The following is a 115,343-nucleotide window of genomic DNA, read 5'->3' as shown; positions in this document are numbered from 1 at the left end:
TTCGATTTTGTCTCGATTGATCAATACTTCATCACAGACAGCTTGATCGAAAAGGCTAAGGAATGGGGAAAACCGCTCTTTGTATGGACAGTGAATGATGATCCCGAAATCCAGCGGTTTTTAGAACAGGAGGTTGAAGGAATCATTACAAACCATCCGGATGAAGCGTACGAGAAACGGGAGAAATATGACAGAAACCAGTACTTTTTAGAACGGGTCTGGAAGAAGCTCAACTACATTTTTAAAGGATTGACTATATGAACACTTACGTATATAAAGTACCTGCGAAGCTCAATTCTACAGAGGATATACCAGTATATTTAAATGACCAGCATGAATATACGGTTAACCGGATGTATGATAATAAGTTAAAAAAACTGGTGGATGCCTATTTTGACTATCGCTATTTTGTAAAGTATGTGGTAAAAAGTGTTTCTGGAGAAGACAGCTTTGTTTGCAGAAAAGTACAGAGAAAAGGGCGTCTTTGGTTTGAAGCTGCAGACTCCCAAACAGCTCAACATTTTATCATTACATATGAAAATTGGCGGATCGGTGTACCGGAGCTGTTTATTAAAGGCGAGCAGCTAAACATGAAAATCGATAAAGAAATGGAAGAATGGTCGAATTTCTTAATCGGAGACACAATCGTCGCACGGTGGCTTGCTGTATATGAAGAAGAAAATGACCGCTTCTCAATATCATTGGAAATAATGTCTGAGAGTCCTGTCCAAAATGCAGCTTTTTTTCTGGCAATCGCACAGGCAACATTATTTATTGGTGCTTAAGGAGGAAATAATGAACGTTATATTTGTAGTGACTGAAACGGGCCAGGAGCTGTTGGAGATGACTTCTATGGATGTTGCAGGGCTTCTTGCAGCAGTAAAAGGGGAAAGTGTTACATTTCCTTTTGGTACATACCAATATGATTTCCACAACCTGGATCATTATTTAGAAGATGGCGCCTATCGCCAGGAGCTTGTCATTTACTTGAAAGCCATCTAGCAAAGAAATAGAAAATTAGCCGCAAAAAGCTCTTAGGTATTTTTCCTGAAGAGCTTTTTGTCTTTTATTTTTCTTAGAAAGGCTGGTCTGCAGCATAAGACAAACTGGCTTGTAAGAGCAATAGAGAAGAACGAAAGGGGATGGTTAATGTAATCAGCATATGATGAATCTTCTCAATCAGTGATTTAGGAAAAATGGCATAACCCGCTGTAAACGCTATTTTGTGAAAAAAATAAGAACAATTGATGGCTGAATGGAGAAAGAAAAACCGTAAATATTAAAAATATATCTTTATTTTGTTACAGTTAGTTAAAATGAAAGAAATTCATCATTAAAAAATCGTGTGGTAATATAAATGAATTCGTTATAATAGAACCATGATAAGAGGTGGTTTCATGGGAAAAGGACGAATGTTGTTAATAAGCGGGATCATTACAGCTCTCTTTGTGATAATAGGAGCAATAGCTCTAGCCGTTGTAAGTGAGGAAAGTCCTTTAGATTATATAATACATAAAAAGGAAGAAAAGAAATCCGGACATATGATACCGGCAGAAAATGCAGCAGAAGAGCAGATGGATACTAAAAAAAAGGAAAGCTTGATCGGTAGTAAAGAGGTAACTGACGAAACGGGCATTCATCATATTTTATTTGAATCTGGGAAAGTGGAGTACACCGCTATATCCGGTCCGGTGAAACTGACTGTTACACAAGCAACATTGGAAGAGTTCATCCCAGCTAGTGAACATATTAAAAATGCAGTTAGCGGCCAAGAGCGTTCAACACTCGTATACATGAATATAGAAGTCGAAAACAACGGGGAAGCTCCTGTATATTTTCGAATTGACGATGCAAAAGTTCAGTCAGATACAAAAGAAATCTCCATGTTTCATCCGGCACTGTCTACCCAGTTTGATCCAATATTTGCACCAAATGAAAGAAAGCAAGGGACAGTGGCCGTGGATTTTGAATCAGAAATCATGGATATAGCTGTCATTGAGATAATGGTAGCATCCCCATTTGATGAAAATTATGATCCTATAGGGAAGGCTGTTACGCTAAAGGTCCCTATGTATTAATAAATGCAATAGGGCAGTTGCTCCCTGGTTTTGACCAGGAAGTCAATAAAAATGTAAAGTCAGTTGAAGCACGGATCGACTGGTTTTACATATTATTATGCATCTAAAAGAAAATGCTTCAGAAAATTAAAAGAGTAATATGATAATATAAAAAAGCAAAAGCAGACCAAGCAGCATAATAGGTAACATATCATTTGAGCTGTCCTGGTTTTGAAGGTGGACGAGTAAGCCGCCTATACAGACCATGAATAGCAGGACAGCACCGGCTACAGCAATCGAGTGAAACCAAATCCCGATGAGTAAAAATAAGGCGCCCGTTACTTCTATTGCTCCTGTAAAAATCCGAAACCAATGTGGTAGGCGCCATCTGATAAAGGCAATATGATAAGCTTTGGCTCCGGATAATTTTCCATAACCAACGACCATAAAAGTAATTGCAAGCACGCCCGTCAGTACCCAGCTGATAATTTGCATCTTCTTGTCCTCCCTGTAAAACCGTCTTTTTTGCTGTTTCTATTGCCAGATAACTATAAAATAAAAAGAAAGTTCATCTTCACTTTTTTATTGTTGGCAAGCTAACTGTTCCTGTCGTTATTTCCTATATAGTACAACGGTATGTTCCTGAAGGAATGTTCATTCAATGGTTTATAGGAAAGAATAGTGTGGTAGAGAGTACTACCCCCTATAACCATTTAGAATACGAAGAAAAGGCTGGTTCTCTTACTGAGAGAACCAGCTTTTTCGTGTAGAAAGCTTATTTAAGTTCATTTTCATGTGGATCAAGCACAGTAAGCTTTTCATAAATACGACGCTTCCTATACAGCATAATCCCTGCTTCGGCAATATCAGTCATCATCGATTTATTCGCATATGCACCGAAGAGAATACCTGCGATCGGTATCATTTGAAAAAGCTTCTTCATCCCAAAATTATCCCGGTACGTAAAGAATACCTCCTGCCATCCCTGCAGCTGTGAAATCATATTTTTCTCTGTCTGCTTATTTTCATGAATAGTAGAAAGCTCTTTCAATATGGCTTCTTTTCCAACGACATCGGCAGAGGCAAACTGAAGGCATTTGATAATAAAAATACGCTCCTGCTTATTATTCGGTTCATAGCCATGAATAATGGCAATTTCCTGCAGGGTTTTTAGCGCCATACCCAAAATAAGGGGGATATCGATTGCTAATGTAAAGATACCACCAACACCCGTTGAAGCTCCTTGCATAGTAGCAAGCTTTACCCTGCTGTTTTGAAGAGATTCGCTGAGCGAAATCATATCATCAAGTGGAATTTCACCAATTTCTAGGACGGTCTCGACTGGTCTGCCGGTAGCCATTGCTATTTTGTCTACCATCGCTTTTTCATTAACTAAGTATTGGCCGCCTGTTTGTATATAATTGCCGACCTCTGTTACTAATAGAGCAATTTTCTCCTGTATAAAAGCAGGCGTTAATTTATCTATCAGCTTAAAAGGAAGCCGTCCAAGCTTTTCCCAAAACCATAATCCTGTCTGGTCTTTTTCCCAATCCCCGATTTTCTCTAGATGATCAAGAAGCTGTTCTCTATTATCCAACATGCATTCTCCTCGCTTTCTATATATGTTACATACGTGTAAAAATAGGAAAGGTTTCGATAATTTCTTTTATGAGCGCAAGGGCTGTGGAAGTATTTATGATAGAGTGGGGGATAACGGGTTTGTATACAAAAAAACTTCCCTTTGATACATAAACCAAGGGAAATAAAAAAAGAAATTTCTGTAGAAGGAATCTCCTACAGAAATCTCTTTTAAATTTATTTATTGCTTTTCGAGCTTCTCGATTTCTTCCGGACTCACGCTTACACGTTTTAGGAATAACGATAAAACGATAGCAATAAGTGTAACAATCATAGCGATAAAGAATGAATGTTGCACACCTTCAAGTAAAGACAATTGCTGGATTCTTGTGAAATCCGCCTCTGTAGCTTTTGTCATATCTAGACCAGCTGCCAGTTCTTCTCCTTTGTCGGACGCAACAGAGTTCATGAACGTTACAAATAGGGCAGTACCAATAGAACCAACTACCTGCTGAGCAGTATTGTTTACTGCAGTACCATGTGGATTCAAGCGAGTTGGCAACTGATTCAAACCGTTTGTCATAATTGGCATCATTACCATTGACATACCAAACATACGTAATGTGTAAATTAAAATGATATATGTGTGGGAAGAATCCATTTGTAACTTGGACAATAAATATGTTGCATAGGCTGTAATAGATAAGCCTAATAATGCTAATATACGAGGTCCAAATTTATCGAATAATTTACCTGTAATTGGAGACATAATACCCATAATGATAGCACCTGGCAGCATCATTAAACCAGAATCTAACGGTGAAATATGACGGACACTTTGCACATAGGCAGGTGTCAAAATCATACCTGAGAATAATGCAGCAGTTGTAACCATTGAAATCACGGAACCAAGGGCAAACATCGGATATTTATAAACACGTAAATCAAGAAGCGGTTGCTCCATAAGGAATTGGCGGACAATAAACGAAATAAGACCAATCACACCCACAACAATAGTTGTGATTACGATTTTATCTGTCCAGCCGTCAGAGCTTGCCATAGAACAGCCGTATAAAATACCACCGAAACCAACAATCGATAAGATAACAGATAAGTAGTCAAGTGATGCTTTTCGCGTCTCCATGACATTTTCTAGTTTCCAGATGGCAAGCAGAAGGCTGATAATAGCAAATGGCAAGATCATTTCGAACAGCACACGCCAATCATAATACTCTACGATATAACCTGATAGAGTTGGACCGATCGCTGGTGCTGTAATCATTACAAGACCAAAAATCCCCATTGCAGCTCCGCGTTTTTCACGTGGGAAGCTGACAAGCATAATATTCATTAACAATGGCCCCATCACGCAAGAGCCGGCAGCCTGGATCATACGTCCAGCAAGAAGGAAGCCAAAATTCGGTGCGAAAGCCGCAACGGCTGTACCGATCGTAAATAGGCCCATTCCTGTTAAAAATAATGTACGGTTTTTAAACCGTGTAATTAAGAAGGCTGATACAGGTATCAATACTCCACTGACAAGCATGTACCCTGTAGCCAACCATTGGACTGTCGAATAGTTCTCAATTTTCAGGTCCGCCATGATGGACGGTAATGCAACGTTTAATAACGAGTTGTTCAAGAACGATACGAAAGCCCCAAAGAACAAAATAGCTAGCATCAAATATGGCGGTTTTTTTTCTTTTAGGCCATTATTCATTTGTTTTCCCCTGTCTTTCTTTTAATTAATTTATTCACTTGACCGATTTTATACTAATAGTCCAAAATAATCAATAAAAAAGTATAGAGAGTCCAATTATATTTGATTTCAACATAATATCCTGTATACTTGAGCGTAAGAAAGCATGAAGGAGCACATATGAATAACCGTAAAAGATTAGTCGTTGACCACGCACTTTCCCTGTTTGTAGAAAAAGGGATCGGGCAAACATCTATTCAGGATATTATTAGTCGTGCAGGCATTTCTAAAGGAACCTTTTATAACTATTTCTCCTCCAAGCATGAATGTGTGGAGGCTATTTTAGAGCAGGCCCGCTATGATGCGAGATTGATGCGCGGCGAGCTCATGATGGAAAGGGATTCCGAGGGCATAGAGATATTGCTGGAACAAATATCAGTCTTATCAAGTATTAACCGAAAGCGCGGGTTGGATGCAGTATTTGAAGAAATTCTTCATTCAGGCGACCAGGAATTGAAAAAGCTCGTCCTTAAATATCGTATTTATGAGCTGGAGTGGCTAGCCGAAAGATTAACCGAAGTATTCGCTATCGAAAAGGAAGAACATGCATTTGAAGCGTCAGTCCTTTTTTATGGTATGATGCAGCATTTACTGTTCACAAAGAAATTGATCCATCAGCATACATTGGAGCCAAAAACCATTGCTAGGTCTGTCATGTTTTATGTGAAAGAGATTCTTCGTCTAATGGCTGAAGAGGAGACGAATGTTTTAGACAGCCATAATATTCAAATATTTGTTAATTCCTTCAATAAGGTGGAATTGACTGCGGATGAAGTAATCGAACATATTGAACAATTTAAGCAGGATACTGACTTTACAAAATCTCAGCAAGATATAACAGAAGCTTTACTTGCTGAGGCAAAAAATAAGGAGCCCCGGGTCATTGTCATGAATGCTTTATTGAAAGCGTTTTCGAACGAATTTAAAGCTTCCCTGTATATGAACGAAGCAAAAGAAGTAACTAGTATTATTTGGTACTTTATCAAACAGCAAAAAAACTAAAGAGATTCAGCAAATATTTTGTGTAAAGCAACAGGTGAAATCGATTATGACTTCACCTGTTGTTTTACTTTTTCATCATTTATAATGTATTGAATCTTTCCGAATGAATTTACACCAGCTGACTGCTCTTCCGGACCTCAGGACAACACGATGCTTGGCCGCAAAGATATGATGGCTTTCATCTCTGCGCCCTTCTTGTGCAGATGCAGCAGGATATAAGCAAATGCAGTATGTCATCCTTTAAGGTAAATCATAATCACCGCTTATGATAGTTAGAAATTATAAAGCATCCTTTTCAATAACTCCACAAGCAATGCGGTCACCTGAATTTCCTGCCGGATCAGTTTTATAATCATCAGGTCCTGCGTGGATCACAATCGAGCTGCCATCAGCATCTAATAAGGAATTGGCATGCCCCTCGTCTAATGTTACTGTTCCCGAGATAAAGCGAACTTCTAGCAGTCCATCTTTAGCGATATCTACGTTTGGCAAGTCCCCGGCATGGGCTCCCTTTGGATTCTCTGTCCCATGTTCCTTATGTTCGGGGTTAAAGTGGCTGCCCGCCGATACAAATTTAGGGGGCTCACACTTGCCGACTTCGTGGATATGAATACCGTGCTTCCCAGCTGGAAGGTTAGATAAGTCTGTATAGATTTCTACCCCTGTTTTTGTCTGTGTAAATTTTACTTCTCCAACATCTTTGCCTTCCGCATTAATCATTTTAGCTGTTGCGGTCGCTGTTACTGTTTCGGATGAAGCAGCGGTTCCACTTTTCTCAGCGGTCTTCTGTGCATCAACAGGTATCTTCTCTTCTTTTTGGAACAAGCCACATCCTGTTAAGAGAAACACCACAGCAAGTAAAGATAAGAATTTGTTCATAGATAAGCCTCCTCTACATTTTTAATACGCAAAGTAACGTAAGTGTACCTTACTCAATCCAAATAGCTTCTGTTTTAGGTATCGGACCTTCTGTATACAGAATTCCTACAGATTGAGCAGTGTCTATAACAGCGTGGGCAAAAATGTATTGGAATATGCCAGCCAATGTTACACTTTTTAGTATCTATTTCTAAAAAGAACGGCTTAAAATGTATTATAAGGCGAATCTTTGCAAGCGGGAAGGGAAGAATGCAATATCCTCCCTGAAAGAGTCTTCTTTATAGAAAAGAATCGCTAATAAAAAAGGGCTGCCCGGAAAGTCTTTACTTTCTTGACAGCCCCGATAGCAAAATTATCGCGGAAGCTTTTTTTCAATTGGAAAGTGGAATGTTTGTGTCCCCACAGGTTGTCCATTTTCGAATGTCCGCTCCGTAAAATCCCACGAGCTGCCATTCATTCGAATAACGGTTGAGGAACGGGTACCGTACCCTTCAAATCCGATAAATACAGAAGACAATTTCTGCTCAAGCTCCAGAGGCACGCCTGTTGAAGGGAGCAGTTCATCAGCAGCTCTTGTTTTGTCTGAGAGTATGCTAAAGAGTTCTTCATCAGAAAAATCAGGTTTCTCCAATACTTTTTGTAATGAATCTTTTAATGATTCAACTTTCGGCCAAGGTGTATTAAGGGTTGCATTGGACAGACAATGAATACCAGGCGGAACTTCCATAATCTCATCCGTAATATTATTGTAGTGAATTAATTTGTCGCCGTCATATAGCAGCACATTAAAAGGACCATATAAATCACGCTTTTCCTGCAGATCCTTGGCAAAAAAGGCAGCCATCACTTCCGTTTGTAAGAAGTCTGTAGCAATCTGGCCGCGTGAGAAAATACCTGAATCCGCCAATTCGGGGTCTCGGTAGTTGGTTATAGCGACCATTCGTCCTTTGTTACTGACTCCAAGCCAAGTACCGCCACGTTCAGTATCACGTCCTGCTAATATCTGGGGTGCATCTTCCCATATATGAGCGGGCTCAGTGGGACGTATGTAGAATTCATCCCGATTAGCAGCGATAATAAGCGGATAATCGGGGTTGGTTTTATAGCTGAATGAAATTATGCACATCTTTTCACGACCTTTCTGCTCGATTCACACGACAAGGAGATTTCCTACAAAGACAAGTTATTCTTTGTAGTTAGGTTAGAAAATCTATCTTATTTATAATAGTAACGGAAAGCAAAGAAAACGTCTGTAGTAAATAACGATTAGAAAATATGCAGGGAAGAATGCACTCCTTCTATTTATACCGCAAGTCTCGATTTATTAAACGGATAGAATAGGATGTGTAGAAAAAACACTTTCCTATAAATAACGATAGAGGATGTGTCAAGGACACACCCTCTAACTTAACCACTCACATATTGATTCTTCAGCTGGATCTGACGAATATCTACTTCGTGAATTTCAATGTTTTGCAGGTCGATTTTATGATAGAAGGCTTTGAATTGCTCTAGTAAGTACTGCCAAATTTCCTCCTGCTTCTCTATGGAGATTGCTGCAAAGTCTTTAATACCCTTCATTTTTTCATGCCATTCATCGAGCTGCAGTTCGATTGGAATAAAGAAAGAAACGTAAGTGTCAGCTAGTACGCTTTCTGAACTGTAGAGCAGCTGTGGATGCTGTGGATCCATGTGAACAACAGGATGGACATATAGATCTACATCCACTTCAAAATTCATGTGGCAGCTTACGAGAAAACATTCATTAAATAGAATAATATTTTGTAATTCCACATCCTGATAGCCCTTTATTTTCTTTGGTACAAAGCGCCCCGGCGATTGATAATCCGGATGGATGGAAGCAGGGGTCAGCTTAATCAGATTTTCCATAAGGGCATACTCAATATCCTTTTTCAAATAGCACTCGAACATCTCATCGAGCATAGAAATATTAAGATTTGTATTCGCAAACTGCACAAGGTAGTCGCCGTAAATTTCATCCACTTCACTTGTTAAACTGAAACGGAGCAGTTCCGGCTTATAATTTAAGAAGCCTCTTACTGATTTAAAGCAAAGCTCTATGCCATGGTGCGCCAAATTGGGATGCGGTAAAAAGGCATCCATTTCGGAGAATGGGCGGCTATCGGCAAATTTTTCAATATTAGTCGAAATAAAATAGCAATCTTCCAACTCGTTATCTGTTATGAAGTTTGCATATGTATACCAAGTAATGGCCTCTTGAACGGACTTTCGAAAATAGGGGCGTCCACCTTCATCAATTTCCGCATGATAGAATGGTTCAAGCGGGGAGAGCTCAAGTTCCACTACTTTATTAATGAGACGTTCATCAGCTTCGATCATCTCTATGACTCCATCTTCTACGTTTTTGTAAAAATTCTCCTCAAAATACTGGACTAGTTCTTCTTCAGTCACGTGAATGGTTACCGTATCTTTTTTCAGTAAGTAGTTCATATGATGGGCAGCGAATTTCGCATCTGTGATTAGCTTTGCATAGTGAGACTGAAAACGGTGAAGTACCTCTTTGTATGACGTTTCACTTATATACAGGTTTATCCGTCCGTCTTTGGCTAAACGCTTTAATAGGGATAAATAGCCAGTTTTTAAGAAAGGATCTTTGTATAAAATATTCGCATCTAGAAAAATGTGCATCCCGACCTATCCTTCCGTTCTTCATTTGTAATTGAATTGTAACATGGATGGAGGCGGGTGAAAATAATGGAAAACGATTGCTTTTTCGTACAAAGGTAATGAGAAGATAGTTAGGCCATTATTACCTCGCTTCTAAGGGTATTCTGCAGACAAGCTATAGGAAACTTTTTTCTAGAAAAAATTAGATATATTTTGTTAAATATGAAGGCTTTAGAAAGTTTACGCGCTTTTTAGATGGATGATATTATCACTTAAAAAGAAGCCGATTAGAAAGGATGGCCAGTTGAAAAGAGCGCCATCTATTCTTTACGGCTTCATATAAAGACATTTCTCCGCAACCTGCATACACATCATGTCATATGCGCACGATGGTACATAATTCAGTATCTGCTCCTTATAGCGGGGGACGGAAGGATCCTTAAAACTCTCGTCCAATAAGGAATGGCCGAGATGCAGCAGAAGCCCGTCCGAGATTTTTACTGTAGCGGCTTCGTTATAGGCTTCAATGCTTGGAATATAATCTCCCTTTAAGTAATGAAGTTGACCAAGCAGAAGATGTGCTTCGAAATCGTATGGATTGAGGGAAATATATAAAGTCAATTGTGCAAGCGCCAGCTCAAAGTCTTTATCCTCTATAAATATCCGGGCCTGCTGAAGGAAATCAACTTGTTTGGAGGGGAGTGGCTGCCCGCATTCCTCCCATGTCGTTGTCTCCCAGACAATATGATCAATCTTGGGGAAAATGTCCCCAATCCGAATATAATCAACCGGCAATTCGGATAGTTTCAAAGGATTGTTCTTGAAAATCTCTCTTTTTTCATCATAAAGTTCAATAAATAAATCAGCCGAAAACGGCGCTTCCACATAAGTAATCCCTGTACATTCAGAAAAAGCAGTCTGCTCAATAACTTCCAGCTGGCCATTAAATGTTAAGTTCTTTAAACTCCTGCATTGGTGAAAGGCGTTTTTCCGAATAAGCTCTACAGTACTCGGTACCTCGATTTCTTCTAAAGATGAACAGCCGGCAAAGGAGGAATTACCGATATTTTTTAATCCTTCCTGTAATGTGACGGTGCGTAAATTCTTGCAATTAAAAAACAGGAAGTTCCCTAAAATTTCAATTCCTTTTGGCACTTTTACATCCATTAGCGCCGTATCAGCAAAGGCATATGCACTAATATACTCCATATGTTCCGGCAGCTGAATAGAGGATAAGTTGAAACATTCATCAAATGCATAGCTTCCGATTTCAGCCAATGACTCAGGTAATGAAAGCGATGTTAGGGAATGACAGCCTTGAAACGCAGCGCCGCCAATTCGTGTGACACCTTCTTGAATGGACACATGCTCAAGCAGCGTACAGTTTTTAAAAGCTCCGCTGCCAATTTCGGTTAATGTAGCAGGTAACTGAACGGATAGGATTTCTTTATTTGCGAACCCCTCATGGGCAACCGTCGTCACTGGTCGTCCATTGAACATGGCAGGTACAACGATATGAGGCTCGTCCCCAAAATAGAAGATGCCGGATTCGTTCATCCCAAAACCATAGTGTAGCTCAGATGGGTTCATCTCCATAATTCTCACTCCTTTTCTTATATTTTACCATTTAGTTACTAAACGGTAAAAAGGTGTTTTGTCCTTGCGGTCTATTTCCTATGTATAGCAGGACTGTAAAGTATTTCACTGCTGAATGAACATTGTAAATGATAAATAAATACGAATGTCCAGGATTTCAATAGGGGGCTGTTCTCGGTTGCTAGAAAGCAAAATGTCCTATTAATACCATCTCTTTTATGTATGCAGCTGCACTGGAATGGATGCTTGCCGTAAATATTATGGTTCCTTTAAATTATTCTCTGTTTTCTAAATAAGAGAGTAAGGGGCTGCAGCAAAAAGCCGATTTTATAGGGAAGCAGCTGTTAGAGAAAGCTACATTAAAACCCTGGAGTATTTATTCCAGAATTTACTCTATTTATTATATAAGCAGGGGGGAGCTAGTTTATGCAGATTGTTTAGGAAATAAGCAGGATAAAAGCTGCTCATTAAAAGAGAGGGATACGAGTGAAAAGTATATTTAATAGAAAAAGCGTTCAATTGAATATACTGAACGCTTTTTTAGAAGATTAATTTTTAAAGAGCAGTAAGTAAATGAAATAAGGAGCACCGATTATAGAGAGAACAATGCCGACCGGAAGTTCAAGAGGTGCCAAAATGACACGTGCTATTGTATCAGCCGTCAAAACGAGCAGACCTCCAAACAATATACAGATAGGCAGCATTCGCTGATGGCGTGTCCCAACTAAAGCCCGTGCAATATGAGGAGCGATGAGACCGACGAATGTAATTCCTCCACCAATGGCTACACAGCTTCCTGCAAGTGCAACAGCAATGAGTAAAAGCTTGCCTCGTTCTTTATTTACATGAACACCAACACCGACAGCTGATTGTTCTCCTAAATTCAGGACATCCAGTGTACGGGCCTTATATAAAGCATAAGGGATGAGGATGATGAGCCAAGGCAGGGCTGCTAAAACATACGTCCAGGTTGCACTCCAAATGCTTCCTGAAATCCAAACAAGCGCTTGTGTAAAATCTGTCGGATTCATTTTCATTTGGAAAATTGTTAAACCAGCTGTAAAACCAGCATTCACCCCAATTCCGACCAAAATCATCCTTGTCGGCTTTACCGAACCCTTTTTCCAGGCCAATAAAAAAATGATGCCTGCAGCAGAAAATGCACCGAATAAGGCAACGAGCGGCATGATAAATACAGCGATATGTGATTGATAAAAAGCGTTTCCCTGTATAAAAAAGATATACAACACGATCATAAAGCCAGCACCTGCATTAATGCCTAGAATTCCTGGATCTGCCAGTGCATTTTTAGAAACGGCCTGCAGTATGGCCCCGGAAACAGCGATGCCGGCTCCGACAAGCAGTGCGATTATCATGCGCGGCAAGCGGAAGTTAAAAATGGTTAACTCATTGCTCGCTGTTCCATGTCCAATAATAGTCTCCCATACATCGGCTATCGGAATTTGAATATAGCCTGCATTCATGCTAAAAATGAGCATCAGCAAGATAAGAAGCAGAAAACATATTATATATAAGGAATAGGGAATTTTATCTTTTCTTAACTGCATTATAAACCTCTCCCATCTTTACGGGCTAACCATAGGAAAAATGGTACGCCGATTAACGCTGTAACAGCGCCTGCCGGGGTTTCGAAAGGGGAATTTATCATCCGCCCAAAGATATCCGCCACTAATAATAATAAGCCGCCAGTTACAGCTGAAGCAGGGAGAACCGATCGATAGTCTACCCCGACAATCGGGCGGACAATGTGAGGTACGACTAAGCCGACAAAACCGATCATTCCAGCGATTGAAACAGCAGCTCCTGTAAGGAGGATCACTGCTACTGTACTCAAAATACGAATAGCCATCGTATTCTGGCCTAACCCTTTAGCTACTTCCTCTCCCAAGCTTAAAACGGAAATGGAAGGTGCAAGGCCAATTGCCAAAATAAGCCCGATTAAAATGAGAGGAACAGCCAATTTAATATGGATTGGTTGAATACTTGCAAAGCCGCCTGCATAAAAGTAGCTGATATCCTTGGAAATATCAAATTTCAGCCCAATCGCTGTAGAAAGTGAGCTCAGCAGCGCTGTAATGGCTGAACCTGCTAAAGCAAGTTTAACAGGCGTAACACCTCCGCGAGCCATGGCAGTTGCGCCGAAAACGAAAGACGCCCCAACCGCTGCCCCTATAAGTGCATGAACAGCGATCATTACATAACTGGGGTCTTTATAAAATGCAAAAGCCAAGGCTACAAGAAATGAAGACCCTGACGTTACACCCAGTATGGAAGGGGAGGCAAGTGCATTTCGTGTGACTCCCTGCATAATCGCCCCGGCTACAGCTAATGCTGCCCCGACAAATAAGGCTGCGATGGCTCTTGGAATACGAAGCTCATGTATAACAACATGATTGGGATTTGTTGAGTCAAAATGTAAAATCGCATTTGTAATATCACCGTATGTAATATTATTTGCCCCAAACCGGATAGAAATGAAGAAGGCAGCAAATAATAATAAGATACTTATAGTTAGAAAACTAATGATGGACAGAATCCTTTTTAAGCTCATCATAAAAACTCCTAAATCGTTATTGACAATTTCTACATCATAATTGATAATGATTATCATTATAAATATATCACAGTTTTGAGAGGAAGAATATAGTATGGCGAAAAATAAATGGCGTTATGCAACGGCAGCAAGTTTATTAACTTTAACGTTAGCTTTAGCAGCCTGCAATAACGAATCAACTGATAAAAAAGACTCTACAGAAACAGAGCAAACAGAAAAAACAGATGTAAAGGATGTACGTACTTTAACAGATGCTTTAGGAAACGAGGTTGCTGTTCCAGTTCATCCAAAGCGTGTGATTGCGACCTATTTAGAGGATTACCTCGTTGCCCTCGGAATTAAGCCGGTAGCACAATGGAGTGTTGGTGAAGGGGCGAGCATTCAAGACTACTTACAAGATTCACTTGAAGAAGTTCCAACCATTGGCTTTGATTTGCCGTATGAAGCGGTACAAAGTTTTAAACCGGATCTAATTTTAATGGATTCGGCTTCAATGGTAGAGGGCAATAAATATAGCCAATATAGTGCGATTGCTCCAACATATGTAGTAGGAAAAGAAAATGATAACGATTGGCGTGAAGAGCTCCTGACAGTAGGGGAGGTTTTTGACAAAAAAGATGATGCACAAGCAATCCTTGATGACTATGATGCAAAAGTTAAAACGGCAAAAGCCGATATTGATGCTGCGGTAGGTGATGCTTCAGTAGCGGCAATTTGGTTAGTAGGTGGAAGTTTTTACCTAGTATCAGATGAGCTGTCAAGTGGCGCTGTTTTATATGAGGATTTAGGCTTTAAAGCACCGGCTGTTGTCAAAGAAATCGCAGCAAGCGGTACAGCAAGCTGGAATGCGGTATCATTGGAAAAATTAGTAGAGCTGGATGCAGATTATATTTTCCTCATCAACAGCGATAATGCAGGCAGTCCTTCAACGGTAAGCGATGCGCTTTGGAATACAATTCCTGCAGTAAAAGAAGGAAATGTATTTGCCTTTTCACCTGAATCTTCCTGGTTATATACAGGTCCGATTGCCAATAGCCAAATCATTGATGATGTAGTAAAAAGTGTAGGGAAATAAAGACCACAGAAGATGCTGAACATGTTCAGCATCTTCTATTTTTCAGTCTGTGAATATTCAGAATGGCTTGCTTGCCTTTGTTACTGCATATGGTAAACGCAATTCAAACGTTGAATACCATTCTCAATTAATGTAGAATATGTGGCAGACTCATATTTGTACAAACTAAGGGGAACCGAAGATGAATACGATTGAAGTAAAAAACGTCCATGTAGGCTATGAAAAAACAGAGATTATTCATAATATTTCCTTGCAAATAAAAGAAAATGAAATTACAACGATTATCGGGCCGAACGGTTGCGGGAAATCGACACTTTTAAAGGCCATTACCCGTATTATTCCCTATTCGCAAGGGAATGTGCTGCTTGACGGTGAGTCGATTGTAAAAATGAATACGAAAGAACTGGCCAAGCGGTTGGCAATCCTGCCGCAAATGATGGACCATCCAAATGGATTAACAGTAGGAGAGCTTGTCTCCTATGGCAGATTTCCGCATCAACGGGGTTTTAAAAGTTTAACGCAGGAAGATTATGAAATGATTGATTGGGCGTTAGAGATGACAAATACGTCTGAGCTGAAATACAGGGATGTGGATACATTATCCGGAGGACAACGGCAGCGTGTGTGGATCGCTATGGCTTTAGCGCAGAAAACAGATATTATATTTCTGGACGAACCGACAACTTATCTGGATTTAGCGCACCAGCTGGAAGTGCTGAATGTACTGAAGCATTTAAATGAAACACAGCAATGTACGATTGTGATGGTTTTACATGATTTAAACCATGCAGCCCGCTTTTCCCACAATTTGATTGCTTTACGGGACGGACAATTAATCAAACACGGAAAAGTGGAAGAAGTGATGCAAAAAGAAACACTAAAGGAAATCTTCCAAATTGACGCGGAGATTGTCATGGATCCAAGACACAAGACTCCAGTCTGCCTGACATATGATTTGCTTTAAAATTCCCCTTAAGAAAAAGAAAAAAGAAATAGAGGACACTATATGATACTTAGATTTTTCTCTTATTACAAACCCCACAAGCGCCTTTTTATGGTTGATTTTACAAGCGCTATTATCGTCGCGGTACTCGAATTGTTCTTCCCGCTTGCCGTGCAATGGTTTATTGATAAGCTATTGCCGACAGGTGATTGGGGAATGATTGTAAAAGTCGGGATTTTACTGCTGCTTACATATTTGTTAAGCACCGTTTTAAACTTTATCGTAAATTACCTCGGGCACAAACTCGGTATTAATATTGAGACCGATATGCGCCGCCAGCTATTCAATCATTTTCAAAAACAATCATTTTCGTTTTTCGACAACATGAAAACGGGACATGTAATGAGCCGCATTACGAATGATTTATTTGATATTGGAGAATTCGCACACCATGGTCCGGAAGATTTCTTTATCGCTATCATGACTTTTGTTGGTACATTCGCCATAATGTTTACGGTTAATCCGACACTGGCTCTAATTGTATTAGTTATGGTACCGTTCCTCATTTGGCTGATTACATACAGCAATAAAAAAATGAATGGTGCCTGGAAGGAAATGTACGGAAAAATCGCCGATGTAAACAGCAGGGTCGAGGACAGCATAGCTGGGATCCGCGTCGTGAAATCATTTACTAATGAAGAATTCGAAATGGAGCGATTTAACAAGCAGAATGGTTTTTTCCGTAAAGCAAAGCTATATGCCTATAAAATTATGGCAGGTACTCATTCAAGTATTTATATGATGACCCGCTTACTGACATTGGTCGTCTTAATTGTTGGTGCTTGGCTAAGCTTTAATGGACAGTTAACCTATGGTGAGTTTGTTAGTTTTGTCCTGTATACAAATGTATTAATTAAGCCGATTGATAAAATCAGTGCGCTCCTTGAATTATATCCAAAGGGGATGGCAGGCTTTAAACGGTTTACAGAAATGCTGGATGTCGAGCCGAATGTAGCAGATATTCCAGATGCTATAGAGGTAAATGAATTAAAGGGTGATATTGAATTTAACCAAGTTTCTTTTGCCTATGAAGATAATAAGCCTGTTATGAAGGATATTTCCTTTACCGTAAAAGCAGGGGAAACAGTAGCGCTTGTCGGTCCATCTGGTGCAGGAAAAACGACGATCAGCGGACTGATTCCAAGGTTTTACGATGTCAGCAAAGGGTCGATTACAATCGACGGTCTGGATGTGCGCCATATGACACAGCAATCACTTCGTAAGCAGATTGGGATTGTACAGCAGGATGTTTTCTTATTTAGCGGTACTGTTCGTGAAAATATTGCCTACGGAGATCTGGAAGCAAGCTTTGAGGATATTCAGAAGGCGGCGGAAAAGGCCCATCTGAAGGAGTTTATCGAGAATTTATCAGATGGCTATGAGACAGAAATCGGGGAACGCGGACTCAAATTATCAGGAGGCCAAAAGCAGCGTTTGGCGATTGCCCGGATGTTCCTGAAAAACCCGCCGATTTTAATTTTAGATGAAGCAACATCGGCATTAGATACAGAAACAGAAAAAATTATTCAGCAATCACTAAACGAGCTGGCACAAAACCGAACAACAATTGTCATCGCCCATCGCTTATCTACTGTACGAGATGCACATAAAGTGCTGGTCGTGACGCCGAACGGTATTGAAGAAAGCGGTACGTATGATGAATTGGTAAAAGCGAACGGAATCTTTTCAAAGCTCCATCATATTCAGTTTAAATAATAGAATACAAGCTCCCTACAATCATTCGATTGGCAGGGGGTTTTTCGTATTATGGAGGGCTACAAGAAGGGCTTTTTGGTGAAAAATCACAAAAAGGGCAGCATTTCTCCTTCTGTTTTTATTGTAGAGTTAAAATATAGTCACGGTGTTTATAAAAGATTGGTTTCATTTTTTATTCGACTAACGATGCAGTTTGGTACAATTAGAATAGGGGAGTTAATAGCCTTACTATCGAAAAGAATATAAATCGTATGTTCTTGAAGCGGCATAAACATAGCAATTATTAATCCCGCTTACTGCATCTGAACTAAATCTTTCTAAAAAGCAAGTTGTAACCTAACAGTTTATGAATGGAGATGAACTATATGGACGAAAGAAATACACTAATGGAAACATATTTTAATACAAAGGATATTGCTAAACGAAATGCCTTACTAAAGCAATTAGTATTTGACTTGCCCGAAGACGGAAAGGACTTTTTTCTAAAAGCATATAAAAAAGAGCGGTATTTGGATATGCGGCTTACTGCCATTAGAGGATATGCTGCCTTTGCAAGCGAAAAAGAAGTGGCCGGTTTAATGAAGAAGATGTTGGAAATCTTAAAAAAGCGTCCCGATAGTACACCATATAATTATGAGGAATATGAAATCTTGCGGTCAGCTTTTTTACTGCCTTACCTGCTTGAAAAATATCCGTATGACTGTTTCAAAGAATTTAATGAACAATTAGAGAAACAGTATGATGCCATGCCTGATGTTTTCAAAGGAATTTTTACCTGCAACGATAAAGGGGAACATACCCAATTAATTCCCCCAGCCATAGTTCGGAAACAAATCGAAGCTTTCCGTCGGGGGTGAATAACGGTACCCAGGTTTGCATTTCTAGCGTCCTGTTCGTAGTTATCAAAAGAAAATGAATTCGCTCCGTTAATGATGTTTATGATTCCTTATAGAAAAAATTCGTGTTGAGCTAACGGGTAATTAGTAAAGTAAAGATTTATAACGTATACATAAAACGGCCCCAAATGAAAGTTAGGTCGTACAATAAAACACATTAGACATTATTGTAACAATGTTTAATGTGTTATTTTGTATTACTCTCCATATTCAGAAATCTACCAATCATAAACGGCAGAATAGTACTTATTCATTTCTGTAGCGTATGATTATGCTTATTTAACATATTTTCTTTCCAGTTATATGGAGCAATTTCTGACGAAAAAACTGCGCCGTATTCAGAAACTAATTAATTGTAAATACCTGACTTTGACACGTAAATAAGCATCCTTTACAAGATAAGTAAAAGTGCAGAAACAGCTGGTGTTAATATCATTGCCGCTTTTAAAATAACTTTTGGTACAAGGTTGGTGAATTTGGCTCCAATATATGCTCCTACCATTGTTCCTATAAGGACTTGCAGTAATAAGACAAAGTCTAAATAACCCTCTAATATAAAGCCGATTCCGCCACCGATTGCAATCGGGATAATAACAAGCAATGTTGTGCCAACAGATTGAGCAAGGGTAATTCCTAAAACTGTGAGCAATCCTAATTGAATAAAAGGTGCAGAGCCGATTCCAAAGGTTCCGGAGAGCATTCCGACGATTATTCCTAATATTGCTGCCTTTAGCACAAATAAAGCGCTTAGTCGCTCATCTGTTTCTAATCGAGTTTTTTCCTTAAATAAAAACAATCGTATAATCAGCAAAATTGATGATAGAAACAGCATACCCGCTGTGAAAAAATGCATGTAATCTGTTGGAATGAGTATCGCGATTTTGGAACCAATAAAAGAACCAGCAGCTCCAAATAACCCTACAATGATACCCGTCTTTATAGACGTATTTCCTTCCCTATAATGACTAAACGCTCCTGAAAGGCTCGTAAATGCCATTGCTGATAGGGATGTTCCTAGGGCAATATGAATAGGCACATTAAAAACCAATGTTAAAATTGCAATAATAAATCCCGATCCGCCTGCTCCCACAAAACCTAAGATGGCCCATAGGGCAAGCATTGTTAGTATTATAGCCATAATAGTCACTCCAAAAGTTTATTTTTACATTAAACCAAGTACAAATTATTTTGTTATTTTATAATGCGGAAAGGGGATATTATTTTGCTAAAGAGAGTAGTGCCAAGTATGACGCTTTTCATATGAGGATGTCTTTCTTTAGTCTATATAGTAAGTACAACGTTTGGAAAATATTTAGGTAATAAATACATTATTGTATGTGTTACACAAAATGAAGTAACAATAAGAACCTCACATCCTTTCTTTTTTTCTGCCTTTAAGACGATTATAGGATCGCTATATACTGTACGTAATTTAAAAGCATAATCTATTGCGTCTTGTTGAAGCAGCACCTCCTTTTTATAACATGTACAACTCATTGTTCTTCCTCCCAATGTAAGAGATTCCTAATAAGGGAACTCCAAGTGCTAACTCGAAATCGAAAGTTAGCCTTTCCAAAGGTAATTTTTCCAATAAACCCTCCCTACTTTTAAATTACTGCTATACTATTCATAAGACAAATATATAATTTTTGTCTATTCATAAATTAAAGTTATGAGTGGGTGATTAAATGAATTTACATACACTGCGGATTTTTACGAATGTGGCCAAACTGGGGAGTATAACCGAGGCTGCTAATTTACTGCATATTAGTCAGCCCGCTGTCACAGCTCAGGTTCGAAAATTGGAAAAGGAAATCGGAGTCAAATTAATTACGGGGAAGGGGAGAGGGATTCAGCTTACATTTGAAGGTGAATTTCTGTATGAACAAGGATTACGTTTGTTTCATTTAGAACAACAGATTGATGAGAAGTTTAAAACGTTTTTAGAAAAGAAAAGGAAAATCCAAATTGCTTCAAATTATATCGCGATGAATTACATTTTACCGCCAATTATCGCGGGTTATAAACTAGAAAATCCAGATGTCGATATGTATGTATCGTTAGGCAATGTGGTGTCTGTTGAACGTCATCTCCTAAATTACGAAAGCGATTTTGGCTTTGTTGTGCAAAGTAATATCGGTCATGAAGATTTACATTTCGAGAAAATTAAAGATGTCCCATTTTGGTTTGTTGTACATCCATCACATCCCCTAGCAAATAAAGAAGTGACGATTTTCGATTTACGAGAGCATGGTTTTATTTATAGAGAACGAGGTAGCTCAACTCGTGATTTATTGGAGGCTATTTTTTATACCCATAACTGCCCACTACCAAAATGCGCCATACAAATGCAGGGCTTGCCTGAATCTATCAAGGTTGTTGAGGCAGGTTTTGGCGTGCTGCTCGCGCCAGACTGCAGCGTCAATGAAGCATTAGCACAAGGGAAGCTTGCACGAGTCTTTGTGGAGGAAGCGGAAGTCAATCAAAGTCTGTTTATTTGTACAAGGAAAACGGATGAAAGCGAGCATCCATTCATTCACTTTTTGAAAAAACGTTTGATTGGGTTAGAGACATAAAGCTCTAGCTCGATTTTTATATTAGTAAAGGGCTTGCTGTATAAAGGAAGCTGTGGCAAAAGAAGAACTAAATTAATTTTATTAATGAGAAGCTCGTTCAGTAATTCAATTAAAAGGAGTTTTAGTTTAATAAGCAACAAGCAATGATAAAAAAGGCTCGATTCCTTTTTAGAGGAATCGAGCCTTTATAATTAAACACACAAGCAATAATATGTTGCCACATCCACCCGGCACATTGTGAGACTGCCGCGTAGTTGGAGTTATAGTAAGTAAATAATGGCTGTGTTGAAAAACCTTTTATGAATCACAGTCTCACTGCTTTTTTATTTTAACTTTTAAATGGCTAGTTTTATTTATTCAATTCTTTATATAAAACATATTTTAAAGCAGAAATTTCATCTTCGGACAGTTTACCTTCAATTTCAGATAATACTTCATCCTTACTAATTGAACCGTTTTGAACTTGCTCCTGAATATCAAGTAAACGAGTAACGCCCACTTTTTTTATCAACACACGTGTCGCTTCTTCTTTAGTTTGGAAGGGAAGAGTATCCGGATTTGTAGTTGCTGCCTCGCTTACAATTTCTTGAACTTGCGGATCGTTCGCGATATAGGATTTTACTTCGTCTAGATTTTCGTCATCTAAATTAGATTCCACTTTTTCGATTATTTTTTCGGAAGCAATATTTGTCCCAAAATGCCACACAGCATAGCCAGCTGCGCCAAGTAAAACAAGAATAATTACGGTAATCGTTAAAAACTTTTTCATCAACTCACTCCTGACACTTTGAATATAGCACAACTTCACAAAAATCACGAAGAAAAAATGTTTTTTATATTTGGTTTAATTACAATTATTTGTGAACGAAGAGCAGATAAGTTTTCAACCTAGTATATAGATAGCATAAATATCAATTATAGGTGCATTTATATTTCCATTAGCGTCCTTGTTCCACAATCAGGTGGGAGTGTGGAGCAGCACTTTTAGAAAATGATCAAATTTTTTATAAAAGTCTTATACTTAAATGTTTATAAAAAGATAAGATGTTTAAAATAAAGCTGCATCACTTATAAAAATGTGTGATTAAAAAATCCTGTCTTGATATGTAAGATTTATCTTATTATTCAAACGGGGCATAGTGGGGGATAATACTATATTAGATAAGGTTTGCAAAATTTGGGTTTTTGATATTTGTGCTCGAAATAGAGGTACAAGTTAATTATATAATGATTCAATTTATGAAATTGGAGGCTTGATAATGAGATATAACATTGAAGGGGTATGTAAAATTTATGACGAAGAAGAGGGTTGGGGATGGATTTCGATTGAAGGTGAAGATGACGTATAGGTATACTTCAGTAATATTCAAATGAATGGATTTAAATCACTTACTAAAGATGATGTAGTATCGTTTGACCTTGAAGAAAATCCAAATTTAAAAGAACAATTACGTCGAGCTGTAAATATTAAGAAACTCGTTAAATTTAAATAACAGGCACTTTAGTGCACCAAGCATTTAAAATGTCTCCGAGCATTGCTTAGGATTCTAAAAGAATCATCAGTTATTAAATTCAAAACTATTTTAATTCATTCAAGATTTATAAAGCATACAAATTAAATCTAATAAACAAAATGACACGTTGGTTACTTTATGGGAAAAAGATCTCAAATATCGCTTTGGAAAGGTGGCTTTTTATTGGAAAACAAAGAGATAGTACTTACAATTTTAAATGAAATTAAAAATGGAATTACACCTATTCATACAGCTTACAATTTAACTTTGGATATGTGGGCAGAGTTCATTGAATACTTGGATGATAAAAAGTATATTACTGACGTTACTATTTATTGGTTTGGCAATGACGATACATACTACGATGAAAGAGTTCACTCTATTGACTTAACCAAAGCCAAATTAACTACTTTCGGAGAGAAATTTTTAGCTGAAGAAGTGAATTGATTATACAGATTAAATACAAATAACTTTCCCAAATGAAAGTTAGATAACAATACACCCCATTCATTTGAGTGGGGTGCTTGCTTTTTGTTGCTTATAAACAATATGTCCCCAGCCTATTATTAGTTGAGGAATTCAATAAGAAATTAGATAGATATGAAAGAGTTTATAACATTTTCTTTTTGCATTTTCTATTATCGGCGAATAATGCGATAAAGGTGCCAGACAAAACGGTCATCCATAAAATAAGATTCATTTTTTTCACCTCCAGTTGTTAGTTTATTTAGTATACGGCTGATAGTGAGAAAGAATTCAATAGAGAAAGATAATTTGAAATAAAAAGAAGCTGCTTATTCAACTAACTGTTTATTTTTTAGTGCAATAAAGATTTATAAAGTATGCAAACTAAACCTAAATAACGTTCCCAAATCAAAGTGAGGGTGTACAATAAAGCACACTAAACATTGGTATAGCAATATTTAATTACAAAGTGAAAGTCAATTGAAGAAAGGTCTATACTGACACTGGAGATTTCTCCCGTGTCAGTTATTATCACTTTAAATAAAAGGAAGATCCATCAATCATTTCTACATCTTCCCTATGTTTTATTTCCTCAATCAAACGAAATAACGCTTCATCTTTCTTTTTTGCCTCAATCATACAATGTATTTCCGGCACTGTTCCTCTGATTTCTTTTAAATATCTGAAAAACATGTCTACATCCACATAATCAGAATGATGACGGAATTCCCTCTCGCTTTTAGGACTTGAAATATGCATTTTTATTGGCAACGGTGAATCCTTCCAAGTAGCTGCAATTCGGTCCCACTTATCCTCCCATTTTTCATTATAATGATGTGCGAGATGGTGATGATAATCAAATACAAGCGGTATTTCTAATTTTTCACATAGATATAACGTATCATCAACTGTAAAAGAAGTATCGTCATTTTCAAGCATAATCATCTTTTGAATTGCTCTTGGAACATCCATCCAATTATCAATGAATCGCTCTAAAGATTTCTCAGTTTCTTTATAGTTCCCACCAACATGAAGAACACATCGGTGCGTCGGATCGATTTTCATTCCCTTTAACAATAAATAATGCATCTTTAACGTTTTTAAAGAGTTTCTGACTACTTCCGTTTTTGGTGAATTAACGACGACAAAATGATCAGGATGAAAATCAATTCGTATATTATGTTCTCTTGCATACGCGCCTATTTCAATTAACTTCTCTGATAATGGTTTTAGATAATTCCAATCAGGTAGTTCTTCATGGTTAGCTAAAGGAATCAATCGAGAGGTTAAGCGATAGAAATGAATTTCTTTAAAGACATTATGTTTTAATAGCCTAAGTGTATGTTCTAAATTTGACAGTGCAATTCGCTCTAGCTTTCGTATGGCCGCTTCGCGATCCTTAATTTTTTGAAATTGAGTGAATGTCATCGTTTGAGACGGAGAAGCATTTTTTAGTTCCATACTCATCGCAACATAACCTAATCGTACAATCGTCATTTTCCCACCTCTTCTGTAGTATGTATCGTAGTAGACAAACTTATTATCCAATAATGCGTTTAATTAAATGGATGGAAAGATCGACAAAGACTTGAGAAATATGGAGGTCTTCCGTATTAGCGAAGTTAAACATTGTTTTTTACTTTATGTCTGTCCATATTATTTCACAATGTAATTCGATTGAAGGGTAACAGAAGGTGAAGGAGAAACAAGGGAAATATTCAATTAAAGGGCGTGATTCTTTAAAATGATAGATTATTAATAATAAAGTTTGATTAAAATCATCCCTCCTCTGTAGCTTTCTTTGAGGTTAGATGATTTTTTAATGGATATTTACGTTAATGTAACTAGAAAGATTGTGAAGAAACGTACTTAAACTAACGCAGCAGGTTAATTCAATTAGATATTTTATTTAGAGGTTGAACAATAGCTTTAAATAATACAGAGCTGAAGAAAAATTAGCACCCTTATAGCATGAAAAAGTAGCGTTCTATTGTCCCAGGCTGTTATTTCTATCAATCGAAATTATACCTTTCCTTTATAAAATAAATGTATTTAGATTTCTGGGTTTTTTGTGGTATATATGTATGTAGTTAATAGACTAATTTAGCCACTGTTGAGCACTAGATACCGAAAGGAAGAAAAGATATGGAAGTTGGACAGCAAGGTACACAAATTAAATTTGATAATCAAGAACATTTACACAAAATACAAGCATGGGTACAAGATAGCAGAGCTTATGCGAACTTAGGGAAATGTGCAAACTATATACCAGCTTTAGAAAGAGCAAATCCTTCACAGTTAGGCATTTGTATCATTGGTTCAAATGGTTCAATCGTAAAGGCAGGTGATTTTAATACTGCCTTTACCTTACAAAGTATATCGAAGGTAATTGGCTTTATAGCTGCATGTATCGATTATGGTATTGCTTATGTGTTAGAAAGGGTGGACGTCGAACCAACCGGGGATGCTTTTAACTCGATAATTCGTTTAGAAGTTCATAAACCTGGAAGACCTTTCAATCCGATGATAAATGCTGGAGCAATCACTGTTGCATCATTACTAGGTGGACGAAATCCTGTTGAAAAAGTGGAATCTATATGCTTATTAATAGAAAAAATCGTAGGGAGACGCCCAACTATCAATGAGGATGTGTTTCATTCTGAGTGGCAAACAGCTCATCGAAATCGAGCTTTAGCCTACTATCTAAAAGAGACCGGATTCTTAGATTGTTCTGTAGAAGAAGCTATAGAGGTATACTTAAAGCAGTGTTCAATTGAGGTAACTACAGAAGATGTAGCCATGATTGGCTTAGTCCTTGCAAATGACGGATATCATCCTATACGTAAGGAGCAAATCTTCTCTAAGGAAGTGGCAAGGTTAACAAAAGCATTAATGGTAACATGTGGTATGTACAATGCTTCCGGCAAATTTGCTGCATCTGTAGGTATTCCTGCAAAAAGTGGAGTATCGGGAGGTATATTGGCAGCAATTCCTCCACGAGGTAGATCCACCGATTCCCCATTTATGGATGGCTGTGGTATAGGGATTTATGGCCCTGCCATTGACGAATTTGGAAATAGTGTTGCAGGAGTTAAGCTGTTGCAGCAGATAGCTAGAGAATGGGATTTTAATATTTTTTAAATGTGGTGTGCTACCACACCAATGTAATAATAAATCCAAAAGAAAATTACGCTAAGCGTTAACTTATTCTTCACCTAACGTGGTGCTTTTAGATAAATATTTGCTTTCTGAAATAATCAATCTTTGTTACAAAAAGCCTTTTGCAGGTATGAAAAACCCCCTTTTTGATCAATCTTTGGTCAAAAAAGGGGGGATGATTTTCTGATAAAATCCGCATTTGTAGATGTGGTTTAATCAAGGTTTATTCCAAACCAACAGTAGATTGGGGCTTCGAAATAAAGCTCGAGAATTTATAATGAAATCTGGTTGTTTATAAAAAGTCTGATCAAATTCCTTTGTAGATAGGCAAGATATTTTCTTGCTTCCTGTTTGGTACGAGTCAATCAGGTTTATTGATAAATGTATTCACATAGGTGATATATTTTTTCCCTTCTCATATTTTCCTGTTAGTTTTTCTTCTATTTTTTTCCACATATTAACTTCTGCACTTTTTGGTGGCAGACTCGTTCTTTTTTCAGCAAACCCATTTAAAGACGCCATTCCGAAGTATATTATAAAAATACTCATGATACCCAGTACTATTAAGAAGACTTTTTGTCTAATCAAATTCACATCTTTTTGATTTATTTTAATGATATGACTATCTATTAAAATGTATACGACTCTTTGCGGGTTCAAAAAGTATTTAGGTATCATGGTCTTTGGAGCAGTTGATTTTAGAAATGCCTTCAAAAAACTCTTCTGTTTGAAAGTGTATATAAACCCATCGATAAGCTCCGGTCCGTTTCAAAAGATAATAGCCGCTTCAACCTCCTTTAATCCTTTTAAAGAGAACATAGCATCTACTGGTGACTTCGTTTGCTCGTCTTTCTCTTTCAAGCTTGCTCTCGCTTTACCTCCGATCTCCATAGCATCCTTCACAATTCTATTCAAATGAGAAAATTAAGGAGCAAAACAACGCCATTTCCAGCGTAGAAATGTTCCTTTTTTCGGTTTTTGGGGTTTGGGCTTGAAGGATCTTCAGCACGTGGGGTACGTGCCGCCAGGCAAAGGGATCAGGAACCTACGGAGTGTTGGCTAAGCATGAGCCGTAGAGTCCGTCGTTATCGAGCCATTTAGTGCTGCCGCCCTGAAGCTCTTTTATCTTTTATCTTTTATCTTTTGAATGTTGGAAAAGGGCTTTTAAATGCGTGGAATATAAAAACTTAATAGATGTATAGCTGCTCCTGATCCCAATGTGTCTGGACCTCTTTAAAACAGTGAGGGAAAGCTTAAAAACTTGTTTCTTAAGAAAAAAAGTCCGCCTTAAGGCGAACTCAATTTACCCAAGCTTCCTAAAGTAACCGTGTCTCACTTTTAGGGGGCACTTCAGGTTTGGGAACTTTTATACTTACGTAAAGTGATAATAAGGTTGTTGACATCTGAAAAAACATAGTGTAAGATTCTAATAATTTGATAAGCAAACTCACACGCATTCGTGAGTGGCGGAATTTTGTAGAGTTTATTCTCTGTTTCATTCGCCCGTCGTCTATTTATAGACGACGGGCTTTTATATTTTTAGGAGGGATTTTTTTGATTAAATTGAAGTTTTCTTTAGTGATTTTATTAGGTGCCTGTAGCTATGGGGTCCTATCTTCCATTCTTAAAATCGGATTTTCAAATGGATTTTCTTTTCCTGAACTTTTAAGTGGACAATTTGTATTTGGTTGGTTTGGTCTATTATTACTCGTTCTTACCTTTTCCCGTTATAAAGTATCCTTAAAAAATATATTATCGTTGTTAGCGGTTGGGACAACAATGAGTTTAACAAGTATTTTTTACGGGCTTTGTGTAAAAGAACTACCTGCATCCATTGCTATTGTATTGTTATTTCAATTCACTTGGATGGGCGTACTAATTGAAGCAATTGCTAATAAAACTTTTCCAAGTCGCGAAAAGTTATTGTCCATTCTCATCTTATTAGTAGGAACGGTATTTGCAGGGGGGATATTTGAGGGTTCGGGAGATCAATTATCTATCAAAGGAATAACCTTTGGTTTATTAGCAGCTATAACTTTTTCCTTTTATTTCTTTGCAAGTGGACGTGTATCTACCGAAGTTCCAATCATTTCAAAAAGCTTTCTTATGGCAACAAGTGCAACACTCTTTGTTTGTTTAATATATCCCCCAACATACTTGATTAATGGCACATTGCAAGCTGGATTATGGAAATATGCTTTAATTTTAGGTTTCTTTGGAGTTGTTATACCAGGCATATGTTTTTCCATTGGTGTACCAAAAGTAGGGACAGGCCTTGCAACAATTTTAGGAGCTGCCGAACTCCCAACAGCAGTTATCGCTTCTATTACACTTCTCAATGAATTCGTATCGCCTTTACAATGGATTGGAATTGTTTGCATTTTATCCGGTATTTTCATACCTCAAATGTTAAAAGTAAGGAAAAATAAGAGACAAAACTTTTTTAGTGAAGACACTGTAGAAAATTAATTTAGGAATTACGTTTAAAAACCTATAATTATCTATTTCACTACACTTTATTAAGAAAAAAAGTTCGCCTTAAGGCGAACTTTTTCTGCTTATATTTAACGAGATTGATCTTTATTTCTTTCCTTAGTTTGGTACTGCTGCGCTTTAATTTGAGCGTCAACTTCTTTCAACCCTTAAGTGAGTTTGATGGATGGACAGTACCATCTTTCCAAACGGTGATTATTACTTTTTTGTTCATAAAATTTTGAATGGGGATTATTGGGACACTCTTGGGAAGGAACCATCACTTTTTTGGGAAAAGAAATGATAAAAGGTTTTGAAAAACATCAACCGAGAATGTTTCAAAAGATATTACGTCAGGAATAATTAAATTGTGGCTTTCCTTAATAAAAGGTAAGGCTTTTTCTTTATGTTGCTAAAGGGGCAGGATAATTGAATAACAAGAGAAAGTTTAAACAATGAAAATAGCCGAGTTTATCTCGACTATTTCTTAATATTATCAAGTTTATCTGGAATAGTTTTTAATATTCTCTTTTTGTAATTTTAGAAAATATATCAGATACCAAACTACAAATACTATAGGAATTAAGTAAGTTAAAATAATAAGAAGAATCATCTAATCTAAAGTAGTCCTCCGTCTGCTAGGTAATGTTGTATTACATTATGTATATTTATCTCTCGATAGTGCGTTCAAGTATTCCTAAACCTTATTCTGAAGGTATTGATTAAGATGACTAATACATATATATCTATGAAATTATATTATTTTTAATACGAAACTTGTTCTGGTTGTACAATTTCATATTCACCTTCTGCATACTTTTGCTCCGCATAATGGCCTCCCCATTGACAGAGCTCCTGCAAGATAGGTTTAAGAGATTCTCCAAGTTCAGTGGATGAATATTCAACCTTCGGCGGTACTTGATTATACATCTTTCTGCTCACAAGTCCACTGGCTTCAAGCTCTCTAAGTGTTTGAATCAGCATTTTCTGAGTTATATTCGGGATAATGCGCTGTAATTCACTCGTTCTCTTTGGTCCATTCATTAAAAAGTGTAATACAAGACCTTTCCATTTTCCGCCAATAACTTCCTTTGTCACTTCAAACCCACAACTAAATTTTTTCATGTCTAAAGCTCTCCATTCCACATTTATTACTTTTTAGTTACTATATCACAAAAAAGTGGGTACTTCCGATAATGTGCCTATTGAAGGATACTATATCTTGTAAGTTATTCATCAAGTACTTAAAGGTACTAGATATAAAATAAAATTAATTCTAAAGGAGTGTTAGTATGGGTAAATTTGAAGGTAAAATAGCGCTTGTAACGGGTGGAACAAGTGGGATTGGTCTTGCTACAGCACAAAAATTTGTAAACGAAGGTGCATATGTTTATATCACGGGACGAAGACAAAACGAACTTGATAAAGCTGTTAACCAAATTGGCAAGAACGTAACCGGTGTTCAAGGTGATATTTCTAAGCTTGAAGACTTAGACAAACTATATGACATTATAAAGCAGGAAAAAGGTAAGTTGGACATACTTTTTGCTAATGCAGGCACCGGCAACTTCCTTCCATTAGGTGAAATTACTGAAGAGCAGGTTGATAGAACGTTCGACATTAACGTTAAAGGAACCATCTTTACTGTTCAAAAAGCGTTATCACTATTCCCGGACAAAGTAGGTTCTATTATTGTAACGGGCTCTACTGCTGGATCAATTGGCAACCCAGCGTTTAGTGTATATGGAGCATCTAAAGCAGCATTAAGAGCACTAGTTCGCAACTGGATTCTCGACCTAAAAGGTACTGAAATCCGTATAAATGTGGTTAGTCCAGGAGGTATTCTTACACCTGCATACGATGAGCTTTTTGGTGATGCACTTGAAGCGGTACTGGAAAATAGCAGAAATACTGTTCCAGCTGGAAAAGTTGGGACACCTGAAGAAGTAGCAAACGCTGTATCTTTCCTTGCTTCAGACGAAAGCAGTTACTTGACGGGTGTTGAATTGTTCGTAGATGGTGGGCTAGCACAGGTATAATTTCACTGCGCAGAGATTACAAATAGTCCCCAAAAAAGGTTAATGGGGATTTACTTGAAGAAGTCGTATAAAAAAGTCGTTTCCTTAAAGGACAGGGAATTCGACTTTTTTATGTTTGAATTTGCTTAACGTTGTAAATTCGCATTTTCCTGGGGCTACCACTAAATGACCTGTAAAAAAGATTACTTTGTGAATAAATAAATGTACTTAAAGTAACGGGTGCTTTAGTTGAATAACCTTCTTCAACAAACGGGCGCGATTGTTGAAGATCAGCAAAAAGAAATTATCAAACTTTTATATAAAAATATCATATCGTTTCCCAAAGAATTAATCCGTTTTGAGCAAACTTTTTTCAAAACGGGTTCTTTTCATTTAACTTAAAATATGGGTCTGTGAGTTGTTTTTGATCAAATTTTATTCTTAAGCTATAACAGCTTTTAAACAGAACGAACGTAGAAAGCTCTGACTATTTATTTTTCTCTTCGTCTGAGAGTGCTTAGAAGGGATGTAAAAAAACTTTTCTTAAGAAAAAAGTCTGCCTTAAGGCGAACTCAATTTACCCAAGCTTCCTAAAATAACCATGTCTAACTTTTAGGGGTCGCTTCATAATTGGTGGTGGGATTTTTTTGTGCTCGATTTATTTACTTTCCACCTAATAAAAAAACGCATCCGCTGCATTTTTGAAAAGGGTAATTTTTCGAAAAGCAAAAAAGTCACAAAAAGATAACATAAATTCTGAAAAAATCCGGAAGCTCACGAAATCCAATCTTTGTACATGTGGGAAAAACCTTGATATAATAAGCGTTGCGAATATAAATGAAAGAGGGCGAAAATATGAACGCTTACGAAGAATATATGCGTCAAGTAACGATGCCAATGCGTACAGAACTGACGGATGCAGGCTTTACCGAGCTGACAAATGCAGATGAAGTGAATGAATTTATGGCGACGGCACAAGGAGTTTCTCTAGTTGTCATCAACTCGGTATGCGGATGTGCTGCAGGGCTTGCTCGTCCGGCTGCCCGTGAAGCAATCGAAATGGTAAAACCGGATAATTTAGTGACGGTTTTTGCAGGACAGGATCCTGAAGCAACAGCAACAATGCGTGCTTTCTTTGAGGATGTGCCGCCAAGTTCTCCTTCGATGGCTATCTTAAAGGGTGGGGAACTGGCATATTTCATTCCCCGCGAAAATATTGAAGGCTTCCCAATGGAACAAATCCGTGACCATATCGCAGATGTATTAAAGCAAGTATGTGCGGAATAACGATCGTTACGACTGCGGGAAGACCAGATGAGTATTCTGAGCGGCTTGCACAAGATGCCTGTGAAGCTTTGAATCTCCAATTCGTCCCGCGAAAAAAACGCTCAGTTGCAAAAATGAGCAAGGAATATGATGCGAATGTCATCGTGGCAGGCAAGGAACGATATGAATACTACCCGAAAGGTGCTGCGGCGCCTTTCTTTTTTCATCCTAACTCTGCAGCGTTCCGTTTAAAGCGGGTTGACCGTGGGGAAATGGACCCGATGATTGCAGCATGTGAATTGATGCCGGGGGATTCCTTCCTGGACTGTACATTAGGCATCGGTTCGGACAGCCTTGTTGCGGCTTTTGCGGCAGGTCAGAAAGGAAAAGTCGTTGGTATCGAAGCGAATCGGAATGTTGCCTTTATTGTTGAAAGAGGTATGCAGACGTATGATACTTCGGAGCTCCCGCTTACTGCCTGCATGCGCCAAATCCAAGTGATATGCAGTGAGGCAGTCACTTATTTAAAATCCTTGCCGGATCATTCGTTTGATATCGTCTATATAGATCCAATGTTTGAAGAAGTGATTGAAGAGTCCAATAACTTCGAAACGCTTCGAGAGGCAGGAGAGCATCTAGCATTGACGAAAGAGTGGGTGGATGAGGCTGTCCGCGTAGCAAAACGACGCGTTGTTCTGAAAGCCCATTTCCGCTCTGGCTGGTTTAATGAATTCGGCTTTCAGCGTGATGTTAGGCTGACATCTAAATTTCATTACGGCTACATAATTAAAAAGAAGGCTATTTAAAGGGTGTATCTCTATGCTTATTGACAAGCTTTCGAGATTATGGTATAATATTATGGTGCTATTTTAGATGGCTCGTTATATAAATTGGCATTCTAACTAGTTGCTTTTGTTGAAGCTTATTCACACTGGCGCTAGCTTAAGGGCAGCAAGGACGTAGTAGAAGGTTGGGACTGCGTTGCTTAAGTTGTAGAAAGTAATAGTGGAATTTTACCGCGGTTAAACACAGGGAGGATTGACTCCCGACATAAATAAAATTCCCCGGATGATCGGGTTGAGACATGACATTTATAATAACAGGCTATCTATTAAATACTAAAGGGGCGTCCTCGAAAATGAGGATGCCCCTTGACCAATTCCAGGAAGTTTTGCTTTGGGGATGAAAAATCACCCGAGGGTTTCCTGGGTGATTTTTGAGATTAATCTGTGAAGCATAATGAAGTTAGGTAAGCCAACATTAAGAATAGGCCTAAACTGATCGCGAATGTGCCGCTCATTTAGAAAAACCTCCCTTGAATAAAGAAACATATAAGTCCATAGATATTGTACAATGAATAAGAAAAAGATGAAACCTTTTCAGCTATTATACGTATAATTAAGTATAGAATGAACTTGGAAATATGTACATAAATGGATGGTGAAATTTATGAAGAAATGGTTACAAAAAGGCCTCATGATCTCTGTCGCCGTTTTGACACTAGGTATCATTGCACCAAATCATGAGATTTGGAATCACCTGGAGGAAGGCAAGGAACTCCGAACATATACGCCAAATGGTAATAACGTTGCATCGGCGGTTCAGCTTGATCAGCTGTCTACGGATATGCAGGAGGAAACAGCAGATGAGCCGCAGCAGCTCGTACAGACAATGAAAACTGCAGCTAAAGAACAGGCATACATAAAATTTGGCACACGTATCGCTCCCGTAATTAGCGATGATTTTGAAGAGCGTATATTCCCAAAAATGGAAGAAGCGATTGAGTCCACGGTAGCACGCCTTGACAATGATACAATGCGCTCGTTGTCAATTACGGAGAAACCAAGCGGCAATTATTCTGAAAAGATATTCCATATTAAAAACTCACAAACGAAAAAAGACGTTATCCGCTTCCATGTCCGGACAGAAAATCGCCTTGATGACGGTTACTACTACAATTTCCACTATCATACATTTGAAGATCAGTTTGCTAAGCATTATGATCTCGGTGAAATCTACTGGAGCAAGAATACACCTCCGAAGTGGTTATCCTAAAAAAACTCGAACACCTGTATACACGGCAGGTGTTTTTTGCTGCTCTAAATATAAATATATCAATGTTTTAGTGGTTTTTAATTTTCTGTAAAAATTTTCTATATTACTTTGTAATTTGTTGCATAAAACGGAGTACCCCAGCTTGTACCCCATTTTTGTTGAAATAGAATAGGTTAGGAAGAAAAACTGCAGTTACAAATACCCTCGTCTAATGAAGGGGAAAAGAACTACAGATTGCGCAGGGGATAAGAAATAATGTAAGAATTATGTTTGATTGTATACGGATAATCCATATATCCATAGTGTCTTCAGCTTTATTCTAAAGGGATGCGCAATGTATAAAACGCACTGCAGGAGCCGTACGAATATAGGTAAAGGACTTACTTCAGAAAATCCCTCCCCAGGACTAAATTAAGACTTTTTCAACTTTTTCTCCCTATATGCATTAATGGAAGTTTTTAAAGATGCAAAACTGCCAATAGCTGAATAACCGTAAAACCAGCCCATAAAAATTCCGGCAAACAAATGATGTCTATGACTGATGAAAACAGAAATAATCAACCCAATTAGTAAGGCAATTGTAGGAACCCAGAATGGTTTAACGTGAAAATACTTTTTTAAGATTTGAGTAATAATCATGACAATTGGTACAGCTATCACTGCATCCCAGAAGTTTGTATGTATTATTGGAAAATGTTCCATAATGACACCCCGGTTTGAAATATTTATTACATATTCTTTGTTCTTATCATCTTTTTATACTATCCATATGTAAAAAAAGAAGATGCCTATTTGAAACACTCTGCGGAGAAACAGGCGATATTTTGAGTGCAGTAAGCTGGGGTGTTGTTAATGGTTAATTAGATTAGAGTGTTTTCTAGCAAGTATAGATAATTATAAGCAGGCCGAGTAGGATTATTCATATAGCAAATGGGGCGAAGCAGGTACCTCAGGTATAGTAACAGCTTTCGATGAGTTAATAATTGGCGATAAATGGGCTAAAAAAGAGTGTTTAAAATAAGGGGGCGACCTTATGAAATATAACTTGAAATTAGAACATCTACTAATGTTTAAAGAGGAATAACAGCTGAATTTCTATTTTTTCATTTTACGAATATATGCCAATTGTCCAATATGGTAGGCATTATGAGTTGTGGCATTAGCTATTATTCCCCACCATTCAGCCTTCATCGGATAACCATTCACAATTGATGAAAGCTGCTCTTCCTCAATCAGCTCTTGCCATTGCAGCAGTATTTTTAATAATTTTTTCTTCAATTCGAAGAAAGTAACGTTATCTTTCACAAGAAAAGTAGCATCATTATCGGTTTGTGAATCGACTTTAACCTGGTTTTCCTTGTACCACAATTGCCAAGTTTCATTCCAATAAATTAGGTGTTGGGCAATTTCAGCAATACTATGACTCGAGTCATCAGGTTTCCAAAAAGCTTCCTTTTCAGATAGTCCATCAACTGCTTCATAAAATGAGACGTACCAACTGCGATCATTCGCATTCGCTAGAAGTTGATCTAACAATACGGTTTTAACATCAATCATTCACTTATCATCTCCTTAAGCTAAATATTTTCTGAATAGTATATCACTTTGATAATTACTTTGAGAACAAGAATGAGGAAATTTTCTGCATTATAGTGTTTATCAGTAGAAAGGATTTACAACAAAAATGGAAAGGGGCCTCTCGTAAAGTAGAAATTATTTTCATTTATGGAAAGATGGGAATGGTATAATCGAATATAAGAAATAAAAAGCGTATGTAATAGAACGAGAGAAGAATTGCTTGATAAATATTACGGAGCAAAAGAGAGGGAAAATATAAATGAATCATGTTTTTGAACTGTAATATAGAGAGGTTTATTGCAAATGGTATATATTTACTGAAGAATACGAGAAAAACAAAGATAAAAAAGCCCGGTACTAGAATAGACAGCCTCCTCGGTATGGGAAGGTACATTGTTTTATAGCTTTTTCCGACATGTGCACGTTATTTATTATAGAAGGGGAAATATATAGAAACCTGTAGGAATTAATTTTCTCCCCAATTATCATTAATGATAGGAGAGTATTGTGATGGATATATTAAGGTTTAATTATTCAACCCTACTTAAAAGAAGTAAATCAAGAAGTTACCAACTGCAGGTGACTGCGCTGACAACAGTCCTTATGACATTTTTAAAAGAAAATAGCTTAATATATTTGGAACCTTTTAAAGAGGATGGGTCTCTAAAAGAGGATTTAATAATTCGTAAATCAAATTTGTCGGACATTGGTAATGAGCTATTTAAAATTTATTATCCAAAGTGGTCAAATTATATAGATCGTGGGGGTAATATAGAAAATGTGAAGATATTAGAAAATGGTTTAAGTGCTCTAAAGTCGGTAAAGACAAAACATAAACTATAAAAAGCACTATATAAGTATTCGAAACCAGAGTTTTTTCCTAATGGTTTATAAGTTTAATTAACTATACACAGTTGAAATTTCCTTGTTTTAAAAAGGCAGAACATAGTATATCTTAATCCTTTCAAATTAAAAGACGAAAGGTAATGGAATTGTATTATATAGTTTGTTAGACAAAATTTTTAGCTTAACAATACAAGAAAAATGCCTATATTTCCTCAGAAATATAGGCATGTACATTAAATTAATCCGATTTTAATAGGGAATACATATGAAGATCAATATATTTCCCGTTCGATTTTTCGAATTGTCTTAAGGTTCCCTCAAAAGTAAAATTTAATTTCTGCAAAACCCTGATCGAATTGGAGTTTGCAGGTTCTACCTTTGCTTCAATTCTATTAAGATTTAAAATTTCAAAGGCATAATGAATCAATGCACGTATACCTTCTGCAGCATAGCCCATACCCCAGTGTTTTTTAGCAAGATCATAGCCGATCTCCGTCTTATCGTTTTCAAAGTCTATCATATTGAAACCGCATGTACCGATTATTTCACCGGACTTTAATTCAACCATACTAAAACGAATAGCTTTATTTTCGTTGGATAATTCGTCAAGCAGTTCGATCATTTCTTTTGCCTGCTTTTCGTTTGTGAAATTTGCTATATTCATGAATTTAGTAACATCAGGATCAGACCAAATCTCAAACAGACTTTGAGAATCCGACACTTTCATTTTTCTTAAATACAGCCTTTGAGTGTTTAGCTCTTGTATCAATACTTTTACCTCCAAAGTATGGTTCATCAACGTAATCGGGGAGTGATTTCCATTCTGGATGGACGCTTTCCTAAGAGAGGTGGCTCCATCTGAATGGTTACTGGGCTCAATCCTAAAATGTTTGGATTTCTGGCCCTAAATTATCCCCAACTTATGGTGAAGACCCAAAATATTTATTCATTAGGATGAAAAAATATTGCTATCTGCGCATAGTTCAGTCCCTTCTATATCTATTAGCTTTATTATACATTGAATAACCAAGTTAAGGAAGGTTGGCAAATAAATCTGTTAACTATAGAGCGTAGCAGTCGTTATTTTTATATTGATATTCACTGCTTATTTTTGCTTAACGAAAGAAATAAAATTAATACAATAATACACATTGTACCGAGCCATTGATACACGCCAAATGGTTCATGCAGCCAAAATACTGTTGTAAGAACAGCCAATAATGGCTCGAGACTTCCGAATAGGCTCGCTTCCTTCGGTGAAATGGATTGCATGCTTTCAATATAGAACCAAAAAGCAATCATTGTGCCAAATAGAATGACGAAAGCCAGATAAAATAGCGCCTCGCCTGTTAAAAGAGCTGTATCAATTTGCCAAGGTGGATGAATAAAACTAAATCCAGCACCTCCTATAACCATCGCCCAGCCGACTATGACGAGGGAGTCGAATTGCTTTAATAAATAAGCTCCGTATACTGTGTAAAATGCTGCCGATATGCCTGATAATATCCCCCAGAATATAGCTGCGCCCGAAACGGAAAGAGTTGAGAATGAACCATTTGTAAGCAACAGGAAGCATCCGACTAAAGCGAGTGTAATCATTACTAGATCCCTCGCTGAAAATGCTGTTTCTCTTCTAACTAATAAGTAAAGCATAATAAAGACCGGAGACAGATACTGGAGCAGTGTTGCAACAGCTGCATTTCCATGTTCTATGGAGGCCATGTAGGTATATTGGACAGCCAGCATCCCAAACAAGCCGAATATGACTAGGTGTACAGCAGTTCCTTTATTTCGCCATACTTGCAGAATCTGCGATTTATTTTTAAAGATAAATTGAATAGTTAATAATAAAATTCCCGCGATACATAGTCTAGTTGAAACAAGCCATCCTGCTTCAATTGAAAACTGCTGAAAAAGCTTCTGTGAGACAGTACCGCCGATACCCCATAAGGAAGCCCCGATAATGACTAAAAGAAGACCCCTTTTCCTTGAACTCTGCACCATAGATTCACCACCAAAATATAAGAATAATGTTATGATAAAGTGAATGAGCTAATAAAAATATCATTTTTAAAGCGAAAAGTATAACAATATTGAGGTGTAATGATGCAAATCAAGAATTTCAAAATAGATCAACAGCATCGTGAGCTGACCCGGCATAAGACAAACCTTTTACCATTGGCATGCTATAAAACTACGATTCAACAAAATGTTCATGGTTATATTCCTCTTCATTGGCATGAAGAGGTTCAATTTGTTTTTGTTGTGGAAGGGAATATACGGTTTCAAGTGAATGAACAAGAGATTACTGTCGAAAAGGGAAATGGATTGTTTATCAATTCGCAGTGTCTCCATGGAGCTAAGGATGGGCAATATCGAAACGGCATCTATATTTGTTTAAATGTTCTGCCATCCTTTTTAATGATGCCTGAGCTTTTTTCAGCTTATGTAGTGCCGTATACTCAAGCAACGAATCTCAATCATATAAAATTAGATCAGGCAACTAGCTGGGGAAAGGAAGCTTGCGCTCATATTTTATCTATATATGAGCTACTTGCAAAAGCGGGCGAATTTTATGAAATACACGTATCTAAACATTTGACAACCTTGTGGCTGCTTCTTATTTCCAATGCCAAACCGGTAACCGACCCGGTAAATTTGAAGAAAAATAAGCGGATGAAAGAGATGCTGGCCTGGATTCATCTGCATTATGATGAAGCGGTAACTTTAGAGGAGATTGCAAAAGCGGGGCTGCTTAGTAAAAGCGAATGCTGCCGATATTTTAAAAGTATATTGGGCCTTTCTCCAATTCAATATGTAAATCGATACAGGATTGAAAAAAGCCTCTCTCTTCTGCAGCATACGGCACTTTCTGTTACAGAAATCGCTTATAAAGTAGGTTTTAATGGAAGCAGTTATTTTATTGAGCAATTTAAGAAGAGTATGCAAACGACACCGAAGAGTTATCAGCAACATGTGAAAAATGGGGGATTAGAATGGTAGAAAAAAGTGATGGACCCGTCAACCTCTTTAAAGCGTCATGTAAAAGTAAGTTGTGCTATGTCTGATCTGACGGAATGAATGTTTTTATAAAAGATCATTTTCATTACCGATAAACGGAGCAAAGGAGAAGTAGGAAAAATATCGATTGGATTTGATAAAAATGAACTTTTTATGCTGCTTTTGGTCATACTACTCCTATTCATCATGTTCTGCTATCCCGATATAATGAACTATTCATCGAAAAGCCTATATTGAAAAAGGATTCATTTGTGAATACCCGGGTAGATGGAAAATAGATTGACATAAGCCGTCAAAACTGGCAGGGAAAAGCCATTCAATATAATAACGGAAAGAGGTTTTTGTTTAAACTGAGTAACGATAAGGATGGAACAGTAAAAAGAATGCAAACGGCCTTTAGCTTTTAAAAAGTAAATACCAAAAATCTCAAATATGCGACCGAGGTGATAAAAGATGGCGCTAGAAAAAGATATGTATGATATTACAGTTATCGGGGGAGGTCCTGTTGGACTATTTACGGCTTTTTACGGAGGAATGAGACAGGCGAGGGTGAAAATTATCGATAGCCTTCCGGAACTTGGAGGACAGCTTACTGCATTATATCCTGAAAAATACATTTATGATATTCCGGGTTTTCCGAAAATCAAGGCCCAAGATTTAATCGATGGATTAAAAAAACAAAATGAACCATTTCATCCGACGATTTGTTTAGAGGAAGCCGTTGAAAAGGTGGAAAAACAGAATGATGGTTCTTTTAAGCTTCTTACCGATAAGGGAGTACACGATACAAAAACGATAATCATTACAGCAGGAATCGGTGCTTTTCAACCCCGAAAGTTAGAATTGGAGAGCGCAGCAAAATTCGAATCAGCAAATCTCCATTATTTTATTCAAGATATGGCTCTTTTTGCAGGAAAAAAAATAGCGCTATTTGGAGGAGGAGACTCCGCTGTTGACTGGGCGCTTATGCTTGAACAAATTGCTGAAAGCGTGACGCTGATTCATCGTCGCGATAAATTCCGTGCCCATGAACATAGCATTGAGCGTTTGATCCAATCCTCGGTTGACATTAAAACTCCTTATGTACCTGCAGAGCTGGTTGGAGATAATGAGATTGCCCAAATCATAATTGAACATGCCAAGGAGGGAACGAAGAACTCAATTGATGTAGACCATGTAATTGTCAATTATGGCTTTGTTTCCTCGTTAGGCCCGATTAAAACATGGGGCCTTGAGATGGAAAAGAACTCTATTATAGTGAATTCAAAGCAGGAAACGAATATACCAGGTATTTATGCAGCAGGAGATGTTTGTACGTATGAAGGGAAAGCAAAGCTTATTGTTGTTGGCTTTGGGGAGGGACCGACTGCTGTAAATAATGCAAAGGCTTTTATGGATCCAACAGCTAAAGTTCAGCCTATCCATAGCACATCGCTTTTTAATGAGGAACAAAATAAATAAGATAAATAAGAAGAATTAAAGGTCCTTACTTTTCAATAATGTGAGTTACTTGCCCTTTGCAAGTAACTCATACTCCAGCTTTTAGAGGAGGGTTGTGAAGTGAGGGCTTTTTTGTGTAAATCGAATTTCACAAAACAATGCTGACCAAAGCTGCTTTGCCTTCCTCGGTTCCATAATAGAAATAGTAAAACTTCCACGGAAAAAAACTTTGTGCTGCTGGAACCTCGGCGGATGTCTATATTATAGAGCCGGTATGTCTACTCACTTTCTATGAATATTTATTTGACAATGAATTTTTTATATTTTGGTTCATATCATTTACTGAAGGTAGCCGCAAATGTGGAAAACCATCAGTTGGCTATTAAAGCGGCAGGCAAAAAATGAGTGAGTCATGGAAAACGAAATGTCTTTTATGAAAAGAGGGGGATTATTCGATGGCTTTACATCCAGCGGTAAAATTGGTTTTGGACCAAATGGAAGCATCAGGTGCACCGGTAATAAGTACGTTGACGCCAGAAGAGGCGAGAACAAGCACGGATATCAGTTTGCTGGCGGGAATTCCGGAAGAAGTAGCAAGTATAGAGGAAAGGATGATCCCCGGTCCGGCTGGGGATATTCCTATCCGCATTTATACACCGGAAGGACAAGGCCCTTTTCCAGCCCTAATCTATTATCATGGGGGCGGATGGGTCATTGGCAGCTTGGACGTGGTGGATGTCCCTTGCCGCCAGCTCGCGAATCGTACAGGATGTGTCGTCATCTCTGTCGATTACAGATTGGCGCCTGAACACCCTTTTCCTGCTCCTGCCGAGGATGCCTATGCAGCAGTAGAATGGGTAGCGGAAAACGGAGAGGCCGTCTGTGTTGATTCTTCGAAACTCGTTGTCGCCGGAGATAGCGCCGGTGGAAATTTAGCGGCGGTTGTATGCCTTATGGCTAAAGATAAAGGAGGGCCGAAGATCGCTTATCAAATCCTCTTTTATCCGGTGACGGACCACAGCTATGAAACAATATCTTACGAAGAGAATGCAGAAGGCTACTTTTTAACGAAGGACAGCATGGTTTGGTTCTGGAATCATTATTTACAAGAGAAAAGCGGAGAACACCATTATGCATCCCCAATGCGCGCGGCGGATGTTAGCGGCCTGCCGCCTGCACTTATCGTAACCGCTGAATATGATCCGTTGCGTGATGAAGGAGAGGCATATGCAAAAAAATTATTCGATGCCGGCGTTGGGGTGACACTAAAACGCTACGAAGGAATGATTCATGGGTTTGTTTGGATGTCGGGAGTGCTGCCGCAAGGAGTAGATGCGATCGAATTAGCTGCAGAGGAATTAGGTGCTGTTTTGTAAGCTCTTGGGATGAAAGTCTCTGTAGAAAGCAAAAAATAATAGATGTATAGAAAGTTTTTATCGTATTTTTTCCGGTAATACTAAGGGGATTTTTAATTATTATCCTTTATAACCTGCAAAAGGAGGGTGAACATTCGTTCGCTCTCTTTTTGCGTATAAATTTAGCACTGTAATTTCGTTCGAAGGACTTTGAAAGGAAGATTTTTTTGATAAAATAAGGAAAATATAAAAGGTGAACACTGTTTACTTTTTTACTCTTAAATGCTACTATTTTCTCTAATAGGAGGTGTGACCTGTGCTTAAAGCAGAAATCAAAGACTACTCATTTGGGGAATTTTTAGAGGTCCGCGACGGGCTGAATGATTTGGATAACCCTTTTTTGCAGGAGGTATTAAAGGCAACGATTGGAGATGAATGGCAGGCACTTCAGGAAAGATTAGCGCCGTTTACCGAAAAACTTTCTACAAAATGGAGAAAGTGGAGTGCGGAAATTGCCCGTCCTGAAAATCATCCGAAATTGCGTCATTATGATGCTTATAATCAACGGATTGATAGAATCATTCGACCACTTGAAGCTGTACAACTGACTGAAGAAGTGTTTGGCGAGGCATTGTTCTCTGAGAAACAGCTTATGTTTGAAGGAATTGTAAAACGTTATTTTCTGCATGGGAACGGTGAAGCGGGCATTACTTGTCCGTTAGCATGTACGGATGGACTGATTGCACTAATTGAAGCGCATTATGAAGAGGTGCCAGAAGAAGTGAAAAGAATTTATCGTCATGCAACGGAAGGAATCAATGGTGAATTTGCGGTAGGGGCACAGTTTATGTCGGAGATTCAGGGAGGCTCCAATATTCCGGCGAATGTTCTAAAAGCAGTCCCAAGTGGGAACCATTATAAATTATTTGGCAATAAATTCTTCTGTTCTGCTGTACATGCCGACTATTCGGTTGTGACGGCACGTGTAGAGAATACATCTAATGTAGCGGTATTTATCGTTCCGTCGTGGCTGCCGGGCAATAAGGAAAAAGAAATCAGAAACGATTTCCGCATTAACCGTCTCAAATGGAAACTCGGTACATGTGAATTGCCTTCTGGGGAAATTGACTATGACGGGGCAGTGGCATACAGAATTGGGGACGAAGACAGGGGAGTGGCGCTGGCTGTCAGTATCGTTTTGACACGTTCACGTCTTGACATTGGGTTTGCCAGTGCGGCATTTTTGATGCGTGCAGCAAGAGAGGCAAAGCTTTATGCACGTTTTCGTCAAGTATTTGACCGGACGATTGACGGATTTCCAATGGCAGCGGCCCAGCTAGATGACCTGGAGGAGGCAGCAAAGCGTATGGCGGCTACTTCCTACAAAATTTACAAACGTTTTACCGAACAGGAACACTCAACCCCGCTTGAAAAACTGGCTTTGCGTGAACTTATTTTACTGCAGAAAATCTTTTCGGCAAAAGAGGCAGTAGAGAAGCTTCGTTTAGCCATTTCTATTTTCGGGGGGCACGGGGCGATAGAGGAGTTTTCCTCTATTCCGCGATTATTCAGGGATAGCATGGTGAATGAGCTCTGGGAAGGGCCTCGTAATGTTTTGCTTTCCCAAATATACAGGGATTTGATAAAAGCACAGAATGAATTGCCGCTAGCAAGCATTTTAGCTGAAATGTTTCCTCACTTAACAGATATGGAAGTAGAGAGTTATGCAAATAAAGTAAAAATCCTTCTTAAGGATGGGCTAGTTTCTGTACCAAATGAAATGAATAAAAAAGCAGCAAGACAGTGGGAGATTTTATGGGAGGAGCTATTTACTTCCTATCAGGAAGCATTGCTTACCCCGTTTGAAGGCTATTCTATTTTGCCGGATGGAGTGTACGACCGATTCTAAAAATAAGGGGTGTATGAATGATGGGAATGAATATTGGGGGGTTATTAGCGAGCCGGGCTCAAATGATGGGGGATAAGATAGGGTTTGTACATGGAGACCGTTCAATATCTTTTAGGGAAATGAACAACCGGGCAAATGCATTTGCTGAATTTCTAACGGATAAAGGAATCCGGAAGGGAGATAAAATAGCGCTCCTTTGCAAAAATAATGAAGATGTTGTGGCGGCATTTTTTGGAGCTGCTAAACTTGGGGTCATAACGGTTATGGTAAATTGGCGCTTACAGGTAGCAGAGCTTCAATATATTGTGGAGCATAGCGATGCAAAGCTGCTCATTTTCGATGAAGTGTTTTCAAGTGTAGTTCAGGAACTGATCCAGCTTGTCAACATTGAGCATGTCCTAACAAGACAAGGAACGCCATCTCTTGAGGAGATTTACGTAAAAGATGCAGCCGAGCCTGTTTATGAAAGTATCGGAGATGATCCGGTATTGATGATGTACACATCAGGTACGACAGGCAGGCCAAAAGGAGCATTGTTATCACATTATAACTTGCAGGCGGCATCTGTCGGTTTGTCCCATACGATCGATTGGTGGGAACAGGATACATTTCTGATGGTAGCACCTTTTTTCCATATCGGCGGATTTGCTCCTCTCATCACTAATGTCCATACAGGTGCTACAATGGTCTTTATGGAGGATTTTGATCCGATAGCTGCTTGGAAGATCATCGAAAAAGAACGAATTACAACTATGATGACTGTACCTGCGATGCTTGCCTTCTTGTTGAAGACATACCCGATAGTAAAGCCCGACATCTCATCTATCCGTAACATTACTTGTGGTGCTTCAGCAGTGCCGGCCCCGTTAATATTAGGCTTTAGAAAATTAGGAATCCCGGTACAACAGGTTTATGGGATCACCGAATATTCAGGGGCGGTGACATTTTGGAAAGAATCACAGCATGTAGAAAAATATGACTCTATGGGTAAGCCGGTCATGCAGGGAATGCTTAACGTTGTAGATATAGAAACGAAGGAGCCTATTGGTATAGGGTGTGTAGGGGAGATAGTCCTTGGCGGGCCGCAAGTATTTGTGGGGTATTACAAAAATGCTGAAGCTTATGAAGCAGCCGTTCAAAATGGCCGGTTTTATACAGGAGACCTCGGATATATTGATGAACAAGGGTTTCTTTATGTAGTAGACCGGATTAAAGATTTAATCATTAGCGGCGGGGAGAATATTTATTCCGCTGAACTTGAATTAGTACTTGGACAGCATCCTTCCGTTGCCGAAGTAGCTGTAGTAGGTGTACCAAACGAAAAATGGGGGGAAGTACCCCGGGCATTTATCGTGAAAGCGCCGGAAGCTGAAGTAACTGAAGAAGAAGTGATTCATTTCTGCAAAGAAAAGCTTGCTTCTTACAAAGCGGTGAAAGAGGTTGTCTTTGTCGATCAGCTGCCGCGAAATGCAGTTGGAAAAATACTAAAAAGCACATTAAAGGACGTTTCAGTTCTCACTAGCTAAGTAGTAAATATTTACAAAAATGTTTTATGTTAAAAGTCAATATATGAGTTGGAATTATTTTAAATAGTGAATTCTTATATAATGTCATACACTATATGTATTGGAAATTGAAGGGTAGAAGAGCTTGAAGAGATTCACTCTATCTATCCTCTTTTTATATTTCAAATCCCCATATTTACTACAGCAACTAATCGCTCCTTACAACCATATATTATTGTGGTAATTCAGTTTAGCTATGTTTCTTTAGACGTGTTAATAAGTTAAAATAAGTATCAAAAATAACTGCTTGGGAGTGAGGAAGTTGTTTAGTTTTTTTCGTAAAAAAAATTGCATTGAAATTGGTAATTTTAATAAAATGCTGATAGCAGTTTTAGAAAAACTACCAAGTGAATATTCGATTTATTTGAAGCAAATAAAGGAAGGGATTTTGCGAGATGTTTTTCCCGTAACTGGATATGTAGGTAATCATTTTGGTTTTTCATATCAAAGGGAAGTTATAAAGAAATACGAAAAAAAGGGTGAGAAAGATTACTCTATCACTGGTATAAAAATATTTAATGGAAAAATAAGTAAAGATGTCCAACTTGCGATTTTTTTTAGCTATGGAGTAATTGCCGGTGTTTCCTCTGATGATGAATTCATCCTATCTGATTTAGATCTCAATAAAATCAATATTGGCTTTATGAAAGTGAAAGAAAGGACTATGGATGGAGCCGTGAAAAGGGAATTGTTATCTTTTGGAATGCAAAGCTTTAATGAGAGTGAAGTATTTGAAGTTAACGTAGAGGAACGTAGAATGTTACACGTAAGAGAGTTATCTGATGGTGATTTCTTGGCTGTGGAAGACGGTGATTTCTATTTAATTAGTATTTCCCTTAACGAGGTATTAAAGATTTCCTCTGCACATTACAAAACTATGAAGATGAATTTATTAAATCTTACGGAGGAAGATATTTATTCATTTATCCAAGAGTAAGAAATTAACGACTTGAGTTTCCCGTCTAGATTAGCATATCTTATTTTTCATAGGGCGAATAAATGCCTTTATTCCTCTTAATTGATAAAGTGCACACCTAGCTTTGAGTGTTGCCCCATTTACCAAAAAACACCTTACATATTATCCCAAGAGTGTAACATGTAGTGCTGAAATTTTTTTCATCTAGTGAAAAAATTTTAGGTATGTAAAACTCTCCATTCGATAAACAGATTTTATTTTTTAATCTGTCTACCTAATGGGGAGCATATCATATAGTAATGTACTAATTATTTATTGCGCTGTACGATATTCATGACAGCCTATTGATAATACTGATTTATAATACACTCACTTGTCTTTAATTTTACAGAGTAGATCAACAATCTTTTTTTATGTGTTTTAGGTAGCGGTCTGCCAGCATATGAACATGCTTCAGTGAATGCTCTTGTGAGAGGGTCGGCAGATTTTTATACGTAATGAGAAGTCCGTTCAATGTAGAAAAAAGAAGCTGTGCCTCCAGCCTGGCTTCCTCTTTGGATTTTTCGTTTAAACCTTGCTCAAACAACTCCATGAGACGGGTGATTTCAGGGACGACTGGTAAAGACTCCTGCGGCCGATTGATCTCAAGCATATAATAGGCCATCATTTGGTACAGAACTTCTTCAGTAAACATGTAATGAATATAGCAATACACCAAATCTTTCAGCTTATCATGCCCCTCCATTTCCTTAATCAATTTTTTACTTTCCATCTTCATTGCTTCGAAGTAAAGATGCTGCTGATCATCAAAATATTTGTAAATTAAAGCGGCTGAAATGCCTGCCTCCTTGGCGATATCACGCATACTAATCGCTGCAAAGGAGTGTTTACTAAATAAACGGACAGCTGCATCTATTATTTTCTTCTGGCTTTCCACTCTTTTTATTTCCCTTTTTGATTGCATAGATAATTCTCCTGTATTTGGTAAAACGATTTTTTCCTAATAATCATTAACAGATGAAGCAGATTTCCAAGCAGCTCTTTGGCCATGTCCATTTTAAGACAAAAGCATTAAATTTCTTTAACTATGCACGAATCGCACCAAGGAGCATCGTTTTCAATGCCTGCTGCTGTTCCTGCGGGTCATTCAGAACAGGGATGAACGAACGGGTAGGGGGCAGCGATAGCTTCATACTGAATAAGCTGAAACTATGGATAACTGTCATAATATAGACATCGGTATTAATATCCTGTCGGATTGTTCCATCCTCTTTTCCCTGCTCGATGATTTCCAGCAGCAAAGCGACGAATTCTTCGTGTGTTTTTATATAATCTTCATTAAAAGTGATGACTTCCTGCGGGGAAGAAAAAAGCTCGAAAGATTCCTGGAAACGCAAAAGCTTCATTTTTTCATCAGCTGTATGAATAGTGAAGTAATCAAGTATTGCTTCGATTTTTTCTAATGCTGTAAGCTGTTTTTTTACAATTTTCCTAATGTCTTCATTTAACTTTTGAACAAATTCATTTGCTACTGTCAGCACAAGCTCACTTTTATTAGGAAAGTAGCGGAACAATGTAGCAAGGCCGATTCCGGATAACTCTGCAATCTCCTGCATCTGTACATCCGCCAAACCTCTTTCGAGAAAAAGGATCTTGGCAGTGGCAATAATTTTGGCCTTCCTCTCTATTTTATTTGCTTCTCTTTTATTCATATTGCTTCCTCCAATAAAAAACTCTCCTTTGATTATACGTCAAAGGAGAGAAGAAAAGCGTAATTTTACATAAATCAGCCTAGCTTACCGGCTGTATAACCACCGTCCACAGGTAAGTTTTGCCCTGTAATCTGCTTGGATAGATCAGAACATAGGAAAAGAACTGCATTTGCCTGGTCTTCGGCTGTTGGTACTACACCGCTTGGAATCGACTGGCGGACTACTTCAGCCTGATCAGCGGCAGCATTGAAGAAATGCTCTACAGCCGGTGTTAACGTCATACCTGGACAGATGGAATTAATGCGGATTCCATGGCGTGCATATTCCAGTGCAACGCTTTTTGTCATGCCGTTGACAGCCCATTTACTGGAGCTGTAGGCTACCATGTTCATGACACCCTCAAGGCCTGCGCCGGAAGCTGTATTTACAATAGCCCCGCCTGTACCTTGTTTCATCATGACTTCAATTTGAGCTTTCAATGAATAATAAAGACCGTATACATTCACTTTCATCACACGGTCAAAACCTTCAGAACTCGTTTTTAAGATAGGGCCTTGTTCTGCTCCAATACCTGCATTATTATGGGCAAAATCCAGTTTGCCAAAAACTTCTACTGTTTTAGCGACAAGAGCTTGTACCTGCTCTTCTGATGCAACGTTGCAGATAAAATAATCTGCCGTACCGCCTGCTTCTTGAATAAGACGGACGGTCTCTTTTGCGCTTTCTTCATTAATATCGCTGACCATCACTTTTGCACCATTTGCTGCCAATGTCATCGCGCTTTGACGACCGATCCCTGAGCCTGCAGCTGTCACTAATCCAGCTTTACCTTCCATTAACATACAATCACCTCTACTATATAATTGTCATCTTCATTATAAAATGAGAACCGACTATCAAAATATTATAGACTCATTTTAAATAATAGTAAAGAAATCGTTCTTTATAATTGAATATATAGCGATAGCTATAGATTTTATTTATAAAATAAATATATAAATATTGAGAACTGTATATCATTATATATATAGATGTTAATGATGAAACAATACACTGGGAAGACTAGGATTATACAGTAACGTATATCCGTTTAAGGTGTGATCTGTTTCGTAAACAAACTTGGAAGAGAATATACATAAAAAATGGACGGTTCCTATAAGGAACCGTCTATTTTGAGAATGTATACTAGCTTTGAGTATCTGTCAGGGGAGGGAACAGAGGAGTAAGGGGGAAATCATCGTTTCAACAGAATAACTACCTGACGATTATTCTTTTTTGATCAAGGCATGCAGCCAGCTGTCGTATGCTTTTTATGTGTTTGGTAAAAACGGAGATTTCGGATATTTCCCTGGAAATAGCATCCATTTTCAAATAGGTCTATTAAAGCAGTGCCAGGTAATGATTAATCAGAAAATGTTAAATTGACAGGCTGCTTTGGCAATTGTTCAATTGTCATCATATTTGTAGTCGGCACCTTTTCATCTACCTCTTCAAATTTAAAACCGTCTGCCCAAACCTTTCCACTGCCTGCAAGCAGTACACCGAAATGAATGGAGGTGCTTTCCTGCGGTACGTCCAGCACAATGGAATAATAATTCCAATCGGTCGTGCCTGTAATCGCTCTATTGTCCATGTTATCGAACTGTAGGGTATCCCCCGCTGCATTATCTATCCGGCACCAGGCACCACATTTATCGACCTGTTCGGTTTTTAAATAGCAGGACAATTTAATGCGTTTCCCTTTAAAATCATCTGATAGGAAGCTCTGCATCATTGTCCCGAAACTATCTAATCCAGGTTTATTTATCGAATAAAGTGCGCCTGATTTCGTCCCGGAATGAAATATCTTTTCATCCACACCAAAATGATAGTTTTGCGGGTGTGATCCGCTTAGAAACCATCCTCTTACATCTGTTTGTTTTTCCATTTCTTCTTCCTCCATTCCATATAAAGTCTGCATCATTTTACGGTATCTCCCCGGTGGCATGGCGTAAAGCTCTTTGAATGAACGAGTAAAGGCCTCCTGTGACTGAAATTGAAGCATAAAGGCAATCTCCAGTATTGACTCTGATGAATACAGCAAATACATTGCAGCAATTGCTAAGCGCCGCATGCGGATATATTCGCTGATTGTCATGCCGGTTTCTGCTTTGAAAATACGTGACAAATGAAATTTCGAATAGCCCACAACTGGAGCAAAATTATCTAGCAGGAGCTCGTTTGATAGCTGCCCCTCAATAAAGGAAATTGTCTGCTGTGTCACTGAACTATACATTAGCTGCTCACCTCTTTCACATTGTAATATAACGTATAATTATTTTTTTGATAATAATTGCTATGTTTTATTTTCTCAGGTTTTTTATATAATTTTTTCACCGTGTTAAGAATAACTGGATGGCCAAATGGTCTTTAAGTTTATCTTGAGGGGAATGACTATACAATAATATGCATTGTTTATGTAATGGATGGAGAGATCGCCTAGATTGTAAAATTTGTTGCTATAGGACGAAATGGTGAGCTGAAAGAACGAGGATTGCCGTTTTAAAAGATAAGTGATTTTACTAGTTACATACTATTTAATTATTTTCAGGTTAATAATCCTCCTGTTAAAAGGTAATAATATTGTATTAGAAGCATAGAATGAAAGTATAGGAATATTTTCTTGTTTTGCGTTTTAATAATAAAAATATGTGGTATATAGTATCTAGTCTGAGTTAGGGTTCTTTTGATATACATAACAGGGAATTTTAGGTGGTGAAATGTTCGGATGGTATATAGGAATGAGGCGTATTATATTAAAAAAGCTGCTGTTGAACATAACTTGAAAAAGATAACTCTAGTAAGCAAAGTTACTTCTGGCATTGTAGCCTTTTTGTTAGTACTGGAATGCTTCTTTTGGATGGCAAATGGAAAAGGGGCGGGGAATGAGCTACCTATTATTGTATGGTCTTATTTGCTCATGCTTGTATTTAATTTCCTCTGCTATTATTTTACCCAAATAAAACGCATAGCTGTTGAAAGGGAAAACTTGCTTCAGCTAGATAGGCTGATCGGTATGTACATCTTTGCGTTAAATAGCTTTGGCGTATTGATTTCACTTTCAGATCAATCGACATATAATCATCTCATGATCTATACATTGATCATGCTTGTCAGCTGCTCATTTTTTGTTCTGAATAAGAAACAGTTCCTCATTCCGCTTGGTATAGCTTTGACTGGTCTTTTGTACGGCCTTTATAACATGAATGGGAACTCAGATCTTTATCAAAGTCAATTGCTGTATTTACTCATCCTGTTTCCTGCAGGCTATTTTTTGTCACGCTCATTCTACCATTCCTTCAAGCGCTCGGTCATTATGCAGGCAGAGCTGAAAAATGAAGTAGAAATAACACGTAAACTGTCAAAGCAGCTGCGGGAAGCAAATCGTATGCTGGAGATCCAGGCTTCACTAGATCCATTGACAAATGTGTATAATCGCCGAGCTGTTACAAACTATATAGAATACCTAGAAAATAAGATATGTGAGGAGCCGTATTGTCTCTCTTCCGTTCTCCTCGATATTGACTATTTTAAACTTTATAATGATACATATGGACATACGATGGGCGATGAAGCGCTGCGAAAAATAGGCCGCGTCCTGTGTGACGTAGCTGAAAAATATAATGTGTTTATTGCTCGGTGGGGCGGCGAAGAGTTTGCAATCTTGATTTTAGAGGGAGATAACAGGGTCAATAGAATTTGCGAGGAAATTATCAAAAAGGTACACGGTCTTCAGATTGAACATAAGTCCTCACCGGTTGATAGCATCATTACAGTTAGTATAGGGGCCTATACACAGTCGATATATCAAAAGGAAGATATTGTTGTTTGTATCGACCAAGCTGATGAGGCTCTATATAATGTAAAAAATAATGGCCGGAATGCATTCGGTCATAAAATAATATCCAATGAGAGTCTGTCGTAAGGCAGACTTTTTTCCTTGTGCAAAAATGGTATTGTACAGGCAACTGGTGTCTTGAGAAAGAACCGGAAGAAGCATTTCTTTCACAACCCCATTGTTATATAATGAGACCGATATAAAATAGTGAGGTGGTTAGCGAAATGGACAAACATCCAGAACGAGCTTATTTAGATCTTCTAGATGAAATCTTGACAAATGGCATTAAAAAAGAAGACCGCACTGGAACAGGTACGCTTAGTATTTTCGGATATCAAATGAGATTTGATTTATCAAAGGGGTTTCCGCTGCTTACTACAAAGCGTGTACCGTTTAAATTAGTGGCAAGCGAACTGCTTTGGTTTATTAAGGGAGATACAAATATACGATATTTATTGGAGAATAATAATCATATATGGGACGAGTGGGCATTTAAGAAATGGGTGGAATCGGATGAATACCAAGGTCCGGATATGACTAATTTCGGCCGCCGCTGTCTTGTTGATGAGGAATTCAACAAGCTGTACCAGGCTGAATTGGATAGCTTCTGCGAGCGGGTGCTGCATGATGATGATTTTGCAGCGAAGTACGGAGATCTTGGTAACGTGTACGGGAAACAATGGCGTAACTGGACAACTTCCGATGGACAAACAATTGATCAATTGCAGGACGTGATTGATCAAATCAAAAATAATCCTGATTCGCGTCGCATCATCGTAAATGCGTGGAACCCGGAAGATGTAATTAATGCAGGGGGTAAGGGAAGTAAAGCCGCTTTACCACCTTGCCATGTCATGTTCCAATTTTATGTGGCAGAAGGCAGGCTGAGCTGTCAGTTAATGCAGCGCAGTTTGGATACACTGCTTGGATGTCCATTTAATATCGCCTCATATGCTTTACTTACACATCTGATCGCTCATGAGTGCGGGCTCGAGGCAGGGGATTTTATCCACAGTATAGGAGATGCCCATATTTACTTAAATCATATTGAACAAGTAAAAGAGCAACTGTCGCGTGAGCCGAGAGAGCTGCCGATGCTGCGTATTAATCCGGCCAAACAGTCAATATTTGAGATGGAACTGGAAGACTTGACGATTGAAGGATATAAACCGCATCCAACCATTAAAGCGCCAATCGCGGTTTAAACAAAAATAGATGTTAAAAAATGGCTTCCCGGCTGCAGACCGGAGAGCCATTTTTCTATTGTGGCGCTTTTTCATTCACCAACATCGCCATTAGCTGCAATCGCTTATCCAGAAAAAGGAACGGATTTTTTTATCAAAACATCCTTTACCTCCGCTTCTTTTTCCGTTTCCAGCGACTCGGGATAGGAGAAGGTTACTCTGTTTTTTCTTTAACCCGGAGATTGGGGTGGAGCCTTTTCCCACTATAGGAGTATTTGTCAAAGTGCCTGGATTCAATAGGATACTTTAGATAATTAAAGTTTTTCTTTTTATCGGCTTCACATTTTAAATAAGTTATATTCTCGCCTGAAGATTTAAGTGTTGTAACAAAGATACTCGCTTATGTAAAATTAAGTAAATATAAAATTCGTTCGAAATAGGAGGTATTCATTTAGTGAAAGTGCGGGTTTTTTATGCATAAAAGCTAGAGCACGATGTTTTCAAAATGGAGGGAAGTTATGAAACTAAGGCTGTCAGAATACCAGACACTATGGAAGAATGCGTATGAGCAGGAAATTCACCTTCTAAAAACACTTTTTGAAGAGGAGGTTATCAAATTCGAGCACTTTGGCAGTACTGCGATACCCGGAATGATAGCAAAGCCTGTTATCGATATTATCTGTATAGTAGCCGACATTGAGAAAGTTGATGCCAGCAATAAGCAGTTAAGTTTACTAGGATATGAAGCAGCGGGCGAATGGGGAATTGATGGCAGACGTTTATTCCGTAAGGGAGGGAATGAGCGTACACATCATCTGCATTGTTATCAGGCGGGGAACCCTCATATTGACCGGCACCTTATTCTCCGGGACTATCTGATTGCTCATCAAGAAGAAGCAGAGAGCTACAGCAGCTTCAAAAAAAATCTAGCAAAGCAATTTGATACAACGGCAGAATACAGTGCTGCTAAGAAGGTATTTGTCGCTGAAATGGAAAAGAGGGCGATGCAATGGTATGGCAATAATAGGAGAAAGTATTGGTTAAGTTAGGGAAACCTTGGAAGGAAAGATGCATCTATATAATTGGAAGGTAGAGAGTGTAGAAGAAGTTTTTACTGCAACGATTAATTTTAGGACTAGGATAAGATGGGGATATTGCTGTCAGGAGGGGGAAGCTGTGAGTATTTCAGAAGTTATTATACCACTAGGCATTTATAGTGGGTTATTAGTTTTCTTTATGGTGCTGAGTGCGAGGAAACGATCTACAGCCATTGGAAAGGTTCTGTTAATAAGTATGTTCTATTTAGGCGCAGCCGCTGTCCTTTGGGAAGGCTATAAGTCAGAAGAACACCATATAAATGATCACAGCGGCTACCCGCCGATCAGTTTCACAAAAGAAGCTGTACTTTTTGAGGTGGTTTTTACAATCTATACCATTCTCCTTTTATGGGTTGTTTGGATTATAAATAGTAGAAAAACCCGTAAAAGTAACGTGATATCTGATAAGTGAAAAAAGGAAAGCGCATGAAGGAGCAGTGCGTTTTCCTTAGAATATCTAATCAGCTAGCTTTTCGCCGCCTAATACTACAGGGACGGGAGGAAAGTATTTTGTTTTCATAAAAGTTGAATAGTGTGCAAGCGGATAATTGTCATCTTTCGGAAACTGGATAAAAGGTGCCATTGTATTATGCTCGATATGAAATTCGACAGCGTATAAATCCCATTCCGGGTGTGTAATATCCATTCGATATAAGGAATTTTTAGGTTTTCGCCAAAATGTAAATCTATCGGTCAGGAATCTATCGATCTCTTGTTTTCTTATCATTTTATCGAGGTTTGGCTTAAAACCGACAGTGAAAGATTCTGGCGCTTCATCTTCTTCAAGTCTATGGCTGGAAAAGGCAAATCGCCCATCCTTTTCAATGTAGTCTACAGCGGCTTTTCGATAAGGAAGAAAATCGCCGATTGTAGTAAGTGAGACGACAAAGTCACTGTCTGCATCAAGGCTAAAGAAATAAATGCCTGGTTTCTTCCCGTGTTTTACATAAGTCCGTACATTTAGTTCAGGGAAATTACACGCAGGAGGAAAAGGCGGCATTAGGCGGGGTCTCGACTCCCCTACCGTAAACAGAACAAGACTAATCCAAGCCGTGTCATTGTATAAATCAAGCTCTAGCTCGTCAGGGATATGCATTCTAAGCTCTTCCGCAGAAACAGGCCAATGTAAAAACAAAACATTTTCCCAGTCCTGAGTCATTAACCAGCTGTTTTCTTTATGGTTATTATACGGTGTTGTTCTTTGGTCCATTGTATACACCTCTTTTTTATTTTCTTCTTAATAGAAACCCACCCAGGATATGGCCCCCAGGTGGAAGTGTTTCTATAAGAGAGCATGATAAGTAAGATTAATAATGCTCGCTTTTTTCAGGAAATACGTTTTTATCTAAATAAATATGGAAAACCCATTCTCCAAAGCCGATGATTAGTGTGGAAATTACAGCTGCGCCGACAATATTTATGTCGTCTTTAAAAAGTAAATCACCTAATAACCAGATAATGAGAAATGCTACGACGAGGTCGCTGCCTGTTCCAATAATATTTCGTTTATATTGGTCATTGTTTCGATTGGCATCATTCCCGGCCTTGCGGAAAATAACCAAGTCTCCTAGTAAATAGGCTGCTAGAGTTAGTACTATACTAATAATAAGTGTACTAGTAAATGAGCCATCAAAAATAATCGTATGGATAAACGTTAGGACAGCCAAAATCATGACAAATTTGATTGCTATAGCTTTCACATGTTGCATTATCGAATCCTCCTTTGTCTTTTATTTAGTGTCATAATTGCCTTTTAGACGGAAGGTAAACCTATTGAATCTAAATCATTCGAAAAAAGAGTCAGAAATACCTAGCGGATTCCGTGAATTTTTGAAATATTGTTTTTATAGATTAATTTACTATTTTATAAAAACATCTATCAATTCTCCTTAATAGAGAAGAGGTGAAGAAATGGAGCAAAAGCGACATATTGTAGAATTGTACGAGCAAACAATCAATTGGGTGAAAGAACTGAAAGAGGTATCCGATGAACAGTGGAGAATGCCTGTTGCCCCAGGAAAGTGGACCATTGCCGAGGTAATTGGGCATCTCATTTTCTGGGACCTATTTGTATTGGAAAAACGTTTACCCTTTTTCTTTGAAAAGTGTATTCTACCGGCAAGTCCTAATGTGGACGTGACAAATAGATTAGCTAGTGAGGAAAGTAAAATAAAAACAAAGGAAGAGCTAATCATTTCCTTTGTAGCTACCCGTACAAAATTAGTATCGGCGATCAAAAAAATTCCGGATGAAAATTGGAACTCTCAACTTAGTCTCAAATCGAAAGAAATTACACTGATGGATTATTTTGCAGGTTTGCTGGACCATGATTGTCGACACTTCGACGAAATACGTGCAGCGCTTAGAAAGCATGGGAAATAGAAAAAATATCGATTGCTCCTTATTGTAAACAAATAGCTTATCAGAGGAAGCTTATCAAAAATGTTCAACACCTATCATCTTGCTCGATTAAAGTCAGATTTGTATATCCAATGATGATTCTTTTCTTTTTTTCCTCTATAGCTGGCTGAACATGATAAAATGGGGGTATTCAAAAATCATTTTAGGACGTTTTAACGGAATGGGAATATTGAAAATCGATAAAGGTGTAACGGTAAAATAATACTAAATAAAAAGTGATTGGACAGGATGGCGAATGGGAAAAGGTTTAGACAAAGAGGGATTTGTCTATACAATAGAATGATGCTCTTCGCTTTAAAAACTGTTTCCGGTTTGTAGATGGTTGGAAAACTATAACAAACTAATTCCTAAAGGATGAATAAAGACATACCGACTGTACGGTATAGAGGAGGCTTGCTGATGATTTCATTAATTGTAGCACATGATAAAAATCGGGTAATCGGCTTAAATAACAAGCTGCCGTGGCACTTACCTGGAGATTTGCAGTACTTTAAGGAAGTGACAATGCACAAGCCAATTATTATGGGACGTAAAACGTTCGAATCGATTGGCCGTCCATTGCCGGGACGACGAAATATTGTTGTCACACGTAATACAGGATATAGAGCCAATGATATCGAGACTGTGACAAGCCTGGAAGAGGCAATTAAAAGTGTCGGAGATGTCGAGGAAGTAATGATAATCGGCGGAGAGCAGATTTTTAAAGAGAGCATGGCGATAGCTGATCGGTTATATATTACGGAAATCGACCACGAATTCCAAGGGGATACCTATTTTCCTGACTACGGAGAATGGCGCCAAGTTAGCTGTCAGGAACCGCTATCAGCTCCAGAAGGCTATACATTCCGTTACTGCATTTATGAAAAATGATTAAATTATGGGGTTAGGACATAACTAAGTCATGCCTCTTATCGAAGGGTGAGTTGTCAGAGGCAACTCACCCTTCGTATTTTTTATATCAAGACCCCTTGTAGCGCGTACTTTCTTACATTTGCGGGGTCTTCAGTGGGAACAGCACAAGAGAAATATTCAGTTTTTCGTGCCTCCGCAAAAAAATTAGCTGTAGGTATGACCAAAAAAGCATTGACCGGAACGGAGAATAGCGGTTCCATAGAAAACAAAAGGCTACCATGAAGTGAAAAATTATACTTGCCCGCTATGATGCAGCTAGGATTTTGTCCCAGCCGCATTTTTTTATTATGGAAGGAATTATCCAGGCAAGGTATAGTGAAGGTAGTTGAATTAGTAAGTGAGGTTACTAAAATTGAAAAAGCTTATATTGAGTAGATCAATATAAGAATCATCGGGAAACCGTTTTAGCTATTGCGGATAAGGGAGAAGCGTATTTCAGGAAAGCGCTGCAGCTAGAGCGAGAAATGAACGAGCAGATATATGGCAAGCTGGCTATTAAAGACCTGAAGGAGCTCAAAGAAATTGTTGAAAAGCTATATCAGATTGTGTTGGAGGAGAAGCGATGATGGTCATTGAAAAAGGGAGACCGATATGGATTTCCCTGTTAATTATGGTACTGCTAAGCAATATTATGCTATACAATACACAGCTGGGAGTAAGCGTACTACCTGCTGAAACAAAAGGTGTGGTATTTGGCTCATTATTGGATTTGATTTTAGTTATGCCTCTTCTTTTTATGCTATCCAAGCGGAAGTTTTCCATTAAAACAGCTATCTTAACTGCTGCAACAGGTTGTATATTAGCGAGAATTCTCATTCCAAATGACATACTGAAGCCATTTATGGCAGTCACTTGGGCAGGTATTGCAATAGAAGTGATTGTTATTGCATTCGAACTTTTGTTAATCGTTATGTTTGTAAGATATTTACCGAGGATTTTGTCTTCCGTGAAGAAAAGTCTGCTTCCAATGAATTTCGCTTTCCCTGCAGCGGTTGATCGATATGTGAAAAAGAATCCTTTGGTTCAAGTGCTTTGCTCAGAATTATTTATGTTTTATTATGCTGTCTTTGCCTGGAAAAAGAAGGTGCCAGAAGGAATTTCGCTTCACAAAAACACCAGTTATATGGCTTTTATGCTAATGATTATTCATGGAATCGTTCTCGAAACACTAGGCCTTCACTGGTGGCTCCATGAAAAGTCAATGATTCTGTCGATTGTTCTTCTTGTACTTAACATTTATTCTGTTTTCTTCTTCTTAGCAGAAATGAATGCAGTACGTTTAAATCCAATCCACCTGACTGAGGATGCCATGTATATTTCATTTGGAATTTCTAAGCGGGCAAAAATTCTTTATGAGGATATTGAAATGATCATCGAAGAACATGAAGAGTTGGAGAAAAAGCTGCAAGCGGATACCCTTAGCTTTATAGCCCGCGAATTCGAAGATGGAAAACCGCAAATGATTCTTAAGCTGAAGCGGCCCGTTAAAGCCTCATTATTAATGGGGTTTGAAAAAGAGTATACAAAGATTGCCATCCGGTGTGATCAGCCTACAGAGCTAAAAATGGCCCTTCATCGCGGTATGTTAACGAAATAATAGGAGCCCGGTAGCTATAACGATTATAGCCACCGGGCATTTTTATTTATAATGCAGAAGACCTATTTTTATTAACTAAATATTGAGTGAAGCTGCTGTTGGCGTTTAATGCATCCAGTAAGCTGTTTTCTGTTTTACGTTCAGAAATAAAATGATCTAGGTTTGAAATATTATTCTGCATACGTGTAATTGTTTGCTGTACACCAAGTGATGGGCTATCTCCTGTTTTTTCAATATCTGTATTCAAATCATCTTCAAGCTTCATCTTGGTATTTGCCATCATACTCATTACCTGTGATTGCAGAGAAGAAGTCAGCATGTTACTAAAATAGTCACTTCCCGGAATTTGATGATCCATTCCTATTGGATTACCATCAAGAGAAGAAAAAGCGGAACCTGTTTTGCCCGCAGTAGCAGGTAAGGAATCGGCTAATAAATTCATGGAAGAATCATCCGAGAGCAGAGCTTGTACTAAACTCGTATTCGATGAGGATGAGAGAGCCGATAGAAGAGTACTTTCATTTGAGCGGGTACTCATTTCTGTTCCCGATAATGCGTTTAATAAGTAATTTGAAAAATTTGTATTGCCCGCCAAACTTGACTGAGTGGAAGAGGTCTTATTCAAAAGGCTGCTTCCATAGACGGATAAGATATTTGAAATGTCCATTGCCATCCGAGCACCTCCGTTAAAATATAAGCATTTTTCTATATTATACTTTTAAAATATAATGAACGAAAGCTATAATCCGTTGACTTATGATGGACATATTTACATGCTATACTGAACAAAAGTAAGCTGAAGGTGTGGGTAGGGTGACAAAAATATTAATTGTTGAAGATGAATTTGCAATCAGCCAAGTATTAAAAGCATATATAGTAAAGGAACAATATGAGGCAGTGCAATGTTTTACAGGGGAGGAAGCACTTTCTATGTTCAAACAGCACCAGCCGGATCTTGTTCTCCTCGATGTTATGCTCCCGGGAAAGGATGGATGGACGATCCTGAAGGAGATCAGGGCTGTTAGCGGCTGTCCCGTTATGATGCTGACAGCGCTCGGGGATGTAGAATACCGGCTTGGCGGATTTGATGGAGGGGCAGATGATTATGTTGTAAAGCCATTTATCGCTGATGAGGTAGTAGCCCGTATAAAGGCGGTGCTAAGAAGAAGTACGTCTCTGTCTACTTCAAGGCAAAAATTCGGCTCCCTTGAAATAGATTTTAATGGACATCTTGTGCTCTTGAATGGCGAAGAAATTCTCTTAACTCCAAGGGACTTGTCTGTACTTTTATTTTTAGCGGAGCATCCAAACCGGACATTTACACGTGACCAGTTGATCGAACATATATGGGGCTGGGATTATGAAGGAAGTGACCGTGCAGTCGACCTAGCTGTAAAGCGTCTTCGAAAGGCGCTTGCAGCATGGCCGGAAAATGAAGGAGAGATCCGCACATTACGCGGGGTAGGGTATCAATTCCATGTCTATGAATAAGAGCAAGATTTCCATGCTGACGTATTGGACAAGGAATTATGTATTAACGCTGGCGGTTGGGCTTGTCCTGTTGTTCGTTGTTTCGGCTCTCTGGATTCGCCATACAACTACAGAACACCGGGTTGAAATGATGGAGCTGATCGCAGAAGAGATGGTCAGCCGAATTACGAATATGGCAGCAGGTGTAGGACCGGAGCAGGTTGACCCCTATATTGACAGACGGGAAGCAGATTCCATGAGGGAAATTAACCCGATCGTCTATATAACCAATGCATCAGGAGAAGTAGTGACGACAAACCGGCCCTTTCCACCGGGGCTCTCCTTCGACTTTAAAAAGCTAATGGCAGATGATAGTAACACATTGCGGGTGAAAAATGATGGCAAGCTGTATACAATCATTAAGAGAAGTGTCACGATTGAAGAAAAGGTCGTAGGCTACGTATTCACTGTAGAGGCCAATGATAAACTGACTGCAGTAAAACAAGAGTACGGACTGCTTGCGCTAGTTATTTTTAGTATCGGCTTACTTGGATGGGGAGCTATTTATAAATTGTCCAAGCGTCTTTCAAAACCAATCCTTGATGTAGCCGCAGCAGCCAAGTTGATAGAAAAAGGTATTTATCAAATATCACTTCCTGAAGAGTTAAAAGAAAAGGAAGTAGATGAGCTGGTCACTTCATTTAAAGAAATGGTAATAAGGCTTGAACAGTTAGAAAAAACACGGACCGAGCTGCTGGCAGGTGTAACGCATGAACTAAAGACCCCTGTCACTTCTATCAGCGGTCTTTTGCAGGCAGTGAGAGATGATGTAGTAACAGGAGATGAAGCAAAGGCCTTTATTAAAATGGCTTTTGATGAAACGACAAAAATGAAGACTATGGTAGGAGACCTGCTTTCATTCAATTCGTTTGCTGTAGATGCTGTTCCTGTAAAAATGGAATTGTTTGAAGTGAATGAACTTCTGGAAGATATACTCCGTCCATGGAAGGCAACACATCCTCATATCAATCTGCATGTACATGTTCTGCCAATTAGGGAGGACATAGCTGTAGACCGGGTGAGATTTCAGCAGATTTTAGTGAATTTGCTTACAAATGCAGAGCAGGCAATGGACGAGAACGGGGAAATCCGTGTATCATTACAATTTATCGGTAATACCATTGCAGTGGATGTCCAGGATTTTGGCTGCGGTATTCCCGTAGAAGAACAGCCTCTTATATTTGAACGTTTTTATCGTGGGGATCAAAAGAAATACAAAGTGCGTGGTCTCGGACTTGGACTGGCATTGAGTAAGATGATGGCGCAGTCTATCGGCGGAGATTTGTCTCTGCTGGAAAGTTCAGAAAAGGGAACAACTTTCCGATTGACTATCCCGCAAACAGTTTGACGTATGCCCGACACATTAACTAGGTACAATATAAGAGAAATACATTGGTTGGAGGAAATGAAAATGAATCAGAAACGTTTCAAGAAAATAGTGAAATTGGTGGCAGCACCAATCGTTCTATCCGCTTTTTTAGTTGGATGTTCCGACGGGGGAGACTCTCGGACTGTAGCAACAGTTAATAAGGAAAAAATTACTGAAGGCGAATTAAATAAATTATTGCAAAGCCAATACGGCTCAACAGCACTGGATTCACTTATAACAAATAAAATCGTGGAATTAGAAGCAAAAAAACTGGATATTAAAGTATCCGATAAAGAAATAGCAGAGGAATACAAAACATACACTGAGTCCTACGGTGGAGAAGAAGCGCTGCTGAAAAGTCTGGAAAGCTATAATATGACGAAGAAAGATGTCGAAAAAGATATTAAGAATTACTTATTGACGCTAAAAGTGATGGAAGATTATATCGATGTAACGGATGAAGATGTGAAAGCCTACTACGAGGAGAATAAAGAAAGCTTTAATACCGAAGAGCAGGTGCAAGCAAGTCATATTCTTGTTGAAGATGAAGCAACAGCAAATGAAGTAATTAAAAAATTGAATGCTGGAGAGGATTTTGGGGAGCTAGCCCATGAATACTCAACAGATACAGTCAGTGCCGAAAACGGCGGAGAATTAGGATACTTCAGCAAAGGCCAAATGGTTGAAGAGTTCGAAAATGCTGCCTTTGCCATGAAGGTTGGGGAAGTAAGCAAGACACCAGTCAAGACAGAACATGGTTACCATATTATAAAAGTAACGGATAAAAAGGCAGCGGTAAAAGCGAACTTTGAATCAGCGAAGGAAGAAGCGCGTAAGAAATTGGTTGAAGAGCGTGTGAACGAACAATATCAAGCGTGGGTAGAAGAAAAAATGAAAGAATACGATATCAAAACTACTCTGTTTGAGAAATAAAGTACGTTTCTCTTATATGAAAGGGCTCGCCATTTTAATTGGACGAGCCCTTTATTATAAGGATGATAGATGCGATATTTCTATACTTAGGATTAAAAAGTCATCCCTATTATTTTTGTTTTCTACTAGAGGGGTTTAATAGTTGCACCACTGTCACATATGTGATTTAATGAAAATGAATGATCATATTTCTCAATATAAGCAGATAACTTCCACATAAGGAGATGTGTTTACGATGATTACAGTTACAAACAGAATGCATGTAAAAAAAGGGATGGGAGAAAAAATGGCGCCTATGTTCACAAAGCCGGGTCCATTACAAACATTTGAAGGCTTCCATCGTGTAGAAGTATTAGTTTCAACACAATTTGAAGATTATGATGAGATGAATGTAGTAATGTATTGGGATAATGAACAATCGTTTGGGGCATGGCGTGAATCAGATGCTTTTAAACAAGCGCATAAACGTCCTGATGGCGGAGAGCCGAATCCGGATTCTCCAATGATTAAGAGCCAAAATATTATCGCAAAAGTAGTAGCAGAAATTTCAAAATAAGATGCAAAAGGTGGATTGCTGTTTAAGCAGTCCACTTTTTTTGTGCACAAGTAAAAACAATGTAAATCATCGAAGCAAGGAAGAAAGCTGTATAAAACAGGCATATTAATGAAAGTAAACGCTGAAAAATATCAAAGAAAGATGAAAGTAATATATTTTGTTCACAATAAAGGAGATATTTAGGTCTTTTTGAATGTGATTAATTGTGAAAACCTATGTGGTCATGCTATGATTCATACGCATTCTTGTTAGAGTAGGTGAATTTAATGTGGGAATCCTTCCATTGGCTGCTGCCGAATATTGAGCCGCCGACATGGACAGATGGGATTATAGCTATCGTTATTGTCATAGCGGGCTTTTTCATCCAAAGATATATAATGAAGCCGGGTATTGCCTTTTTGGGCCGTTTTGTTAGAGATAATGGAAGTCCGGTAATTGCCGATATTCTTGAGCAGTTCAGCACGGCAATTCGTCGTGCATTTATGGCGATGCTTATTATTTTAAGTTTGTCGGTATTAGTGGAAACATGGCTGTTTACTTATCCATCAACGAAGAATTTCTTTTTATCGCTGATGTTTTACTATGCTTTCAAAGGAATTAATGACGTACTGACATTTTACTTAAAAAATCCCGAGCGTGTACATACGGGAAAGGATCAGGATTTATTAACACCTTTCTTTTTACGTATTAGTAAAGTGCTGATCATGATTATTGCGATGTTTTCCATCGCCTCATTGTGGAATTTTAATATTAACGGCTTCCTCACAGGAATCGGCCTTACAGGGGTAGCGATTGCATTTGGGATCCGCGATACACTTGGGCATTTGTTCGGTGGGATGAGTGTTGCTCTGGACAAGCCTTTTCAAATCGGCGATTGGATTGCGACAGAGGATAACAAAATTGATGGAATAGTAGAGGATATCAACCTGCGCAGCACACTCATCCAGACGGGTGATAAAGGTCTTGTATATGTGCCAAATGCCTATTTGGTAAACCGGCCGATTTATAATTTAAGTAAACGTACCAAGCGTAAATGTGAACAATATTTTTACGTATCCTCGACTAATCAAGAGGACCAGCTTCGTGCTCTTGTAGAAAAAATACGCAAACAAATTACGCTTCATCCCCAAATAGAAAAGGATATCATTCATGTAGCTATTGATGACTTCAAACCAGGGTCCTACCGCCTGTTTATCCGGTATCATGTTACGACAAATGATACGGGAGTTATGCTGATGATAAAGCAGGATATAGTATTTTTGTGCAAACATTTATTTGATGAATTTGCTATAGAGTTGGTGCCTGAAACAAATGAATTATGGCTTAGACAGGAGTGAAATATCTAATTCTCTGAAGCTGATGACACTTGTCATATTGAATGGGAATATTAAACTACATATAATAAAGTGAAGAGAATAAAGGATGTGTCAACAATGATTCATATTGTAACGGATTCAACTTGTGATTTAACTAAAGCAGAATTTGAAAAGTATCAAATACATGTCGTCCCACTTACAATCCAAATTGACGGAAAAACGTATGTGGATGGTATAGATATTGAACCGGCATCATTTTTACAGCTGATGGAGGGTGCCGAAGAATTACCAAAGTCCTCTCAGCCGGCTCCTGGAAAATTTAAGGAATTATATGACGAGCTTGGGAAAGATGGCGATCCGATTATTTCAATCCATATGACAGGCGGAATGAGCGGTACCTTCCAATCGGCCCAACAAGCGGCAGAGATGACAGATTCCAATGTGACAGTCATTGATTCTCGCTATATTGCATGGGCTTTAGCCTTTCAAGTACGTGAAGCGGCAATCGTACGGGATGCTGGTGGAACAGTGGAGGAGATTGTAGCGCGTGTAGACGAAGTCCGTAAAAATACACGTCTTTTTGTAGTGCTCGATACTCTTGAAAATATGGTGAAGGGCGGCCGCATTGGAAAGGGTAAGGCGATGTTCGGTTCTTTGCTGAATATTAAACCGATCGGCAGCTTGGACACAGGAGAGTTTACACCTGTTTCCAAAGCACGCAGTCATAAGCAGGTTGTGAAATATTTATTTGAACAATTCCAGAAGGACACAGCAGGCAAAACCGTAAAAGGTGTAGGATTATCGCATGCAGAGGGATTACAAACAATGGGGAATCCATTATTAGAGCTAGTGAAGGAAACGGGCTTCACTAACATAGATATTGCGTTTACATCCCCTATTATTAGCACACATACAGGTCCGGGAGCAATTGGCTTCATGTACTATGCGGAATAAGTAATAGAAGGCTGAGATAAGCTTTTTATAATATAGCTCGTTTACTGAGCTTTTGCTAGCGCTTATTATTTAGAGAGTATCATTTTTCTTGGAGGACAAGAGATTGATGCTCTTTTTTCATTGAATAGTATTTTTACATATTAAATAACCGTATAATTATTCGATATTTGTTATAGATAGTGTAAACGGCCAGCCTTCAATATATAGATCATCATATAAAGCAGTAATAGCATGAAGCAGCAGAATAGGGAAAGGATTACTTAGTGTTTTGGTGTGGGAGCTCTTTTTGGGAATTTTTATGCTTTATTTATAGGATTCTGACCATAATATAGAAGTGATTAAAATTTTCTCATTAGCATTCAACCGAGTGCAGCCGAATATTTTCGGTATTATAAGGTTGTGTGCTTTTCATATGCTGAATCGGAATTTATAATGGAAATACATCGTGGTTAAGGGAGTTTTAACATGTGGAGATTGTTAGCAATAGTAATTCTGGCAGCCGTCCTTACAGGGTGCAATTATATAACGATAGATGAGGGTCAGCCTGCGAACAATCCGCCGGAAGAAAGTGCAGAAGAGCAAGAAGAAAGCATTGAAGTTTATACACCGGAAGTTATTGCCGAGCAATTAGAAGAGGAAGAGGACAAGAGCAAGCTCAAGGAACTGATGGAGTCTCTTTTCCAGTTGGATTGGCGCTCAAGAAAGGAAACGGGTGCTGAGCCTATTCAATATTTGGCCTTAGGTGATTCACTGACACGAGGCATCGGCGACGAAACTGGAAAATACGGCTATACGAAACGCCTAGCTAAAGCAATTGAAGCATGGCCGGCTGTCTTAGAAGTAGAGCTAGATAACCGTGGGAAAAATGGCCGCCGAAGTGATCAGCTCTTGACATTAATAGAAAATGGTCATTATGATGAGGAATTGGCAGAGGCCGATTTGGTGACAGTGACAATGGGGGGAAATGATGTCATGAAGATCGTGAAAAAGGATCTTTTCTCCTTGAAAAAGGAAATGTTCGATAAAGAAATGGTGAAATTCGAAGGACGCTACCGAAAAATTGTTGAAGAAATCCGTAAACGCAATAGTGAGGTGCCGATTGTTTTAATCGGGTTTTACAATCCTTTTTCGATTATTACGGATGAATACACCCCCTTTGAAACAATCATTGATGAATGGAATATGACCATTGCGCAAATTGCATCTGATGATCAAAATGCATGTTTTGTACCAACATCGGATTTATTTGAAACAAATGAGGAAATGGTATATCATACTGATTTCTTTCATCCAAATGCAAGCGGATATGACCGGATGACGGCGAGAATCATTCAGTATATGAAAGTATGCGATATTGAGGAGATGTCAGCAGGCCGGATTGGGTTTGAGGAGTGATAGCGGTGAACTTATGGAAAGTGGCCTTCTTTACATTGGCTGGAGCTATCGTATTAGCGGTAGCAGGAATAATTTATTTAGCAGTAGCAGATACAGAGGATGTAGCGAGACCTAAACCGGCAGAAGTGGAAGGTAATGTAATTACAGTCCAGACAACAGCAAAAGAATTTGAGGCAATCGCCAAGCAGTATTTAGGCGATAGTCTCAATAAGTCTCCATTGCCTGTTGAAATTGAAGTAAATGACCAAATACAGCTTTTCAGTACATTGACTGTATTTGGTGTAGATGTGCCGATTGCAATGGATTTCGAACCGGTTGTTGATGAGGGAAATATTGTATTAAAGCAAACGGCAGTGAATGTCGGAAAGCTGAATATCCCGCCCAAGACGGTACTGAAGCTCATGCAGGACTCGATTGATTTCCCGTCATGGATTACTGTCATTCCAAATGACGAAGAAATTTTTGTAGATTTGTCACGTATCAATATTGCATCAGGGTCACGTGTAAGAGCAAAAGAAATTGATTTGCCAAATGACCATATTGTATTGGAGATTGTCGTTCCAGCAGAATAGGAGGGAAAATATATGGCAGTAGCAACATTTGCAGGTGGATGTTTTTGGTGTATGGTTAAGCCATTTGACGAGCAGCCGGGGATTGAGAGCGTAATCTCCGGATATACAGGCGGACATGTCGAAAACCCAACATATGAACAAGTATGCAGCGAAACAACGGGGCATTTAGAAGCGGTTCAAATTACGTTTGATCCACAAGTGTATCCTTATGAAGACTTGGTAAGACTTTATTTTACGCTGATCGACCCGACAGATGCTGGAGGCCAATTTTATGACCGTGGTGAATCTTATACAACGGCCATTTTCTATCATAATGAGGAGCAGAAGGAGATTGCTGAACGTATAAAGGATGAACTCGATGCATCTGGGAAGTTCCGTATGCCGATTGCTGTGAAGATTCGGGAGGCTATGCCATTCTATCCTGCAGAACAATACCACCAGCATTATTACAAAAAAAATCCAGCACACTACAATCGCTATTCGGTCGGATCGGGCCGGGCAGCATTTATTGAAAAGCATTGGGGGAATTCAAATGGATAAAGAAAAGCGCCTAAAAGAACTAACGGAAATGCAGTATTATGTTACACAGGAAAGCGGGACTGAACCACCGTTCCAAAATGAATATGACAAGCACTTTGAAGAAGGTATCTATGTTGATGTTGTTTCAGGCAAGCCTTTGTTCAGTTCGAAAGACAAATATGATGCAGGCTGTGGATGGCCGGCTTTTTCAAAACCAATTGATGCACCGGAAGTTACAGAGCATTTCGATACATCCTTTGGCATGCGTCGCGTAGAAGTGCGCAGTAAAACAGCCGATTCCCATCTTGGACATGTATTCCCGGATGGCCCGCAGGAGCTTGGAGGACTGCGCTACTGTATTAACTCAGCAGCATTACGCTTTGTACCGGTAGAGCGCCTAGAAGAAGAAGGTTACGGTGAATACAAGTCATTATTTGACAAGTAACAGCAAAACCTAAACAGTATAGATTACTTGAAAAGGAGGTATCCGAGAAAGCGCTCTGGGATACCTCCTTTTTCGACGAAGACGGTGACATGACACCAGCAGGAGCAATAAGTTATACAGCTATTCATAAGGGAAAAAGGCTGTGTTAAAAGTCATTTTAACTTTTAACACAGCCCCTTTTTTTGTGGATGAAGGAAAAATGGGAAACATTTCATATAGGTAATCGTCAACGTATAATAATTCGCCGGTTGTCTATGCACCGCAAAAGGCTTGAAAGAAAATGAAACAGAGAAAGGGTTCATTCAATATACAATTCCGAATATAATAGTAAAGCCTTGCCGTGCCAATTCCCACGTACCTACAAAACAGATTTGCTGATGTAAGGAAAAGGCGTATCAGGAAACCAAGACGGATATATTTGACGTCTGTTGGAGAATACCTTTTACCTATGTAGAGTGCAGCCGGATTTTGTTATGATAGATTTGGAAATTTATAGATGAAGAAGGTGAATGTATGGAAGAACAATGGCAGCGAAGGGTTGAAGCCCTAGAAGAGGAAGTGCTGTTACTACGGAAGGAGATTGCATCATTAAAACAACATCCGCCGGTAAGTGCCATTACAGAAAAGGCAGCGGCATCTAAACCAAAGTATAACGGGGCTATTGTAAAGCGGGAAAGCCCTGCATTCCCTAAACCTGCAGGGCAAGAGCGGACAATTGAACCAAAAGTACCCGATAAAGCAAAAAAATCATTTGAGGAGCAGCTTGTTGCTGTATTGCCAAAAGTTTTTATGTTCATATTTGTTCTAGGGGTACTATGGGGGCTGAAATTAATAAGCGACTATGGGATGCTGACAGACGGCATGAAGATTTCACTGTCCTATATAGCTTCGATTGGGCTTGCTGGATTGGCCTTCTTTCTGGAAAAGAAGAAAAAAAGTGTACGTGCAATGCACACAGCACTCTATGGCGGTTCATTTGCAGTCGGGGTATTGGCAACTGCAGCAGCCGTATTAATATATGGTGTGATCTCCAGCATGCCTGCCCTATTTATAGCGCTTGCTTATATTATTTACGGTATTTTCTTATGCTACTGGAAAGGTAGTGAGGGGCTGACGATTTTTGTTATGTTCACCTCGCTTCTCTTACCGTATTTACTTGAATTTATGGAGTTTAATTCTTTATTCGTTATTGGTTTCGTAGTGCTTCTCTTTATTGCCATTCAGCTTGTTTTACAAAGACATCAGCAGTGGATTGCGCTATATATCACAACGCTTTTCACAGGACTATCCACATTAATTTTATACGTAATGGGTGATGGAGAATCTGTAGTATACCCATTTGGATGGCTGCTGATTGTGCTGACGTTTTTTGCGGGCTGGATTTTCACGAAAGAGAGAAGAAAATGGCCGAAAATACAAGAAGGGCTACTGTATAGCTTTGGTGTTTTTGGCGTGACATTTTTGCATGTCTTCTCTGAGGGGGAGATAGAAAAATTCCTTTTCTTTGCCGCTGCTGCTATTAGTACAGCGGGTATGGCCTTCTGGATGCACAAGCGAAGCGAGAAAAGCTTGGCTGATATTTTCCTGGCGATCGGCATAGTCAGTATTGTAAACGGACTGCTTGCCTGGGATGTTGATGGTGACTGGAGGACACTCGCTATTTTAACGACTGCTTTCATTGGGATTTTACTCGGTGTGCGGGTTCAGGCACCTATTATGAAAATAACAAATACAGCAATTTTAGCTTTTACAACCTTGTATATTTATATCGGTTACCAAGTGGATGAGGGCCTGGAGCTAAGTATGCATATTCTTTCCATCCTGTACTTTATCATAGCGATATATAGCAGTGAGAAAGTAAAAGCCGAGTCCTTTTTGTCAGTATGGCTAAAAAAAGCTTACTGGGGGGAACTAACAAGGGTAGCTACGTTTTGGATAATGGTGCTTTTCATTGCAAAAATAGATACGTTCTATATTTCTGATAGCTACACACTGTATTTCACGATGTCCTTCATCGCGCTCAGCTGTGCAGCTGCTCTTATAGCACCACCTAAAATTGTAGGTGCGGCGCTGCCGGCATTACTCCTTGGGATCATGAGCTTCTGTACATTGATCGTATGGTCCTCTATTTCTATCTATGACGAAGTTCTATTACAGCTTGCTATGCACCTTATTTATATAGGGGTGTGGGGCGCTCTTATTATGGATCTTTATTATAAAGGAGCAATTTACCGGCGGTATGAAAAACATCTGCAGCCCCGATTTGAACAGCTGCTGATCGTTGGGTGGCTGATTACGCTTGTGAACGTATGGAATATGGCATATTTTATTTCGGAGATCGGCTATTTGCCAGCGTTCTTATATGTCATTTTTGCAACATGCTTGTTATTCGCTTTTGCGGTAGGTTTTATTTTAGTGGGCAGAAGGCAAGGACTCCATTTGATGAGTAAATCTGGGTTTGTCCTGCTGATTATCGCTATCGGAAAGTTAATTTTCTTTGATCTATCGTCACTTGATCTACTAGTACGCGCCATCGTCTTCCTTCTGGTCGGTGCCATTGGGCTGCTATTATCTAATAAGCTATTGAAAAAAGAATAGAAAATATCTCTTTCCATGAAATAAAGATTAAATAGAAATTAGAAATCGAATAGTGGTTAATTATTCTTTTAAAAGCATCGGCATAAAAGCTGATGCTTTTTCACATTAAAATATATTGCCAAAGATTATACCTTGTATTACGATGTATATATACTATGTATTACAAGGTAAGGAGAGGTTTAAATGAACAAGGAAATGATGAAAGGAAGTACGGATTTGCTTCTGCTGTCTGTCATTGCAAAACGGGACATGTATGGCTATGAAATTGTCCAGTCATTAAAGCAGTCCAGTGAGGAGCTGTACAGTATGGGCGAGGGTACGTTATATCCAGCTCTTAAGCGGATGGAAACGTTAGGCTATATTCATTCTTATTGGGTGGAGAATGAAGGGACGAGAAAAAGAAAGTACTATCAATTAACAGAGGAAGGGCAGCGTGCTTTACACGAAAAGCTAAACGACTGGCGTCAAATTAACAAGCTTATAGAAAAATGGATAGATGGGGGAGGGGCTGTACTTGACTAATCCGATTGAACAATACATAAGAGACATCATCTCTTCATTAACCTGCAGCCCGATGGAGAAGCAGGAGATTGCAGATGAAATGCGTGATCATCTTTATACTTCGTATGAAATGCTGTTAGCAGATGGCTATAAGGAGCAAGAGGCAGCTCAAATAGCCATACGCTCTTTCGGTGAATCCAAACATATGAAGGCCGGCTTCCAGCAGGTGGTTGATCCCCTATACGGATGGCTTAGAAAGCTTGCATGGATCGGCTTTTGGTTATATAGCTTTGTTGTTGTGTGGAAGCTGCTTATTGAACGGATGATTAATCGTGTCCTTCACTATACACATGGTTTAGGGAATAGACCGTATATATTCACTAAATATGGATTTAATGAGTATAATGGTTTTTTTGATTTCAGTGCATGGGAAATGAATGTCAATTTTATTCCACTTAAAACAATCGTTTTCTATACTTCCGCACAGCATGTTAATACTGATATTGCCATCAATAATCTGATGGGGAACTTCATCCTCCTTCTGCCGCTCGGATTGCTGCTGCCATTTTTATTTAAGCGCTTCCAGAAGCTTACGAGCATTACGACTCTCGCGTTTGCTGCAAGTGCCATTATTGAAGTCGTTCAATTTATGCTGCAGATCGGCATGGCGGACATAGATGATATTCTTTTAAATACAGTTGGGGCAGTAATAGGTTTCTATAGTTACAAAATGATTATTTGGATGCTATCATTACGCACATCTTCTAAAGACAGGAAGTATAGTATCGATTGAATGCTAGAAGACCTCATATATGGGGTCTTTTTCTCTTTAGAAAGGAATGAGAAGGGTTAGGTAGGGAGGTGTTCCATATTTAAAAGAAATTTATCGGTCAAAAGAGAGAGGAGCCAAGTACCTTTGTTAACATAATATAATTATCTGTAAATATCATCTGAGCATTCTTAAAGTAAAAATGTCCAAACCATTTTTTCTTTTGCAAAGTTTGGGTATATAGGAGGTACAATACGAATAGTTATTGACAAAACCAATATTCCTAAGTTCAATATAAAAAGAAAGTGAGGCGATTGGATGAAATCTTTCTACCATTTTGTATTAACCTATAGAGGCGGGAGCGACGAAAAAGGGCGTTTTGCGGAAGCTGTATTTAATGATCCGGCCTTTCCGAAAACGGCTACGGATTTTGACGAACTGACTGCATATATCGAAATGCAAGCGCATGAAGAGATGTCCACGGCTGTATTTGATGAGTTATGGGACTTATATGCGACAAAATATCAAATATAGGAAACAACAGGCGAAATTACCAAACTACTCTAACATTTTAAAGCAAGACGTCTAACGATTGCATCAAACGGTAAAACAAAGTATCATTAACTTGAAAATATCTGAAATGAGGGACTATTTATGAGTATCCATATTGCTGCAAAACAAGGCGAAATCGCCGACATCGTATTGCTTCCAGGTGATCCGCTTCGTGCAAAATTCATCGCTGAAACATTCTTGGAAGATGTAACATGCTACAACGAAGTACGTAACATGTTTGGCTATACAGGTACATACAAAGGTCGCCGTGTATCTGTACAAGGAACAGGTATGGGTGTACCTTCTATTTCAATCTATGCTACGGAGCTTATGCAGGAATACGGCGTGCAAAAACTGATCCGTGTTGGTACATGTGGTGCGATTCAAAAAGACGTAAAGGTGCGCGATGTAATCCTAGCTCAAGCAGCGTCTACTGATTCGCGCTTAAACCAGGTAATTTGGGGCGGCGGTATTGACTTTGCTCCGACTGCTAACTTCGATCTTCTTTATAAAGCATACAACGCAGGTAAAGAAGCTGGCCTGAACTTGAAAGTAGGGAATATCTTCACTGCGGACATGTTCTACTCAGACGAAGAACAAAATGAAAAGCTTGCAAAATATGGCGTATTAGCAGTGGAAATGGAAGCTGCGGCTCTTTATACTTTAGCAGCTAAATTCGGCCGTCAAGCATTAGCTGTACTAACAGTTTCTGACCACATCATCACGGGTGAAGTAACATCTTCTGAAGAACGTCAAACAACTTTCAAAGACATGATGGTTGTAGCGCTTGAAGCTGCGATTCAAGAGTAGGAATACAAAGGGTTTAGGACTTGGTACTTTCTATCAAGTACCCATAACCTAATTCAAAGAGTGCCTAACGGGTGAAAACCTGTTAGGCGCTTTTTATTTGAGTATATCCAGTAGTAAGCTTGCTTCTGTAGAGGGCTATGTGATAAAAAATTTAAAAATACATGCAGTATAAATTTATGAATAAGTCCAATATTGAAGTATGATGAGGTATTGCCTGAGGATCGTACCGTTGATAGTAGCGTCTTTATATGTTATCCGAGTTTTTTTCTAATATAAATGACAAACCAAATAAAATATAAAATGTTAACTAGCGTTAAGCCTAATGAAGTATATCTATTTTTCTCATAGGGTAAAATAAGCATAAGGGCAATAGCTAATAGAGTTGCAGGTAATACAGTATAAAACCAGACTCGTACGGCTTTATTTTTAAATGAAACTTCAAATCTTTCCAATACATTCACCTCTTCTATAATTTAAAAATACATCTTCAGTAAAAATGATTGAAAATTCAACCTACTTAAAGATCATAACATAGTAAAGTGTGATTCGGGAAAGACAAAGGAGAGAAGTCCTTTACGAAATGCGTCTTATTAAGCTACAGCAAGAAATAAAGACAAGCTAAAGAGAAATGCTAATCTATCCAACATCCCAAAATAACTATTAGCGGGTTTTACTTTAAGATAGGCTGTTCAAGTCCATTCTTCCAAACCATAATAAAAGGGGCTTGATGAGGGTTCAAATTAAGCGGAAGATTATTTTTCGGGAAAAAATAGATTTCTAAGCTTTCATTATTCATTACTGCACTTCCCGTATCATCAGTGCTGTGAAAAATAACTTGGACACTAAACACTGTGTCTCTGTTTGGATAGTTCGTCAAGCCTTCTTTTCCTGAATAGACACCGAATAGTGAAAGTTTGGTAAGGAAGATAGTGGTTTCTTCTTTTACTTCTCTTTTAACGGTTTCTAAAACAGTTTCCCATTTTCCATAATACCTCACGGGATTCCGCACATACCGTTGTCAGCTCTTCTTTGCAAGAGAATGCCGCTGCCTCTATCTTCCATAATTGCACTAATATCCTTTTGTTTTACAATAATATACATATTACTTGCTGAACGAAATGACGACTGGATAGGTTCGCTCATGCACTTTTGATAATACTGCTTGTTTTTTCTATTCAAAAGCGCAAGAACTACGTGCTGCAGTTACAATTTTCCTATAAAATATTTGTACAAGACAGGGGACCAAACGCCTGTAATTATGTAGTTTCAACCGGTTTTTTATAGGTAAATAAATCATTTTGAATCTTTACAGGGAGGGATTGGAGAGGTACAATAACACTTTCGGGGCTTGTGAATAATAACCATTTCGATGGAAGGTTAGGTGCTGTCTGCGTCTAAACCGGAGAATTGCGAATACAGGTATATAAGAAGGATTCTGAGCGTATTGTATACAATTTAGTATAAGCATATAAATGGAGGCAGCGATGCATTAGATTTCAGATAAAATAGGAATTGGTGCTTTGGCCGTCTGTCAGGATAGGCAGTCAAGCAGCCTATATAATTTAAATATGTAGATAAAGAGCATATTAAAAGGAACTTTCCAAAAAAGTTGACGTCTTTTCTTTTCGAAGCGGAATCAACCTGTTAATATGTTATATAGCATGCAATGCAAGTAAGAGAGTGGTGAATAAGATGGATGAACAAAAACGCGAGGAAGAAGTAAGTGAACAGCCAATAAAGCCGGCGGGGAAATATTTACGTGTAAAACCCTTTGCTTTAATTATGCTCCTCTTCCTAACAATTCTTTTAACGGCTGGATTGACGATTTTCGCTCTAACATTTGGTGAGAAAAAGGTCGTTGAAGTAAAGGTGCCGGTTGAAAGGGAAGAATTTACACGATTATATGATGCTTTTGATGAATTAAAAGATAAGTATTATGTAGATGTAGATGAAGATAAAATGATCTCAGGTGCCATCAATGGTATGTTTGATGCATTGGATGATCCGTATACAGATTATATGAATACGGATGAGGCAAATCACTTTAATGAAAGTCTTTCTTCAAGCTTCCAAGGAATTGGAGCAGAAATTCAGGAACGCAACGGCGATATTGTTGTCGTTTCACCAATCAAGAATTCTCCTGCTGAAAAGGCTGGCATTATGCCTCAGGATATTATTCTAACAGTGGATGGAAAAAGCATTCAGGGAATGACTGCCTCTGAAGCTGTACTGCTCATCCGTGGTGAAAAAGGTACATCTGTTACATTAACAGTCAAGCGCGGGGATGCCGAGCCGACTGAAATGACCATTGTCCGGGATGATATTCCAATTGAGACTGTTTACGGTGAAATGGGAGATGACAAAATCGCCCATATCCAAATTACATCTTTTAGTGAAGAAACATATAAAGAACTGTTGAAAATCCTAACGGAGCTAGATGGGAAGGGCATGAAAGGTATCGTCCTTGATGTGCGTCAAAATCCAGGTGGCTTCCTAGACGCTGCAATTGATATTGCCAACCTATTCCTTGAGGATGGTAAGCCGATCCTTCAAGTACAAGGCCGTGATGAAAAACCTCAGGTCTTTGCTGCCGAGGGCGAGAAAAAATTCAAGCAGCCTGTCACAATCCTGATTGATGAAGGTAGTGCGTCGGCATCTGAAATTTTGGCAGCGGCATTACTTGAATCCGCTGATGCAGAAGTTATCGGTGTTCCTTCGTTCGGTAAAGGAACTGTACAGACGGTAAGCTATCTGGAAGACGGATCGAACTTGAAGTTCACTACAGGAAAATGGTTGACGCCAAAAGGAAACTGGATTAATGAAAAAGGGGTAACCCCAACGATTGAAGTGAAGTACCCAAGCTATGCTTCACTGACATATGTGAATCCGGAGACAGAGTTGAAGACTGGCATGAACGATAAAATGATCCAGTCTGCTGAGGGAATGCTTGAAGCGCTCGGATATGATCCGGGAGAAGTGGACGGTGTATTCGACGGTGATACGGAAGATGCTGTAAAGGCATTCCAAAAGGCCGAGAAACTTGAGCAAACGGGTACTATAGCGGGTGACACAACATACGCATTAATGGATGCCCTGCGTGAAAAAATCGAAAAAGAGGACCCAATGCTGTTGAAAGCAAAAGAAGTATTAACAGGTAAGTCCGAATAAAGAATAACCGAATAACTAAAAGAGCTGGCAAATTGTCAGCTCTTTTCTATAGAGGAAGTGCAGAAAAATGAAAGATGTATATTTATTTAGCGGATTTTTAGGAAGCGGGAAAACATCTATGCTAACAGATGTTATTCGTCAATTGAAAGAACAGCACATAAAACCTGCAGTTATTATAAATGAACTTGGGAAGCTGAACTTCGATTCCCAAGCTGTTGAGGAAGGCATTCCACTAAAAGAAATGCTTGAAGGATGTATTTGCTGTTCGGGAGCCGAAAAAACAGAAGCACAGATTCAATCCCTGCTTCATGATGCAGACTTTGATATCCTTATTATAGAAACAACGGGAGCTGCCCATCCTGTAGAGGCTTTAGATGCGGTATATTCACCTCTGTTTGCGGACAGGCTGAATATTAAAGGTATCGTAACTGTTGCTGATAGTAAGCTATGGTTAAACCGGGCATCATTATCTCCGCAGGCGCGCTCTCTCTTCATGGAACAAATTCGCCATGCACATTTACTGCTGGCTAATAAGGTCGACTTGCTGACAGAAGAAGAGCAGGCGCAAGTCGTTTATGAGCTCCAGAGCTTTAATCCACAAGCATTTATCCTACAGACGACAAATGGAAAAGTGCCATTGGCATTACTGCAAAATATGCAGTCAACGGCACAGGTGGATAAAGAAGAGATTATTCCAGCAAGAATAGGAAAGAGCTTTAACCTAGGTTCTCGTTTAGTGGAATTCAACCGTTCTTATACCCAAGAAGAGTTTGAAGCATGGATTAAAGAGCTTCCTGAATCTGTTTACAGGATGAAGGGCTACGTTCCGATAGAGGGTATTAAAAATCCAATGCTGTTCCAGTATGCATATGGCATGGTGCAGTGGCTGCCGGAGTTTATCCATATGCCTGCCAAGCTGGTTATCATTGGAGAAGATATTCAGCAAATAAAAGTAGTAGGAATTGATTAATCATTAGGAGCTGTCCAAAAAGCAAAAGCTTACTGGGCGGTTCTTTTTTCATTATAAAGGGTTTAGAGTCATTTATATGTCATCCGTTGTATAAAAGGAATGCTGGACGATTTTTACCTAGAATGTTAATAGAAGGCATTTATAGATTCCTAGTTGCCCATAGTTTAAGCATTTATTGAGTAGAAGGAACGAAGAGGATATACCTTTTTTCATTCGGCTGTTTTGTAAAGTGCGAAATTATGCTAAAATGAGCGTTATGGGCCTAAAAACAATGAAAAATGGAATGGCCAAATTTCCATTCAATCTATGAGTAGATTGCTGTCGAACAGCAATGTATAAAAATCGGGAAAAATTCATATACTTTAAGAATAAAATTGTTCTAAATAGAAGGTTTATAGAAGTTAGGAGAATGTTTGTGAAGCAAAAATCAATCATTTTAACGGGCGGAGGAACAGCAGGACACGTTTCGCTCAATCAGGCAATCATCCCTGAATTACTTGCTCAAAATTACGACGTACATTATATAGGTTCCAAAGATGGTATCGAGAAAGAATTGATCGGCGAAACATTTCCGGAAATACCTTATCATGAAATAGCAAGCGGAAAATTACGTCGTTATTTTTCCTTGAAAAATTTTTCCGATCCATTTCGTGTAATGGCAGGAGTAGGACAGGCATTTTCAATTATAAGAAAAGTTAAACCAACGATCATTTTTTCAAAAGGGGGATTTGTTTCTGTTCCTGTAGTGATGGCTGCAAAAATGGCAAATGTACCGGTTGTCGTTCACGAATCGGATGTTACTCCAGGATTAGCCAACAAAATTGCACTTCCTTTTGCCTCGCACGTGTTCACGGTTTTTAAAGAAACAATGCAGCATCTGCCGAGTGATAAAACGACATGTACCGGATCGATTATTCGTCAGCAGCTTTTTGAAGGGGATAAGGAGCGTGCTTTAAGGTTATGCGGATTTGTACCAACTAAGAAAGTACTGCTTGTAATGGGAGGAAGCCTAGGGTCTGTCGTATTGAACGATGCGCTTCGTGAAAATTTAAATCAGCTGCTGCCAATGTTTAATATTGTCCATCTTTGTGGTAAAGGAAATATTGACGAATCATTACAGAATATTGAAGGATACTGCCAATTTGAATATGTAACAGAGGAGCTTTCCGATCTGTTGTTCCTTTCCGATTTAGTTGTCTCACGCGCAGGGTCGAATTCGATTTTTGAATTTTTAGCATTACGTAAGCCAATGCTCTTAATCCCGTTATCGGCAGCTAAAAGCCGGGGGGACCAAATTTTGAATGCAAATTTATTTAAAAAACAAGGTTTTGCCCATGTACTGGAAGAAGAGATGCTGACGAAAACTACTTTTATGAAGTCGATCGAGGCGCTTATTAAGGATGAGGAAGAAATTATTGATAGGATGCTGGATGCAGAACAGCCAAAAACACCAAAGGAAATGGTCACGCTTATTACCCAATATGAAAAATAACAGGGAATGTTATTATGTGTTGTTTTATCGCGCATAATAGCAAGCCCTTTCTTTGTACAGAAAGGCAGCCTGTACAAAATGACACTCTAGCATCTTTAGCATAGTATAATAGAAAAATAATTGAAATTGTATGCAGAGTAAAGGATGGATAGGGGACACAAGCCTTTAGTAACTTGTGCTCCCCGTAAAAGTCGAAGATTTGATTGGTTAGATTAAAAATGAGGGACAGTCCTTACATTGCCTGTTCTTCTTCTTCGGCACGTTCGTGTGCAGTAGTAAGATAGAAGAGGTCTTTTGGAATTTTATAGAGGTCAAATTGAAGTTTACCGGCATTAATTTCTTCATAAAGTGCGGGATGTGATTCATTTGCATCTATAACATATGGAAGTTTTAAGGCAGCAGCTTTGGAGCGCTCATTTTCTTTTCGGATGCGTAGGAAGACAGTGTGGAAGTCATATTCGTAGAATAACTCAGAGAGGAACAAGTATTTCGCTTTTTGGTTATAGCCTTTGCCTTGAAATGGCGTACCTATCCAAGTACCAAGGAAACCGGCGCCTTCTTGCACATCGAATATACTTATTGTTCCAATCGGCTGACCCCAATCATCCGTTATGGTGCGGGAAATGGTCTTCCCTTGTTGCTCTTCTTCGATTAATTGTTTCGTCATAAACAAGTATTCCTCAGCAGAAGCTGCTTTTTGACGAACGTAAGGAAATACAGCAGGGTGTGAAAGTAAATTGTATAGCTCAGTTGTTTCATGAAGATCTCGATGTTTTAACATGCGAAACGCCTCCTTTTTAGGATAATGTAGGCCTAGTGTTAGGCATTCATTTCGAACCCGATTCCAACCTAAAAGAAATAGACGTCGAACTATCGTATTACCGCTAGTTTCCCCTCTATCTTGCTTATGAAAACACAATATCGAAATAACATTAGTAGATAATTTATTTTACATTAAAAATAGTGCGTAATGCAATATTCTCGCTCGAAAAAAAAGTAAATTTCTTGTAAATTAATACTGAATTCTGAATTATTGGAATACATAATGAAAACAATATTTGAATGAATGTCCGTTACAAGCTAATATAAATATATATGCCGGAGGAGGCGACGATTTATATGGAAATAAAGCTATGGAAGGTGCATGGTTCAGGTAATACCTTTTATTTATATGAAACAAGTGACGAACAGGAAATGGATTGGGTGCAGCTAACGCTCTGGCTGTGTGACGAAGAAAATGAAGGTGGGGCAGACGGGCTGCTCCTTATATGTCCATCATCTCAAGCTGATGCGAAAATGCGTGTCATAAATGCAGATGGCTCAGAAGCATCGATGTGCGGTAACGGACTACGCTGTGTTGCTAGATACATATGCGAAAAGCTGGAAGTGGAAGAGGCGGTCATTGAAACGATGAAAGCAAGCTTGAAAGTGAGGAAGGAAAGTCCCTTGTTTGAAGAGCTGCCAACCTATTCAGTAGAAATTTCTCCTGTTTCATTTGAATTATCTACATTACCTATGGTGTATAAAGGGAAAAGTCAGGTGATTCATGAGGTAATTGAGGAATTTTCCCCTACTATTCACTTTACTGCTGTCTCTGTTCCTAATCCTCATCTGATAGGAATTGTGGAAGAACACTACATTAAGCATCAGTCCCATCAATTTTTACTTGCTCATTATTTAAATAATGATAATGAATATTGTACAGATGGGGTGAATGTAAGTTATGTGTATCCGATGGCGGAGGATGCGATTTATGTCCGGACATATGAACGAGGTGTTGGCTTTACCAATGCCTGCGGGACAGCTATGACAGCATCTGCTTTAGTCGCCAATTTAAATGGAGTTGTTGCTTCAACAGAAGTGACGGTTTACAATCCAGGCGGTTTTGTGAAATGTATTGTCGAGAAAAATGATGAAATATACAATTTGCTGCTTATTGGAAACGCAACAGTCACGGCCATCTATACAGCCGAAGTCATCGATGGGACATTTGGCTGGAAAAGCTGCGAACGAACAGCGGAACAGAAAAATTACGATAAATGTATACAATTTGTAAAAGAGCAAACTGCTCAATTTCTAATAAGTGAAAAAGCATAATCAGATAAACTTCCGAATGACTACCTTTTCCATCCTTGCCAGCCTGCAGGTAAAGGTGAAAGAAAGCTGGAGCTTCTTATAATAGCACGAGGGGGAATAATTAACCGGTGCTGTAAAACTTTTCGGCTTTTCTATTACAGAACGGTACTATCAATAGGTAGTAGTTATCGGGACAGCTGGACAAAATCAGGAGCAATAAAATTCGGCGAATTGACCATTACCATAACTAGACAGCCTTTATAGGAGCAGGACCATAATCATCCTGCTCACCATATGTATTTTCATAAGAAAAATTCGAAAAAAACAGGCTGTATCCCGGCTTCTTTGTGAAATAACGTAGAATAAAAGCGATTTACTATTACAGCTAAAACCGCTATTATACACTATGCAGTGCTGCCGCATGTGCGAATGCTAAATGAAAAGAAAGTACATCTGCAGGCTTAAGTTCTATAATGTATTTTTAGTCAGTGAATGGCCTTTATGGACATGCGGCAATGGTTGAATTTATTTATATGAATAATTTTTTGAAAGCAAAGAGGCTGTGTGTTAAGTTATCCTTAACACACAGCCTTTTGTGATGTCTAGTCTGAGGTGCCTTGCTCTATTTATTTATCCGAAGTAATGCAGCTGTAAACATTTTTTTGTGAAAGAAGAGGATTTTGTGAAAAAAATATTAATAGTGGAAGATGAGAAAAGCATTGCACGTTTTTTGGAATTGGAACTCCGCCATGAACAGTTTGAAGTAAGTGTTTGCTATGATGGAAGGGAAGGCCTGAATGCGGCACTTAGCGAGCCGTTTGATTGTCTTTTATTGGATGTGATGCTTCCCGGATTAAACGGCATTGAATTATGCCGAAGAATCCGGAGGGAATCCGATGTTCCAATCATTTTACTGACAGCCAGGGATGCAGTAATGGACCGAGTAGCGGGGCTGGATGCAGGCGCGGATGACTATATCGTTAAACCGTTTGCTATTGAGGAACTGCTGGCACGCATCCGGACAATCTTTCGGCGCATGGAACCGAAAATACAGGCTGATGATAAAATGACTGTTCGTAGGCTTACAATCGATCCAACCGCATATGAGGTACAATTTGAAGGGCAAAAGCTAGAGCTAACCCGGACAGAATATGATTTACTAAAGCTGTTAGTGGAACATAAAAATAAAGTATGTACGCGAGAACTTATTCTGGAGGCGGTTTGGGGCTATGATACCGAAGTGGAGACGAATGTAGTGGACGTTTACATCCGCCATTTACGTACAAAACTTATGACAGATGAACCCCCCTATATTGAGACAGTCCGCGGGGTAGGGTATGTGGTGCGCGGATGAAGCTGAAAACACTGATAAAAAATCAATCTCTTAAAACGAAATGGATGCTCACGACAGGATTGACTATTTTAATCTCCTATGCTGCTATTTGTGTGATTATTTTCATAGCACTACATACATGGCTTCTTGCAAAAGAGGAAGAAAACGCTCTACGAACAGTAGATGATATGACCACGTTTTTTTCCTCCCAGGGAGTAGCTGTCACCATACAGGATCTGCAGGACCAAACGGGTTTGATGAAAGCTGTATTAAACCAAGACCAGACGGTGCGCCTATATCAATTAGACGGTACGGAAATTTTGCAAATTAATAATACTTCGCCTGCTGCAAAGCTTAATATGTCCTTTAGTTCGCCGGATGAAACGTTGGTCCATGAAGCAACACTGGATGGCGCGAAAGCATTTGTTATGCACCGGATCGTCCAAATCGGTCCTAGACAATATATTTTACAACTAGTCCATCCTTTGCTGTCATTTCGATCGATGATGGGGTATATACTAACAACAATGCTTATTATGGGAATAGGTGCTGTTATCTTGGCTGCAGCCATTAGTTACTATGCCTCTACAGTGATGATCAAACCGCTGCGGCAGCTTCGTAACTCTATGAAAGCTGTGAAGGAACGGGGATTTGAGTCGAAAGTGGATTTTGCCTACGATTCAAAAGACGAAATAGGAGACTTGCTGCGGCTTTATAAATCTATGCTGCATGAATTGGAAATCTCCTTTAATCGCCAGCAGCAATTTGTCTCAGATGCTTCACATGAATTAAGGACTCCTGTTCAATCGATTGAAGGGCATCTTTCTATGATGAAGCGCTGGGGGAAAGAAGATCCGGAAGTGTTGGAAGAATCCCTGGATACTACGTTAGAAGAAGTGGCGAGGATGAAAAATATAATGGAGGAGCTGTTGCAGTTAGCCCGAAAAGAAGCGATAGCTGAGAACATCAGCGCAGATACAGAGGAAATTGTCCGGCAGGTTGCCAATGATTTAACGTTCCTTTATCAGAGCGTACAATTCGATCTACATGTGATAGGCCAGAAAAGACTAGCTGCTATTTCAGAAGAGGCTTTATCTCAAATAGTACGAAACTTATATGAGAATAGTATTCGGTACAATGAAAATGATCCGCATATTCAAACGACTATTCATTATGACGATCATAATATTTTTCTTGAAATTTCAGATAATGGAACAGGTATTCCCGAAGAGCACCTTCCTTATATATTTGATCGTTTTTACCGGGTTGACCATGCCCGGGTACATGTAGAAGGAAGCACGGGACTCGGTTTAAGTATTACTAAATCCCTTTTGAAAAAGTATGGGGGAGAAATTGAAGTGCACAGTAAAATAGGAAAAGGGACTGTATTTTTAGTACGTCTAGACTTAAAAATGTAGCAATTTTCATGAATTATTTTTGTTTCTTTTTAGTTCGCGAAAAAAATTGCTTATTTTGCTAAAAAGAGTTGTATTTTCTGTGAAGAGTAGTAAGATTGATATGGAAAAAACGTTCTTTCGCGCAATGGTTTAATTCTTATGAAGATTGAGCAAAGAATGGTAAAATATTATATAGATTTAACAATTAATAAATGGAACTGCCTAAAGGCAAAAGTTGGAGGTTATTTTTCATGTCGAACAATGTATACTCTGCAGGTTCCCCTTGGTCAGCATTTTCTGGACCAAACTTAGGTTATGTTTTAGAGCAATATGACCTATACCTGCAGTCTCCTGAAGAAGTAGACGCTGAGTTAGTCGCACTATTCCAAGCTTATGGTGCACCACAAGTAGAAGGTGTGGACGCAGCTGTTGCTACAACAGGCGCAGCACAAGGTGACTACAAAAAAGTATTGGCAGCTGTAAAGCTTGCTGAAGCAATTCGTACAAAAGGTCACTTAGCAGCAGATTTATATCCACTAAAAGATCATAAACTACACACTGCTCTAATTGATGAAAGCGCATTCGGTTTATCAGCGGCAGATTTAGCTGAGATTCCGGCAACTGTTTTCTTCAAAGAAGTACCGGCTGGCGTGAAAAATGGTAAAGAAGCAATTGACTACTTGAAGTCCGTATATACAGATAAGATTGCATTTGAATATAGTCAAGTATCAAATGAGGAAGAATTTGCCTGGATTCAATCCCAAATTGAAAGCGGGGCAATAAAAGCAACGTTGTCTAACGAGGAAAAGAAAGCACTTCTTGAGCGTCTTACTCGTGTAGAAAACTTTGAAAAATTCATTCATAAAACATTTGTTGGACAAAAACGCTTCTCAGGTGAAGGGTTAGATACACAAATCGTATTATTAGATGAAATTTTAAAAGTAGTAGAAAAAGAAAATCTTGAAAATGTTCGGATCGGCATGGCTCACCGCGGTCGCTTAAATGTGTTAACACATATTTTAAATAAACCATATGACATGATGTTCTCTGATTTTGCTCACGTTTCAAACGATTTATTCTTCCCAGAAGACGGCCGTCTTGAAATTACAAAAGGCTGGACTGGCGATGTTAAATATCATATGGGTGCTTCTTATACACGTGAATCAGGCATGAATGTAAAACTTGCCTATAACCCTTCGCATTTAGAGGTAGTAGCACCAGTTGTGCTTGGTACAACACGTGCAGCTCAGGATGATACTACAAAAGCAGGTGCGGTGGAATTCAATCCAAATAAAGCACTTGGAATTCTAATCCATGGTGATGCTGCCTTCCCAGGTCAAGGGATTGTAACAGAGACACTGAACTTTGCAAAAACAGAAGGCTTCACTACAGGCGGAACAATCCACATCATCGCTAACAATATGATCGGATTCACAACGGAACTTTATGATTCACGTTCTTCTGTATACTCTTCTGACCCTGCAAAAGGCTATGAAGTACCAGTTATCCATGTGAATGCTGATGAGCCGGAAGCAGTGGCACAAGTGGGACGCTTTGCAGCAGCTTACCGTCAAAAATTCGGCAAGGATATTTTGATCGACTTAATCGGTTACCGCCGTTACGGTCATAACGAAACAGATGACCCAACTGTAACAAACCCTGAAACGTATAAATTAGTATCAAAACATGATCCAATCCGCGTGCTTTACGGTACAAAATTGGCGGAAGCTGGTCTAGTATCAATGGAAGACGTAAAAGCCCTTGATGAGAAAGTTTACGCTGAAATGCAAGCTGCCTATGACCATGTGAAGGAAATGGCTGAAAAAGATGAACATAAACATCTTGAAATGCCTGAAGAAGTAAAAGTCTCCTTCCCGGAAATTGAGACAGCTGTAGAAATTGAGCGTCTAGAAAAAATTAACGAAGAATTACTGCAGTTTGCAGATGGCTTCCAGCCACAAAATAAACTGGCTAAAATTCTTGAAAAACGCCGTGAAGCATTCGCGAGTGAAAAGATTGACTGGGGTCATGCAGAAACATTGGCATTTGCAACAATTATCCAAGATGGCCACCCAGTTCGTTTTACAGGTCAAGATGCACAGCGCGGTACGTTCTCACAACGCCATTTAGTTCTTCATGATAAAAACAATGGCTCTTTATTTACACCGTTACACCATATCTCAGGAGCTAACGCATCATTTACAGTTCACAACTCGCCATTAACTGAAGCGGGTGTTGTAGGCTTTGAATATGGTTATAACCTGGAAAACCCTAATGTACTTTCTATTTGGGAAGCACAATTTGGTGACTTTGCCAATATGGCACAAGTAATGTTCGATAACTTCATTTCTGCTGCGCGTTCGAAATGGGGTCAAAAATCCGGATTAGTAATGCTATTGCCACATGGATATGAAGGGCAAGGCCCAGAGCACTCTTCAAGCCGTATGGAACGCTTCTTACAGTTATCAGCAGAAAACAACTGGTTCGTTGCAAACTGTTCAAATGCCGGCAACTATTATCACTTATTACGTCGCCAAGCTGGTATGCTGGGCACGGAAGGCATGCGTCCACTTGTGGTTGTATCACCGAAGAGTCTTCTTCGTCATCCGCTTGCTGCAGCTTCATCAGAACAACTGGCTGAAGGTAAATTCCAGGAAGTAATTGAGCAGCCTACAACAGGTAATACACCTAAAGCGGTTGAAAAAATTCTGCTTGCAAGTGGTAAAGTGACAATTGATCTTGCAGACCGTGTGAAAGATGGCGAAGGCTTCGACCACCTGCATATTGTACGTGTGGAACAGCTTTACCCATTCCCAGCAGAGCAAGTGAAAGAAATCATTTCACGCTTCCCGAATGCAAAAGAAATTGTATGGGTACAAGAAGAACCGAAAAACCAAGGTGCTTGGAACTACATGCTTGAGCATTTATATGAATTATCTGAAGGTAAAAAAGTACGCTATGTAGGACGTCCTGCAATGAGCTCGACTTCAGAAGGCGACGGCGATGCTCACAAAGCTGCTCAAGCGGCACTAGTGGCAGAAGCAGTAGGCAAATAAGCCTCGCTTACTTCATATGAAGTATCAATAATTTGAAGTACAGAAAAACGAAAACAGAACTTAATGAAAAAGAGGGCTACTTGTTATGGGTAGCCCGCCCATTTGTCTTATAATAAAAGAAATGGGTAACCAAAGGAGGATATTAAAGTGGCTGAAATTAAAGTCCCTGAATTAGCAGAATCGATTACAGAAGGTACAATTGCCCAGTGGGTGAAAAAAGTTGGAGATCGCGTAGAAAAAGGCGAGTTCATCGTAGAATTAGAAACTGATAAAGTTAACGCTGAAATCATTTCTGAAGAAGCGGGTGTTTTAACTCAAATTCTGGCTGAAGAAGGTGATACTGTCCTAGTAGGTCAAGTAATCGCAGTGGTTGAGGCTGGCGAAGGTGCAGCTCCTGCACCAGCAGCACCAGCACAAGAAGCAACACCAGCACAAGCTCAGGAAGCTCCAAAACCAGCACCTGCTGCAGCAGCAACAACACCGGTAGTAGAAGAAACTTCAGGTGAGCGTGTAGTAGCATCTCCTGCAGCGCGCAAATTAGCTCGTGAAAAAGGAATTGACTTAGCAGCAATTTCTCCAGTAGATCCACAAGGACGCGTTCGCGTTCAAGACGTAGCAGCACACGGAACTGCACCAGCAGCATCATCAGCACAAGCTGTGCCTGCAGCAGCAACAGGTGGTCCTTTAGTATTTGCACCAGCTGCAGAATCTGGCCGCGTAACAATCGAAAAAATGTCTCGTCGCCGTCAAACAATTGCAAAACGCTTACTAGAAGTAAAACAATCTACTGCTATGTTAACTACATTCAATGAGATTGACATGACAAATATTATGGCACTTCGTAAACGTAAACAAGAAGAATTCGTAAAAGCAAATGACATTAAATTAGGCTTCATGTCATTCTTCACTAAAGCGGTTGTAGCAGCGCTTAAGAAATACCCTTATGTAAATGCTCAAATCTCTGGTGACGAAATTCACTTAAACAATTTCTTTGATATCGGTATTGCCGTATCAACTGAAGAAGGATTAGTAGTACCAGTTGTTCGTGATGCAAACAGCAAAAACTTTGCAGAAATCGAGAAAAACATTGCTGAGCTGGCTGCAAAAGCACGCGACAAAAAATTAGGCTTAAACGATATGGCAGGCGGCTCATTTACAATCACTAACGGTGGTGTATTTGGTTCATTAATGTCAACACCGATCATGAACGGTACACAAGCAGGGATCCTAGGTATGCACTCAATCGTTAACCGCCCAATCGCGGTAAACGGCGAAGTACAAATCCGTCCAATGATGTACGTGGCTCTTTCTTATGACCACCGTATCATCGATGGTAAAGATTCTGTTGGCTTCTTAAAAACAGTAAAAGAATTAATCGAAAATCCAGAAGATTTATTGTTAAATTCTTAATCTTATTTAGCGGGAGGGGGCATAACAATGTCTCTCCTCTTATCAAAGGGTGAGCTGTCAGAGACAGCTCACCCTTTGAATCTTTTATGCGGAAAAAGAGGGAATTCTCCCTTCACAGCATATTTCTCTCTCATGTTTGCACACATACATGGGCTGCTCATTTCTTTTTTTAGCCTTCGCTTTCCCATATACAGAAGATCAGATGAATACTTTATTTGTTTTCAGAAATTCGATAACTGGCTCCACGTCTATTTAACGTTGACGGTAGATCGATGCTGTGTATCCTTCTTACTTTCTTATAAATAATACCTCTTTTGTCAAATGTTCATTAGAAATATGTGCTAGCTGTTCATAACGGGAGCTCCGGTTTCTACGGGAACAGCATGAGCGGAAGATCCCTTTTTCGCATTCCAGCAGGAAAAATTAACTGGAGCTATACACGCGTAAAGTATCGACTGGAAATTAGACCAATAGTTTCATGGGAAATCTTATTTAAAGCTATTAATATGGCGTAATTTAAAGAGTTCCTACTAGGATGGTGAAAGAAATAGCAAAAAAATAGGTCATATTATTCCAACTATCTCTTGCGGTTTTCTAGGTATTTTCGTTTATTTATAAAAAAATCAATATTGACAGGTATTTCAGACTGTTGTAGTATTTTAGTAACATCAATTTAATATTAACACCTCACATCTCGTGAGGTAGAGGTGCGGTATTTAATAGTTTTTCAGGGAGCTGCGAGAAAGCGTTGAAATGAAAAAGAAGGAAATATCGCCGAAGTGTACATAAGGCTCGCTTATGTATGCTGGGGCTGCAGTGAAGAACTGTAGAACTGTCTTGCATGCTCTTTCCCGAACATGTAAGTTGTGCTATCTCAATAGGGAACTTGAGGAAATGGGCTACATATTTAACGCGACCTTCAGTTCTGTAAGGTCGCTTTTTATATGCACAAAATACCCAATTTTCTGACAAAAAGGAGAGAGATTTATGAAGAGAAAATTATTACTATTAATGGCTGCTATGATGACAGCGATTATGCTGGCTGCATGTGGTTCAGATGACGAGGGTACTGCCTCTGAAGGTAACAATAGCAAAGATGATGTATTTAAAGTAGGAATGGAGGCAGGCTATCCGCCATTTAACTGGACACAGAAAGACGATTCGAACGGCGCTGTAAAAATTCAAGGTTCAAAAGAATATGCAGGCGGTTATGATGTTGAAATTGCTAAGAAAATCGCAGAAGGCCTTGGTAAGGAATTAGTCATTGTAAAGACGGAATGGGATGGTTTAGTACCTTCACTTCAATCGGGAGCAGTGGATGCCATTATTGCTGGTATGAGCCCAACTGAGGAAAGAAAAGAAGCAATCGATTTTACTGAAAACTATTATACTTCTGATTTTGTCATTGTAGTTAAAAAAGGCGGAGCCTATGACAAAGCAACAAAATTGACAGACTTTAAAGGTGCTAAAATTACAGCTCAGTTAAATACAACAAACTATAAAGTAATCGACCAAATTCCTGGTGTAAATCAACAGGTAGCTATGGATAACTTCCCGGCAATGCGTGTAGCATTGCAAAGTGGTGCAATTGATGGGTATGTAGCAGAGCGTCCGGAAGCTATTTCGGCAACTGCTGCAATCGATGGGTTTGCCTATAATGAACTTGAAGATGGTTTTAAAACAGATCCTGCTGATACAGCTGTAGCGATCGGTATCCGGAAAGATGAAAAGAATAGTGATAAAATGAATGAAATTTTATCCAATATTTCAGAAGATGAGCGGCAAAAAATGATGGAAGCAGCAATTTCCAATCAGCCGGCAGCTCAATAAACGGTGTTTGCTTCTAGCCGCAAGTACGTTGCGGCTAGTTTTTCAATTTAGATAGGAACAGCTGCATGCTGTTAGGAGGTTTTTATATGAGTTTTGAAACCATTATTACAATACTGGAAAATAACTGGCCGATGTTTTTGCGAGGAGCCTATATTACATTGGCAATTGCTGTTATCAGTACAATTATAGGTGCGTTTATCGGGTTTTTTATCGGCATTATGCACACGATTCCAGCTGCTAAACGCTCATTCAAAACAGGGGTACTAAAGATATTCAATTTCATTCTTTCCGTTTATGTTGAAGTTTTTCGCGGTACACCGATGATGGTTCAGGCAATGGTTGTCTTCTATGTGTTATATGCATACGGGATAGAGCTAGATCGGTTTGTCGCTGCTCTCGTTGTCGTTGGGCTTAATACAGGTGCTTATATGGCTGAAATAGTAAGAGGCGGTATCGTTTCTATTGACAAAGGACAATATGAGGCAGCACAAGCAATCGGTATGAATCACTTCCAAACAATGGTCTTTATTATATTACCGCAGGTGGCCCGCAATATTTTACCAGCTACAGGAAATCAGCTAGTAATGAATATTAAAGATACATCAGTTTTAAGTGTAATTAGCGTGACGGAATTATTCTTCCAGACAAAATCCATTGCTGGTGCAAATTTCAAATATGCGGAAAGCTTTGCGATCGCTTGTTTAATCTATCTGATCATGACATTTATTGCAACCAGGTTATTACGTTTAATGGAGAAAAAATTAGATGGTCCTGATTCTTATAAAGTAGAAAATACTACTGCTGCGGCTAAATAAAATAGAAGGAGCATCAATTATGGAAACAGTTATTGATATTAAGCATTTAAGCAAATCATTTGGACAGCATGAAGTTTTGAAGGATGTCAATTTTTCTGTACAAAAAGGGGAGGTTGTTTGCCTGATTGGGTCCTCTGGATCTGGTAAATCCACATTACTCCGCTGTATCAATCTACTGGAAAAGCCAAGTGGGGGAGCCATTATTTATAATGGTGAAAATATCCTGGATGACAAACATGATATTGAAAAGTACCGCACACACTTAGGAATGGTTTTCCAGCAATTTAACTTATTCAATAATTTGAATGTGCTTGAAAATTGTATTGTTGGACAGCAAAAGGTATTAAAGCGGTCAAAGCAAGAGGCGTCAGAAAAGGCATTGAAATATTTAAAGGTAGTAGGGATGGAGAAATACCAACATGCAAAGCCGCGTCAGCTATCAGGAGGTCAAAAACAGCGAGTTGCGATCGCCAGAGCTCTTGCGATGGACCCTGACGTTATGCTGTTTGATGAACCAACCTCCGCATTGGATCCTGAAATGGTAGGAGAAGTATTAAAGGTTATGCGGACGCTTGCCGCTGAAGGAAATACAATGCTGATTGTTACACATGAGATGGAGTTTGCGCGCGAGGTGGCTGACCGTGTCGTCTTTATGGACAAAGGGGTCATTGTTGAAGAAGGGGCACCGGAACAGGTGCTTGCCGATCCAAAACATGACCGGACAAAAGAGTTTTTGAAGCGCACCCTCAAATAATAAAAAATCGACAGGTCTTGGCCGTGTCGATTTTTTACTTTCTGGAATTCCATTCCGAGACAATGATAAATATGATAGCAAAAGCGAATGCAATGGCAAAAAACCAGGAGGGTAAACTACCAAATGCCATAAAATCACCTCCTGTACTAGTGTATCATGAGGCAGAAGGCTAGCACAGAAGAAAAGCGGATTTTTTATGTATTTATACAATTTAGTACACAACTAGTGGAAAATCGTATAAAATGAATACTAAATAGTAGAGGATTGCCCTCTGCAAAAAGTGAGGTTTTATGATGTTACACTTAAAATGGAAAGAGGCACCGACGATTCGTACAGTTAAATGTGTGCATACAAATGCTTCCAAGTATTTAGTTTCCAATGTACTGACAGTCGGGAAAGAATACGAAGTGAAGAATGAAACAGAGGAATTTATCTTTGTTATTGACAATACTGGAAATGTCGGCGGTTATTATAAGGATTATTTCGAGTAAAAGGGAAACCCGGTTTACATGCGGAATGTAAACCGGGTTTTTATCTTTGTTATTAAGAAAGGGAAGATTCGGTCTCCTTTCGCTTTTCCGAGGCAATTGCCTGCATGCGAAGTGTTTCTTCAATATCCTGCAGCAGCTTTATTTGTGTCTTCTTAAAATGGTCTATATCTGCATGGGATATACTCGTCCCGCCAATCCGGCTTCCTCTCCTTGAAGATAATCCTTCCAGTTGAGCTTTTTTACGAATCAATTCGTCCGAAGCCTTCTTCAACCGCTCCTGTGCCTGGCTTGCGCGGCGCTGGTGGTTTAAACTAAGCAGCATAGAAATTTGTGACTGCCAGAGTGGGATAGTTGTCATAATAGACTCCTGCACTTTATCGATAAGCATTTGATGTGTCTGCTGAATCATGCGAATTTGGGGCGCCGATTGAATCGCAATTTCTCTAGAGATTTCAAGATCATAGATGCGCCGGTCAAGCCATTCGAATGATGTATGCAAATCCTGTAGTTCCTGGTTAATCATTGGATTTTCACTCGTCCTCGCCTTCTGCTGAAATGCAGGCAGCAGGACATCTTGCATATGATGCCGCTTAATTTCTCCGGCTGCAATATATACATTAATTTCATGAAAGTATTCTTCATTTAGTTTATACAGCTCTTCCAGCATTGAAAGGTCAGAAAGAAGACCCTGCTGTGAGTGCGCCAGTTGGATATTCAAGCGGTCAATATGTTTACTAAGACGATTATACTGTGACATCGTTTGCTGGATGGATGCTGTTTGCTTACTGAAAAGCTTGCCGAACAGCCCGGCTTTTTTTTCGAGAAGAGCATCCGGGTCGATTTGATCAAGCTGGTCCATAAGTTGAAATAGAATTTCCCCTACCTTTGATGTATCTTTACGCTGTACATGCAGCAAGAGCTTGGAAGAAAACTTCTTCAAAGCTTGCTGGGCAGATAATCCAAAAGAAATGACATCTTCATACTTATCTACGTTAAGTTCTTCTGCCAACTTTAGCGCTCTTTTTTGATCAAAGCGGCTTAAAGCTGAAAAGAGGGGGGTAGCCGAGTGATTTTGCAGCTGTGTTTCATACTCATATTTAGCTGTTTCAGCTGATTGACTATTAGATGAAGAAAAGGCTTCAAATGGATTACTTTTCATTAATGGTCACCGCCGCTTAAACGTTCCTGCCGCTTTTCATGTTCGAGCTTGGCGAAATCCAGCTCGATTTTCAGGTGGTCAATGTCTGACTGCAGCGCAGAACGTAAATCATCTTCAAATGTTTCATTAAGCACCTTTAATGTTTTCCGAGTTTCCTCCAGTGCAAGATGAATATCCGTTCCTTTTACTTGTTCCTTTGTAAGGAGAGTATACTTGTCAGCCAGTTCCACTGCTGAAGGCAAATGGGAATAGAAGAAATCTTCCACCGCATAAAACTTATGCGGATTTTTATCCACAATGTTGAGAAGACGGCGCGATACTTTGCTCATATCATTTAGTAAACGGAATGATTTAATGGAGCGTACCCGCTGCTGCGAAAGCTGATTAACCCGGTCTCGGGCCTGCTTCAGCTGGGCTTCGATAAGATTGTAATCTGCCTTTGTTATACCCAGTGCTTTGCTTCGTTTTGACTTCTGTATATTTAAAATCACTAAATTGCTGACATAATAACCACCAAAAAGCAGGGCAAAACCTACGAACTCCATATTCAGGTTAAGAGCAAAGACTGTAAATAACGTAAAACTGATTAGAAAGTTAAAGGCATGTCTTGTAATAAAATTCGTGGCACCTAGCATAGTTTGCACCTCCATTCCAATACTTTACTAATACATACGAATGAATTAGATAAAAGTTTCATACCCTTATTTTATCACACAAAAAGTCGGATATTAAACAATATCCGACTCCATAGAAGTATACCCCTTTAGATCATTAAAGGTTTCTAATGAGAATTTGCAGGGTGCAGCAAGCGGATTTACTCCCTTTTGAATAAAGAAAATAAACTCATCCACCGATGCAGAGCGTCCCTCTACCTCCACCTCAAAACATTCTTCACTGTTCAAAAAGCATTTACCTTTCAGCCCCAATTCTAGAGCTTTCTGCTTAATGAAAAACCTATAGCTAGTGTTCTTTTTATCTCCGCAAAAGAGAATTTTTACTCGCCTGTCCAAAACTGCTTCCTCCTTCGATAGGATTTATTACCCGTAATTCACACGCCGTTTGAAGGTGGACCATCCATGTATGCCATCTATTTTATGGAAGAGTTACAGAAGGGATTTCATCTATATAGTATCATAGTTAAATTCCTATTAATAGACAGATCGGACTTCAATGATTAAAATACAATAATATAGAAAAGAAAGGATTGTCGAGGATGTACAAGATTATTTACATGAAGGCGGATTTCGAACCATGGTGGCAATTTGAAGGGTGGGAATCTCAAATCGTTTCGACAAACCTATATGAAACGAAAGAAGAGTTTGAAGCAGCACTTGAAAAAATGCTCCAAGAGTTCCGCTCCAAATTTGAATTTGAAGAGCAAAGAAAAGATAAGTTCATTGCCTTCTGGAATGAAGAGGAATGCGAATTTTGCGAAGGATGCGATGAGGATCTTCAAGTTTACCACGGGCTCATTTTAGAAACAAAAGTGCCAGTTGACAGGATAAATTGTAATTTACAGAAATGAAAGAAAATTTTATAAAAAGACGGAAAAATTGTTTGACAAAGTGTAAATAGATGGTATACTAAGAGTAACAATAAAATTGCTTGACCGGGTACAGATTCACATATTACAAAGAGTGATCGGTAAAATTGTCGGTACTCTTCGTAATATGTGAACTTTTTTATTACGGTAAAGAAATTCCATATTGTTAACTTTATTTTTTGGAGGTTTTCTCAAATGAAACAAGGTACAGTAAAATGGTTTAACTCAGAAAAAGGCTTCGGATTCATCGAAGTAGAAGGCGAAAACGACGTATTCGTACACTTCTCAGCAATCCAAGGCGAAGGTTTCAAAACTCTTGACGAAGGTCAAAAAGTTGAGTTCGAAGTTGTAGACGGCAACCGCGGACCACAAGCTGCTAACGTAATTAAACTTTAATTCTCCGTAATTAAACATTAACTATGTTAAATCCAAAGGCACCCTACAATACGTAGGGTGCCTTTTTTTATGCTTACTTTTTCCGTTATGCAGCATATACTCCGTTAACATTCATTTATAACCAGGTTTCCGGTATTTTCAAACTTCCTTGCTGAAAAAATAGCAGCATCAAGTTTCCCTAACTACTGTCCCAACTTGCACAGTCAAATTATTATATATATTTAGAGCTTTGTCTGCTAATAAATGGGTAAAATATATTATAATTAGAGTACGGATTATAGTTATAAAGACGGGGGTGTGTTAGTGAAGGATAAGTTGTTGAGGGGCTTACTTAATGCTCAAAGTATAATTAATGATGACAATATAAAAATGATTTTATTAGAAATTCCCCAATTAATAGAAGAAAAGCGAGGGTCTGATGAATATACCGGAGTAATCAATTTAAAGAAATTATACTTGAATGCATGCGTATATTTAGGACATTATATAAGGCCATACCATACATTAAAAAGTCTAGATGATATCACTTCTGAATTAAATGGGCAAATGTATATAGAAAAATACTTTTCATCAGCAGAAGAAACGCATTATACAGTACACATGCTTGGAAAAGTGCAGCAATTTTATGGAAAAGCCCTTACAGAACTGCTTCTCGCTTTCGATACCCCTCAAGCAGAAAGGCAAAGAAAAATTGAAACAGGCTGCCGTAATTTTGAAAACAGCATGGCACTCCTGATACAGTTAAAAGGCAGTTTTTTTAAGGAGAAGGAATATTTTATTTTAGATATGTATTTTACATTTCTTACTTTGCTTGCGGTATTAAAAAGAAACGAAGAGTTTAATAATTATTACAAGCTTATTTTCTCACATGAATTAGATTTTTCCGATCAAGCTTGTCACATGCTATTTTATCAAATGGAGATCATGCTGCTTACACTCGGGGAGCAATATGAGGCTGCCCTTGCCATTTACCGCTGCTTTTTTGAAACGGAGAAAAAATCCTACTTCCCAACCCTTGGAACGTTTATTATCCAGTGTTTTGAGAAAACAGGCAACGATCAGGAGTATGAGCGTTTTTTAAAGAAGGCGTATACATGTGAGCTGGAGAAATTTAGCGGGATGAATGAACTTGTGCTGGAATCTTTACTCAGAAATCGTAAGAACATGACACTTGATATTTATATTGATTCCTTCGAGCAGGATTTTAATATTATTGGGGGAAAACCTGCTGTTTATAAATTTAACTAAAGGGACGAGAAATGCACTTATTATATAGAATTACGAAATGACATCAGCAGGAGGCTTAACACATAGCGTAGCAAATTATCCGACACTATTTAACATAATCTAATAATAACCTTAGCCACTAAGCAATTCTCCCATTAATCTATACTAAAAATCATCTTTTCTAGATTTTAAAACCGACACTTTCATATAGGAATAGTAAGTGACGGTTTTCTTTTATATACTTTCACTCGACCGCTTTATTACAAAAGAGGCAAGCAATCGGAGCAAATGAAATTGACGTGGAATTATAAAGAACTTCAGGGGAAATAGGGAATAATTTTAACCGAGAAAGAGGGTGGGGTAGACAATGCCGGGTTCCTCTTCACCGCCTGCGCAAAAAAAGCCGTATAAATAGCCATCGTGAAAATAGTCTGCTGTCTCTACGATGGCTTAAGTTTTTTCTATAGGCTATTTCAGTAAATGTTGAAATGCTGAATACTTTCTCTCAGTACTTTACATCTTCCAGCAGAAAAGTAGCTTCTTCTATTCCACTGTCAGTTTGGCTGCTCATGAATTCTTTTACTAATCCAAATCCAGGTGCATAATATTGTTTGATTACTTGTTCCTGTGTTTCTTTTGTAAGTTCCACTACTTGATGGAAGGTTTCAAATGGCGTGAAAACCTGCAAATTATCGTTTGTCAGCACCCATTCCTCCAGTACTGCCCCTCTTTCGATGGGAAGTGTGAGAATAGTATGCTTAACAGGCATTTGATCCAGTTCAGCTATCGAGACTTTAGTATCCGTCTGTCCACTATACACCAATTCGATTGCATCATTGGTGATACGGTAAATATTGTAGGAAATGTTATTTTCCTTCTCTACTATTGTTTTTACATAACTTTCCGAAAGCCAGAAGGTTTCCTCGGTGTAAGAGGTACCGCTGTCTTCTTCTAAATATATAGCCTTTGTTTGGTCTTCCTTAAAAAAGAGCTGTAGCGGAGAAGCGTTTTCAAAGGCATTGGCATATTCTGCAGCAACTGCACTCCGTGGCTCCTCGATTATAATATCTTCATTCTGCTCGGTATTCGCTATATTACAGGCGGATAATAAAGCAGTTAAGATGAAGAAAATAAGGTATTTCATACTTCACCGACCTTTCACTTCATGTGATGGAAAATAATATGTATATTAACTTACTACATATACCCCTTTTTATGATTTATTAAACAATTGATTAAAAAATAAGAAAATACAGCTGCTTATTCTGCTTGTACGCTTCTTTTTTCTTTATTTACAATAAAATATTCATTAATTTATACATAACCGGATAGTAGATAAGAAGTTATGCTCTTCTGTGAAAGGGAATGCCGTCTGCTACACTCTAGCGCCTTTAACTCCAATCAACTAGTGAGTCATTTTTAAGATATATCTCAAAAAAAGAGCTTGTATTATTTAAGAGTTAGATTTTCAACAGAGATGATGCTCTATCGCACCACCATCTGCAGCAGGGGTTGACAGAAAAGAAGAAAGATAGTTGAGCATTGTTCCCGAAGTAAGCTGTTGAATTCTTAAAATGAAGACAAATTCATTTATAGAAAGAACGGCTGGTATGTTGAAAACAACGAGGCAGATAAAAGGGCAGTACTAGATTACTAGAAGCTGCCATTCTATAAGGAAATGAAAAAACTGGCTAGTTTATCGTCCCAAGTAAATTACAGAACACTCCAGTCAAGCTCTGTAACAGGATCTGGCTGTGGGCGGCTGAAGTAAAACCCTTGGAATAGTTCATAGCCCATATCTTTTAAAAAGAGATAATCCTCACGTTTTTCAATTCCTTCGGCAAGAGGTACTGAACCGATTGACCTGGCCTTATCAAAATAAAAATGAGCTACCTGCTGCTTATCAGAATCCTTCGCTACGCCTTCTACGAATTGGCGGTCAAGTTTCATATAATGCGGCGTAATATCGGATAATAATTCAACCGTGCTGAATCCTTCTCCTACATCATCGAGGGCATACCGGAATCCTTTTTCCTGATAATAATTTAAAATGTCCTTTAAGTGTTCAGTATCTTTGACTGCTTCTGTTTCTACCACTTCAAAAATAAAGCGGCCCGGTTCGATCTTCAACTGGTTTGCGAGAGCTGTTGTTGAGCGCAGGCAATATTCAGGCGAGTAAATAGAAGTTGGCAGAAAATTGATGAACACCTTACCCGGTAGCTTTTTTGCATATTGAACAGCGGCTAGCCGGCAAGTCCGGTCAAGGGCGTAAAGCCTGCCTCGAATTTTTGCGGCAGAAAATACGTCACCAGGTGAAAGGAGACGTCCGTCTTCTGCAACGAAACGGGCAAGTACTTCGTGGCCATAGATTTTTTCATCCCGTGTAATAATTGGCTGTGAATAGCAAATGATTCGTTTTTCAAGAATAATCTGCTCCACCCATGAAGCTGCAAGAAAATTCTTCGCTTCTGTTAATGACAGCCAGTCCTGATTATAGGCAAACTGGATGTTTGAAAGCTCTGTAAAATCCTCGCAAAAGCTAACGACCTCATGCATAGCTGTCTCATCAATGGAGAGATGGCCATCTTCATTAATAATTGCTGGGAACCCCATGCGCTGAAGATGTTTGGCAATCATTATAATCAAGTACTCTTTTTCTTTAAAACGGACAAGGAATGCAGCTTGTTTAACAATGCAATTTTTGCAGCTCATGATTATTACTCCTCTAAAATCGGTTCAATTGCTTCTGCAAACGCAACCGATTGTAAATTATGCGTTTGGAGGTAGCTCTTTGCTCCAATGCCTCCTACAAAAAAACGAATATGTGGATTGTAGTGAGCGAATTCATCTATTTCTTCTAGCGAGCCGGGACAAAGCTGGAAAGGCACCAGACTCATTGCGGACAGTAAAACAACGGCTGGCTTGAATTGTCTCACCAAATGCTCAATAGATCCCGGTGCAGGAGAGCTTGAAATTAAATAGCCCCGATACCCCATCATTCGTGCCTTCAGAAGCAGTATACAAAGCGGTAGATCATGTGCTTCTCCCGGCAGACAGGCAGCAAGGATTAACGGCGCATCACTCGGCACCTGAATCTCATGACGAAGACCGACTAAATAATCCCTAATAACTGTAGAGCAAACACTTTCCTGAAAAGGGTCCCACTGAGCTTTCTCCCAACGATACCCGACCTCAAGCAGTAAAGGAGAGACTACTTGATCAAGAAAAGGTAGGATACCAAGCTTGTGATGTGCCTCCTGTAAAATATGATGGATCGCTGGAACATTACAATTTGTGCCTTCTTCTAACAAACGAAAGCAATAATCCGATATCGGAGAGGAGGTATGCTGGGCAATCGGTTCGGGCACATTTTCAAGTGCATATGTTGTCGCCTGCTGAATACTCATTCCCTCATCTACCAAATTTCGTACCGCCTGCAATATTTGAACGTCGCGTTCTGAATAAACACGGCGGCCATTTTCTAACCGCTTCGGTTCTACTGTTTTATAGCGGTCCTCCCATTTGCGGATGACAGGCTTTGTCAAACCAGTCCGAACAGAGACCTGCTGTATTGAAAGCATACTATCTAAAGTATTGGACAAGATAACCACCTCCATCATCATTTATTTCTATCATACAGTATTATCCAAATAACAGCAAATGATTGTCTAACTTTTGTATAACAATATCGATAATAAGTTGTACAAAAATGTAAATCAACGTATAATGGTTGAAAAATGGAAAGGGGATTGGGTACTATGTTTTCTTGGTACAAAAAGACAGGTGAAGCAGTTGAAAGGCTGGAGTTATATGCACCTTATTGTAATGAGGAGGAGCTTGGGCCGTTACGCTTGCAAATGGAACTTATCGGCCTTACAGAAGGGGATATGAAGCGCTTCATGTCGTTTCAGCCAGTCATTTCAGGTCATATAGAGGAAATCACCGCTATTTTTTATGATAAAATACTAGCTGTTCCCGAGCTGAAACACCTCATCGAAAAACGAAGTTCAGTAGAAAAACTAAAAGGGATTGTAGGGAAATATGTAATTTCTATGTTTGATGGCCAGCTGACGGAGCAGACAATCCGGCAAAAGCGTCATTTGGCACAAATTCATTATAGAATGGGCTTAGAGCCAAAATGGTATATGGGGACATTCCAACAGATCCAGGAAAGCCTTATCCGCTTATTGGTGGAAGATAAAACGATTCATACGACAACGTTAGAAATAGCCACCGTCATATCCAAATTGATAAATTTTGAAATGCAAATTGTGCTGGAGGAATATGAAAAAGAAAACAGGCGTCTTGTCAATGAACAATACACAATTGTAAAGGAAGAATTGAAAGGCAGTATATCTTCTATCAGCGGGGAACTTGCCGATCTGACAGAAGAAACAAGCAGGCAAATGGCTGCTGTAGAGCATACAACAGCTGTTTTAGAAAGACATATAGGTGAAAATATTGAAACTGTCAGACAAGTAGTGAAACGTTCAGAAACGGGCCAGCTTTATATGAATCAATTGGAGACAGAAACTGAAAAGATGCTCCAGCAAATACAGGAGGTCACATCCTTCACGGCAGAACTGGTGGAAGCTTCGCGTAAAATTGAGTCGATTTTAGGTATTGTCCAATCCATTGCCGATCAAACTAATTTGCTGGCATTAAATGCTTCTATTGAGGCGGCACGGGCCGGTGAATATGGGAAAGGGTTTGCGGTAGTTGCCCAGGAAGTACGAAAGCTGGCTGAACAATCGAAGCAATCCGTCAGTCACATTACATACCTTGTCACCTCTGCTTCCCACCTGACCGGACAAGTAAATGACTCTCTTGCACATGTTCGGGAAAGAACATCAACAAACGGACAAGTAGTAGACAATGCAAGAGCGGTATTTGATGGCATTAAGAATGAAGTAGCAAAGAATGAGCAGTCTATTGAACAGGTAAAGGGCGATATAACCCAATTAACTGATGTTATGGAGGCAATGAACGCGGAAATTAAAGAAGTGGCAGGGACAGCAGATACATTATTTGCTACAGCAAGTAATTTATAAAACGTATTATTACGGATAAGCCGAAATAATTTATCACCTGGAGGCTGCAGGCAATTCAGGACAAAAACAATTTTTTGCTAAAAGAACATCATCCCGGCCAAATTTTAGCCGGGATGTGTTTGCTAACTAGCTACGATGCTCCACAAGGTCAATGGCGCCTAACACAATATGGGCAAGACCAAATCCAAAAATAGTGTTCGCGATCATTTGATTGGAACTACTCTTTTGTTTCAGGGCATACCCCGTTGCAGTTACAGCTGAGCCTAGTATCGTTGGGATTAAGCCTTCACGAATGTTCATAAAAGATCCCTCCATCGTTAGTAGTTGATGGTGAAGTATCACCATCCTTACTTTGGTTTGATAAGGCGGAAATTATGCAAATGGATTGCTGTTTTCACATATCGTCACGCCAATATATTCAACACCTTTTCCAATACTTCTGGATTATTGATTATGACAAGATGCAGCTTCCTTCTTGCGCGTGTCACATTTTGGAAAAGGACCTTTGTTTTATGGTATTTCAGCCGTTTCTCTGTTTCTCTGTAGGACAGCTTATTTTGATCATTGTAAAAAAAGGATTCGTCAATAATAACGGCAACTTCCTCGTAATCCTGTCCAATGATTTCATAAAAGCTGTTTTCCCCCGGACTATCAGGCGGAGTGTTTGAAGGAATCAAATCGAGCACCTTCCAGCCTTCCTCATGCAAGTAGTGGAGATAGCTGCCGGCAGAATCATAGGAGGAAAAGTATTGTGTGCTAATATTCATATATTTTTGATTCGTCGATTGTTTTACCAAGTCAAATAAATTAGTGATAAATGCCTGTATTTCTTTACTGCAGCGGATAATATTTTTTAATTCATAACGCTTTGGATGCAGACGTTCCTCTATATAGCCTGGTATGTTATTGTCCAGTTCTTCGGAGGTTAAATACTGCTGTCTGTCAAAGGAGAAAATACACATTATCGGAATGGCTAGTATTTGATCGAGGAACGCAATGAGCTGCTGTTTATCTAATCGTTGTGCCTCATCGAAAATAATGACATCATATATACCCCAATCCTGATTAGTTGTAAAAGGAGTTTTTCCATTGTATGAAATTGACTCAATAGACCAGCCGTAATCTTTCTTTAGCTTTTCTTGCCCGGCATTCAGCTTTCCGCAGTGAAAAATCTTTACACCGTGTGATTTCCGGATATAATTCTTTGCGATATCATAAAGCAATAGTGTTTTGCCGGTGCCAGGACCTCCTTCAATGGAAACGAACAGTGGTATATCAGCGGGTATCATCTCCAGCATCTCCCGCTTAAACGTGCTTTGCTGAGCCGTAAGGAAATATTCATCCTTTAAAAAGGCTTCAGGTGATTCGAAAGGTGAAACTAAATAATTGATTGGGTCAAACAGGTGATGAAGGTTATCTATTTCCAGAAGACGCTGTTCCCGCAGCCGGTCAATTAACACATGAAATTCCACTTCCTCAATCCGCTCGGAATCAATCAGCATATAAAGCTTTTCTGTCGATGAAACATACGTAAAGTGATACAGCTCTACATCGAGGAATTTTAAATAGTATTCATTTTGTATTAATTGCTTTGTAATTTTTTCATCTGTACTTTTCCGCTTTAATTCAATATTGATGACACTGTTTGTACCGATCCGCAGTAAATCGAATTCCTTGCCAATCTGGTTAATCATGAAACCAACAAAGAAATTATTAAAAATATATGTAAATGGGGTATAATCCCGCAGTGTATCTACAAGCGATTGCAAATCAGCCAGTTCATTCATCCGAATGTGCGGATTTATTCCAAAACTGCTTACATACTTTTTAAAGCTTAAATCGCCTACATCAGTCTGTGCATTCAGCAACGAAATCAAGTTAATGGCTTTCACAGCTTGCGCCCCCTTATCATTCCATGAAGAAGTCTTTTGCTTTTCATCTATATATGTACTATTCATTTAGTATTCCTTCCTGTTTCCGTGATTATGCCATGGCGAAAAATGGAGGGATAATAAAACTTATTTGTCCCCTATTATTGTACTGTATAAATGTCATTTAAATATATCCCCTAAAATGACAGTTTTTCCAAAATGGGTTATCGTATTAGAAAGGAAGGATTTACTTTTAACCTCTAATTGGCGTTAGACAGCATTAAAAGTACATAAAAGTAAACAGCGGGAGGGAAATAACTTGTATCCAATACGAGTAAGAAGCAGTGCGTTAATCGTGAAAGAACAGGCGGTATTATTAATAGAATTTACAGATGAAAACGGTACACATTATAATTTGCCGGGAGGAGGTGTAGAAGCAGGCGAAACACTGAAGGAGGCAATAAAGAGAGAGGCAAGCGAGGAAGCTTCTGTAGAAATAGAAGTTGGGGAAGTGGTGTTTCTATATGAATATGCTCCACATTTACATAAAGAAAAATATGGCCCTGTTCACTCATTAACAACGATTTTTGAATGCAGGCTGAAAGAAGGCCAAGTTCCGCAAATGCCTTCTTCTCCTGATAAACATCAGACAGGGGTAAGGTGGGTTCGGCTAGAGGATTTGCATACGATTGTTCTCTATCCAAATATAAAGAAGCAAATCATTGAATACAGCAAACATAAGCAAACGATTCAATTGCTTGAAGAGCAGTCATTGATTTCTTATTAATACATATTGGAGGATAGAATGGAAAAACTAAAGATTTTTACGGAGGATTACAAGCAAATAGGCGTAGCCCTCAGGGATGAAGCGCATCATTTTGGCTACTGGCATGAGGTATTTCATTGTTGGGTTATAGAATGGATAGAGGAGGAATGGTATATATACCTTCAGCTTCGCAGTAAAAGGAAAAAGGATTACCCGCGGCAATTTGATATTACGGCAGCCGGTCATTTATTATCACATGAAGGAATTGAGGACGGCATACGGGAGCTGCAGGAAGAGCTGGGCCTGCCAACAGCTTTTTGCGACTTACATCCACTCGGAATGATCCCTTATAAAATTGAAAATACTTCTATTAAAGATTATGAATTTGCCCATGTGTTTGGTTATATAGGTAAAGGTGGTTTTGATCAATTTACGATTCAGGAGGAAGAATTAGATGGTATTTACCGCCTTCCGTTAGAGGCATTTCTTCAATTAGTAAACGGTACAGTAACAGCTGTGGAAATGGAAGGATATGAACTGGTTCATACAGAAAAAATATATGATCGGAAAGGTTTAACTCTGACTAATATGGAAACGCTGCCCGTCGGCTACCGAATTTCCTTTGTAGAAAAAATCACTAAGTGGTTAGGGGAGCATAGATATTAGTCCACTGATGAGGAAGGGAAATTATTTCTTATCAAACAAACAATCCCCAACAAGGTAAGCGGGGATTGTTTTTGTTATTACCGGTCTAAATCGGCAAGACCTGGGCTATGTTCATTTGGCATCGCCGGCATAACAGGTACAGGGAAGCCTTGTGGCGGCTGCGTAACCTGTAGAGTCCCTTCATTTCGGCTTGGCGAAGTGCCCTGGAAAATTTCAGCTATACGGCTCTGGTCAAGGCGGAAATCAAACATCATGTTATGGTAGCCCATATCAACAAATTTCCGGCATTCAGGGTATTTATTGATATCGTAGTTTGGAATAGGGAGGATTTTGCCCCAATCTACACCAAGTGTTTCAAGTGCCTTCGCAAAGGCATTTTGGTGGGCATTATCACGTACGATTAAAAATGCAAGCGTTTCCCTGAATGTCTGGTTGGAGCTCATTTCATAAATGCGTGTCTTTTGCAGAACTCCTGTTGACTCAAGAACAAGGTTGTCCAGCAGGTCGGCAATCAGGTTGCCGTGTGCATATACCCAGGAACCATTCCACGGCAGCCCTGCAGCATCTACCGGAAGGGAGGCTTGTGCACCGATAATAAAATGGTGAGGGTTAGTATTAGCTTGCTTGATTGCCTCTTCTAATGGGGCACCGTCTGCACCGCTGTTACCAGGCTTAGCAGTCTCTCCAGAGCCGTTTAATAACTGGTTGATTGTGTTTTGTACAAGTTCAACGTGAGCAATTTCTTCCAAGAAAATACCGCGCAGCAAATCACGGAACTGTAATTCTTTTCCTCTGAAATTGGAGCTCTGGAAGAAAAATTGCATCATCGTGCGCATTTCGCCAAAATGGCCTCCTAAAATCTCTTGTAGCACTCTTGCAGCGGCAGGGTCAGGTTTATCCGGCTTAATAATATTGATTAATTCCTCTTTGTAATAATACATTCCGCTTCCTCCTTATTCATTTCCAATAAACCAATATTGTAGAGACAAACGAAATTCTCACCTGTTGGTTCAGTGTATTTTCAACATAAGTAGTATGGATAAAAGAAAGGAAGTGATTCATCCTTTAGGAAATAAGGAGGCTGAAGTCTAGGAGATATATGTAACGGCATAATAGATTTTCATATGAATCTCCCAGCTCCATTTATAATGCGCTTTAATAGCTCCTTATCAAGAAAGCGTCGAAGACAGTTTCTATAAAATTAATGATACAAACTGCTTGTCTTTAAAGCGTCAGGAATGATTATTGGAAATTCCTCATTTATATAGCCATTCTTATCAAGGAGTTTTTTTATGTAACTTGCAGATAATAAAGAATACATGTAGGAATGAAAATAACCGATTGTAGGAAGTGATGCAGTGAAACGTAGATCCATCTTTGTTTTGTCGGGCTTTATTTGTTTCATCGCTGTATTTTTCATTGGTTTTCATACGTACGCTGACAAGGGCAGGCGTTATTATGAAGAGACCGGCGAAGTATTATGGGATATTCAAACACAGGAAAAGGTTATTGCGATTACATTTGATGATGGGCCAGATGACAAATATACAAATCAGGTGCTGGATTTACTGGAAGAATATGACGCAAAGGCAACCTTTTTTGTGATCGGAAAAAGCGCGGAGAAATACCCAGAAGTTGTTCTCCGTCAATTTGAAGAGGGACATGAATTAGCTAATCATACGTATACACATCCCTTGAAGACGACATTAGAAAAAATAGAAGAAGAAATACAACAGACCAATGACATCATTTACAGCATCACTGGGTATAAGCCTAAGCTATTTCGTCCTGTCGGGGGTATATATACGGATGGTATGATTGATGTAGCAGTAAAGCATGGTTTTACCGTCATCATATGGTCTTGGCATCAGGATACCCAGGATTGGAAAAATCCCGGCGTAAATAAAATCGTAAAGAAAGTCCTAAATGGGACAAAACCGGGAGACGTTATCCTATTTCATGACGGGGGGTCTAACCGTACCCAAACAGTAGAAGCATTAAAGGAAATTTTACCATCACTGAAAAAGCAAGGATATAAATTTGTTACAATTTCTGAAATGCTGGAAATGAAAAATAATATGCAGCGTAACGAAGTTAAAAAGAACAGCCGCCACTTTTTTGAATAAGGAAGCAGCGGCTTTCTTCTTGGTGAGCGCAGCTGATAAATGTTAGCTGAAAGTGTGGATGGCTTAAAAAAAGAAACCCTTCAACCCAATAAATTTAGAAAAAAGCGCTGCATCCCTTCCTTCTTTAGTGTAGGGATTTATTTTAGGAGCCAAGCAGCGCTGGAATTGCTGATCACAAAATCTTTTATCTCCCACTTTTTGATAGCACAAGTCATGCTGATAGCAGCAGGAGTCGACAGCATTTGTTGGTGCCCCGGGTCCTGAACAGCCAGGCCCGCAATACCGGTACCCGGGTACACAGAAGCGGAATTTTTTTTGATAGCCATTAAATCTCATTATGCCACCTCTATTTTGTTATAAGGGTAAGTTTGTGTATCCTATAAATTTATTCCAATAAGAAATTATCTCATTTAGGAAATCACTAAGCTTGAAGGTATTATTTTTCTATAGAGATTGCCCGTTAGACGCAATTAGGATATCCTACGGTCCTATATTTAATAGTATAAAGGATAAAAAGGAGAAGGCCTAAAAGGGCACGAGGTAACTTTGGCTTTTATAGAATAGTGGAAGGAAAGAGAAGAAAGGCAACAGCAAGGAGGCTGAATAGTAGCGTTTAGAATTCAGTCTTTTAGCGTCATACTCAGCCTATGTATTTAACGAGGCCGAAGTCCAAGCTATTTTTTAAGTCTTTCCATCTCCTTTGATAAATACATGACCTGCTTTTCAAGCTTTTTAAAGCGCTCAGGGCTGATTTCGGAGTTGGGACGGCTGCTGTTCGAACCTCTGTTTGCACTGAGCATTGCTTCTTCCTTTTCATCCTCTTGTATTACTTCTGCTTGTAAAACTAAAGAAAATAGACCGATCATTTGGCTGAGCATTCCAATGATGTTAGACATAATGGCTAAATCTATTGCCACGACCTCTTTATTTATCGGAGCATCGGCCGTTTCATTACTATTGCTGCTGCTTTTTTTTGCCAATGTCTCTACTCTCCTTTTCCCTTTTTCTTCAGTATATGTATAAGTGAAAGTAGTGGTTAGGGCTTTGGGCAGTAAAAAAGAAAAGGGATGTTGGCCAAAATAATTATTAAAATTTTATAATTCGACTGTTCGTAAATTCACCAGTTGTTTTTTCAATAATAAACACAGTAAATAAATGCCTCTGACGGGATTCGAACCCGCACTCCTTTCGTAAGCATAGGCTAGGGGGAACACGCTTCCCTACGGACTTTCACCGGCTAGGAATTTCACCTGCCTCAGCTCATTTGCTTTTCGGTGCTTCTGAAACCCTTGCCTTGCGACCCGGTTGCTACATTGTTTTCCGGCGCTCTTCCCTTCTAAAGCTACAGAGGCAAATTGATATGTACCATTATATAGAATAAGGCATGCATTGTGAATGGGAAGGAAGTTTCTAATGAAAATTTCGACTGGGAAAAATGAAAAGAGACCTCCATGAAAGAGGCCTCTCTGAAAAAATGCTAATTTATGTGGTTATAACGAAAGGAGGGAGCGATATTATTTTAAACCCTGACTTTCTTTCCACTCTAAGAACTCATCATACGTTAATTGCTTATCAAGAATGGTACCGTCTTCGCGGATTTCAATAACGCGGTTTGCAATTGTTTGAATGAACTGATGGTCATGCGATGTGAAAAGCATCGCACCCTTGTAGCGGATTAAGCCTTCATTCAATGCTTGGATTGATTCAAGATCCAAGTGGTTTGTCGGTTCATCCAAAATCAACACATTTGAGTTAGAAAGCATCATTTTAGAAAGCATACAACGCACTTTCTCACCACCTGATAATACAGCAGGTGATTTTTTCACTTCTTCACCAGAAAACAGCATACGACCTAGGAAGCCGCGAAGGAAGCTTTCTGTTTCGTCATCCGGAGAGTACTGGCGAAGCCAATCTACCAATGTCTTTTCAGAACCTGTGAAGTACTGCTCATGGTCGTTTTCAAAATAGCTTTGTGAAGTTGTCACGCCCCATTTGAATGTACCGGCATCCGCCTCTCGACGATCCATCAAAATATCAAATAAAGCCGTTTTAGCTAATGGAGAGCCTAGAAATACAATTTTATCTTCCTTGTTCATCGTGAAACGGATGTCTTTGAACAACGTTTCACCGTCGAGAGAAGCTGAGAGACCATCGACTGTCAGCACGTCGTTCCCAATTTCACGCCCAATTTGGAAGTTGATGAACGGGTATTTACGGCTTGATGGACGAATATCATCCAGCTCGATTTTTTCAAGCATTTTCTTACGGCTTGTCGCTTGCTTCGATTTAGAAGCATTAGCAGAGAAGCGCGCCACAAAGGCTTGTAATTCTTTGATTTTCTCTTCTTTTTTCTTATTTTGATCCTGCGCCATTTTCAATGCTAGTTGAGAAGATTCATACCAGAAGTCATAGTTCCCAACGTACAGCTTGATTTTCCCGAAGTCAAGATCCGCAATGTGTGTACATACTTTATTTAGGAAGTGACGGTCATGGGAAACAACGATGACTGTGTTTTCAAAGTTGATCAAAAATTCTTCAAGCCATTGGATTGCTTTTAAGTCAAGGTGGTTGGTAGGCTCATCGAGTAATAGAACATCCGGTTTGCCGAATAATGCTTGGGCAAGCAATACTTTGACTTTATCTGAACCTTCCAAGTCTTTCATCAGCATGTAATGAAACTCATCACCGATTCCAAGACCATTTAAAAGAGTTGCCGCTTCCGATTCAGCTTCCCAACCGTTTAGTTCTGCAAACTCTCCTTCCAACTCAGCAGCACGCATGCCGTCTTCGTCGGAAAAATCCTCTTTCATATAAATAGCATCTTTTTCTGTTTTTACTTCATAAAGGCGTTTGTTCCCCATAATGACAGTATCCAGTACAGAAAACTCATCATATTCGAAATGGTTTTGGCGAAGCACAGACAAGCGCTCATCTTTCCCCATCGATACATGGCCTTCCTGTGCCTCGATATCACCTGCTAAAATTTTTAGGAATGTTGATTTACCGGCACCATTTGCACCGATCAGGCCGTAACAGTTGCCTGGAGTAAATTTAATGTTTACATCTTCAAATAATTTACGGTCGCCATAGCGAAGACCTACGCCACTAACTTGAATCATGGTAGTTCCTCCTTGTTTATCTACTAATTGCTTTAAACGTTTGCTGTTTAATCCACAATATTTCCATTATACCATGGTGGGGGAGCGAAATGAAGCAACAGTGACGTTTAAAATGTTTTTAGAGGGTTAGTTTTTTAAGCCAAATTTGAAAGCTGGTAATTCCAAGGTGTAACTTTATTGATTCACTAAAGGTAAAAAGCTTATCTAAAAAGAACAATAATAAGCAAAATTAGCTGCGCCTGTTGTTGAAGAAGTAGACGTTCAAAAAATGATCCATTCAATTTTTATGAGCAAAAGGGATTTGATATTTTTTCTTCCATCATTCATTTCACAGGCCTAAATTAGATTAAGGGCGTATTATACGAGCTAGTTGTATATGCGATGCAATTAGCCATCGAAAGTAACAAAGTCAGCTGGAGCTATGTTGAAGGCATCTTGAAAAACTGGGCTAATAAAAAGATTAAAACAGTCGAGCAAGCTGAGGCATGAAGGGCCCAATTCGAAGCCCAGAGGCATAACATACCTTATAAACGTGGTCGTCAGGAAGTAGTTCCTGAATGGTTTGGTAAGCATAAGCAGGAAGTATTGACTCCTGGACAGTCTTCCTTCACAGCACGAGTTTTAGATTTTGAAGCTGAACGACAAAAGATGTTGGATAAGTTAAACGCATAACCGTAGGAAAGTTAATGGTAAAAATATCTCTCTAATGATTCATAATTACTCTGACCGGGTGATGGTCGGCATGCAAGACAGCATTAAACGGGTGATCCGGGTTGATACAATGAGCATCCTTTCTATCACTAATCATATGGATGTGAAACTTAAAATCAATGAGTTGGTAAGAATCAATAAGCTCACTGAATGGGATGCCATTCTTCAAGAGATGGATGAGCTGAACGTGAAGGAGGATGCTTTCATTCGTGGATTAGAAGTAGAGCTGCTGCTTGAAGATCTGCTGACAATGAACAAAGAGCATGCAATTGATATGGCGCTTGATAAAGGAGATGTAGAAGCATTTAATAAGCTGCTGGAGGTACAAATATGATTTCTAACTTCAGAGGTGGATTATAATGATTCAATTTACAGTACCAGGGACAGTACAAGCACAGAAACGCCCAAGGTTTAGCAGGGTAGGAAAGGGTGTCCGTACACACGACGCTCCTAAATCGAAATCATACAAAGAGCTGGTCAAGTTAGTAGCATGGGATAACAAACCACAGGAGCCTATTTCCGGGGCAATAAAGCTAACGGTGGATGTTATTTGGTTCTTCCAAAGAATCTCCATACAAAGCCAAAACAGGCACTTATAGCGAGCGGGAAATTAAGACCAACGAAAAAACCGGACTGTGACAACTTGGTAAAGGGCATCAAGGACGGCTCCAGCAAGATCATCTGGAATGATGATGCACGGATTGTTGAGTTGATTGTACGGAAATTCTACGGCATGCAGCCAAGGGCAGAAGTAACGGTGGAGGTGATGGCAGGGTGATGAAAGGACGACACTTCCTCTTCACGTCTGAGGTGCATGATGATGTGCGTCTCGATTTCCCGGACAGTACGATTAATAAGCTGCTGGAGCTTTGGAACAAGGGTTACGATCATGAGTATATTTGCAACAAGCTTCGAATTAAACCGATTGATATGGCGCTGATCGTGATGGATTTGGAATATGCTGATAAGCTGCCGAAGAGAAAGAATGGATTTTTAGGTAGCAAGAGTATCGGAGCATAAGAAACAAATTGCGTAGTACAGGTGATGAGAAAATAGAATATGAACAATGCCCGAAGTGTAAGAACAAAAATTTAAATATATATAAGCAGTTAGCAATGAGTAAAATTGTTTCAGCTCGTACCAGAAAGGTATTAGAAAAGGAAAAATTTTTAGAAATAACATGTTGGAATTATCCATGTAAATGCGGTTGACATAGCGAGATAACTACCCCATAATTCGAGAATGATAATTAGCTTATGAAAGGAGCTATTAAATTAATTTAGAACATTTAACATTTTAAAAAACAAGGGGGTTTTACAAATGAGAGTCTACTTATTTTCTATAAATTTAATAGGTGGCAAACAAAAAGGGGTAGTTTTTGTTGAGGAAGAATGGGAAGTGACAAGTAATTTAGGAGCCTATTATGGTTCGACTGAAGAAGAGTTATTAGCAAATGGATTGGAGTACAAAGAAATCAAAGATTTGAATGAACTTCAGCCTTTAACAAGTAATCCTGACATGCTCACAATCTTTAAAAACACACTGACTAAATCAGCAAAGAGTAGGAAAGGAGGAAGTTGTATAATACATATTTTTGATCATTTTTTATAATAATCATCATGATTAAAAGCCTATTAATCAAAAAATATTATTTTACCCTTGTATTCAACTCAATCTCCTGTAAATAAGCGTTTTTTATGCTTATTCTATTTTTAAGGAAAGGGAGGATTATGTATTGGAAGAGGGAATTTCAAATGAATTTATTAGGAGCATGTTTTCTACTGCAACAACATGAAAAAGGAAAAGTGCAGATTCATGAACAGACTTTAAAAGAAGCTCAGAAATTAGTTTTATTGGCACAAGCAGAGTTTATTGCTATGAAAGAACAGATTAAAAATAAATAAGCACAAAAAAGCCCAGCACCATAACAGGCAACCTCCTCAATGGAGCAAAATTATACACACCTTTTCTTTACCACATTTTGAGGGGGCATAAAGATGGTTAATGGGCAAACTACAGGGCAATTGAATTTTAATGAAAACGGAACACAGCCAGAATCCCTTATCGTAGAGGCTTATATTCAACATATGCATCAGCTATCCGGGCAGCCTTGAAATCACTTGGCAAGCCAAACGGTACTGTATGTTTGGATGCTGGACATGGGGGACATGATGCTGGTGCCGTAAACGGAAAAGAGTTCAAAAAAAACCATGTTCTGCGATTGGTGCTGCGTATTAAGCAAATTCTTGAATGAGGAGGCGAGCCGGTACCGTCTGGTTCCATCGGTTATAACATAGCAGATGGCGCTGAAGCCTTCCGCATTCAGTCTGGATGTTACGGAACGGAAAGTGCTATGAGACAAGCTATGAATGATTTGCTACAGAAAGGTTATTTGTTGTATGCCCAGCCTCAGCAGTCTAATAGCAATGAGGCTGGCTGGCGTTTTGTAAGTGACAAATATACTTCTTTAGGTGCTGATGAAATTGCTGCATCCAAAATAATCAATGCTGGCAAGTTGGGGTATGTAACAATCAGTGGAACAATTAATTAAGGAAAGATGAAGCCCGTTACCTTAATAAAACAGGTAACGGACTTTTTGCGTTTATTCATCTTGCAACTCTTGCTCGCGTTCTACAACCCATTGTTTCATCTCGTTTAGATTCTTTAAATCACAGTAAATGGATAACTACACGATTTGATTTATCTATAATTGTGGAATAAAAAGCAAATGGTTCTTAAACATCATTTATTGATTTAATAATTAACTAAAGCCAGTCCGTTAATTCAAGAGGGATTATAAGTATCCTCTCTTTAACACTTATCATTTCGTAATTCCCGAAGCATTTGGAAAATTTGCCCTCTATGATGTGATTCATGTTCAATCAAATGGTAAACAACCCACTCAGGCGTGACGTCATAATGTTCAAGTACTCTCGGTTTACGCCAATCGGATAGGTCCATTGAACGGAAGTGGGAAAGAAATACTTCACGTACCTTATTAAGGCGGTAAAAATGTTCCTCTATACTTTCTCCCTCAAAGTGAGATAAATTGCCGTCAGTTCGATGTTCTAAAGGAAATAATGCGCTAATTTCAGGATCCCAATCTGTTTCAAGTACTTCTGCATATAACCAATCTGCCTCAATCAATGCAATGTGATACAAAAGAGTCCCAATTGATTGCCTTTCACCTAATTTCCTGTCAATTAAACTTTGGCTGATTCCAATTAATCTAGTTATGATAGTACGTCGAACATCCTCTAAACACCATAGCAATCGGCCAATCTCTTCTTCATATTCTGGTAATGAAGATACCAGTAAAACTTTTCTCTCCAACAAGATCATCCTCCTCTAGTTAAA

Annotated in this window: 115 protein-coding genes, 2 pseudogenes and 1 riboswitch (1 of these 118 running past the window's edge); of the genes and pseudogenes, 74 read left to right on the top strand and 43 right to left on the bottom strand. The window is 38.9% G+C overall.

The annotated features are described in order from the left end of the window. The 4 genes from BOD01S_RS05700 to BOD01S_RS05685 all read left to right on the top strand — a co-directional run. A protein-coding gene (locus BOD01S_RS05700) for a glycerophosphoryl diester phosphodiesterase membrane domain-containing protein (protein ID WP_036158561.1) crosses the window boundary here: on the top strand, positions 1 to 261 show its 3' end. Its footprint begins 1,533 nt before the window's first position; only the last 261 of its 1,794 coding nucleotides appear in the window; its start codon lies off the left edge, out of view; it ends in the stop codon at positions 259 to 261. Next, entirely contained in the window at positions 258 to 785 is a 528-nt protein-coding gene (locus BOD01S_RS05695; RefSeq protein WP_036158564.1) for a tubby C-terminal domain-like protein, read from the top strand. The genes BOD01S_RS05700 and BOD01S_RS05695 overlap by 4 nt, the downstream gene beginning before the upstream one ends. 10 nt (positions 786 to 795) lie before the next feature. Continuing rightward, positions 796 to 1,002 carry a hypothetical protein gene (locus BOD01S_RS05690; protein WP_036158567.1) on the top strand — a complete coding sequence of 69 codons (207 nt, stop codon included), beginning with the start codon at positions 796 to 798 and terminating at the stop codon, positions 1,000 to 1,002. A 395-nt stretch (positions 1,003 to 1,397) separates the two neighbouring features. Beyond that, positions 1,398 to 2,078 (top strand): hypothetical protein, encoded by a 681-nt coding sequence (locus BOD01S_RS05685; RefSeq protein ID WP_036158570.1) that lies wholly within the window; start codon positions 1,398 to 1,400, stop codon positions 2,076 to 2,078. Between the two features lie 126 nt (positions 2,079 to 2,204). On the opposite strand, the gene BOD01S_RS05680 is transcribed toward BOD01S_RS05685, so the two are convergent. From BOD01S_RS05680 to BOD01S_RS05670, 3 genes are all read right to left on the bottom strand, one after another. Further along, on the bottom strand, positions 2,205 to 2,552 hold the full coding sequence (locus BOD01S_RS05680; protein WP_052124988.1) for a DoxX family protein: 348 nt from the start codon (positions 2,550 to 2,552) through the stop codon (positions 2,205 to 2,207). Positions 2,553 to 2,832: 280 nt separating this feature from the next. Then, positions 2,833 to 3,654, bottom strand: coding sequence for an EcsC family protein (locus tag BOD01S_RS05675; protein ID WP_036158572.1), 822 nt, complete (start codon positions 3,652 to 3,654; stop codon positions 2,833 to 2,835). 222 nt (positions 3,655 to 3,876) lie between these two features. Then, positions 3,877 to 5,355, bottom strand: coding sequence for an MDR family MFS transporter (locus tag BOD01S_RS05670; RefSeq protein WP_036158575.1), 1,479 nt, complete (start codon positions 5,353 to 5,355; stop codon positions 3,877 to 3,879). Positions 5,356 to 5,514: 159 nt separating this feature from the next. Between BOD01S_RS05670 and BOD01S_RS05665 the strand changes: the two genes are divergently transcribed. Next, on the top strand, positions 5,515 to 6,396 hold the full coding sequence (locus tag BOD01S_RS05665; protein ID WP_036158578.1) for a TetR/AcrR family transcriptional regulator: 882 nt from the start codon (positions 5,515 to 5,517) through the stop codon (positions 6,394 to 6,396). A gap of 279 nt (positions 6,397 to 6,675) precedes the next feature. On the opposite strand, the gene BOD01S_RS05660 is transcribed toward BOD01S_RS05665, so the two are convergent. The 6 genes from BOD01S_RS05660 to BOD01S_RS05635 form a co-directional block, all read right to left on the bottom strand. Further along, on the bottom strand, positions 6,676 to 7,275 hold the full coding sequence (locus tag BOD01S_RS05660) for a superoxide dismutase family protein (RefSeq protein WP_036158581.1): 600 nt from the start codon (positions 7,273 to 7,275) through the stop codon (positions 6,676 to 6,678). Positions 7,276 to 7,627: 352 nt separating this feature from the next. Continuing rightward, the gene (locus BOD01S_RS05655) at positions 7,628 to 8,401 is read right to left on the bottom strand and encodes an NRDE family protein (RefSeq protein ID WP_036158584.1); all 774 of its coding nucleotides are present in this window, start codon (positions 8,399 to 8,401) and stop codon (positions 7,628 to 7,630) included. 281 nt (positions 8,402 to 8,682) lie between these two features. Next, positions 8,683 to 9,945, bottom strand: a complete 1,263-nt coding sequence (locus BOD01S_RS05650) for a PIN domain-containing protein (protein WP_036158587.1) — start codon at positions 9,943 to 9,945, stop codon at positions 8,683 to 8,685. Positions 9,946 to 10,251: 306 nt separating this feature from the next. After that, positions 10,252 to 11,520: a leucine-rich repeat protein gene (locus BOD01S_RS05645; RefSeq protein WP_036158590.1), complete on the bottom strand. Its 1,269-nt coding sequence runs from the start codon at positions 11,518 to 11,520 to the stop codon at positions 10,252 to 10,254. Between the two features lie 548 nt (positions 11,521 to 12,068). Next, positions 12,069 to 13,088: a FecCD family ABC transporter permease gene (locus tag BOD01S_RS05640; protein WP_036158593.1), complete on the bottom strand. Its 1,020-nt coding sequence runs from the start codon at positions 13,086 to 13,088 to the stop codon at positions 12,069 to 12,071. Beyond that, on the bottom strand, positions 13,088 to 14,092 hold the full coding sequence (locus BOD01S_RS05635) for a FecCD family ABC transporter permease (RefSeq protein WP_233153045.1): 1,005 nt from the start codon (positions 14,090 to 14,092) through the stop codon (positions 13,088 to 13,090). The genes BOD01S_RS05640 and BOD01S_RS05635 overlap by 1 nt, the downstream gene beginning before the upstream one ends. Positions 14,093 to 14,189: 97 nt before the next feature. Here BOD01S_RS05635 and BOD01S_RS05630 point away from each other — a divergent pair, with 97 nt between their 5' ends. The 4 genes from BOD01S_RS05630 (at position 14,190) to BOD01S_RS05610 (ending at position 18,746) form a co-directional block, all read left to right on the top strand. Then, complete coding sequence (locus tag BOD01S_RS05630) at positions 14,190 to 15,170, top strand: ABC transporter substrate-binding protein (RefSeq protein ID WP_036158599.1); 981 nt, start codon at positions 14,190 to 14,192, stop codon at positions 15,168 to 15,170. A 181-nt stretch (positions 15,171 to 15,351) separates the two neighbouring features. Then, on the top strand, positions 15,352 to 16,134 hold the full coding sequence (locus tag BOD01S_RS22860; protein ID WP_036158602.1) for an ABC transporter ATP-binding protein: 783 nt from the start codon (positions 15,352 to 15,354) through the stop codon (positions 16,132 to 16,134). 42 nt (positions 16,135 to 16,176) lie between these two features. Further along, positions 16,177 to 17,889, top strand: coding sequence for an ABC transporter ATP-binding protein (locus BOD01S_RS05620; protein WP_036158604.1), 1,713 nt, complete (start codon positions 16,177 to 16,179; stop codon positions 17,887 to 17,889). Positions 17,890 to 18,254: 365 nt separating this feature from the next. Next, positions 18,255 to 18,746, top strand: coding sequence for a hypothetical protein (locus BOD01S_RS05610; protein WP_052124989.1), 492 nt, complete (start codon positions 18,255 to 18,257; stop codon positions 18,744 to 18,746). 430 nt (positions 18,747 to 19,176) lie between these two features. Here the strand turns inward: BOD01S_RS05610 and BOD01S_RS05605 are convergent, their stop codons facing one another. Next, complete coding sequence (locus BOD01S_RS05605; RefSeq protein ID WP_036158611.1) at positions 19,177 to 19,923, bottom strand: sulfite exporter TauE/SafE family protein; 747 nt, start codon at positions 19,921 to 19,923, stop codon at positions 19,177 to 19,179. Positions 19,924 to 20,473: 550 nt separating this feature from the next. Here BOD01S_RS05605 and BOD01S_RS05595 point away from each other — a divergent pair. Continuing rightward, on the top strand, positions 20,474 to 21,361 hold the full coding sequence (locus BOD01S_RS05595; RefSeq protein WP_036158616.1) for a LysR family transcriptional regulator: 888 nt from the start codon (positions 20,474 to 20,476) through the stop codon (positions 21,359 to 21,361). 349 nt (positions 21,362 to 21,710) lie between these two features. Here the strand turns inward: BOD01S_RS05595 and BOD01S_RS05590 are convergent, their stop codons facing one another. Then, positions 21,711 to 22,130 carry a hypothetical protein gene (locus tag BOD01S_RS05590; protein WP_036158620.1) on the bottom strand — a complete coding sequence of 140 codons (420 nt, stop codon included), beginning with the start codon at positions 22,128 to 22,130 and terminating at the stop codon, positions 21,711 to 21,713. 601 nt (positions 22,131 to 22,731) lie between these two features. On the opposite strand from BOD01S_RS05590, the gene BOD01S_RS23660 reads away from it, so the two are divergent. Beyond that, on the top strand, positions 22,732 to 22,854 hold the full coding sequence (locus BOD01S_RS23660; RefSeq protein ID WP_233153046.1) for a hypothetical protein: 123 nt from the start codon (positions 22,732 to 22,734) through the stop codon (positions 22,852 to 22,854). A 204-nt stretch (positions 22,855 to 23,058) separates the two neighbouring features. Next, positions 23,059 to 23,322: a hypothetical protein gene (locus BOD01S_RS05580; RefSeq protein WP_036158623.1), complete on the top strand. Its 264-nt coding sequence runs from the start codon at positions 23,059 to 23,061 to the stop codon at positions 23,320 to 23,322. Positions 23,323 to 23,871: 549 nt separating this feature from the next. Here BOD01S_RS05580 and uvsE read toward each other — a convergent pair. Beyond that, entirely contained in the window at positions 23,872 to 24,837 is a 966-nt protein-coding gene (gene uvsE / locus BOD01S_RS05575; RefSeq protein WP_036158626.1) for a UV DNA damage repair endonuclease UvsE, read from the bottom strand. Between the two features lie 648 nt (positions 24,838 to 25,485). Here uvsE and BOD01S_RS05570 point away from each other — a divergent pair. Beyond that, positions 25,486 to 26,481 (top strand): glutaminase, encoded by a 996-nt coding sequence (locus BOD01S_RS05570; RefSeq protein ID WP_036158629.1) that lies wholly within the window; start codon positions 25,486 to 25,488, stop codon positions 26,479 to 26,481. A 405-nt stretch (positions 26,482 to 26,886) separates the two neighbouring features. Here BOD01S_RS05570 and BOD01S_RS23515 read toward each other — a convergent pair whose 3' ends face one another. Both BOD01S_RS23515 and BOD01S_RS23215 read right to left on the bottom strand, forming a co-directional pair. Continuing rightward, positions 26,887 to 27,213, bottom strand: coding sequence for a hypothetical protein (locus tag BOD01S_RS23515; protein WP_036158632.1), 327 nt, complete (start codon positions 27,211 to 27,213; stop codon positions 26,887 to 26,889). A gap of 54 nt (positions 27,214 to 27,267) precedes the next feature. Next, entirely contained in the window at positions 27,268 to 27,414 is a 147-nt protein-coding gene (locus BOD01S_RS23215) for a hypothetical protein (RefSeq protein WP_156117064.1), read from the bottom strand. 639 nt (positions 27,415 to 28,053) lie between these two features. Between BOD01S_RS23215 and BOD01S_RS05560 the strand changes: the two genes are divergently transcribed. Both BOD01S_RS05560 and BOD01S_RS23910 read left to right on the top strand, forming a co-directional pair. Further along, entirely contained in the window at positions 28,054 to 28,968 is a 915-nt protein-coding gene (locus tag BOD01S_RS05560; RefSeq protein WP_036158635.1) for an EamA family transporter, read from the top strand. A 176-nt stretch (positions 28,969 to 29,144) separates the two neighbouring features. Continuing rightward, positions 29,145 to 29,334: pseudogene (locus BOD01S_RS23910) on the top strand (DUF2716 domain-containing protein); the annotation flags it as partial. A gap of 402 nt (positions 29,335 to 29,736) precedes the next feature. Here BOD01S_RS23910 and BOD01S_RS05555 read toward each other — a convergent pair. Next, the gene (locus BOD01S_RS05555; RefSeq protein ID WP_036158638.1) at positions 29,737 to 30,096 is read right to left on the bottom strand and encodes a winged helix-turn-helix transcriptional regulator; all 360 of its coding nucleotides are present in this window, start codon (positions 30,094 to 30,096) and stop codon (positions 29,737 to 29,739) included. Positions 30,097 to 30,263: 167 nt separating this feature from the next. Here BOD01S_RS05555 and BOD01S_RS05550 point away from each other — a divergent pair, with 167 nt between their 5' ends. The 4 genes from BOD01S_RS05550 to BOD01S_RS05535 all read left to right on the top strand — a co-directional run bounded on the left by BOD01S_RS05550 (position 30,264) and on the right by BOD01S_RS05535 (position 34,310). Next, positions 30,264 to 31,010 carry an SDR family NAD(P)-dependent oxidoreductase gene (locus BOD01S_RS05550; RefSeq protein ID WP_036158641.1) on the top strand — a complete coding sequence of 249 codons (747 nt, stop codon included), beginning with the start codon at positions 30,264 to 30,266 and terminating at the stop codon, positions 31,008 to 31,010. 834 nt (positions 31,011 to 31,844) lie between these two features. Continuing rightward, on the top strand, positions 31,845 to 32,276 hold the full coding sequence (locus tag BOD01S_RS05545; RefSeq protein WP_036158642.1) for a BrxA/BrxB family bacilliredoxin: 432 nt from the start codon (positions 31,845 to 31,847) through the stop codon (positions 32,274 to 32,276). Then, on the top strand, positions 32,264 to 33,061 hold the full coding sequence (locus BOD01S_RS05540) for a class I SAM-dependent methyltransferase (protein WP_036158645.1): 798 nt from the start codon (positions 32,264 to 32,266) through the stop codon (positions 33,059 to 33,061). The genes BOD01S_RS05545 and BOD01S_RS05540 overlap by 13 nt, the downstream gene beginning before the upstream one ends. Before the next feature lie 643 nt (positions 33,062 to 33,704). Continuing rightward, the gene (locus BOD01S_RS05535) at positions 33,705 to 34,310 is read left to right on the top strand and encodes a YpjP family protein (protein WP_036158648.1); all 606 of its coding nucleotides are present in this window, start codon (positions 33,705 to 33,707) and stop codon (positions 34,308 to 34,310) included. Positions 34,311 to 34,721: 411 nt separating this feature from the next. Here BOD01S_RS05535 and BOD01S_RS05530 read toward each other — a convergent pair whose 3' ends face one another. Both BOD01S_RS05530 and BOD01S_RS05525 read right to left on the bottom strand, forming a co-directional pair. Continuing rightward, complete coding sequence (locus tag BOD01S_RS05530; protein WP_036158650.1) at positions 34,722 to 35,012, bottom strand: hypothetical protein; 291 nt, start codon at positions 35,010 to 35,012, stop codon at positions 34,722 to 34,724. Positions 35,013 to 35,405: 393 nt separating this feature from the next. Beyond that, a complete protein-coding gene (locus BOD01S_RS05525; protein WP_036158654.1) occupies positions 35,406 to 35,867 on the bottom strand; it encodes a DinB family protein in 462 nt (153 codons plus the stop codon). Between the two features lie 531 nt (positions 35,868 to 36,398). Here BOD01S_RS05525 and BOD01S_RS05520 point away from each other — a divergent pair. Next, positions 36,399 to 36,731, top strand: a complete 333-nt coding sequence (locus tag BOD01S_RS05520; protein WP_036158657.1) for a hypothetical protein — start codon at positions 36,399 to 36,401, stop codon at positions 36,729 to 36,731. 241 nt (positions 36,732 to 36,972) lie between these two features. Here BOD01S_RS05520 and BOD01S_RS05515 read toward each other — a convergent pair whose 3' ends face one another. Together BOD01S_RS05515 and BOD01S_RS05510 are read right to left on the bottom strand one after the other, a co-directional pair. Beyond that, positions 36,973 to 37,503 (bottom strand): GNAT family N-acetyltransferase, encoded by a 531-nt coding sequence (locus BOD01S_RS05515; protein WP_036158660.1) that lies wholly within the window; start codon positions 37,501 to 37,503, stop codon positions 36,973 to 36,975. A gap of 329 nt (positions 37,504 to 37,832) precedes the next feature. Continuing rightward, the gene (locus BOD01S_RS05510; RefSeq protein WP_036158663.1) at positions 37,833 to 38,738 is read right to left on the bottom strand and encodes an EamA family transporter; all 906 of its coding nucleotides are present in this window, start codon (positions 38,736 to 38,738) and stop codon (positions 37,833 to 37,835) included. Between the two features lie 102 nt (positions 38,739 to 38,840). Between BOD01S_RS05510 and BOD01S_RS05505 the strand changes: the two genes are divergently transcribed. From BOD01S_RS05505 to BOD01S_RS05480, 6 genes are all read left to right on the top strand, one after another. Continuing rightward, positions 38,841 to 39,737 (top strand): AraC family transcriptional regulator, encoded by an 897-nt coding sequence (locus tag BOD01S_RS05505; protein ID WP_036158665.1) that lies wholly within the window; start codon positions 38,841 to 38,843, stop codon positions 39,735 to 39,737. Positions 39,738 to 40,208: 471 nt separating this feature from the next. Beyond that, positions 40,209 to 41,216 (top strand): NAD(P)/FAD-dependent oxidoreductase, encoded by a 1,008-nt coding sequence (locus BOD01S_RS05500; RefSeq protein WP_036158668.1) that lies wholly within the window; start codon positions 40,209 to 40,211, stop codon positions 41,214 to 41,216. A gap of 434 nt (positions 41,217 to 41,650) precedes the next feature. Then, positions 41,651 to 42,571: an alpha/beta hydrolase gene (locus tag BOD01S_RS05495; protein ID WP_036158672.1), complete on the top strand. Its 921-nt coding sequence runs from the start codon at positions 41,651 to 41,653 to the stop codon at positions 42,569 to 42,571. A 295-nt stretch (positions 42,572 to 42,866) separates the two neighbouring features. Continuing rightward, the gene (locus BOD01S_RS05490) at positions 42,867 to 44,459 is read left to right on the top strand and encodes an acyl-CoA dehydrogenase family protein (protein ID WP_052124990.1); all 1,593 of its coding nucleotides are present in this window, start codon (positions 42,867 to 42,869) and stop codon (positions 44,457 to 44,459) included. A gap of 17 nt (positions 44,460 to 44,476) precedes the next feature. Continuing rightward, positions 44,477 to 45,985, top strand: coding sequence for a class I adenylate-forming enzyme family protein (locus BOD01S_RS05485; protein ID WP_233153047.1), 1,509 nt, complete (start codon positions 44,477 to 44,479; stop codon positions 45,983 to 45,985). Positions 45,986 to 46,286: 301 nt separating this feature from the next. Further along, on the top strand, positions 46,287 to 46,961 hold the full coding sequence (locus tag BOD01S_RS05480; protein WP_036158678.1) for a hypothetical protein: 675 nt from the start codon (positions 46,287 to 46,289) through the stop codon (positions 46,959 to 46,961). A 376-nt stretch (positions 46,962 to 47,337) separates the two neighbouring features. Here the strand turns inward: BOD01S_RS05480 and BOD01S_RS05475 are convergent, their stop codons facing one another. From BOD01S_RS05475 to BOD01S_RS05460, 4 genes are all read right to left on the bottom strand, one after another. After that, on the bottom strand, positions 47,338 to 47,904 hold the full coding sequence (locus tag BOD01S_RS05475) for a TetR/AcrR family transcriptional regulator (protein ID WP_052124991.1): 567 nt from the start codon (positions 47,902 to 47,904) through the stop codon (positions 47,338 to 47,340). 121 nt (positions 47,905 to 48,025) lie between these two features. Beyond that, complete coding sequence (locus BOD01S_RS05470) at positions 48,026 to 48,652, bottom strand: TetR/AcrR family transcriptional regulator (RefSeq protein ID WP_036158680.1); 627 nt, start codon at positions 48,650 to 48,652, stop codon at positions 48,026 to 48,028. 74 nt (positions 48,653 to 48,726) lie between these two features. After that, positions 48,727 to 49,494, bottom strand: a complete 768-nt coding sequence (locus tag BOD01S_RS05465; RefSeq protein ID WP_036158681.1) for an SDR family NAD(P)-dependent oxidoreductase — start codon at positions 49,492 to 49,494, stop codon at positions 48,727 to 48,729. Positions 49,495 to 50,054: 560 nt separating this feature from the next. Then, positions 50,055 to 50,927 carry a helix-turn-helix transcriptional regulator gene (locus tag BOD01S_RS05460; RefSeq protein WP_036158684.1) on the bottom strand — a complete coding sequence of 291 codons (873 nt, stop codon included), beginning with the start codon at positions 50,925 to 50,927 and terminating at the stop codon, positions 50,055 to 50,057. A 492-nt stretch (positions 50,928 to 51,419) separates the two neighbouring features. Between BOD01S_RS05460 and BOD01S_RS05455 the strand changes: the two genes are divergently transcribed. The 4 genes from BOD01S_RS05455 to BOD01S_RS05440 all read left to right on the top strand — a co-directional run bounded on the left by BOD01S_RS05455 (position 51,420) and on the right by BOD01S_RS05440 (position 55,222). Then, positions 51,420 to 52,616: a diguanylate cyclase gene (locus BOD01S_RS05455; protein ID WP_036158687.1), complete on the top strand. Its 1,197-nt coding sequence runs from the start codon at positions 51,420 to 51,422 to the stop codon at positions 52,614 to 52,616. A 137-nt stretch (positions 52,617 to 52,753) separates the two neighbouring features. Further along, positions 52,754 to 53,734, top strand: a complete 981-nt coding sequence (locus BOD01S_RS05450; protein WP_036158690.1) for a thymidylate synthase — start codon at positions 52,754 to 52,756, stop codon at positions 53,732 to 53,734. Positions 53,735 to 54,231: 497 nt separating this feature from the next. Next, positions 54,232 to 54,762 carry a GrpB family protein gene (locus tag BOD01S_RS05445; protein WP_036158691.1) on the top strand — a complete coding sequence of 177 codons (531 nt, stop codon included), beginning with the start codon at positions 54,232 to 54,234 and terminating at the stop codon, positions 54,760 to 54,762. A gap of 127 nt (positions 54,763 to 54,889) precedes the next feature. Then, positions 54,890 to 55,222 carry a peptide ABC transporter permease gene (locus tag BOD01S_RS05440; protein ID WP_143815022.1) on the top strand — a complete coding sequence of 111 codons (333 nt, stop codon included), beginning with the start codon at positions 54,890 to 54,892 and terminating at the stop codon, positions 55,220 to 55,222. 45 nt (positions 55,223 to 55,267) lie between these two features. Here the strand turns inward: BOD01S_RS05440 and BOD01S_RS05435 are convergent, their stop codons facing one another. Both BOD01S_RS05435 and BOD01S_RS05430 read right to left on the bottom strand, forming a co-directional pair. Beyond that, positions 55,268 to 56,020: a YqjF family protein gene (locus BOD01S_RS05435; RefSeq protein ID WP_052124993.1), complete on the bottom strand. Its 753-nt coding sequence runs from the start codon at positions 56,018 to 56,020 to the stop codon at positions 55,268 to 55,270. A 97-nt stretch (positions 56,021 to 56,117) separates the two neighbouring features. Beyond that, positions 56,118 to 56,519, bottom strand: coding sequence for a DUF2512 family protein (locus BOD01S_RS05430; RefSeq protein ID WP_036158693.1), 402 nt, complete (start codon positions 56,517 to 56,519; stop codon positions 56,118 to 56,120). Between the two features lie 202 nt (positions 56,520 to 56,721). Here BOD01S_RS05430 and BOD01S_RS05425 point away from each other — a divergent pair, with 202 nt between their 5' ends. From BOD01S_RS05425 to BOD01S_RS05415, 3 genes are all read left to right on the top strand, one after another. Further along, positions 56,722 to 57,192 (top strand): DinB family protein, encoded by a 471-nt coding sequence (locus BOD01S_RS05425; protein ID WP_036158698.1) that lies wholly within the window; start codon positions 56,722 to 56,724, stop codon positions 57,190 to 57,192. Positions 57,193 to 57,630: 438 nt separating this feature from the next. Continuing rightward, the gene (gene folA / locus BOD01S_RS05420) at positions 57,631 to 58,101 is read left to right on the top strand and encodes a type 3 dihydrofolate reductase (RefSeq protein ID WP_036158706.1); all 471 of its coding nucleotides are present in this window, start codon (positions 57,631 to 57,633) and stop codon (positions 58,099 to 58,101) included. Between the two features lie 604 nt (positions 58,102 to 58,705). Beyond that, positions 58,706 to 59,740, top strand: coding sequence for a hypothetical protein (locus BOD01S_RS05415; protein ID WP_036158708.1), 1,035 nt, complete (start codon positions 58,706 to 58,708; stop codon positions 59,738 to 59,740). A gap of 46 nt (positions 59,741 to 59,786) precedes the next feature. On the opposite strand, the gene BOD01S_RS05410 is transcribed toward BOD01S_RS05415, so the two are convergent. Beyond that, positions 59,787 to 60,413 (bottom strand): hypothetical protein, encoded by a 627-nt coding sequence (locus BOD01S_RS05410; protein WP_036158711.1) that lies wholly within the window; start codon positions 60,411 to 60,413, stop codon positions 59,787 to 59,789. A 140-nt stretch (positions 60,414 to 60,553) separates the two neighbouring features. Between BOD01S_RS05410 and BOD01S_RS05405 the strand changes: the two genes are divergently transcribed. The 15 genes from BOD01S_RS05405 (at position 60,554) to deoD (ending at position 74,559) form a co-directional block, all read left to right on the top strand. Beyond that, positions 60,554 to 61,231: a response regulator transcription factor gene (locus tag BOD01S_RS05405; RefSeq protein ID WP_036158714.1), complete on the top strand. Its 678-nt coding sequence runs from the start codon at positions 60,554 to 60,556 to the stop codon at positions 61,229 to 61,231. Next, positions 61,224 to 62,618 carry a sensor histidine kinase gene (locus BOD01S_RS05400; RefSeq protein ID WP_244887284.1) on the top strand — a complete coding sequence of 465 codons (1,395 nt, stop codon included), beginning with the start codon at positions 61,224 to 61,226 and terminating at the stop codon, positions 62,616 to 62,618. Before BOD01S_RS05405 ends, BOD01S_RS05400 begins: the two co-directional genes overlap by 8 nt. Positions 62,619 to 62,681: 63 nt before the next feature. Beyond that, positions 62,682 to 63,572 (top strand): peptidylprolyl isomerase, encoded by an 891-nt coding sequence (locus tag BOD01S_RS05395; protein ID WP_158212481.1) that lies wholly within the window; start codon positions 62,682 to 62,684, stop codon positions 63,570 to 63,572. A 235-nt stretch (positions 63,573 to 63,807) separates the two neighbouring features. Further along, positions 63,808 to 64,128: a heme oxygenase gene (locus BOD01S_RS05390; RefSeq protein WP_036158721.1), complete on the top strand. Its 321-nt coding sequence runs from the start codon at positions 63,808 to 63,810 to the stop codon at positions 64,126 to 64,128. Between the two features lie 266 nt (positions 64,129 to 64,394). Next, complete coding sequence (locus tag BOD01S_RS05385; protein ID WP_036158722.1) at positions 64,395 to 65,465, top strand: mechanosensitive ion channel family protein; 1,071 nt, start codon at positions 64,395 to 64,397, stop codon at positions 65,463 to 65,465. A 96-nt stretch (positions 65,466 to 65,561) separates the two neighbouring features. After that, positions 65,562 to 66,398, top strand: a complete 837-nt coding sequence (locus BOD01S_RS05380) for a DegV family protein (protein WP_036158725.1) — start codon at positions 65,562 to 65,564, stop codon at positions 66,396 to 66,398. 465 nt (positions 66,399 to 66,863) lie between these two features. Then, positions 66,864 to 67,793, top strand: a complete 930-nt coding sequence (locus BOD01S_RS05375; RefSeq protein ID WP_036158729.1) for a GDSL-type esterase/lipase family protein — start codon at positions 66,864 to 66,866, stop codon at positions 67,791 to 67,793. A 5-nt stretch (positions 67,794 to 67,798) separates the two neighbouring features. Further along, entirely contained in the window at positions 67,799 to 68,365 is a 567-nt protein-coding gene (locus BOD01S_RS05370; protein ID WP_036158732.1) for a YpmS family protein, read from the top strand. Positions 68,366 to 68,377: 12 nt separating this feature from the next. Further along, complete coding sequence (msrA, locus tag BOD01S_RS05365) at positions 68,378 to 68,905, top strand: peptide-methionine (S)-S-oxide reductase MsrA (protein WP_036158735.1); 528 nt, start codon at positions 68,378 to 68,380, stop codon at positions 68,903 to 68,905. Next, positions 68,898 to 69,329: a peptide-methionine (R)-S-oxide reductase MsrB gene (gene msrB, locus BOD01S_RS05360; protein WP_036158738.1), complete on the top strand. Its 432-nt coding sequence runs from the start codon at positions 68,898 to 68,900 to the stop codon at positions 69,327 to 69,329. Before msrA ends, msrB begins: the two co-directional genes overlap by 8 nt. 513 nt (positions 69,330 to 69,842) lie before the next feature. Then, a complete protein-coding gene (locus BOD01S_RS05355; RefSeq protein WP_036158741.1) occupies positions 69,843 to 71,927 on the top strand; it encodes a DUF2339 domain-containing protein in 2,085 nt (694 codons plus the stop codon). A gap of 183 nt (positions 71,928 to 72,110) precedes the next feature. Next, positions 72,111 to 72,449, top strand: coding sequence for a PadR family transcriptional regulator (locus BOD01S_RS05350; RefSeq protein WP_036158744.1), 339 nt, complete (start codon positions 72,111 to 72,113; stop codon positions 72,447 to 72,449). After that, on the top strand, positions 72,442 to 73,221 hold the full coding sequence (locus tag BOD01S_RS05345; RefSeq protein WP_052124994.1) for a VanZ family protein: 780 nt from the start codon (positions 72,442 to 72,444) through the stop codon (positions 73,219 to 73,221). Before BOD01S_RS05350 ends, BOD01S_RS05345 begins: the two co-directional genes overlap by 8 nt. 294 nt (positions 73,222 to 73,515) lie before the next feature. Further along, positions 73,516 to 73,731 (top strand): YozE family protein, encoded by a 216-nt coding sequence (locus BOD01S_RS05340; protein WP_036158750.1) that lies wholly within the window; start codon positions 73,516 to 73,518, stop codon positions 73,729 to 73,731. A 120-nt stretch (positions 73,732 to 73,851) separates the two neighbouring features. After that, entirely contained in the window at positions 73,852 to 74,559 is a 708-nt protein-coding gene (gene deoD / locus BOD01S_RS05335) for a purine-nucleoside phosphorylase (protein WP_036158753.1), read from the top strand. A 251-nt stretch (positions 74,560 to 74,810) separates the two neighbouring features. On the opposite strand, the gene BOD01S_RS05330 is transcribed toward deoD, so the two are convergent. The 3 genes from BOD01S_RS05330 to BOD01S_RS23210 form a co-directional block, all read right to left on the bottom strand. Continuing rightward, positions 74,811 to 75,011, bottom strand: a complete 201-nt coding sequence (locus tag BOD01S_RS05330) for a hypothetical protein (RefSeq protein ID WP_036158756.1) — start codon at positions 75,009 to 75,011, stop codon at positions 74,811 to 74,813. Positions 75,012 to 75,229: 218 nt separating this feature from the next. Continuing rightward, entirely contained in the window at positions 75,230 to 75,556 is a 327-nt protein-coding gene (locus tag BOD01S_RS05325) for an NUDIX domain-containing protein (protein WP_143815023.1), read from the bottom strand. Next, a complete protein-coding gene (locus BOD01S_RS23210; protein WP_156117065.1) occupies positions 75,553 to 75,702 on the bottom strand; it encodes a hypothetical protein in 150 nt (49 codons plus the stop codon). Before BOD01S_RS23210 ends, BOD01S_RS05325 begins: the two co-directional genes overlap by 4 nt. A gap of 549 nt (positions 75,703 to 76,251) precedes the next feature. Between BOD01S_RS23210 and BOD01S_RS05320 the strand changes: the two genes are divergently transcribed. From BOD01S_RS05320 to BOD01S_RS05310, 3 genes are all read left to right on the top strand, one after another. Next, positions 76,252 to 77,727 carry a lmo1851 family serine protease gene (locus tag BOD01S_RS05320; RefSeq protein ID WP_036158759.1) on the top strand — a complete coding sequence of 492 codons (1,476 nt, stop codon included), beginning with the start codon at positions 76,252 to 76,254 and terminating at the stop codon, positions 77,725 to 77,727. Between the two features lie 67 nt (positions 77,728 to 77,794). Next, positions 77,795 to 78,697, top strand: coding sequence for a CobW family GTP-binding protein (locus BOD01S_RS05315; RefSeq protein ID WP_036158762.1), 903 nt, complete (start codon positions 77,795 to 77,797; stop codon positions 78,695 to 78,697). A gap of 415 nt (positions 78,698 to 79,112) precedes the next feature. After that, positions 79,113 to 80,189: an undecaprenyldiphospho-muramoylpentapeptide beta-N-acetylglucosaminyltransferase gene (locus tag BOD01S_RS05310; RefSeq protein ID WP_036158765.1), complete on the top strand. Its 1,077-nt coding sequence runs from the start codon at positions 79,113 to 79,115 to the stop codon at positions 80,187 to 80,189. Between the two features lie 232 nt (positions 80,190 to 80,421). Here the strand turns inward: BOD01S_RS05310 and BOD01S_RS05305 are convergent, their stop codons facing one another. After that, a complete protein-coding gene (locus BOD01S_RS05305) occupies positions 80,422 to 80,970 on the bottom strand; it encodes a GNAT family N-acetyltransferase (protein ID WP_036158768.1) in 549 nt (182 codons plus the stop codon). 338 nt (positions 80,971 to 81,308) lie between these two features. Between BOD01S_RS05305 and dapF the strand changes: the two genes are divergently transcribed. The 9 genes from dapF to BOD01S_RS05260 all read left to right on the top strand — a co-directional run bounded on the left by dapF (position 81,309) and on the right by BOD01S_RS05260 (position 93,351). After that, entirely contained in the window at positions 81,309 to 82,286 is a 978-nt protein-coding gene (gene dapF, locus BOD01S_RS05300) for a diaminopimelate epimerase (protein ID WP_036158771.1), read from the top strand. Positions 82,287 to 82,947: 661 nt separating this feature from the next. Continuing rightward, positions 82,948 to 83,619 carry a response regulator transcription factor gene (locus BOD01S_RS05295; RefSeq protein WP_036158774.1) on the top strand — a complete coding sequence of 224 codons (672 nt, stop codon included), beginning with the start codon at positions 82,948 to 82,950 and terminating at the stop codon, positions 83,617 to 83,619. Continuing rightward, positions 83,616 to 85,016 carry a HAMP domain-containing sensor histidine kinase gene (locus BOD01S_RS05290; protein WP_036158777.1) on the top strand — a complete coding sequence of 467 codons (1,401 nt, stop codon included), beginning with the start codon at positions 83,616 to 83,618 and terminating at the stop codon, positions 85,014 to 85,016. The genes BOD01S_RS05295 and BOD01S_RS05290 overlap by 4 nt, the downstream gene beginning before the upstream one ends. A gap of 230 nt (positions 85,017 to 85,246) precedes the next feature. Further along, positions 85,247 to 88,051, top strand: coding sequence for a 2-oxoglutarate dehydrogenase E1 component (locus BOD01S_RS05285; protein WP_036158780.1), 2,805 nt, complete (start codon positions 85,247 to 85,249; stop codon positions 88,049 to 88,051). A 147-nt stretch (positions 88,052 to 88,198) separates the two neighbouring features. Further along, positions 88,199 to 89,461, top strand: coding sequence for a 2-oxoglutarate dehydrogenase complex dihydrolipoyllysine-residue succinyltransferase (gene odhB / locus BOD01S_RS05280; RefSeq protein ID WP_036158783.1), 1,263 nt, complete (start codon positions 88,199 to 88,201; stop codon positions 89,459 to 89,461). Positions 89,462 to 90,155: 694 nt separating this feature from the next. After that, positions 90,156 to 90,341: riboswitch (Lysine riboswitch) on the top strand. Positions 90,342 to 90,448: 107 nt separating this feature from the next. Further along, positions 90,449 to 91,291, top strand: a complete 843-nt coding sequence (locus BOD01S_RS05275) for a transporter substrate-binding domain-containing protein (protein WP_036158785.1) — start codon at positions 90,449 to 90,451, stop codon at positions 91,289 to 91,291. 86 nt (positions 91,292 to 91,377) lie between these two features. Further along, positions 91,378 to 92,106, top strand: coding sequence for an amino acid ABC transporter permease (locus tag BOD01S_RS05270; protein ID WP_036158788.1), 729 nt, complete (start codon positions 91,378 to 91,380; stop codon positions 92,104 to 92,106). A gap of 19 nt (positions 92,107 to 92,125) precedes the next feature. Further along, a complete protein-coding gene (locus BOD01S_RS05265) occupies positions 92,126 to 92,860 on the top strand; it encodes an amino acid ABC transporter ATP-binding protein (protein WP_036158791.1) in 735 nt (244 codons plus the stop codon). Positions 92,861 to 93,153: 293 nt separating this feature from the next. Next, a complete protein-coding gene (locus BOD01S_RS05260) occupies positions 93,154 to 93,351 on the top strand; it encodes a DUF6501 family protein (protein WP_036158794.1) in 198 nt (65 codons plus the stop codon). A gap of 52 nt (positions 93,352 to 93,403) precedes the next feature. Here BOD01S_RS05260 and BOD01S_RS05255 read toward each other — a convergent pair whose 3' ends face one another. The 3 genes from BOD01S_RS05255 to BOD01S_RS05245 form a co-directional block, all read right to left on the bottom strand. Further along, complete coding sequence (locus tag BOD01S_RS05255; RefSeq protein WP_036158798.1) at positions 93,404 to 94,510, bottom strand: toxic anion resistance protein; 1,107 nt, start codon at positions 94,508 to 94,510, stop codon at positions 93,404 to 93,406. After that, on the bottom strand, positions 94,510 to 95,145 hold the full coding sequence (locus tag BOD01S_RS05250; protein WP_036158800.1) for a 5-bromo-4-chloroindolyl phosphate hydrolysis family protein: 636 nt from the start codon (positions 95,143 to 95,145) through the stop codon (positions 94,510 to 94,512). The genes BOD01S_RS05255 and BOD01S_RS05250 overlap by 1 nt, the downstream gene beginning before the upstream one ends. Positions 95,146 to 95,238: 93 nt before the next feature. Then, the gene (locus tag BOD01S_RS05245) at positions 95,239 to 95,520 is read right to left on the bottom strand and encodes an acylphosphatase (RefSeq protein ID WP_036158803.1); all 282 of its coding nucleotides are present in this window, start codon (positions 95,518 to 95,520) and stop codon (positions 95,239 to 95,241) included. Between the two features lie 203 nt (positions 95,521 to 95,723). Between BOD01S_RS05245 and BOD01S_RS05240 the strand changes: the two genes are divergently transcribed. From BOD01S_RS05240 to BOD01S_RS05230, 3 genes are all read left to right on the top strand, one after another. Then, positions 95,724 to 96,035 carry a DUF1033 family protein gene (locus BOD01S_RS05240; RefSeq protein WP_052124996.1) on the top strand — a complete coding sequence of 104 codons (312 nt, stop codon included), beginning with the start codon at positions 95,724 to 95,726 and terminating at the stop codon, positions 96,033 to 96,035. Positions 96,036 to 96,248: 213 nt separating this feature from the next. After that, positions 96,249 to 96,449, top strand: coding sequence for a cold-shock protein (locus BOD01S_RS05235; RefSeq protein ID WP_036158806.1), 201 nt, complete (start codon positions 96,249 to 96,251; stop codon positions 96,447 to 96,449). A gap of 303 nt (positions 96,450 to 96,752) precedes the next feature. Further along, on the top strand, positions 96,753 to 97,697 hold the full coding sequence (locus tag BOD01S_RS05230; protein ID WP_036158808.1) for a hypothetical protein: 945 nt from the start codon (positions 96,753 to 96,755) through the stop codon (positions 97,695 to 97,697). A gap of 484 nt (positions 97,698 to 98,181) precedes the next feature. Here the strand turns inward: BOD01S_RS05230 and BOD01S_RS05225 are convergent, their stop codons facing one another. The 3 genes from BOD01S_RS05225 to BOD01S_RS05215 form a co-directional block, all read right to left on the bottom strand. Further along, entirely contained in the window at positions 98,182 to 98,820 is a 639-nt protein-coding gene (locus BOD01S_RS05225) for a hypothetical protein (RefSeq protein WP_036158811.1), read from the bottom strand. A gap of 569 nt (positions 98,821 to 99,389) precedes the next feature. Further along, on the bottom strand, positions 99,390 to 100,388 hold the full coding sequence (locus BOD01S_RS05220) for an EAL domain-containing protein (RefSeq protein ID WP_036158814.1): 999 nt from the start codon (positions 100,386 to 100,388) through the stop codon (positions 99,390 to 99,392). A 5-nt stretch (positions 100,389 to 100,393) separates the two neighbouring features. Further along, positions 100,394 to 101,278 carry a MerR family transcriptional regulator gene (locus BOD01S_RS05215; RefSeq protein WP_233153048.1) on the bottom strand — a complete coding sequence of 295 codons (885 nt, stop codon included), beginning with the start codon at positions 101,276 to 101,278 and terminating at the stop codon, positions 100,394 to 100,396. A gap of 156 nt (positions 101,279 to 101,434) precedes the next feature. On the opposite strand from BOD01S_RS05215, the gene BOD01S_RS05210 reads away from it, so the two are divergent. After that, positions 101,435 to 102,727: a globin-coupled sensor protein gene (locus BOD01S_RS05210; protein ID WP_052124997.1), complete on the top strand. Its 1,293-nt coding sequence runs from the start codon at positions 101,435 to 101,437 to the stop codon at positions 102,725 to 102,727. A gap of 126 nt (positions 102,728 to 102,853) precedes the next feature. Here the strand turns inward: BOD01S_RS05210 and BOD01S_RS05205 are convergent, their stop codons facing one another. Both BOD01S_RS05205 and BOD01S_RS05200 read right to left on the bottom strand, forming a co-directional pair. Further along, a complete protein-coding gene (locus BOD01S_RS05205; protein ID WP_036158816.1) occupies positions 102,854 to 103,027 on the bottom strand; it encodes a hypothetical protein in 174 nt (57 codons plus the stop codon). A gap of 104 nt (positions 103,028 to 103,131) precedes the next feature. After that, complete coding sequence (locus tag BOD01S_RS05200) at positions 103,132 to 104,685, bottom strand: DNA/RNA helicase domain-containing protein (RefSeq protein ID WP_233153049.1); 1,554 nt, start codon at positions 104,683 to 104,685, stop codon at positions 103,132 to 103,134. 232 nt (positions 104,686 to 104,917) lie between these two features. On the opposite strand from BOD01S_RS05200, the gene BOD01S_RS05195 reads away from it, so the two are divergent. Continuing rightward, positions 104,918 to 105,385 carry an NUDIX domain-containing protein gene (locus BOD01S_RS05195; RefSeq protein ID WP_036158818.1) on the top strand — a complete coding sequence of 156 codons (468 nt, stop codon included), beginning with the start codon at positions 104,918 to 104,920 and terminating at the stop codon, positions 105,383 to 105,385. 18 nt (positions 105,386 to 105,403) lie between these two features. After that, positions 105,404 to 106,030 (top strand): NUDIX hydrolase, encoded by a 627-nt coding sequence (locus tag BOD01S_RS05190; RefSeq protein WP_036158821.1) that lies wholly within the window; start codon positions 105,404 to 105,406, stop codon positions 106,028 to 106,030. A 77-nt stretch (positions 106,031 to 106,107) separates the two neighbouring features. Here BOD01S_RS05190 and BOD01S_RS05185 read toward each other — a convergent pair whose 3' ends face one another. Next, complete coding sequence (locus tag BOD01S_RS05185) at positions 106,108 to 106,971, bottom strand: manganese catalase family protein (protein WP_036158825.1); 864 nt, start codon at positions 106,969 to 106,971, stop codon at positions 106,108 to 106,110. Positions 106,972 to 107,388: 417 nt separating this feature from the next. Here BOD01S_RS05185 and BOD01S_RS05180 point away from each other — a divergent pair, with 417 nt between their 5' ends. Continuing rightward, positions 107,389 to 108,156 carry a polysaccharide deacetylase family protein gene (locus BOD01S_RS05180; protein WP_036158829.1) on the top strand — a complete coding sequence of 256 codons (768 nt, stop codon included), beginning with the start codon at positions 107,389 to 107,391 and terminating at the stop codon, positions 108,154 to 108,156. Positions 108,157 to 108,219: 63 nt separating this feature from the next. On the opposite strand, the gene BOD01S_RS05175 is transcribed toward BOD01S_RS05180, so the two are convergent. The 3 genes from BOD01S_RS05175 to BOD01S_RS05165 form a co-directional block, all read right to left on the bottom strand. Next, the gene (locus BOD01S_RS05175; protein WP_081978053.1) at positions 108,220 to 108,492 is read right to left on the bottom strand and encodes a Parvovirus coat protein VP1-like protein; all 273 of its coding nucleotides are present in this window, start codon (positions 108,490 to 108,492) and stop codon (positions 108,220 to 108,222) included. A gap of 338 nt (positions 108,493 to 108,830) precedes the next feature. Continuing rightward, entirely contained in the window at positions 108,831 to 109,136 is a 306-nt protein-coding gene (locus BOD01S_RS05170; protein ID WP_036158834.1) for a hypothetical protein, read from the bottom strand. 534 nt (positions 109,137 to 109,670) lie between these two features. Continuing rightward, positions 109,671 to 111,275: an ABC-F family ATP-binding cassette domain-containing protein gene (locus BOD01S_RS05165; RefSeq protein ID WP_036158837.1), complete on the bottom strand. Its 1,605-nt coding sequence runs from the start codon at positions 111,273 to 111,275 to the stop codon at positions 109,671 to 109,673. A 345-nt stretch (positions 111,276 to 111,620) separates the two neighbouring features. Here BOD01S_RS05165 and BOD01S_RS22480 point away from each other — a divergent pair, with 345 nt between their 5' ends. From BOD01S_RS22480 to BOD01S_RS05140, 7 genes and pseudogenes are all read left to right on the top strand, one after another. Beyond that, positions 111,621 to 111,764 carry a DnaD domain-containing protein gene (locus BOD01S_RS22480; RefSeq protein WP_269845631.1) on the top strand — a complete coding sequence of 48 codons (144 nt, stop codon included), beginning with the start codon at positions 111,621 to 111,623 and terminating at the stop codon, positions 111,762 to 111,764. A gap of 217 nt (positions 111,765 to 111,981) precedes the next feature. Further along, the gene (locus tag BOD01S_RS05160) at positions 111,982 to 112,320 is read left to right on the top strand and encodes a hypothetical protein (RefSeq protein ID WP_036158840.1); all 339 of its coding nucleotides are present in this window, start codon (positions 111,982 to 111,984) and stop codon (positions 112,318 to 112,320) included. A 25-nt stretch (positions 112,321 to 112,345) separates the two neighbouring features. Next, positions 112,346 to 112,764, top strand: a pseudogene (locus BOD01S_RS23970) (RusA family crossover junction endodeoxyribonuclease). Continuing rightward, the gene (locus tag BOD01S_RS05150) at positions 112,761 to 113,006 is read left to right on the top strand and encodes a hypothetical protein (protein ID WP_143815024.1); all 246 of its coding nucleotides are present in this window, start codon (positions 112,761 to 112,763) and stop codon (positions 113,004 to 113,006) included. Before BOD01S_RS23970 ends, BOD01S_RS05150 begins: the two are co-directional and overlap by 4 nt. 300 nt (positions 113,007 to 113,306) lie before the next feature. Beyond that, positions 113,307 to 113,597, top strand: a complete 291-nt coding sequence (locus BOD01S_RS05145; protein WP_174523065.1) for a hypothetical protein — start codon at positions 113,307 to 113,309, stop codon at positions 113,595 to 113,597. A 143-nt stretch (positions 113,598 to 113,740) separates the two neighbouring features. Continuing rightward, positions 113,741 to 113,890, top strand: coding sequence for a hypothetical protein (locus BOD01S_RS22855; RefSeq protein ID WP_156117067.1), 150 nt, complete (start codon positions 113,741 to 113,743; stop codon positions 113,888 to 113,890). 461 nt (positions 113,891 to 114,351) lie between these two features. Then, the gene (locus BOD01S_RS05140) at positions 114,352 to 114,537 is read left to right on the top strand and encodes a hypothetical protein (protein ID WP_036158843.1); all 186 of its coding nucleotides are present in this window, start codon (positions 114,352 to 114,354) and stop codon (positions 114,535 to 114,537) included. A 260-nt stretch (positions 114,538 to 114,797) separates the two neighbouring features. On the opposite strand, the gene BOD01S_RS05135 is transcribed toward BOD01S_RS05140, so the two are convergent. Beyond that, the gene (locus BOD01S_RS05135) at positions 114,798 to 115,319 is read right to left on the bottom strand and encodes a DinB family protein (protein ID WP_036158845.1); all 522 of its coding nucleotides are present in this window, start codon (positions 115,317 to 115,319) and stop codon (positions 114,798 to 114,800) included. Positions 115,320 to 115,343 lie beyond the last annotated feature (24 nt).

The organism is Lysinibacillus odysseyi 34hs-1 = NBRC 100172 (assembly GCF_001591965.1).
Taxonomy (GTDB): domain Bacteria; phylum Bacillota; class Bacilli; order Bacillales_A; family Planococcaceae; genus Lysinibacillus_B; species Lysinibacillus_B odysseyi.
This window is presented reverse-complemented; position numbering and strand designations above follow the sequence as displayed.

Coding starts and splice junctions, on each gene's coding strand:
- msrB (WP_036158738.1), top strand. CDS start 68,898: ATGGATAAAGAAAAGCGCCTAAAAGAACTAACGGAAATGCAGTATTAT.
- BOD01S_RS05500 (WP_036158668.1), top strand. CDS start 40,209: ATGGCGCTAGAAAAAGATATGTATGATATTACAGTTATCGGGGGAGGT.
- BOD01S_RS05605 (WP_036158611.1), bottom strand. CDS start 19,923: ATGGCTATAATACTAACAATGCTTGCCCTATGGGCCATCTTAGGTTTT.
- BOD01S_RS22855 (WP_156117067.1), top strand. CDS start 113,741: ATGAATTTATTAGGAGCATGTTTTCTACTGCAACAACATGAAAAAGGA.
- BOD01S_RS05680 (WP_052124988.1), bottom strand. CDS start 2,552: ATGCAAATTATCAGCTGGGTACTGACGGGCGTGCTTGCAATTACTTTT.
- BOD01S_RS05185 (WP_036158825.1), bottom strand. CDS start 106,971: ATGTATTATTACAAAGAGGAATTAATCAATATTATTAAGCCGGATAAA.
- BOD01S_RS05175 (WP_081978053.1), bottom strand. CDS start 108,492: ATGAGATTTAATGGCTATCAAAAAAAATTCCGCTTCTGTGTACCCGGG.
- BOD01S_RS05390 (WP_036158721.1), top strand. CDS start 63,808: ATGATTACAGTTACAAACAGAATGCATGTAAAAAAAGGGATGGGAGAA.
- BOD01S_RS05140 (WP_036158843.1), top strand. CDS start 114,352: ATGAATGATTTGCTACAGAAAGGTTATTTGTTGTATGCCCAGCCTCAG.
- BOD01S_RS05340 (WP_036158750.1), top strand. CDS start 73,516: ATGAAATCTTTCTACCATTTTGTATTAACCTATAGAGGCGGGAGCGAC.
- BOD01S_RS05305 (WP_036158768.1), bottom strand. CDS start 80,970: ATGTTAAAACATCGAGATCTTCATGAAACAACTGAGCTATACAATTTA.
- folA (WP_036158706.1), top strand. CDS start 57,631: ATGATTTCATTAATTGTAGCACATGATAAAAATCGGGTAATCGGCTTA.
- BOD01S_RS05470 (WP_036158680.1), bottom strand. CDS start 48,652: ATGAATAAAAGAGAAGCAAATAAAATAGAGAGGAAGGCCAAAATTATT.
- dapF (WP_036158771.1), top strand. CDS start 81,309: ATGGAAATAAAGCTATGGAAGGTGCATGGTTCAGGTAATACCTTTTAT.
- BOD01S_RS05220 (WP_036158814.1), bottom strand. CDS start 100,388: ATGAGCTGCAAAAATTGCATTGTTAAACAAGCTGCATTCCTTGTCCGT.
- BOD01S_RS05200 (WP_233153049.1), bottom strand. CDS start 104,685: ATGAATAGTACATATATAGATGAAAAGCAAAAGACTTCTTCATGGAAT.
- BOD01S_RS05635 (WP_233153045.1), bottom strand. CDS start 14,092: ATGAGCTTAAAAAGGATTCTGTCCATCATTAGTTTTCTAACTATAAGT.
- BOD01S_RS05395 (WP_158212481.1), top strand. CDS start 62,682: ATGAATCAGAAACGTTTCAAGAAAATAGTGAAATTGGTGGCAGCACCA.
- BOD01S_RS05205 (WP_036158816.1), bottom strand. CDS start 103,027: ATGAACATTCGTGAAGGCTTAATCCCAACGATACTAGGCTCAGCTGTA.
- BOD01S_RS05590 (WP_036158620.1), bottom strand. CDS start 22,130: ATGAAAAAGTTTTTAACGATTACCGTAATTATTCTTGTTTTACTTGGC.
- BOD01S_RS05450 (WP_036158690.1), top strand. CDS start 52,754: ATGGACAAACATCCAGAACGAGCTTATTTAGATCTTCTAGATGAAATC.
- BOD01S_RS05465 (WP_036158681.1), bottom strand. CDS start 49,494: ATGTTAATGGAAGGTAAAGCTGGATTAGTGACAGCTGCAGGCTCAGGG.
- BOD01S_RS05240 (WP_052124996.1), top strand. CDS start 95,724: ATGTACAAGATTATTTACATGAAGGCGGATTTCGAACCATGGTGGCAA.
- BOD01S_RS05550 (WP_036158641.1), top strand. CDS start 30,264: ATGGGTAAATTTGAAGGTAAAATAGCGCTTGTAACGGGTGGAACAAGT.
- BOD01S_RS05275 (WP_036158785.1), top strand. CDS start 90,449: ATGAAGAGAAAATTATTACTATTAATGGCTGCTATGATGACAGCGATT.
- BOD01S_RS05695 (WP_036158564.1), top strand. CDS start 258: ATGAACACTTACGTATATAAAGTACCTGCGAAGCTCAATTCTACAGAG.
- BOD01S_RS05145 (WP_174523065.1), top strand. CDS start 113,307: ATGAGAGTCTACTTATTTTCTATAAATTTAATAGGTGGCAAACAAAAA.
- BOD01S_RS05430 (WP_036158693.1), bottom strand. CDS start 56,519: ATGCAACATGTGAAAGCTATAGCAATCAAATTTGTCATGATTTTGGCT.
- BOD01S_RS05460 (WP_036158684.1), bottom strand. CDS start 50,927: ATGTATAGTTCAGTGACACAGCAGACAATTTCCTTTATTGAGGGGCAG.
- BOD01S_RS05160 (WP_036158840.1), top strand. CDS start 111,982: ATGATTCATAATTACTCTGACCGGGTGATGGTCGGCATGCAAGACAGC.
- BOD01S_RS05540 (WP_036158645.1), top strand. CDS start 32,264: ATGTGCGGAATAACGATCGTTACGACTGCGGGAAGACCAGATGAGTAT.
- BOD01S_RS05485 (WP_233153047.1), top strand. CDS start 44,477: ATGATGGGAATGAATATTGGGGGGTTATTAGCGAGCCGGGCTCAAATG.
- BOD01S_RS05255 (WP_036158798.1), bottom strand. CDS start 94,510: ATGAAAAGTAATCCATTTGAAGCCTTTTCTTCATCTAATAGTCAATCA.
- BOD01S_RS05505 (WP_036158665.1), top strand. CDS start 38,841: ATGCAAATCAAGAATTTCAAAATAGATCAACAGCATCGTGAGCTGACC.
- BOD01S_RS05210 (WP_052124997.1), top strand. CDS start 101,435: ATGTTTTCTTGGTACAAAAAGACAGGTGAAGCAGTTGAAAGGCTGGAG.
- BOD01S_RS05260 (WP_036158794.1), top strand. CDS start 93,154: ATGTTACACTTAAAATGGAAAGAGGCACCGACGATTCGTACAGTTAAA.
- BOD01S_RS23660 (WP_233153046.1), top strand. CDS start 22,732: ATGAATGGATTTAAATCACTTACTAAAGATGATGTAGTATCGTTTGAC.
- BOD01S_RS05535 (WP_036158648.1), top strand. CDS start 33,705: ATGAAGAAATGGTTACAAAAAGGCCTCATGATCTCTGTCGCCGTTTTG.
- BOD01S_RS05355 (WP_036158741.1), top strand. CDS start 69,843: ATGGAAGAACAATGGCAGCGAAGGGTTGAAGCCCTAGAAGAGGAAGTG.
- BOD01S_RS05655 (WP_036158584.1), bottom strand. CDS start 8,401: ATGTGCATAATTTCATTCAGCTATAAAACCAACCCCGATTATCCGCTT.
- BOD01S_RS05495 (WP_036158672.1), top strand. CDS start 41,651: ATGGCTTTACATCCAGCGGTAAAATTGGTTTTGGACCAAATGGAAGCA.
- BOD01S_RS05380 (WP_036158725.1), top strand. CDS start 65,562: ATGATTCATATTGTAACGGATTCAACTTGTGATTTAACTAAAGCAGAA.
- BOD01S_RS05640 (WP_036158593.1), bottom strand. CDS start 13,088: ATGCAGTTAAGAAAAGATAAAATTCCCTATTCCTTATATATAATATGT.
- BOD01S_RS05375 (WP_036158729.1), top strand. CDS start 66,864: ATGTGGAGATTGTTAGCAATAGTAATTCTGGCAGCCGTCCTTACAGGG.
- BOD01S_RS05530 (WP_036158650.1), bottom strand. CDS start 35,012: ATGGAACATTTTCCAATAATACATACAAACTTCTGGGATGCAGTGATA.
- BOD01S_RS05410 (WP_036158711.1), bottom strand. CDS start 60,413: ATGGCAATGGACATTTCAAATATCTTATCCGTCTATGGAAGCAGCCTT.
- BOD01S_RS05660 (WP_036158581.1), bottom strand. CDS start 7,275: ATGAACAAATTCTTATCTTTACTTGCTGTGGTGTTTCTCTTAACAGGA.
- BOD01S_RS05415 (WP_036158708.1), top strand. CDS start 58,706: ATGATGGTCATTGAAAAAGGGAGACCGATATGGATTTCCCTGTTAATT.
- BOD01S_RS05650 (WP_036158587.1), bottom strand. CDS start 9,945: ATGCACATTTTTCTAGATGCGAATATTTTATACAAAGATCCTTTCTTA.
- BOD01S_RS05270 (WP_036158788.1), top strand. CDS start 91,378: ATGAGTTTTGAAACCATTATTACAATACTGGAAAATAACTGGCCGATG.
- BOD01S_RS05475 (WP_052124991.1), bottom strand. CDS start 47,904: ATGCAATCAAAAAGGGAAATAAAAAGAGTGGAAAGCCAGAAGAAAATA.
- BOD01S_RS05385 (WP_036158722.1), top strand. CDS start 64,395: ATGTGGGAATCCTTCCATTGGCTGCTGCCGAATATTGAGCCGCCGACA.
- BOD01S_RS23210 (WP_156117065.1), bottom strand. CDS start 75,702: ATGAGCGAACCTATCCAGTCGTCATTTCGTTCAGCAAGTAATATGTAT.
- BOD01S_RS05235 (WP_036158806.1), top strand. CDS start 96,249: ATGAAACAAGGTACAGTAAAATGGTTTAACTCAGAAAAAGGCTTCGGA.
- BOD01S_RS05595 (WP_036158616.1), top strand. CDS start 20,474: ATGAATTTACATACACTGCGGATTTTTACGAATGTGGCCAAACTGGGG.
- BOD01S_RS05630 (WP_036158599.1), top strand. CDS start 14,190: ATGGCGAAAAATAAATGGCGTTATGCAACGGCAGCAAGTTTATTAACT.
- BOD01S_RS05455 (WP_036158687.1), top strand. CDS start 51,420: ATGGTATATAGGAATGAGGCGTATTATATTAAAAAAGCTGCTGTTGAA.
- msrA (WP_036158735.1), top strand. CDS start 68,378: ATGGCAGTAGCAACATTTGCAGGTGGATGTTTTTGGTGTATGGTTAAG.
- BOD01S_RS05665 (WP_036158578.1), top strand. CDS start 5,515: ATGAATAACCGTAAAAGATTAGTCGTTGACCACGCACTTTCCCTGTTT.
- BOD01S_RS05445 (WP_036158691.1), top strand. CDS start 54,232: ATGAAACTAAGGCTGTCAGAATACCAGACACTATGGAAGAATGCGTAT.
- BOD01S_RS05225 (WP_036158811.1), bottom strand. CDS start 98,820: ATGAAATACCTTATTTTCTTCATCTTAACTGCTTTATTATCCGCCTGT.
- BOD01S_RS05320 (WP_036158759.1), top strand. CDS start 76,252: ATGGATGAACAAAAACGCGAGGAAGAAGTAAGTGAACAGCCAATAAAG.
- BOD01S_RS05555 (WP_036158638.1), bottom strand. CDS start 30,096: ATGAAAAAATTTAGTTGTGGGTTTGAAGTGACAAAGGAAGTTATTGGC.
- uvsE (WP_036158626.1), bottom strand. CDS start 24,837: ATGACGATTGTACGATTAGGTTATGTTGCGATGAGTATGGAACTAAAA.
- BOD01S_RS05165 (WP_036158837.1), bottom strand. CDS start 111,275: ATGATTCAAGTTAGTGGCGTAGGTCTTCGCTATGGCGACCGTAAATTA.
- BOD01S_RS05400 (WP_244887284.1), top strand. CDS start 61,224: ATGAATAAGAGCAAGATTTCCATGCTGACGTATTGGACAAGGAATTAT.
- BOD01S_RS05570 (WP_036158629.1), top strand. CDS start 25,486: ATGGAAGTTGGACAGCAAGGTACACAAATTAAATTTGATAATCAAGAA.
- BOD01S_RS05510 (WP_036158663.1), bottom strand. CDS start 38,738: ATGGTGCAGAGTTCAAGGAAAAGGGGTCTTCTTTTAGTCATTATCGGG.
- BOD01S_RS05685 (WP_036158570.1), top strand. CDS start 1,398: ATGGGAAAAGGACGAATGTTGTTAATAAGCGGGATCATTACAGCTCTC.
- BOD01S_RS05690 (WP_036158567.1), top strand. CDS start 796: ATGAACGTTATATTTGTAGTGACTGAAACGGGCCAGGAGCTGTTGGAG.
- BOD01S_RS05425 (WP_036158698.1), top strand. CDS start 56,722: ATGGAGCAAAAGCGACATATTGTAGAATTGTACGAGCAAACAATCAAT.
- BOD01S_RS05620 (WP_036158604.1), top strand. CDS start 16,177: ATGATACTTAGATTTTTCTCTTATTACAAACCCCACAAGCGCCTTTTT.
- BOD01S_RS05545 (WP_036158642.1), top strand. CDS start 31,845: ATGAACGCTTACGAAGAATATATGCGTCAAGTAACGATGCCAATGCGT.
- BOD01S_RS05265 (WP_036158791.1), top strand. CDS start 92,126: ATGGAAACAGTTATTGATATTAAGCATTTAAGCAAATCATTTGGACAG.
- BOD01S_RS05315 (WP_036158762.1), top strand. CDS start 77,795: ATGAAAGATGTATATTTATTTAGCGGATTTTTAGGAAGCGGGAAAACA.
- BOD01S_RS22860 (WP_036158602.1), top strand. CDS start 15,352: ATGAATACGATTGAAGTAAAAAACGTCCATGTAGGCTATGAAAAAACA.
- BOD01S_RS05645 (WP_036158590.1), bottom strand. CDS start 11,520: ATGGAGATGAACCCATCTGAGCTACACTATGGTTTTGGGATGAACGAA.
- BOD01S_RS05525 (WP_036158654.1), bottom strand. CDS start 35,867: ATGATTGATGTTAAAACCGTATTGTTAGATCAACTTCTAGCGAATGCG.
- BOD01S_RS05350 (WP_036158744.1), top strand. CDS start 72,111: ATGAACAAGGAAATGATGAAAGGAAGTACGGATTTGCTTCTGCTGTCT.
- BOD01S_RS05670 (WP_036158575.1), bottom strand. CDS start 5,355: ATGAATAATGGCCTAAAAGAAAAAAAACCGCCATATTTGATGCTAGCT.
- BOD01S_RS05435 (WP_052124993.1), bottom strand. CDS start 56,020: ATGGACCAAAGAACAACACCGTATAATAACCATAAAGAAAACAGCTGG.
- BOD01S_RS05290 (WP_036158777.1), top strand. CDS start 83,616: ATGAAGCTGAAAACACTGATAAAAAATCAATCTCTTAAAACGAAATGG.
- BOD01S_RS05520 (WP_036158657.1), top strand. CDS start 36,399: ATGGATATATTAAGGTTTAATTATTCAACCCTACTTAAAAGAAGTAAA.
- deoD (WP_036158753.1), top strand. CDS start 73,852: ATGAGTATCCATATTGCTGCAAAACAAGGCGAAATCGCCGACATCGTA.
- BOD01S_RS05285 (WP_036158780.1), top strand. CDS start 85,247: ATGTCGAACAATGTATACTCTGCAGGTTCCCCTTGGTCAGCATTTTCT.
- BOD01S_RS05190 (WP_036158821.1), top strand. CDS start 105,404: ATGGAAAAACTAAAGATTTTTACGGAGGATTACAAGCAAATAGGCGTA.
- BOD01S_RS05250 (WP_036158800.1), bottom strand. CDS start 95,145: ATGCTAGGTGCCACGAATTTTATTACAAGACATGCCTTTAACTTTCTA.
- BOD01S_RS05610 (WP_052124989.1), top strand. CDS start 18,255: ATGGACGAAAGAAATACACTAATGGAAACATATTTTAATACAAAGGAT.